This window comes from Melghirimyces algeriensis (assembly GCF_900182565.1).
Taxonomy (GTDB): Bacteria; Bacillota; Bacilli; order Thermoactinomycetales; family DSM-45169; genus Melghirimyces; species Melghirimyces algeriensis.
Genome location: NZ_FXTI01000008.1, coordinates 1 through 115343 on the forward strand (window position 1 = coordinate 1; position 115343 = coordinate 115343).

Annotated in this window: 134 protein-coding genes, 1 tRNA gene, 1 pseudogene and 2 other annotated features (1 of these 138 running past the window's edge); of the genes and pseudogenes, 9 read left to right on the forward strand and 127 right to left on the reverse strand. The window is 48.0% G+C overall.

Annotated elements, in window-relative coordinates; translation table 11 throughout:
- Positions 1 to 349: 349 nt before the first annotated feature.
- Positions 350 to 766, reverse strand: a complete 417-nt coding sequence (locus tag FN782_RS11585) for an OsmC family protein (RefSeq protein ID WP_142505974.1) — start codon at positions 764 to 766, stop codon at positions 350 to 352.
- Positions 767 to 783: 17 nt separating this feature from the next.
- Entirely contained in the window at positions 784 to 1395 is a 612-nt protein-coding gene (locus FN782_RS11590) for a stage II sporulation protein M (protein ID WP_185956257.1), read from the reverse strand.
- A gap of 114 nt (positions 1396 to 1509) precedes the next feature.
- On the opposite strand from FN782_RS11590, the gene pdaB reads away from it, so the two are divergent.
- The gene (gene pdaB / locus FN782_RS11595; protein ID WP_142505976.1) at positions 1510 to 2274 is read left to right on the forward strand and encodes a polysaccharide deacetylase family sporulation protein PdaB; all 765 of its coding nucleotides are present in this window, start codon (positions 1510 to 1512) and stop codon (positions 2272 to 2274) included.
- On the opposite strand, the gene FN782_RS11600 is transcribed toward pdaB, so the two are convergent.
- On the reverse strand, positions 2271 to 2876 hold the full coding sequence (locus tag FN782_RS11600) for a KinB-signaling pathway activation protein (RefSeq protein ID WP_185956258.1): 606 nt from the start codon (positions 2874 to 2876) through the stop codon (positions 2271 to 2273). The genes pdaB and FN782_RS11600 overlap by 4 nt on opposite strands.
- Before the next feature lie 169 nt (positions 2877 to 3045).
- Between FN782_RS11600 and gerD the strand changes: the two genes are divergently transcribed.
- Positions 3046 to 3666 carry a spore germination lipoprotein GerD gene (gerD, locus tag FN782_RS11605; protein ID WP_142505978.1) on the forward strand — a complete coding sequence of 207 codons (621 nt, stop codon included), beginning with the start codon at positions 3046 to 3048 and terminating at the stop codon, positions 3664 to 3666.
- A gap of 86 nt (positions 3667 to 3752) precedes the next feature.
- On the opposite strand, the gene FN782_RS11610 is transcribed toward gerD, so the two are convergent.
- The 40 genes from FN782_RS11610 to rpsJ form a co-directional block, all read right to left on the reverse strand.
- Complete coding sequence (locus tag FN782_RS11610; protein ID WP_142505979.1) at positions 3753 to 4865, reverse strand: Mrp/NBP35 family ATP-binding protein; 1113 nt, start codon at positions 4863 to 4865, stop codon at positions 3753 to 3755.
- Between the two features lie 52 nt (positions 4866 to 4917).
- A complete protein-coding gene (cwlD, locus tag FN782_RS11615) occupies positions 4918 to 5655 on the reverse strand; it encodes an N-acetylmuramoyl-L-alanine amidase CwlD (protein WP_142505980.1) in 738 nt (245 codons plus the stop codon).
- A gap of 60 nt (positions 5656 to 5715) precedes the next feature.
- The gene (locus tag FN782_RS11620; protein ID WP_142505981.1) at positions 5716 to 6186 is read right to left on the reverse strand and encodes a hypothetical protein; all 471 of its coding nucleotides are present in this window, start codon (positions 6184 to 6186) and stop codon (positions 5716 to 5718) included.
- Positions 6187 to 6303: 117 nt separating this feature from the next.
- Entirely contained in the window at positions 6304 to 6696 is a 393-nt protein-coding gene (rpsI, locus tag FN782_RS11625; RefSeq protein ID WP_142505982.1) for a 30S ribosomal protein S9, read from the reverse strand.
- A gap of 19 nt (positions 6697 to 6715) precedes the next feature.
- On the reverse strand, positions 6716 to 7153 hold the full coding sequence (gene rplM, locus FN782_RS11630; RefSeq protein ID WP_142505983.1) for a 50S ribosomal protein L13: 438 nt from the start codon (positions 7151 to 7153) through the stop codon (positions 6716 to 6718).
- Between the two features lie 155 nt (positions 7154 to 7308).
- Positions 7309 to 8064, reverse strand: a complete 756-nt coding sequence (gene truA / locus FN782_RS11635) for a tRNA pseudouridine(38-40) synthase TruA (RefSeq protein WP_142505984.1) — start codon at positions 8062 to 8064, stop codon at positions 7309 to 7311.
- 26 nt (positions 8065 to 8090) lie between these two features.
- The gene (locus FN782_RS11640; protein ID WP_281285948.1) at positions 8091 to 8900 is read right to left on the reverse strand and encodes an energy-coupling factor transporter transmembrane component T family protein; all 810 of its coding nucleotides are present in this window, start codon (positions 8898 to 8900) and stop codon (positions 8091 to 8093) included.
- Positions 8897 to 9760 carry an energy-coupling factor transporter ATPase gene (locus FN782_RS11645; RefSeq protein WP_142505985.1) on the reverse strand — a complete coding sequence of 288 codons (864 nt, stop codon included), beginning with the start codon at positions 9758 to 9760 and terminating at the stop codon, positions 8897 to 8899. Before FN782_RS11645 ends, FN782_RS11640 begins: the two co-directional genes overlap by 4 nt.
- Positions 9736 to 10596, reverse strand: coding sequence for an energy-coupling factor transporter ATPase (locus FN782_RS11650; protein ID WP_425462712.1), 861 nt, complete (start codon positions 10594 to 10596; stop codon positions 9736 to 9738). The genes FN782_RS11645 and FN782_RS11650 overlap by 25 nt, the downstream gene beginning before the upstream one ends.
- 113 nt (positions 10597 to 10709) lie before the next feature.
- Positions 10710 to 11099, reverse strand: a complete 390-nt coding sequence (rplQ, locus tag FN782_RS11655) for a 50S ribosomal protein L17 (protein ID WP_142505987.1) — start codon at positions 11097 to 11099, stop codon at positions 10710 to 10712.
- Positions 11100 to 11131: 32 nt separating this feature from the next.
- A complete protein-coding gene (locus FN782_RS11660; protein ID WP_142505988.1) occupies positions 11132 to 12076 on the reverse strand; it encodes a DNA-directed RNA polymerase subunit alpha in 945 nt (314 codons plus the stop codon).
- Positions 12077 to 12267: 191 nt separating this feature from the next.
- Positions 12268 to 12669, reverse strand: a complete 402-nt coding sequence (gene rpsK / locus FN782_RS11665) for a 30S ribosomal protein S11 (RefSeq protein ID WP_142505989.1) — start codon at positions 12667 to 12669, stop codon at positions 12268 to 12270.
- A gap of 21 nt (positions 12670 to 12690) precedes the next feature.
- Positions 12691 to 13059, reverse strand: coding sequence for a 30S ribosomal protein S13 (gene rpsM / locus FN782_RS11670; RefSeq protein WP_142505990.1), 369 nt, complete (start codon positions 13057 to 13059; stop codon positions 12691 to 12693).
- A gap of 18 nt (positions 13060 to 13077) precedes the next feature.
- Positions 13078 to 13191 (reverse strand): 50S ribosomal protein L36, encoded by a 114-nt coding sequence (rpmJ, locus tag FN782_RS11675; protein ID WP_142505991.1) that lies wholly within the window; start codon positions 13189 to 13191, stop codon positions 13078 to 13080.
- An 81-nt stretch (positions 13192 to 13272) separates the two neighbouring features.
- The gene (infA, locus tag FN782_RS11680) at positions 13273 to 13491 is read right to left on the reverse strand and encodes a translation initiation factor IF-1 (protein ID WP_142505992.1); all 219 of its coding nucleotides are present in this window, start codon (positions 13489 to 13491) and stop codon (positions 13273 to 13275) included.
- Positions 13492 to 13495: 4 nt separating this feature from the next.
- Positions 13496 to 13804 carry a KOW domain-containing RNA-binding protein gene (locus FN782_RS11685; protein ID WP_142505993.1) on the reverse strand — a complete coding sequence of 103 codons (309 nt, stop codon included), beginning with the start codon at positions 13802 to 13804 and terminating at the stop codon, positions 13496 to 13498.
- Positions 13805 to 13818: 14 nt separating this feature from the next.
- Entirely contained in the window at positions 13819 to 14565 is a 747-nt protein-coding gene (gene map / locus FN782_RS11690; protein ID WP_142505994.1) for a type I methionyl aminopeptidase, read from the reverse strand.
- Positions 14562 to 15215 carry an adenylate kinase gene (locus FN782_RS11695; RefSeq protein ID WP_142505995.1) on the reverse strand — a complete coding sequence of 218 codons (654 nt, stop codon included), beginning with the start codon at positions 15213 to 15215 and terminating at the stop codon, positions 14562 to 14564. The genes map and FN782_RS11695 overlap by 4 nt, the downstream gene beginning before the upstream one ends.
- 117 nt (positions 15216 to 15332) lie before the next feature.
- Positions 15333 to 16649: a preprotein translocase subunit SecY gene (gene secY, locus FN782_RS11700; RefSeq protein ID WP_142505996.1), complete on the reverse strand. Its 1317-nt coding sequence runs from the start codon at positions 16647 to 16649 to the stop codon at positions 15333 to 15335.
- Positions 16649 to 17089 carry a 50S ribosomal protein L15 gene (rplO, locus tag FN782_RS11705; RefSeq protein ID WP_142505997.1) on the reverse strand — a complete coding sequence of 147 codons (441 nt, stop codon included), beginning with the start codon at positions 17087 to 17089 and terminating at the stop codon, positions 16649 to 16651. The genes secY and rplO overlap by 1 nt, the downstream gene beginning before the upstream one ends.
- A 45-nt stretch (positions 17090 to 17134) precedes the next feature.
- Positions 17135 to 17323: a 50S ribosomal protein L30 gene (rpmD, locus tag FN782_RS11710; RefSeq protein ID WP_142505998.1), complete on the reverse strand. Its 189-nt coding sequence runs from the start codon at positions 17321 to 17323 to the stop codon at positions 17135 to 17137.
- A gap of 12 nt (positions 17324 to 17335) precedes the next feature.
- Positions 17336 to 17836 (reverse strand): 30S ribosomal protein S5, encoded by a 501-nt coding sequence (rpsE, locus tag FN782_RS11715; RefSeq protein ID WP_142505999.1) that lies wholly within the window; start codon positions 17834 to 17836, stop codon positions 17336 to 17338.
- Positions 17837 to 17853: 17 nt separating this feature from the next.
- A complete protein-coding gene (gene rplR, locus FN782_RS11720; RefSeq protein WP_142506000.1) occupies positions 17854 to 18222 on the reverse strand; it encodes a 50S ribosomal protein L18 in 369 nt (122 codons plus the stop codon).
- Between the two features lie 27 nt (positions 18223 to 18249).
- Positions 18250 to 18786 carry a 50S ribosomal protein L6 gene (rplF, locus tag FN782_RS11725; RefSeq protein WP_142506001.1) on the reverse strand — a complete coding sequence of 179 codons (537 nt, stop codon included), beginning with the start codon at positions 18784 to 18786 and terminating at the stop codon, positions 18250 to 18252.
- A gap of 29 nt (positions 18787 to 18815) precedes the next feature.
- Complete coding sequence (gene rpsH / locus FN782_RS11730; RefSeq protein ID WP_142506002.1) at positions 18816 to 19214, reverse strand: 30S ribosomal protein S8; 399 nt, start codon at positions 19212 to 19214, stop codon at positions 18816 to 18818.
- Between the two features lie 24 nt (positions 19215 to 19238).
- Complete coding sequence (locus tag FN782_RS11735; protein WP_142506003.1) at positions 19239 to 19424, reverse strand: type Z 30S ribosomal protein S14; 186 nt, start codon at positions 19422 to 19424, stop codon at positions 19239 to 19241.
- Positions 19425 to 19471: 47 nt separating this feature from the next.
- The gene (gene rplE / locus FN782_RS11740) at positions 19472 to 20026 is read right to left on the reverse strand and encodes a 50S ribosomal protein L5 (protein ID WP_142506004.1); all 555 of its coding nucleotides are present in this window, start codon (positions 20024 to 20026) and stop codon (positions 19472 to 19474) included.
- A 20-nt stretch (positions 20027 to 20046) separates the two neighbouring features.
- Positions 20047 to 20421, reverse strand: a complete 375-nt coding sequence (gene rplX, locus FN782_RS11745; protein ID WP_221930183.1) for a 50S ribosomal protein L24 — start codon at positions 20419 to 20421, stop codon at positions 20047 to 20049.
- A 43-nt stretch (positions 20422 to 20464) separates the two neighbouring features.
- Complete coding sequence (gene rplN, locus FN782_RS11750; RefSeq protein WP_142506005.1) at positions 20465 to 20833, reverse strand: 50S ribosomal protein L14; 369 nt, start codon at positions 20831 to 20833, stop codon at positions 20465 to 20467.
- 35 nt (positions 20834 to 20868) lie between these two features.
- A complete protein-coding gene (gene rpsQ, locus FN782_RS11755) occupies positions 20869 to 21135 on the reverse strand; it encodes a 30S ribosomal protein S17 (protein ID WP_142506006.1) in 267 nt (88 codons plus the stop codon).
- On the reverse strand, positions 21132 to 21344 hold the full coding sequence (gene rpmC, locus FN782_RS11760) for a 50S ribosomal protein L29 (protein WP_142506007.1): 213 nt from the start codon (positions 21342 to 21344) through the stop codon (positions 21132 to 21134). Before rpmC ends, rpsQ begins: the two co-directional genes overlap by 4 nt.
- Positions 21334 to 21765 (reverse strand): 50S ribosomal protein L16, encoded by a 432-nt coding sequence (gene rplP / locus FN782_RS11765; protein WP_142506008.1) that lies wholly within the window; start codon positions 21763 to 21765, stop codon positions 21334 to 21336. The genes rpmC and rplP overlap by 11 nt, the downstream gene beginning before the upstream one ends.
- A gap of 2 nt (positions 21766 to 21767) precedes the next feature.
- Positions 21768 to 22427, reverse strand: coding sequence for a 30S ribosomal protein S3 (gene rpsC / locus FN782_RS11770; RefSeq protein ID WP_142506009.1), 660 nt, complete (start codon positions 22425 to 22427; stop codon positions 21768 to 21770).
- Between the two features lie 13 nt (positions 22428 to 22440).
- Positions 22441 to 22782: a 50S ribosomal protein L22 gene (gene rplV, locus FN782_RS11775; protein WP_142506010.1), complete on the reverse strand. Its 342-nt coding sequence runs from the start codon at positions 22780 to 22782 to the stop codon at positions 22441 to 22443.
- Positions 22783 to 22823: 41 nt separating this feature from the next.
- Positions 22824 to 23105, reverse strand: a complete 282-nt coding sequence (gene rpsS, locus FN782_RS11780; protein WP_142506011.1) for a 30S ribosomal protein S19 — start codon at positions 23103 to 23105, stop codon at positions 22824 to 22826.
- Positions 23106 to 23147: 42 nt separating this feature from the next.
- The gene (gene rplB, locus FN782_RS11785; protein WP_142506012.1) at positions 23148 to 23978 is read right to left on the reverse strand and encodes a 50S ribosomal protein L2; all 831 of its coding nucleotides are present in this window, start codon (positions 23976 to 23978) and stop codon (positions 23148 to 23150) included.
- Positions 23979 to 24008: 30 nt separating this feature from the next.
- Positions 24009 to 24296, reverse strand: a complete 288-nt coding sequence (gene rplW, locus FN782_RS11790; RefSeq protein WP_142506013.1) for a 50S ribosomal protein L23 — start codon at positions 24294 to 24296, stop codon at positions 24009 to 24011.
- Positions 24293 to 24919, reverse strand: coding sequence for a 50S ribosomal protein L4 (rplD, locus tag FN782_RS11795; protein ID WP_142506014.1), 627 nt, complete (start codon positions 24917 to 24919; stop codon positions 24293 to 24295). Before rplD ends, rplW begins: the two co-directional genes overlap by 4 nt.
- A 25-nt stretch (positions 24920 to 24944) precedes the next feature.
- The gene (gene rplC / locus FN782_RS11800) at positions 24945 to 25574 is read right to left on the reverse strand and encodes a 50S ribosomal protein L3 (RefSeq protein WP_185956259.1); all 630 of its coding nucleotides are present in this window, start codon (positions 25572 to 25574) and stop codon (positions 24945 to 24947) included.
- A gap of 35 nt (positions 25575 to 25609) precedes the next feature.
- Positions 25610 to 25918: a 30S ribosomal protein S10 gene (rpsJ, locus tag FN782_RS11805; protein ID WP_142506016.1), complete on the reverse strand. Its 309-nt coding sequence runs from the start codon at positions 25916 to 25918 to the stop codon at positions 25610 to 25612.
- A gap of 573 nt (positions 25919 to 26491) precedes the next feature.
- Here rpsJ and FN782_RS11810 point away from each other — a divergent pair.
- Positions 26492 to 26761, forward strand: a complete 270-nt coding sequence (locus tag FN782_RS11810; RefSeq protein WP_142506017.1) for a hypothetical protein — start codon at positions 26492 to 26494, stop codon at positions 26759 to 26761.
- Positions 26762 to 26828: 67 nt separating this feature from the next.
- Here FN782_RS11810 and FN782_RS11815 read toward each other — a convergent pair whose 3' ends face one another.
- The 4 genes from FN782_RS11815 to FN782_RS17305 all read right to left on the reverse strand — a co-directional run bounded on the left by FN782_RS11815 (position 26829) and on the right by FN782_RS17305 (position 28698).
- Positions 26829 to 27125, reverse strand: coding sequence for a hypothetical protein (locus FN782_RS11815; RefSeq protein WP_142506018.1), 297 nt, complete (start codon positions 27123 to 27125; stop codon positions 26829 to 26831).
- A 14-nt stretch (positions 27126 to 27139) separates the two neighbouring features.
- A complete protein-coding gene (locus tag FN782_RS16895) occupies positions 27140 to 27298 on the reverse strand; it encodes a hypothetical protein (protein ID WP_185956260.1) in 159 nt (52 codons plus the stop codon).
- Between the two features lie 122 nt (positions 27299 to 27420).
- Positions 27421 to 28287 (reverse strand): AraC family transcriptional regulator, encoded by an 867-nt coding sequence (locus FN782_RS11820; protein ID WP_142506019.1) that lies wholly within the window; start codon positions 28285 to 28287, stop codon positions 27421 to 27423.
- A 282-nt stretch (positions 28288 to 28569) separates the two neighbouring features.
- Complete coding sequence (locus FN782_RS17305; protein ID WP_281285950.1) at positions 28570 to 28698, reverse strand: cupin domain-containing protein; 129 nt, start codon at positions 28696 to 28698, stop codon at positions 28570 to 28572.
- A 540-nt stretch (positions 28699 to 29238) separates the two neighbouring features.
- Between FN782_RS17305 and FN782_RS11825 the strand changes: the two genes are divergently transcribed.
- Positions 29239 to 30042, forward strand: a complete 804-nt coding sequence (locus tag FN782_RS11825; protein WP_142506020.1) for a TetR/AcrR family transcriptional regulator — start codon at positions 29239 to 29241, stop codon at positions 30040 to 30042.
- Between the two features lie 74 nt (positions 30043 to 30116).
- On the forward strand, positions 30117 to 31067 hold the full coding sequence (locus FN782_RS11830; RefSeq protein ID WP_142506021.1) for an alpha/beta fold hydrolase: 951 nt from the start codon (positions 30117 to 30119) through the stop codon (positions 31065 to 31067).
- Positions 31068 to 31442: 375 nt separating this feature from the next.
- Here FN782_RS11830 and FN782_RS11835 read toward each other — a convergent pair whose 3' ends face one another.
- From FN782_RS11835 to FN782_RS11970, 28 genes are all read right to left on the reverse strand, one after another.
- Positions 31443 to 31691 carry a hypothetical protein gene (locus tag FN782_RS11835; protein WP_142506022.1) on the reverse strand — a complete coding sequence of 83 codons (249 nt, stop codon included), beginning with the start codon at positions 31689 to 31691 and terminating at the stop codon, positions 31443 to 31445.
- A 109-nt stretch (positions 31692 to 31800) separates the two neighbouring features.
- Positions 31801 to 32637 (reverse strand): DUF6612 family protein, encoded by an 837-nt coding sequence (locus tag FN782_RS11840; protein WP_142506023.1) that lies wholly within the window; start codon positions 32635 to 32637, stop codon positions 31801 to 31803.
- 331 nt (positions 32638 to 32968) lie between these two features.
- Positions 32969 to 34159, reverse strand: a complete 1191-nt coding sequence (gene tuf, locus FN782_RS11845; protein WP_142506024.1) for an elongation factor Tu — start codon at positions 34157 to 34159, stop codon at positions 32969 to 32971.
- Positions 34160 to 34281: 122 nt separating this feature from the next.
- Positions 34282 to 36357 carry an elongation factor G gene (fusA, locus tag FN782_RS11850; RefSeq protein ID WP_142506025.1) on the reverse strand — a complete coding sequence of 692 codons (2076 nt, stop codon included), beginning with the start codon at positions 36355 to 36357 and terminating at the stop codon, positions 34282 to 34284.
- Between the two features lie 45 nt (positions 36358 to 36402).
- Entirely contained in the window at positions 36403 to 36873 is a 471-nt protein-coding gene (gene rpsG / locus FN782_RS11855) for a 30S ribosomal protein S7 (RefSeq protein ID WP_142506026.1), read from the reverse strand.
- 42 nt (positions 36874 to 36915) lie between these two features.
- The gene (gene rpsL, locus FN782_RS11860) at positions 36916 to 37329 is read right to left on the reverse strand and encodes a 30S ribosomal protein S12 (protein ID WP_142506027.1); all 414 of its coding nucleotides are present in this window, start codon (positions 37327 to 37329) and stop codon (positions 36916 to 36918) included.
- A 145-nt stretch (positions 37330 to 37474) separates the two neighbouring features.
- Entirely contained in the window at positions 37475 to 37723 is a 249-nt protein-coding gene (locus FN782_RS11865) for a ribosomal L7Ae/L30e/S12e/Gadd45 family protein (protein WP_142506028.1), read from the reverse strand.
- 123 nt (positions 37724 to 37846) lie between these two features.
- Positions 37847 to 41467 (reverse strand): DNA-directed RNA polymerase subunit beta', encoded by a 3621-nt coding sequence (gene rpoC / locus FN782_RS11870; RefSeq protein WP_142506029.1) that lies wholly within the window; start codon positions 41465 to 41467, stop codon positions 37847 to 37849.
- 96 nt (positions 41468 to 41563) lie between these two features.
- Positions 41564 to 45100, reverse strand: a complete 3537-nt coding sequence (gene rpoB / locus FN782_RS11875; protein ID WP_142506030.1) for a DNA-directed RNA polymerase subunit beta — start codon at positions 45098 to 45100, stop codon at positions 41564 to 41566.
- Between the two features lie 288 nt (positions 45101 to 45388).
- A complete protein-coding gene (locus tag FN782_RS11880) occupies positions 45389 to 45997 on the reverse strand; it encodes a class I SAM-dependent methyltransferase (RefSeq protein WP_142506031.1) in 609 nt (202 codons plus the stop codon).
- A 67-nt stretch (positions 45998 to 46064) separates the two neighbouring features.
- Positions 46065 to 46430, reverse strand: coding sequence for a 50S ribosomal protein L7/L12 (rplL, locus tag FN782_RS11885; RefSeq protein WP_142506032.1), 366 nt, complete (start codon positions 46428 to 46430; stop codon positions 46065 to 46067).
- Between the two features lie 30 nt (positions 46431 to 46460).
- Positions 46461 to 46970 (reverse strand): 50S ribosomal protein L10, encoded by a 510-nt coding sequence (gene rplJ / locus FN782_RS11890; RefSeq protein WP_142506033.1) that lies wholly within the window; start codon positions 46968 to 46970, stop codon positions 46461 to 46463.
- 28 nt (positions 46971 to 46998) lie between these two features.
- Positions 46999 to 47142: a sequence feature (ribosomal protein L10 leader region), on the reverse strand.
- Between the two features lie 36 nt (positions 47143 to 47178).
- On the reverse strand, positions 47179 to 47877 hold the full coding sequence (gene rplA, locus FN782_RS11895) for a 50S ribosomal protein L1 (protein WP_142506034.1): 699 nt from the start codon (positions 47875 to 47877) through the stop codon (positions 47179 to 47181).
- Positions 47878 to 47963: 86 nt separating this feature from the next.
- Complete coding sequence (gene rplK, locus FN782_RS11900) at positions 47964 to 48389, reverse strand: 50S ribosomal protein L11 (RefSeq protein ID WP_142506035.1); 426 nt, start codon at positions 48387 to 48389, stop codon at positions 47964 to 47966.
- 162 nt (positions 48390 to 48551) lie between these two features.
- Complete coding sequence (nusG, locus tag FN782_RS11905; RefSeq protein ID WP_142506036.1) at positions 48552 to 49085, reverse strand: transcription termination/antitermination protein NusG; 534 nt, start codon at positions 49083 to 49085, stop codon at positions 48552 to 48554.
- Positions 49086 to 49139: 54 nt separating this feature from the next.
- Positions 49140 to 49361: a preprotein translocase subunit SecE gene (gene secE / locus FN782_RS11910; RefSeq protein WP_142506037.1), complete on the reverse strand. Its 222-nt coding sequence runs from the start codon at positions 49359 to 49361 to the stop codon at positions 49140 to 49142.
- Between the two features lie 29 nt (positions 49362 to 49390).
- Positions 49391 to 49540: a 50S ribosomal protein L33 gene (gene rpmG / locus FN782_RS11915; protein WP_142506038.1), complete on the reverse strand. Its 150-nt coding sequence runs from the start codon at positions 49538 to 49540 to the stop codon at positions 49391 to 49393.
- Between the two features lie 274 nt (positions 49541 to 49814).
- Positions 49815 to 50471, reverse strand: coding sequence for an RNA polymerase sporulation sigma factor SigH (gene sigH / locus FN782_RS11920; RefSeq protein WP_425462707.1), 657 nt, complete (start codon positions 50469 to 50471; stop codon positions 49815 to 49817).
- Between the two features lie 75 nt (positions 50472 to 50546).
- Complete coding sequence (locus tag FN782_RS11925) at positions 50547 to 51047, reverse strand: NYN domain-containing protein (protein ID WP_142506040.1); 501 nt, start codon at positions 51045 to 51047, stop codon at positions 50547 to 50549.
- A 5-nt stretch (positions 51048 to 51052) separates the two neighbouring features.
- On the reverse strand, positions 51053 to 51802 hold the full coding sequence (gene rlmB, locus FN782_RS11930; protein WP_142506041.1) for a 23S rRNA (guanosine(2251)-2'-O)-methyltransferase RlmB: 750 nt from the start codon (positions 51800 to 51802) through the stop codon (positions 51053 to 51055).
- Positions 51792 to 52229, reverse strand: coding sequence for a Mini-ribonuclease 3 (locus FN782_RS11935; RefSeq protein WP_142506042.1), 438 nt, complete (start codon positions 52227 to 52229; stop codon positions 51792 to 51794). Before FN782_RS11935 ends, rlmB begins: the two co-directional genes overlap by 11 nt.
- Position 52230: 1 nt before the next feature.
- Complete coding sequence (cysS, locus tag FN782_RS11940) at positions 52231 to 53625, reverse strand: cysteine--tRNA ligase (protein WP_142506043.1); 1395 nt, start codon at positions 53623 to 53625, stop codon at positions 52231 to 52233.
- Positions 53591 to 54286, reverse strand: a complete 696-nt coding sequence (gene cysE, locus FN782_RS11945) for a serine O-acetyltransferase (RefSeq protein ID WP_142506134.1) — start codon at positions 54284 to 54286, stop codon at positions 53591 to 53593. The genes cysS and cysE overlap by 35 nt, the downstream gene beginning before the upstream one ends.
- Positions 54287 to 54376: 90 nt before the next feature.
- Positions 54377 to 54601: a binding site (T-box leader), on the reverse strand.
- Positions 54602 to 54665: 64 nt separating this feature from the next.
- Positions 54666 to 56156 carry a glutamate--tRNA ligase gene (gene gltX, locus FN782_RS11950; protein ID WP_142506044.1) on the reverse strand — a complete coding sequence of 497 codons (1491 nt, stop codon included), beginning with the start codon at positions 56154 to 56156 and terminating at the stop codon, positions 54666 to 54668.
- Positions 56157 to 56187: 31 nt separating this feature from the next.
- Positions 56188 to 56667 (reverse strand): 2-C-methyl-D-erythritol 2,4-cyclodiphosphate synthase, encoded by a 480-nt coding sequence (ispF, locus tag FN782_RS11955; RefSeq protein WP_142506045.1) that lies wholly within the window; start codon positions 56665 to 56667, stop codon positions 56188 to 56190.
- Positions 56660 to 57355, reverse strand: coding sequence for a 2-C-methyl-D-erythritol 4-phosphate cytidylyltransferase (gene ispD, locus FN782_RS11960; RefSeq protein ID WP_142506046.1), 696 nt, complete (start codon positions 57353 to 57355; stop codon positions 56660 to 56662). Before ispD ends, ispF begins: the two co-directional genes overlap by 8 nt.
- A gap of 76 nt (positions 57356 to 57431) precedes the next feature.
- Positions 57432 to 58532: a PIN/TRAM domain-containing protein gene (locus FN782_RS11965; protein ID WP_142506047.1), complete on the reverse strand. Its 1101-nt coding sequence runs from the start codon at positions 58530 to 58532 to the stop codon at positions 57432 to 57434.
- Positions 58533 to 58632: 100 nt separating this feature from the next.
- Positions 58633 to 59130 (reverse strand): CarD family transcriptional regulator, encoded by a 498-nt coding sequence (locus FN782_RS11970; protein ID WP_142506048.1) that lies wholly within the window; start codon positions 59128 to 59130, stop codon positions 58633 to 58635.
- A gap of 241 nt (positions 59131 to 59371) precedes the next feature.
- On the opposite strand from FN782_RS11970, the gene FN782_RS11975 reads away from it, so the two are divergent.
- On the forward strand, positions 59372 to 59785 hold the full coding sequence (locus FN782_RS11975; RefSeq protein ID WP_185956274.1) for a nucleoside triphosphate pyrophosphohydrolase family protein: 414 nt from the start codon (positions 59372 to 59374) through the stop codon (positions 59783 to 59785).
- A 188-nt stretch (positions 59786 to 59973) separates the two neighbouring features.
- Here FN782_RS11975 and pssA read toward each other — a convergent pair whose 3' ends face one another.
- From pssA to yknW, 14 genes are all read right to left on the reverse strand, one after another.
- Positions 59974 to 60684 (reverse strand): CDP-diacylglycerol--serine O-phosphatidyltransferase, encoded by a 711-nt coding sequence (gene pssA, locus FN782_RS11980; RefSeq protein WP_142506049.1) that lies wholly within the window; start codon positions 60682 to 60684, stop codon positions 59974 to 59976.
- 93 nt (positions 60685 to 60777) lie between these two features.
- A complete protein-coding gene (gene disA / locus FN782_RS11985) occupies positions 60778 to 61854 on the reverse strand; it encodes a DNA integrity scanning diadenylate cyclase DisA (RefSeq protein WP_142506050.1) in 1077 nt (358 codons plus the stop codon).
- Between the two features lie 5 nt (positions 61855 to 61859).
- Positions 61860 to 63221 (reverse strand): DNA repair protein RadA, encoded by a 1362-nt coding sequence (radA, locus tag FN782_RS11990; protein WP_142506051.1) that lies wholly within the window; start codon positions 63219 to 63221, stop codon positions 61860 to 61862.
- Between the two features lie 97 nt (positions 63222 to 63318).
- The gene (locus tag FN782_RS11995; RefSeq protein WP_142506136.1) at positions 63319 to 65769 is read right to left on the reverse strand and encodes an ATP-dependent Clp protease ATP-binding subunit; all 2451 of its coding nucleotides are present in this window, start codon (positions 65767 to 65769) and stop codon (positions 63319 to 63321) included.
- Positions 65770 to 65807: 38 nt separating this feature from the next.
- Positions 65808 to 66890, reverse strand: coding sequence for a protein-arginine kinase McsB (gene mcsB, locus FN782_RS12000; protein ID WP_142506052.1), 1083 nt, complete (start codon positions 66888 to 66890; stop codon positions 65808 to 65810).
- 13 nt (positions 66891 to 66903) lie between these two features.
- Positions 66904 to 67434 (reverse strand): protein-arginine kinase activator protein McsA, encoded by a 531-nt coding sequence (gene mcsA / locus FN782_RS12005; protein ID WP_142506053.1) that lies wholly within the window; start codon positions 67432 to 67434, stop codon positions 66904 to 66906.
- A gap of 7 nt (positions 67435 to 67441) precedes the next feature.
- Positions 67442 to 67912 carry a CtsR family transcriptional regulator gene (locus FN782_RS12010; protein WP_142506054.1) on the reverse strand — a complete coding sequence of 157 codons (471 nt, stop codon included), beginning with the start codon at positions 67910 to 67912 and terminating at the stop codon, positions 67442 to 67444.
- Positions 67913 to 68057: 145 nt separating this feature from the next.
- Positions 68058 to 68753: an MgtC/SapB family protein gene (locus tag FN782_RS12015; RefSeq protein WP_142506055.1), complete on the reverse strand. Its 696-nt coding sequence runs from the start codon at positions 68751 to 68753 to the stop codon at positions 68058 to 68060.
- Positions 68754 to 68832: 79 nt separating this feature from the next.
- The gene (locus tag FN782_RS12020; RefSeq protein WP_142506056.1) at positions 68833 to 69522 is read right to left on the reverse strand and encodes an HAD family hydrolase; all 690 of its coding nucleotides are present in this window, start codon (positions 69520 to 69522) and stop codon (positions 68833 to 68835) included.
- Positions 69523 to 70229: 707 nt separating this feature from the next.
- A complete protein-coding gene (locus tag FN782_RS12025) occupies positions 70230 to 71336 on the reverse strand; it encodes a site-2 protease family protein (RefSeq protein WP_246064937.1) in 1107 nt (368 codons plus the stop codon).
- Between the two features lie 137 nt (positions 71337 to 71473).
- Positions 71474 to 72670 carry an ABC transporter permease gene (locus tag FN782_RS12030; protein WP_142506057.1) on the reverse strand — a complete coding sequence of 399 codons (1197 nt, stop codon included), beginning with the start codon at positions 72668 to 72670 and terminating at the stop codon, positions 71474 to 71476.
- Positions 72667 to 73362, reverse strand: a complete 696-nt coding sequence (locus FN782_RS12035) for an ABC transporter ATP-binding protein (RefSeq protein WP_142506058.1) — start codon at positions 73360 to 73362, stop codon at positions 72667 to 72669. Before FN782_RS12035 ends, FN782_RS12030 begins: the two co-directional genes overlap by 4 nt.
- Positions 73359 to 74456 (reverse strand): efflux RND transporter periplasmic adaptor subunit, encoded by a 1098-nt coding sequence (locus tag FN782_RS12040; RefSeq protein ID WP_142506059.1) that lies wholly within the window; start codon positions 74454 to 74456, stop codon positions 73359 to 73361. Before FN782_RS12040 ends, FN782_RS12035 begins: the two co-directional genes overlap by 4 nt.
- A 19-nt stretch (positions 74457 to 74475) precedes the next feature.
- Complete coding sequence (yknW, locus tag FN782_RS12045; RefSeq protein WP_185956261.1) at positions 74476 to 75198, reverse strand: YknW family membrane protein; 723 nt, start codon at positions 75196 to 75198, stop codon at positions 74476 to 74478.
- Between the two features lie 395 nt (positions 75199 to 75593).
- On the opposite strand from yknW, the gene FN782_RS12050 reads away from it, so the two are divergent.
- A complete protein-coding gene (locus tag FN782_RS12050) occupies positions 75594 to 75887 on the forward strand; it encodes an AbrB/MazE/SpoVT family DNA-binding domain-containing protein (protein WP_142506061.1) in 294 nt (97 codons plus the stop codon).
- Positions 75887 to 76168, forward strand: a pseudogene (locus tag FN782_RS16900) (type II toxin-antitoxin system PemK/MazF family toxin). Before FN782_RS12050 ends, FN782_RS16900 begins: the two are co-directional and overlap by 1 nt.
- A 67-nt stretch (positions 76169 to 76235) precedes the next feature.
- Here the strand turns inward: FN782_RS16900 and FN782_RS12060 are convergent.
- From FN782_RS12060 to FN782_RS12070, 3 genes are all read right to left on the reverse strand, one after another.
- A tRNA-Ala gene (locus FN782_RS12060) sits at positions 76236 to 76311 on the reverse strand.
- 98 nt (positions 76312 to 76409) lie between these two features.
- Positions 76410 to 77693 (reverse strand): glycosyltransferase family 4 protein, encoded by a 1284-nt coding sequence (locus FN782_RS12065; protein WP_142506063.1) that lies wholly within the window; start codon positions 77691 to 77693, stop codon positions 76410 to 76412.
- 197 nt (positions 77694 to 77890) lie between these two features.
- Complete coding sequence (locus FN782_RS12070; RefSeq protein WP_142506064.1) at positions 77891 to 78694, reverse strand: protein kinase family protein; 804 nt, start codon at positions 78692 to 78694, stop codon at positions 77891 to 77893.
- 809 nt (positions 78695 to 79503) lie between these two features.
- On the opposite strand from FN782_RS12070, the gene FN782_RS12075 reads away from it, so the two are divergent.
- Complete coding sequence (locus FN782_RS12075) at positions 79504 to 80031, forward strand: STM3941 family protein (protein WP_142506065.1); 528 nt, start codon at positions 79504 to 79506, stop codon at positions 80029 to 80031.
- 324 nt (positions 80032 to 80355) lie between these two features.
- Here the strand turns inward: FN782_RS12075 and FN782_RS12080 are convergent, their stop codons facing one another.
- The 35 genes from FN782_RS12080 to ftsH form a co-directional block, all read right to left on the reverse strand.
- Positions 80356 to 81360, reverse strand: a complete 1005-nt coding sequence (locus tag FN782_RS12080; RefSeq protein ID WP_142506066.1) for a hypothetical protein — start codon at positions 81358 to 81360, stop codon at positions 80356 to 80358.
- A gap of 227 nt (positions 81361 to 81587) precedes the next feature.
- Positions 81588 to 81809 carry a hypothetical protein gene (locus FN782_RS12085; protein ID WP_142506067.1) on the reverse strand — a complete coding sequence of 74 codons (222 nt, stop codon included), beginning with the start codon at positions 81807 to 81809 and terminating at the stop codon, positions 81588 to 81590.
- 14 nt (positions 81810 to 81823) lie between these two features.
- Entirely contained in the window at positions 81824 to 82426 is a 603-nt protein-coding gene (locus FN782_RS12090) for a hypothetical protein (protein ID WP_142506068.1), read from the reverse strand.
- A gap of 23 nt (positions 82427 to 82449) precedes the next feature.
- On the reverse strand, positions 82450 to 82662 hold the full coding sequence (locus tag FN782_RS12095) for a hypothetical protein (protein ID WP_142506069.1): 213 nt from the start codon (positions 82660 to 82662) through the stop codon (positions 82450 to 82452).
- 6 nt (positions 82663 to 82668) lie between these two features.
- Positions 82669 to 83358 carry a hypothetical protein gene (locus tag FN782_RS12100; RefSeq protein WP_142506070.1) on the reverse strand — a complete coding sequence of 230 codons (690 nt, stop codon included), beginning with the start codon at positions 83356 to 83358 and terminating at the stop codon, positions 82669 to 82671.
- A 7-nt stretch (positions 83359 to 83365) separates the two neighbouring features.
- The gene (locus FN782_RS12105) at positions 83366 to 84181 is read right to left on the reverse strand and encodes a hypothetical protein (RefSeq protein ID WP_142506071.1); all 816 of its coding nucleotides are present in this window, start codon (positions 84179 to 84181) and stop codon (positions 83366 to 83368) included.
- Between the two features lie 67 nt (positions 84182 to 84248).
- Positions 84249 to 85328, reverse strand: a complete 1080-nt coding sequence (locus FN782_RS12110) for a hypothetical protein (protein WP_142506072.1) — start codon at positions 85326 to 85328, stop codon at positions 84249 to 84251.
- A gap of 235 nt (positions 85329 to 85563) precedes the next feature.
- Positions 85564 to 86304, reverse strand: coding sequence for a 3D domain-containing protein (locus FN782_RS17515; protein WP_425462708.1), 741 nt, complete (start codon positions 86302 to 86304; stop codon positions 85564 to 85566).
- A 41-nt stretch (positions 86305 to 86345) separates the two neighbouring features.
- On the reverse strand, positions 86346 to 87188 hold the full coding sequence (locus tag FN782_RS12120) for a peptidoglycan DD-metalloendopeptidase family protein (protein WP_221930185.1): 843 nt from the start codon (positions 87186 to 87188) through the stop codon (positions 86346 to 86348).
- Positions 87189 to 87216: 28 nt separating this feature from the next.
- Positions 87217 to 87795, reverse strand: coding sequence for a TadE/TadG family type IV pilus assembly protein (locus FN782_RS12125; RefSeq protein WP_185956262.1), 579 nt, complete (start codon positions 87793 to 87795; stop codon positions 87217 to 87219).
- A gap of 188 nt (positions 87796 to 87983) precedes the next feature.
- Positions 87984 to 89330, reverse strand: a complete 1347-nt coding sequence (locus FN782_RS12130; protein ID WP_142506074.1) for a vWA domain-containing protein — start codon at positions 89328 to 89330, stop codon at positions 87984 to 87986.
- A 77-nt stretch (positions 89331 to 89407) separates the two neighbouring features.
- Complete coding sequence (locus FN782_RS12135; RefSeq protein WP_185956263.1) at positions 89408 to 90754, reverse strand: vWA domain-containing protein; 1347 nt, start codon at positions 90752 to 90754, stop codon at positions 89408 to 89410.
- A gap of 75 nt (positions 90755 to 90829) precedes the next feature.
- Positions 90830 to 92170 carry a vWA domain-containing protein gene (locus FN782_RS12140; protein ID WP_142506076.1) on the reverse strand — a complete coding sequence of 447 codons (1341 nt, stop codon included), beginning with the start codon at positions 92168 to 92170 and terminating at the stop codon, positions 90830 to 90832.
- Between the two features lie 61 nt (positions 92171 to 92231).
- Complete coding sequence (locus tag FN782_RS12145; RefSeq protein WP_142506077.1) at positions 92232 to 92501, reverse strand: hypothetical protein; 270 nt, start codon at positions 92499 to 92501, stop codon at positions 92232 to 92234.
- 90 nt (positions 92502 to 92591) lie between these two features.
- Complete coding sequence (locus tag FN782_RS12150; RefSeq protein ID WP_142506078.1) at positions 92592 to 93506, reverse strand: type II secretion system F family protein; 915 nt, start codon at positions 93504 to 93506, stop codon at positions 92592 to 92594.
- An 11-nt stretch (positions 93507 to 93517) separates the two neighbouring features.
- A complete protein-coding gene (locus tag FN782_RS12155; RefSeq protein ID WP_142506079.1) occupies positions 93518 to 94441 on the reverse strand; it encodes a type II secretion system F family protein in 924 nt (307 codons plus the stop codon).
- Entirely contained in the window at positions 94438 to 95799 is a 1362-nt protein-coding gene (locus tag FN782_RS12160) for a TadA family conjugal transfer-associated ATPase (protein ID WP_142506080.1), read from the reverse strand. The genes FN782_RS12155 and FN782_RS12160 overlap by 4 nt, the downstream gene beginning before the upstream one ends.
- 15 nt (positions 95800 to 95814) lie before the next feature.
- Positions 95815 to 96987 (reverse strand): CpaE/TadZ family protein, encoded by a 1173-nt coding sequence (locus FN782_RS12165; RefSeq protein ID WP_142506081.1) that lies wholly within the window; start codon positions 96985 to 96987, stop codon positions 95815 to 95817.
- Between the two features lie 72 nt (positions 96988 to 97059).
- On the reverse strand, positions 97060 to 97872 hold the full coding sequence (cpaB, locus tag FN782_RS12170) for a Flp pilus assembly protein CpaB (protein WP_185956264.1): 813 nt from the start codon (positions 97870 to 97872) through the stop codon (positions 97060 to 97062).
- Between the two features lie 70 nt (positions 97873 to 97942).
- The gene (locus FN782_RS12175; protein ID WP_185956265.1) at positions 97943 to 98392 is read right to left on the reverse strand and encodes a prepilin peptidase; all 450 of its coding nucleotides are present in this window, start codon (positions 98390 to 98392) and stop codon (positions 97943 to 97945) included.
- 453 nt (positions 98393 to 98845) lie between these two features.
- Positions 98846 to 100336, reverse strand: coding sequence for a lysine--tRNA ligase (lysS, locus tag FN782_RS12180; RefSeq protein WP_142506084.1), 1491 nt, complete (start codon positions 100334 to 100336; stop codon positions 98846 to 98848).
- 395 nt (positions 100337 to 100731) lie between these two features.
- Positions 100732 to 101748, reverse strand: coding sequence for a tRNA dihydrouridine synthase DusB (gene dusB / locus FN782_RS12185; RefSeq protein ID WP_142506085.1), 1017 nt, complete (start codon positions 101746 to 101748; stop codon positions 100732 to 100734).
- Entirely contained in the window at positions 101745 to 102308 is a 564-nt protein-coding gene (gene folK, locus FN782_RS12190) for a 2-amino-4-hydroxy-6-hydroxymethyldihydropteridine diphosphokinase (RefSeq protein WP_142506086.1), read from the reverse strand. Before folK ends, dusB begins: the two co-directional genes overlap by 4 nt.
- Positions 102305 to 102667, reverse strand: a complete 363-nt coding sequence (gene folB, locus FN782_RS12195; RefSeq protein WP_142506087.1) for a dihydroneopterin aldolase — start codon at positions 102665 to 102667, stop codon at positions 102305 to 102307. The genes folK and folB overlap by 4 nt, the downstream gene beginning before the upstream one ends.
- Positions 102667 to 103524, reverse strand: coding sequence for a dihydropteroate synthase (folP, locus tag FN782_RS12200; RefSeq protein ID WP_142506088.1), 858 nt, complete (start codon positions 103522 to 103524; stop codon positions 102667 to 102669). Before folP ends, folB begins: the two co-directional genes overlap by 1 nt.
- Positions 103525 to 103575: 51 nt before the next feature.
- Positions 103576 to 104166 (reverse strand): anthranilate synthase component II, encoded by a 591-nt coding sequence (locus tag FN782_RS12205; RefSeq protein WP_142506140.1) that lies wholly within the window; start codon positions 104164 to 104166, stop codon positions 103576 to 103578.
- Between the two features lie 523 nt (positions 104167 to 104689).
- Positions 104690 to 106396, reverse strand: coding sequence for a hypothetical protein (locus FN782_RS12210; protein ID WP_142506089.1), 1707 nt, complete (start codon positions 106394 to 106396; stop codon positions 104690 to 104692).
- A 156-nt stretch (positions 106397 to 106552) separates the two neighbouring features.
- Positions 106553 to 107629: a coiled-coil domain-containing protein gene (locus tag FN782_RS12215; protein ID WP_142506090.1), complete on the reverse strand. Its 1077-nt coding sequence runs from the start codon at positions 107627 to 107629 to the stop codon at positions 106553 to 106555.
- 179 nt (positions 107630 to 107808) lie between these two features.
- Complete coding sequence (gene cysK / locus FN782_RS12220; protein WP_142506091.1) at positions 107809 to 108735, reverse strand: cysteine synthase A; 927 nt, start codon at positions 108733 to 108735, stop codon at positions 107809 to 107811.
- A gap of 156 nt (positions 108736 to 108891) precedes the next feature.
- Positions 108892 to 109764 (reverse strand): Hsp33 family molecular chaperone HslO, encoded by an 873-nt coding sequence (gene hslO, locus FN782_RS12225; protein WP_142506092.1) that lies wholly within the window; start codon positions 109762 to 109764, stop codon positions 108892 to 108894.
- Entirely contained in the window at positions 109764 to 110723 is a 960-nt protein-coding gene (locus FN782_RS12230; protein WP_185956266.1) for an HTTM domain-containing protein, read from the reverse strand. The genes hslO and FN782_RS12230 overlap by 1 nt, the downstream gene beginning before the upstream one ends.
- A complete protein-coding gene (locus FN782_RS12235; protein ID WP_142506094.1) occupies positions 110720 to 111334 on the reverse strand; it encodes a DUF5819 family protein in 615 nt (204 codons plus the stop codon). Before FN782_RS12235 ends, FN782_RS12230 begins: the two co-directional genes overlap by 4 nt.
- A 92-nt stretch (positions 111335 to 111426) precedes the next feature.
- Positions 111427 to 112197 carry a type III pantothenate kinase gene (locus FN782_RS12240; RefSeq protein ID WP_142506095.1) on the reverse strand — a complete coding sequence of 257 codons (771 nt, stop codon included), beginning with the start codon at positions 112195 to 112197 and terminating at the stop codon, positions 111427 to 111429.
- Positions 112198 to 112346: 149 nt separating this feature from the next.
- Positions 112347 to 114050 (reverse strand): formate--tetrahydrofolate ligase, encoded by a 1704-nt coding sequence (locus FN782_RS12245; RefSeq protein ID WP_425462709.1) that lies wholly within the window; start codon positions 114048 to 114050, stop codon positions 112347 to 112349.
- A 179-nt stretch (positions 114051 to 114229) separates the two neighbouring features.
- Positions 114230 to 115343, reverse strand: the 3' portion of a protein-coding gene (ftsH, locus tag FN782_RS12250) for an ATP-dependent zinc metalloprotease FtsH (protein ID WP_246064938.1). The gene runs 851 nt beyond the window's last position; only the last 1114 of its 1965 coding nucleotides appear in the window; its start codon lies beyond the right edge, outside the window; its stop codon occupies positions 114230 to 114232.

Consider the following 115343-nt stretch of genomic DNA (forward strand, 5'->3'; position numbering starts at 1 on the left):
GGGGCTACATTTCGAGCTTGAAACGCTCAAATGAATCGACAGGTCGTTCATTCGCTCTTCAGTTTTCAAGGAACGCTTTTTCGCTGTCTGTCGCATGTTTCCGCGACTGCCACTCGTTCGTAGCGACAAAATCTATCTTATCATCCTCAGTTGATCTTGTCAACAACTTTTTTATTTCTTTTGTTGCCGCTCAGACTGTTGATCCTCATCTCGCGGCGACAGGTAATAATATATCATGGCTTTCTCATTTGGTCAACACCTTTTTAAATTTTTTTCTTCCAATAAAGAGCAGGATTCATTCCCTTCCTGGATCTAAAATCGGTCCGGACTCTGTCCGAACCGATTGATTTTACTCATACCGGGTTCCATTAATCTCAAAACTAGTTGTAATGTTTGCATTTAACGACTGGGAAACCGAACAATACTTGTCCCGTGAAAGTTCCACTGCTCTTCTAACTTTGTCCTCTGGCAAATCTCCATCCAACCGGTAATGAATATGTACCTGAGTAAACCGACGTGGATGTTCCTCTGCCCGCTCTCCGGAGACTTCCATATCAAAACCTTCCACTTTTAAGCGCATTTTCTCCAGAATGCTGACGATATCAATCCCAGAGCAGGCTCCAGCAGCGGACAACAGAAGCTCTGTCGGCCGGGGGCCTTGGTCCTCTCCGCCAGCCTCTTCACAAGCATCCAGGTTTATTTCATGCCCGGAAGGTGTAGAAGCCTGAAATTGCATCTTCCCTTTCCACTGCAATGTCGTTTTCATATGATCCCCTCCATATATCAGCTGAAATAAACAATTAATGAGGACTCAATAAAAGCAGCTACCGTTAGCATAACTGCAACTCCGATAACCAATGAAGGAACCCGCTCCAGGTAAGCTTTCCAAGCTGATTGATTTCGCTTCCTGATAACGGCTGATCCCAAACCAGCCAATGTTCCCATGGACAAAATCCCTAGTCGGATTCCGAGAGCAGCTGCAAAGATCAGGGCCGGCAACTCCAAAATGCCATGGGGAAGAATTTGTGTCACAAACAATGTTACTGGGCTTGAACCGGTCTGTTCAGAGGAAATCCCAATCACCACCCCCAGCAGTAACCCATTAAACGCTAACCCAATAACAGGGTAGACACCAAAGAATAAACCCAACCCGATCATGCTGGCCGTTGCCAATAAATTATTGGAAAGAATCACTTGAAAAACATTGAGAAGCCCAGGATCTTGTTTGATATCCTCCACTTTCTGTTGAAATTGCTCCCACACTCCTGCTTGTTTCAAGGATTCATTGATCGGGTCGCTGGCAACAAAACCAACAATGGAAAAGAGGATAAAAATCAGGGTTGCAATGAGAATCACTTTCTTTTCAAAACGAATGGCTTGCATAAAACGCCTCAAGAACATCTCTCCCTTTCGATCATACGCATTCCATTCATAACCCTCGTCCACCGGAATACATTAGTATGGGACAGGTGCCAAACCTTCCATACCAAAGCGGTCGGAGGTGAAGAGATGCGTTTTTTCTGGGTTTTATCCGGAAAAAAGATAAGACAGGCCTTGATCATCATGGTGGCGCTGTTTTTTGCTGCAGGGATTTTTTATGCCGAACAGCAAAACATTCAAGTTTTTATGCCTCTTGATTCGGGTCCTGAAGCGGTATACAGTGTGGACACGGATAAAAAGCAACTTGCACTGACTTTCGATATCAGTTGGGGCGAAGAAAGAACAGGACCCATTCTGGACGTCTTGGAACAGAAAGGGGTGAAAAAAGCAACATTTTTCCTTTCTTCCCCTTGGGCAGAAGCCCATCCGGATACCGTGAAACGGATTGCAGATATGGGTTATGAGATCGGCAGTCATGGTCATCGCCATGTCAATTACAGCACACTTAATGAGGATCAGATTCGCAAAGAGATTCGTAAATCGCACCAAATTTTAAGCAAGCTGACCAAAACCGAACCCAATTTGATCCGGTATCCAAATGGTGATTTTGACAAACGGGTACTCAAAATCGCAGATAAATTGGGTTATACCTCCATCCAGTGGGATACCGACTCCCGCGATTGGATGAATCCCGGAAAAGAAAAAATTATCAACCGGGTTGTCAACCTGTCACATCCCGGTGATATCATTTTGATGCATGCCAGCGACTCCAGCAAGCAACTTCATGAAGCGCTCCCAGTAATCATCGACAAATTGAAGAAAAAGGGATACACGTTTGTCACTGTCTCTGAGCTGATTGCAGGTTCGCAAGTCGAGCTGAATCCTGTAGATTAAGAGCCAGGCTTCGATGTCTGGCTTCTTTGCTTACTTTTTTCCGATATTGGAGCGACTAAACGATGAAGTTGCATCACTTGCCATGTATTGCAAACCAAAAGGGTCAACACCATTTGCATAATAATCGGAAGCGATTCTTGATCCAACGAAGGAATGGCTTCCAATACGGTTGTAGAGACCATAAAAAATAGTGCAGGGATAAAAGCCATGGAATGTGTCGCTTTCACCTTGAACCAGGCCACAATCAACCCAACAACAAGGATGGTTGCTGGAAGAATCCACGGACCCAATCCATTAAAACCACTTTTTCCGCTGGAAACTCCAAATGTCCGCCACAAAATGGCAAGTGTCAAAAACAATTGAATCGCTTGATACACATAAGGGTTTCGAATAAACCCTTTCGCCACCATATTAAAAATAAGGTAGCAAAAAAAGCCCATCTGAGCCACCGCTCCATACATGATCCCCGCCCACAACTGGCTGATCATATCTAGCCCCACGGAACCGACAATTCCTCCTACTAAAAAGCCGACGAGGGGAGCTGTCACGGTTCCCAAAACCAATGTAGTCCAAAACAGAAAAAACATCCTTCGAATCGTCATTGACTCAGCCTCTCCTTCAATCAGTCCCTGACAACTTCCTTCAGGCCACTTCATTCTATTATACCGATGCTGCTACCCAATTTAAAACCATCCCATACAACTTCGGCATAAATCATCCAATCCCTGACCATATTATAAGATGAAGAACCAAAAGAAGGGCGGCCTTTATATGTCAATACAACGGAGGTTACTTACCAACCTGGCCTTATCACTGATTCTTCTCATTACAGCCTCCTGCAGTCCAAACAATAAACAGGAAAACCAAAAACCGGAATATAACGAGATGAAACAGATGGTAATGGACGTTTTACACACAAAAGATGGGAAGAAAGCCCTGCAAGAAGTGATGAAAGACCCGGAATTTAAGAAGGAGATCGTGATCTCCGATAGTGATATAGAAAAGTCGATTACCCAAGCCATGCAAGATCCCAAGATGCAAAAACAGCTTGAAAAGCTGTTTGAAAAACCAAAAGTTGCATCCAGCTTTGCCAAAGCCACCAAAAAAGAACATAAAAAGTTGATCAAACAGTTAATGAAAGACCCGGAATATCAGAAGATGATGCTGGATATTTTAAAGGACCCGGAATTTAGCAAGCAATTGAACCAAGTGATAAAGGGGCAAAAAAGCCGCAAAGAGATTCAAAAAGTCATGGAAGAGGCACTGGAGAGCCCCACCTTTAAGGAAAAATTTAGCAAACTGCTCGAAGAAGCTGTGAAAAAAAGCGAGAAGGAAAAAAAGAAAAAAGGGCAACAAGGAGGTTCAGGTGAAGGGGAGCAATCCTCCAGCTGAAGATACATGATCAACATCGGATTCGTATCCGGTGTTTTTTTCTATAAAAAAACCGGTGAATCATTCACCGGTAATAAAAAATAGAATCAAATTTTTTGAATCACTTGTTGAGCGAGATCACGATAGAGCTTGCCTATTGAGGTATCTTCTTGATAGACGGACGGAGAGAAATCCGGGTCGTCAGGATGTCCTACATCCGGTTGGCCAAGGGGAATTTGCACCAAAAGTTGCGTATTCAGTTCCTCGGCCAACTTTTGTCCACCGTCACGCCCAAAAACAAATTCCTTATTGCCGCAGGAACCGCATTGATAGTAGGCCATATTTTCAACCACACCCAACACCTGGTGCTCCGTATGTATAGCCATTGCTCCTGCACGCGCTGCTACAAAAGCGGCGGTGGCATGAGGAGTGGTAACCAGAAGCTCTTTGCTCTGAGGGATCATTTGATGGACATCGAGCGCCACATCCCCTGTACCCGGAGGGAGATCGAGAATCATTACATCCAGCGGACCCCACTGCACTTCATGGAAAAAATTGCGGAGCATTTTCCCCAGCATCGGACCACGCCATATCACCGGAGCATTCTCTTCCACAAAAAAGCCCATGGAAATCACTTTCACACCAAAACGCTCCACTGGATAAATTGTATTGTCCACGACCTCAGGACGCACTTCAATTCCCATCATATCCGGAACACTGAAGCCATATATATCGGCGTCGATCAAGCCGACCCGTTTTCCTTCCCTCGCTAAAGCCACAGCCAGATTCACTGCAACGGTTGATTTTCCGACCCCTCCTTTGCCACTGGCAATGGAGATAAATTCAGTTTTGGAGTCTTTGGAAAGTAAGGGAGGGGGGGAGACTTCCTGCTGAATGGAAGGGTTCCCTTTTGCCCGTTTGGCTTTCACTTTTTCCTGATGCTCTTTACGAACCCTTTCTGCAAGAGCCGCTTGTTCTTTTGAAGTGAGCACTTCAAATTCGATTTGTACTTCGGAAGCTCCCGCCTCCTTCAATGCCTGGTGTACACTCTCCTTTAAACGGTCTTGGTGTGGTGAGTCCTCAGATATCAGCATAATGGTAAGTTGAACCCGATCCCCAAAGATTCGGATGTTTCGTGCCAAATTCAGTTTCACGAGGTCGTTTTTTAATTCCGGCTCTTCCACTTTTCGAAGAGCCTCTAATATTTTCTCCACGTTCATAACAGTCCACACCTCAGCAATATAGCGGATTTCTTCACCGATTATAACACATTTAGTTTTTTCCTTTCTCTTTCCCTTGTCCGGTAAAGTATCGAATGATGCCATGATAGATCGAAGCAGCCATCTTTTTCTGATAGGACGGTTCTGCCAGCATACGTGCCTCTTCTGGATGGGATAGAAAACCTACTTCCACCAAAGCAGAAGGGATAGGGGAACTTTTCAATATGTATACTTCTCCACTGTGACGGGCTTTTCGGTCTGTATTTTCCAAGTTGCGGATCAGTTCACTCTGAATGCTCTTCGCCAACTGCTGATTCTGCTCCATCGTTGGATAATAAAACGTTTGTGCACCGGACCACCGCGGCGAAGGGATCGCATTTAAATGTATACTGATAAACGCATCCGCCTTGCTTTTTTTCACAATATCCACCCTGCGCATTAAATCCTGAGCCTTTCGCCGACTGGTCCCCTGATCTGCCAAATCATGATCCTGTTCACGAGTCATAATTACTAATGCGCCGGACTCTTGCAGATAGTCCCTTAATAAAAGAGCGATGGTTAGTGCGATATCTTTTTCCAGGATGCCATCTTTACTTCTGGCACCACCATCCTGTCCGCCGTGTCCGGGATCCAAAACAATCACCTGACCTGACAGGGGCATGCTCCATGTATTGCGACTGAAACCGGGCAAACCTCCAGCGACTGCCCCCCAGAGAATGACCGTCGCCAGGCCTAAAACCCCTACAAGAAGCCCATACCGTCCCTGGAACCACCTTTTTATGGTTGCCATCCTTTTTCCTCCTGCCTGTACAACATTGTTTTGATTCATTATATGGGACGAGACTGTCAGTTATGTTTTATGAAGCCCCTGTTTGCGAAGGCGAATTCCATAATCCACTCCCTCCAAAAACCACTTGGAAGTCACTTCTTCAAAAAAGTACATCATGGATTGAATGGTCCATTCATCCAACTGCCGAAATAAATGAAGGTCTTCCACAATTCTTCCGATCAACCGGCTCCCTTCAAATCCAAAAACCCGTTCACACCATTGTTTGCGTTCTGCCTCAGGACGTTCGGGAGGACATTCCGCTTCCCCTTTTCGACTGGCTTCCATCCCGTATACATAAGCTTCAAATGCTATTCGATAAATGGCCTCATCTACGACAAACCGTTGTCGGGATGAGAGGATTTGCAATGAAGGGTCCAGTATATGGTCAATGATTTGCGAAAGCTTGTTCCATGGGAAACTGAACAAGGCATCTTGTCTCAGCTTTTCCACACGATTTAAACGCCATGCTTCCAACCAAACGACTTTACCCACTTCGAAATCGTCCTCCCTCCCGCTTAAAGTATTTATAGTGTTGCCGGAGGGTGCAAGGGTTACTACGGTTAAATTAGGCATTAAAAAACCCCGCAAACATGCGGGGAAACGGGTCTCTTACCGTTTGGAGAATTGAGGCGCACGACGCGCTTTTTTAAGTCCGTATTTTTTCCGTTCTTTCATCCGTGGGTCCCGAGTCAAAAAGCCGGCTTTTTTCAGTGCCGGACGAAGATCCGGGTCCACTTTCAGAAGTGCACGGGCGATTCCATGGCGAATGGCACCTGCTTGCCCGGTAAACCCGCCACCGTTGACATTGACCAAAACATCATAGCGATTGACGGTCTCAGTCAAAACCAGGGGCTGTTTTACAATCGCCTTTAATGTCTCCAAGCCAAAATAGCTATCCATATCCCGGCCGTTGATCACAATACGACCATCTCCGGGTACAAGACGTACACGGGCAACAGACTCTTTGCGACGACCTGTTCCGTAAAATTGAACTTGTGCCAAGGTACTTTCCCTCCTTTACTTATCGGCGTACTTCCCACTCTTGGGGTTGTTGTGCTTGATGCGGATGTTCTGAACCAGCGTATACTTTCAGCTTTTTCAGCTGCTTACGACCCAGAATGTTCTTCGGCAGCATTCCTCTGACGGCCAATTCAATCATGCGTTGCGGATTTTTTTCACGCAACTCACCGGCCGTAATCGACTTAATACCACCTGGATAACCGCTGTGGCGATAGTATACTTTTTTCGCCGGTTTTTTCCCTGTGAGATGTACTTTGGAAGCATTGATGACAACGACAAAGTCACCCGTGTCTACATGGGGAGTATATTCAGGCTTGTGTTTACCACGGAGCAAGGTGGCCACTTCAGTGGCCAGTCGGCCCAAGGGCAGATCCGTTGCATCAACCACATACCATTTCCGTTCCACTTGGTTCGGTTTGGCCATAAATGTGGTTCGCATAATTTTTTCCCTCCTTATGTCAAAAACAATCATTCTGTATTTCTTATGGGCATTGCCGGATGCGTTTTCTCACTTGTACTGCGCCGAACATTGTTTTCCACCGGGGCAAGATGGAAAAATACCAACGACCATACTACACCAACCACGGTTAGAAGTCAAGATATGAACCACGGAGTATATCCCACTTCCATCATCGTAAGACCCTCCGGAGGAAATGTTTTTCCAGCAGCGGATCGATCTTTGGCTGAAAGTATGCCCGGAAGGTCTCCTGGAGCGGTTTTCCCAACTCCAATATCCACCAATGTTCCAGCGATGATCCTCACCATATGATAGAGAAACCCGCTTCCCACCACTTCAATCATTACAATACGAGAGTCCTTCTCCCGCACCTCACAGTGATACAAGGTGCGCACCCGATCTTTTACCTGGGCTTTGGCTGCCGATAGTGAAGTAAAATCATGGGTACCCAGCAGGTGGCGTGCAGCTGTATTCATCCGGGCACAATCGAGCCGATGAGGGTAGTGGGTACGATATCTTCGTTGAAACAGATCAGGGAGTTTTCCTGTATCCAGTGTATAGCGGTATCGCTTCCAACAGGCACTCTTTCGTGAGTGAAAACCGGTAGATACCTCTTCCGCTTTTGTCACCAGCAAATCACAGGGAAGCGTATGATGAAGTACACGCACCCAACGATCGATCGGAATCGGGCAGGATGTATCAAAATGAATCACTTGTCCCAAAGCATGCACACCGGAATCGGTTCGACCGGCACCGGTGATTTGAACATCGTTCCCGGTCAAACGTGTCAATACGTCCTCCAATACTCCCTGAACCGTTCGTTTTCCGGGCTGGCGTTGAAAACCGGCAAATTCTGTTCCATCGTATGCCACGGTCATTTTCAATCGTTTCATGAATCCATTTCCCCTCTCCCGGAATGTCATGATGGGCTACGAAGCCATAGGAGAGCCACTACAAGACATCCTAAAACGATAAGGAGGAAGACGTCCAACTTTCGATATTGAAGCGTTCGGATGCGAGTTCTTCCTTCTCCTCCCCGATATCCACGAGCCTCCATAGCCAAAGCCAATTCTTCAGCTCTACGAAAAGAGGAAATAAATAGCGGAATCAGTACTGGAATATAGCTTTGGGCCCGTTTCAGAAGGCCTCCGCGTGTAAAGTCAGCCCCCCGTGCCCGTTGCGCCTTCATAATTTTATCCATTTCCTCCCATAACGTAGGGATAAAGCGAAGCGAGATGGACATCATGAGGGCGTACTCGTGAACAGGCACCTGAAACCTGGACAAAGGGGACAACAGTCGCTCCAAACCGTCCGTCAGGTCAATTGGGGAGGTGGTCAGGGTTAATAGAGTTCCCATCAACACGAGAATGAGAAAACGAAGTGAAATCCATATTGCCTGAATCACTCCCTCTTCATAAATGGTGATGGGCCCCCATTGCAGCAAAACATTTCCCCCACGTGTCAACCATAAATGAAGCACCGCTGTCAAGGAAATCAGGTACAGAATCGGCTTCAAACCTCTGATGATGATGGAAAGGGAAATACCGGACAGTTGAACTCCCAGCACAGTCATCCCCAACAGCAAACCATAACTTGCAGCATTATTGGCCAAGAATACGATCATCATAAAGATAAAGATAAAGACCAGCTTGGATCTGGGGTCCATACGATGAAGGGGCGAATCTCCAGGAATGTATTGTCCCAGAACAGGATGCGTCAAACTGCTCAACAGGAATCCCCCTTCCAGCGAGCAACAATCTCTTTTTCCAAGTCTTCTAACGTTAGCACATCGTTTGCAAGGGGTGGGTTGAGCCGTTCATTCAATCGAGTCGCCAGTTGAACCGCTTCAGGAACTTCCAGACCCCATTGGGCCAGTTTCTGCTCCCCTGTTGCAAACACGGATGCCGGCGACCCTTCCAGCACTTTTTTTCCACGGTTTAATACAAACAGTTGATCGGCATACCGAGCCGCCTCTTCCATGCTGTGAGAGACCAATATCACCGTGATTCGACGCTTCTGATGCAAATCCCGAATCCGGTTCAACAATTCCCGCTGACCAACCGGGTCCAGTCCCGCTGTCGGCTCATCCAATACCAGAATATCCGGCTCCATCGCCAATACCCCAGCCACGGCCACCCGTCGCATCTGTCCTCCACTCAAATGAAAGGGGGAGCGGGATGCCAGCTTTTCAGACAGACCCACCCACTCCATCGCATGTCTGACACGCTCTTTCACCTTACTTGGAGACAAGCCCAGGTTGGTTGGACCAAAAGCAATATCCTTGGCCACCGTTTCCTCAAACAGCTGATGTTCCGGATATTGAAAGACCACTCCCACTCGACCGCGAAGCTCAGAGAAATCCTTGGTTTCCGGTCCGATCTCCCAGTCCCCGACCCGAATGCGACCACTTGTAGGAACAATCAGACCGGAAATCAATTGGATAAGGGTGGATTTTCCGGAACCCGTTGCCCCGATCATGGCGGCAAACGTTCCGGAGTCAATCTTCAGTTCTATATTGGAAAGGGCGGTATGTTCAAAAGGAGTTCCAGCATTATAGACATGGGTCACGTTCTGGACATCAATCTCCATAATTCCTCCACCAGCTCTTCCATCCCGGTGATCTCTTGCCGAACAGGCAATCCTCTCTTCAGCAGGCGGTTTTTCAGCTCCACAAACAACGGGGTCTCCAAAGACCATTGGGCCCAGTCTTCCGGTTGACGGAACAGCTCCTTGGATGGTTGATCCCTTTCAACCCTGCCATTCGCGACAATCACTACGCGTTCAGCATGAAGGGCTTCCCGTATGGAGTGGGTAATGTGGATGACGGTAATACCACTTTGATGGAGGTCTTTCATTGCCTTTAATACCTCATCCCGGCCAATGGGGTCCAGCATGGATGTCGCCTCGTCAAATACAATTACATCCGGTCGCATCGCAATCACCCCAGCAATGGCAAGTCGCTGTTTCTGTCCCCCGGAAAGGTGATGAGGAAACGATTTCTCCATCCCTTTTAACCCGACTTGGTTGAGTACCTCTTCTACCCGTTTTACCATTTCTTCAGGAGGGACACCCAAATTTTCCAGTCCAAAGGCGACATCATCCTTTACGGTGGTTCCTACAATCTGGTTATCCGGATTTTGAAAAACCATCCCCACTATTCTGCGGATCAGGAACAGGTTTTCTTCTTGGCGAGTGTCCAGGCCCTGAATTTCAACCCTTCCCTCGACTGGAAGCAAAAGAGCGTTTAACATTTTGGCCAGGGTGGATTTACCAGACCCATTGGGACCCATGATCGCAAGATATTCTCCCTTGTTCACAGCAAGATTTACCTCACGTACAGCCCAATGGGAGTGATCTACCTCCTGGAGAGAATCATATCGATAACCTGCGTCAGTGATCTGTATGATTGGTTCCAACCCATCCACCTCAAATGATTGCCACTGTTTTCGGCAAGTAAGCACCATTTCTCTTTATAAAGAAAAAGGGCAGATTTCAGGACCGATAAGTCCTGCCCTCTCCCTTTGAACCCAAGAAGTGATTACTTCACCAGTTCCACGTATACCATTTCCGTTGCATCTCCCCGGCGAGGCCCAATCTTGATAATCCGGGTATAGCCACCATTGCGCTCCTCATACCGAGGACCCACTTCATCAAACAGCTTCTTCACCGCATCAACCGTTTCGTGGTTGGCTTTTTCCCCTTCCCGCTCGGTTCGGGAACGGTTGGTACGTACAAAGGAAGCTGCCTGACGACGGGCATGAAGATCTCCCCGTTTTGCCAGGGTAATCATTTTTTCAGCAACGGGCTGGACTTCTTTGGCTCTTGCAGCAGTTGTTTCGATCCGTTCGTGAATGATCAAGTCAGACACGAGGTCCCGAAGCAGGGCTTTCCGTGCTGCCGTATTGCGACCCAGTTTGGAATGTGCCATGGATTTCCCCTCCCTCGTCTACAAATTGACCATCAGTCTTCGCTACGCAGTGAGAGCCCCAGCTCGGCGAGCTTCTCCTGCACTTCTTCCAGCGATTTACGTCCCAGGTTTCGAACCTTCATCATATCCTCTTCCGATTTTTGTGTCAGCTCCTGAACCGTGTTAATCCCGGCTCTCTTCAGACAGTTATAGGAGCGAACCGACAGATCCAGCTCTTCAATCGTCATTTCCATAACTTTTTCTTTTTTGTCTTCTTCTTTTTCTACCATGATCTCGGTCTCTTTGGCTTCTTCTGTAAGACCGACAAAGAGCATGAGATGTTCTGTCAGGATTTTGGCACCAAGGCTGACGGATTCGTCAGGATGAAGGCTTCCGTCTGTCCAGACTTCAAGTGTCAACTTGTCAAAGTTGGTTACCTGACCCACCCGGGTGTTTTCTACCTGATAGTTTACTCGTTCAATGGGAGTGTAAAGCGAATCGATCGGGATCACCCCGATGGTCTGCTCCTCCCGTTTATTCCGTTCGGCGGGTACATATCCCCGCCCGCGGTTGGCGGTCATCCGCATATGCAGACGTCCATCATCAGCAAGCGTGGCGATATGAAGGTCCGGGTTGAGAATCTCCACATCGGAGTCTGCCCGAATATCACCAGCTTTGACTTCACCGCCACCTTCTACATCAATCTCCAACACTTTTTCTTCATCAGAGTGAATTTTTAGAGCCAAGTGTTTAATCTTGAGAATAATCTCCGTGACATCCTCAACCACACCAGGAATCGTGGAAAACTCGTGGAGAACCCCATCAATCTGAATGGAGGTCGCTGCCGCACCGGGAAGTGACGACAAGAGAATACGCCGGAGCGAGTTACCAAGCGTTGTGCCGTAACCACGTTCCAAGGGTTCCACGACAAATTTTCCGTATTTGCCGTCTTCACTAATCTCCACGGTTTCAATTTTCGGCTTCTCGATTTCAATCATACGGTTATGAAACCCTCCTTAAGAACGTCGCGTTCCGGGTGACATTTGTCCAATCATGGTGAATATCTATGCATGGCCCCGGTGAAAAGGATCGCGGGCTTACGATCAAGTCAGATTTGTCCAGTACCATTATACACATAGTTCTCCCAGTATAAACCAATGCCTAACCCGGAATCAACCCGCGTCACGCATCAGACACGGCGACGCTTCGGCGGGCGGCACCCATTATGGGGAATGGGGGTGACGTCTTTGATCAGGTTGACTTCCAACCCAGCCGCCTGGAGGGAACGGATTGCCGCTTCGCGGCCCGCACCCGGCCCTTTCACCATTACTTCAACCGTCTTCAAACCATGTTCCATCGCCTGTTTGGCAGTCGCTTCCGCAGCCATTTGAGCAGCAAAAGGTGTGCTCTTACGGGAACCCTTAAATCCCAAGGTACCGGCACTGGCCCAGGAAATCGTGTTTCCCTGCCTGTCAGTAATGGTGACAATGGTATTGTTAAAGGTTGAACGGATATGAACGACACCCGACTCAATATTTTTCCGAGCACGACGCTTGACGCGCTGGTTTGTTGTCCGTTTCTTTGCAGCCATTCTTTTCCCTCCTTACTTTCCTTATTTTTTCTTGTTGGCAACTGTTCGACGAGGTCCTTTGCGAGTACGGGCATTCGTTTTGCTCCGTTGACCACGTACCGGGAGGCCACGACGATGACGAATCCCGCGGTAGGAGCCGATCTCGATCAGACGCTTAATATTTAAAGCGACATCACGACGCAGGTCTCCTTCCACCATCAGGTTTTTGTCGATGTAACTGCGCAACTTCGTAACCTCATCTTCAGTCAGGTCACGAACCCGGGTATCAGGGTTGATTTGCGTTTCCTTCAAGATCTTTTGTGAAAGAGAACGACCGACTCCATAGATATAGGTCAGCGCCACTTCCACCCGTTTGTCACGGGGAAGGTCAATACCCGAAATACGAGCCAATGTACAGCACCTCCTGTCTTATCCTTGTTTTTGCTTATGCTTAGGGTTTTCGCAAATAACCATGATGGTTCCTTTGCGGCGAATCACTTTACATTTTTCGCAGATCGGTTTCACCGAAGGACGCACTTTCATCTCGTTTCCCTCCTGTTCCCACTCGGTGTCTTTTTTCTCCAGTCAAATTTTGCGACATCCGAGCGGACCTCTGGACCGTTCTTACTTGTAACGGTAGGTAATACGGCCACGGGTCAAGTCATACGGGGAGAGCTGGACCGTCACTCGGTCGCCCGGCAGAATCCGGATAAAATGCATGCGAATCTTGCCGGATACATGAGCAAGGACTTTGTGACCATTATCCAATTCCACTCGGAACATCGCATTGGGCAAAGGATCAATCACTTTCCCTTCCACTTCGATCACATCTTCTTTGGCCATTGACTCACTCTCCTTTTTTCTGCTCCTGGCGGAGCAGGTATTGGTTCAGGGCGTAGCGGATTTTGGCATTGCTGACCCGTCCTTCCGCTTCCAAGGACTGTGCCACATTCCGGGCGATGTAATTAGTGGGCTGGATATGCTTTATATTCTTCTTCTTTGCCTGCCCAACCTTCCGCTTATCTCCGTCTACCAACAGGACGAAGCAGGGCTCCACAACATCAATCACAATGGCATACCTACCCGCCTCACGACCCCTGAGTACGCGAACCACCTGTCCTGGTCGGGGCCGTCGTTCGGCTTCCGTCACATCCATCACCCTTCACCTTTTTACGCTGTGGTCAATATTTCATAGCCGTCTTCTGTGATCGCGATGGTGTGTTCAAAGTGGGCACACAAGGACCCGTCCTGTGTCACAACGGTCCAGTTATCCGCCAGCGTTCGCACAAAACGTTTCCCCGCATTCACCATCGGTTCAACGGCCAAGGTCATTCCCGGTTTTAGGCGCGGACCTTTTCCCGGTGGCCCAAAGTTGGGAATGCTGGGTTCTTCGTGAAGGTTCTCTCCCACTCCGTGTCCCACATATTCCCGAACAATGGAGAAACCAGCCTGCTCAGCACAGGTCTGAACGGCGTGGGATATATCCCCGATCCGGTTTCCGGGTTTTGCTTCAGCCAAGCCCTTAAACAGTGATTCCTCCGTCACTTCCAAAAGGCAGGAAGCCTCCTCCGATATCTCACCCACTGGATAGGTCCAGGCAGAGTCGCCATGATAACCCTCCAAACAGGCTCCGATATCGATACTAATGATATCCCCATCCTGAAGCGTACGCTCTCCGGGGATGCCGTGAACCAGCTCTTCATTCACCGAAGTGCAAATGCTGCCTTTAAAACCATTATAGCCCTTAAAGGAAGGGGTCGCTCCGTTTTTGCGGATAAACTCTTCCGCCAACCGGTCCAGTTCCCTTGTGGTAACCCCCGGTTGAATCGCACTTTTCAACAGTTGATGGGTTTCATAGACAAGACGTCCGGCCTCACGCATATACTGGATTTCCCTGGATGATTTCAAAATAATCATCGGTCTGTACCCCTGAGCAGTGAAAGAATGGATTCACTCACCTGTTCAATGGATTGCTCTCCATCAATCCTGCGGAGATTCTTTCTCTCTTGATAGTAATCCACAAGCTCCTGGGTTTTTCCCAAGTTCACTTCCAGCCGTTTGGCTACGGTCTCTTCCTTGTCATCATCCCGCTGATAGAGAGAACCGCCACAGCGGTCACAAACCCCTTCTTCCTTCGACGGGTCAAACACCACATGGTATGTGGCACCACAATTGGTGCAAATGCGGCGGCCGGTCAATCGTTTCAGAAGTTCGCTCTCTCCCACTTCAATATATAATACGTGGTCAAGAGACTTCCCCAGTTCTCTCAATGTTTCATCCAGAGCCTCCGCTTGAGGGACGGTTCTTGGAAATCCGTCCAGCAAAAAGCCCTCAGCACAATCATCTTTGCCCAACCGCTCCCGAACAATACCGATTGTCACACGATCCGGGACCAGCTGCCCTTCATCCATATACTTCTTTGCTTCCATACCGAGGGGTGTTCCCTCTTTAACCGCCTGTCGGAACATATCTCCCGTGGAGATGTGCGGAATGTGGAGTGCCTCAGTAATCCGGTCGGCTTGAGTACCCTTTCCGGCACCGGGCAGTCCCATCAGCACAATATTCAAGCCTTTTCCCTCCCGGTGGTTCGCGAGCTATCAGCCAGCGGTTCTTTTCTCCCGCGAACCGCTCTTGATAAAGGGTTCGGTGTAAGGATGATCCCCGGAATGTTCCGGGGTCTCGTTTTACTTAATAAACCCTTTGTAATGTCGCTTAATCAGTTGGCTCTCAATATTCTTCATGGTTTCCAGCGCAACCCCGACGACGATCAACAGAGAAGTCCCACCGATTTGCACGCTCTGCGGAAGGTCTGCAACCGTTGTGAAGAAAACCGGCAGAATGGATACCGCCGCCAAGAAGAGCGCACCGGCCAACGTAATCCGGTTCATGATCTTCGTCAGGTAGATGGTTGTATTTTTACCGGGTCGAATACCGGGAACATACCCACCGTTTTTCTTCATCTGGTCTGCCATCTGTACTGGGTTAATCTGCACAAACGTGTAGAAGTAGGTAAACCCGATAATCAGAAAGACATAGACCACCATGCCGAATGGTTGCGTATAGGTGAAGTTGGTAATGATCCAGTCTGCCACAGCATTTCCCTGCCAAAAGCTTGCGATGGTTGGTGGAAATATCAACAATGACATGGCGAAAATGACAGGAATCACCCCAGCTGCATTCACCTTCATCGGAATATGGGTGGACTGTCCACCAAACATCTTACGTCCTACAACACGCTTGGCGTATTGCACCGGAATCTTGCGGATTCCCTGTTGGATAAAGATCACCCCGGCCACAATCAGAAGCAGGACCACCAGGATGATGACAATCTTCACAATGCTGAGGAAGATCTGTTCTCCAGCTCCAGCAAACTCCGATTCATAGATCTGTTGTACTGCTGGCGGAATTCCTGCAATAATCCCGGCAAAGATCAGAATGGAGATCCCATTGCCGATCCCTTTATCCGTGATCTGTTCACCTAACCACATCAAAAACGCGGTTCCGGCCGTCAAGGTGAGAGCGACCAAAGCATAAGTAGCAAAACTGGGATTGTTGATAAAATCCATCCCCATGCTGCCACCCATCCGGTCAAATCCGATGGTCAGACCAATCGACTGAATCAACCCCAAGATAATCGTCCCATAACGGGTTACCTTGGCCAGTTTCCGCCGCCCCACCTCACCTTCTTTAGCCCATTGGGCAAACTTGGGGATCACATCCATCGTCAAGAGTTGCACAATAATGGATGCTGTAATATAGGGCATAATCCCCATGGCAAAGATGGAAAAGTTGAGGAAGGCACCGCCGGAAAAGGTGTTGATCAAGCCGAATACACCACCGCCACCCGCCGTATTTTCAGCAAATGCTTTTAAAGCATCACTGTTGGTGTTGGGGACGGGGATGTAGCTGCCAATCCGGAAAACCACCAGCATGGCCAGAGTGAAGAGAATCTTGCGCCGTAAATCCTCCACTTTTAAAATATTGCTCACGGTTTGAAACATCAGAGCACCTCCGTCGTGCCTCCTGCATTCGCGATTTTTTCCGACGCACTCTTAGAGAACTTGTGAGCCTTCACTGTCAATTTCACTTTCAGTTCCCCATTGCCCAGGACTTTCAAACCGTCTTTCAGATTTTTTACCACACCGGCTTCTTTCAGAAGTTCAGGTGTCACCACAGCGCCTTCTTCAAACCGGTTCAAGGTATCCATGTTTACAACTGCATACTCTTTACGGTTGGGGTTGGTAAAACCTCGTTTCGGCAAACGCCGGTAGATGGGGTTTTGCCCCCCTTCAAAACCAGGGCGTACACCGCCGCCGGAACGAGCTTTTTGTCCCTTGTGGCCACGCCCGGCCGTTTTCCCTTGTCCCGCTGCAATTCCTCGACCCACACGTTTACGTTCTTTGCGAGAGCCAGCGGACGGTTTCAGTTCGTGAAGTTTCACCCTTTACACCTCCTCTTTCGTCTCTTGTGGATAGCAAGAGGATTCTCAGTCCTGTACTTCCTTCACTTCTACCAAATGCTTCACCTTATTGATCATCCCGCGAATGGCGGGTGAATCATTTTGGATCACGGTCTGTTCCCGTTTTTTGAGCCCCAGGGTACGAAGGGTGACCCGTTGGGGTTCGGAACGGCCGATCATGCTCCGTTTGAGGGTGATAGCCAGTTTGTTTGCCATGGTCATCCCTCCTTATGATCCCAGTAACTCTTCAACCGATTTGCCGCGCAATTTGGCCACATCTTCCGGCCGTTTCATATTTTGAATTCCGTTAAGGGTTGCGCGAACCATATTAATCGGATTGTTTGAGCCAGTAGATTTGGTCAGAATGTCACCGACACCGGCTACTGTCAATACATCACGAACAGCACCGCCTGCAATGACACCAGTACCTTTGGACGCCGGTTTCATCAAAACGCGTCCGGCACCGTAGCGCCCAATGATATCATGAGGAATGGTGGTTCCCGCAAGTGGTACACGGATCATGTTTTTCTTGGCCACTTCTACGCCTTTGCGGATCGCTTCAGGCACCTCGGTCGCTTTACCGATCCCTGCGCCCACTTTGCCTTTTCCGTCGCCGACAACCACCAGGGCACTGAAGCTAAAGCGCCGACCGCCTTTAACCACTTTGGAGACGCGATTAATGCTGACGACTTTTTCAATCATATCGTCTTTGCCCTGATCGTTCTTCATCGTTCTACCTCCCTTGCTCAAAAGTTGAGACCTCCTTCGCGGGCTCCTTCAGCCAAAGCTTTGATCCGACCGTGATACAAATAGCCGCCCCGATCAAAGACTACTTTTTGGATCCCTTTTTCATTCGCCCGTTTGGCGATCAATTCACCCACTTTGCGGGCTGCTTCCACATTGCCGCCATAAATGCCCAACTCTTTGAGCTCGTTGTCCAGGGTGGAAGCCGATACCAAGGTATGACCGTTGAGATCGTCGATTACCTGGACATACATGTTTTTAGAAGAGCGGAAGACATTCAGACGGGGACGTTCCGGAGTGCCCACAATCTTTTTCCGCACCCGAAAATGACGCCGTTTCCGGCTTTTGTTCCGGTCTGCCTTCTGAATCATGCCGCGATCACTCCTTTCCTGTCAGCGTTACTTGCTGGCTTTTCCTTCCTTACGACGAATTCTCTCATCGGCGTACTTAATCCCTTTCCCCTTGTAGGGCTCCGGTTCACGTACCGCACGAATATTGGCCGCCTGGGCACCAACAAGCTCTTTGTCAATCCCTTTCACAACGATTTGTGTCTGGGATGGTACATCCAGCTCAATCCCATCCAGGGGTGTTACTTCCACCGGGTGGGAATAGCCAACGTTCATCACAACTTTGTTGCCTTTCTTCTGAGCCCGGTAACCGACACCAACCAGTTCCAGCGTTTTGCTGTATCCATTGCTGACCCCTTCAATCATGTTGGCCAACAAACTGCGCATGGTGCCATGCAGTGCCTTATGTCTGCGATAGTCACTCGGACGCTCGACGATCACTTGATTGTCTTCCATTTTGACAGTGATCTCCGGATGCAATGTACGGGTCAACGTTCCTTTCGGTCCTTTCACACTGACTTCCGTACCGTTCAATTTCACTTCCACCCCATTGGGGATGGCAATCGGCTTTCGACCGACACGGGACATCACGTTCACCTCCATCCGTATCCGATTTGTTACCAGATGTATGCCAGAACTTCGCCGCCCACTTTGGCTTTCCGGGCTTGCTGGTCGGTCATGACTCCGTTAGAAGTCGACACAATAGCGATGCCCAGTCCGCGAAGAACGCGAGGAATCTCATCACTCTTGGCATAAACGCGCAAACCGGGTTTGCTGATCCGTTTCAGACCTGTAATGACCCGTTCTCTATTGGGTCCATACTTCAAAAAGATCCGGATAATCCCCTGTTTGTTATCTTCAATATACTCCGCATCACGGATAAACCCTTCTCGTTTCAGAATCTCCGCGATCTCCCGTTTCAACTTGGATGCGGGAACCTCCAGGCTCTCATGACGAACCAGGTTCGCGTTACGAATCCGGGTCAGCATGTCAGCAATCGGGTCTGTCATAACCATGCTTTATCCCTCCTTCCACTTCGATTACCAGCTCGCTTTTTTGATACCAGGAATCTGCCCTTTATAGGCCAATTCACGGAAACAGATCCGGCACAGACGAAACTTCCGAATCACGGAGTGCGGACGACCACAACGCTCACAGCGAGTATACCGACGCACCTTAAATTTTGGTTTGCGTTTCGCCTTGGCGATCATCGATTTTTTGGCCAACGGGTTCCCTCCTTTGCATTTAAATTGTGATTTACATTGACCGTCTGTTACTTACGAAAGGGCATCCCCATCTGTGTCAAGAGTTCACGCGCCTCTTCGTCAGTATCGGCAGTCGTGACGATCACGATGTCCATCCCACGCACGCGATCCACCTTGTCATATTCAATCTCCGGGAATACCAATTGCTCTTTCAAGCCGAGCGTGTAGTTTCCACGACCGTCAAAAGCTTTCGGTGAAATCCCGCGGAAGTCACGCACACGGGGCAAGGCCACATTGATCAATTTATCGAGAAACTCATACATCCGCTCACCACGGAGCGTCACTTTCGCCCCGATGGGCATTCCTTCCCGCAGTTTAAATCCAGCAATGGACTTTTTGGCACGGGTCACCACCGGTTTTTGACCTGAAATCAAGGTAAGGTCTTCAACGGCTCCATCCAGCACCTTTGAATTTTGAACTGCTTCGCCAACGCCCATGTTGATGACCACTTTTTCAATCTTGGGCACTTGCATGGGGGAGCGATATTCAAACCGTTTCATCAGCGCTGGACCAATCTCTTTCTGATACCGTTCTTTCAAGCGAGGTACTGCCACGATTTCCATCCTCCTTTCCGGCCATGAAATCAGTCAATCATTTCACCGGACTTTTTGGCATAGCGAACTTTTTTCGCACTGCCGTCTTTTCCTTCAACAAACTTGTAACCTACACGTGTAGGCTCTTTTGTCTTTGGATCTTCCAACATCAGGTTGGAGATATGAACCGGTGCTTCCTGCTCGATAATGCCTCCCTGAGGATTGTCCTGTGAGGGGCGTACATGCTTTTTCACCATGTTAACACCCTCCACCAGGGCCCGTTGTTCAGCCGGAAACACCTTTAGAACACGCCCTTTGGTGAGAATCCTCTTTCCGTTCTTATCTTGGGTTGGGGCGTCTTTCCCGCGCATCACGATTACTGTGTCACCTTTTTTGATATGCAGCTTGTTCGGACGCTTGGCCATATTGGCACCTCCTTTACCCGGCGCTCCGAAATGTTTTGGAAAATCAAAGCACTTCCGGAGCCAGCGATATAATTTTCATAAATTCGCGTTCCCTGAGTTCCCGCGCCACGGGCCCAAATATCCGGGTTCCCCGCGGACTTTTATCATCTCGTACCACCACAGCGGCATTTTCATCAAACCGGATATAGGAACCATCCGGACGGCGGGTTGAGCGCTTGGCACGAACCACCACGCACTTCACAACATCACCCTTCTTGACAACACCACCGGGCGTAGCCTGTTTTACCGTGGCAACGATAATGTCGCCGATTCCAGCCGATTTGCGCTTGGAACCACCCAGCACTTTAATGCACATCAGTTCTTTTGCTCCGGAGTTATCCGCAGCACGCAGACGGGTTTGCGGCTGAATCATCGGTACCCCTCCTTCCGCCAGTCAGGTTATAGACCTTAAAGGATCACGGACTCCTCTACAACTTCCACCAGACGCCACCGTTTATCCTTGGACAGCGGCCGGGTTTCCATGATCTTTACGACATCACCTTTTTTGGCTTTGTTTTCTTCGTCGTGAGCCTTGAATTTTTTACTGTATTTTACACGCTTGCCGTACAGAGGACTTTTCTTGTAAGTCTCCACCGCAACGACGATCGTTTTGTCCATCTTGTCGCTGACAACCTTACCCACGCGAACCTTGCGACGGTTGCGTTCTTCGCTCATGCCTGTTTCCTCCTTTCAATCCCGAGTTCGCGCTCACGCATCACCGTTTTGCAACGAGCGATGTCTTTGCGAACCTGACGGATCCGGGCCGTATTGTCCAACTGCCCGGTCGCAGCTTGGAACCGGAGGTTGAACAGCTCTTCTTTCAGCGAAGCCAGCTTCTGTTCGATCTCGGCGGTGGTCATTTCAAACAGGTCCTTAGCTTTCATCCGTACCACCCGCTTCATCTCGGATTACAAATTTCGTTTTGATCGGAAGTTTGTTCGCAGCAAGGCGCATGGCTTCACGAGCCACATCTTCCGGTACACCCGCCAGTTCGAACATGATTTTGCCCGGTTTTACAACAGCTACCCACTTTTCAGGGGAACCTTTCCCGCTACCCATCCGAACTTCCAACGGCTTTTGGGTAATCGGTTTATCCGGGAAAATTTTAATCCATACTTTACCGCCACGTTTGATATAACGCGTCATCGCAATCCGGGCTGCTTCGATCTGCCGGTTTGTGATCCAGCTGGGTTCCAAAGCCTGCAGACCGTAATCGCCGAAAGTGACTTCCGTTCCACCTTTGGCGCGACCCTTCATCCGACCGCGATGCACTCTACGAAACTTGGTGCGCTTCGGCATTAACATCGTTACTTGCCTCCTTCCGCATCTCCCTTTTTCTTGGACGGGAGCACCTCACCGCGGTAGATCCACACCTTCACTCCAATTCGTCCATAGGTAGTGTGGGCTTCCGCAGTTCCATAGTCAATGTCTGCACGCAATGTGTGAAGTGGAACCGTTCCTTCGTTGTAGCCTTCTGTTCGGGCGATATCTGCTCCGCCCAGACGACCGCTCACCTGCGTCCGCACCCCTTTGGCACCTGCCCGGAGTGTCCGTTGGATCGTCTGTTTCATGGCCCGGCGGAAAGAAATGCGACGCTCCAACTGCTGAGCAATATTTTCCGCCACCAAGTTAGCATCCAGTTCGGGGGTTTTAATTTCATTAATGTTAATGTGTACTTTCTTGCCGGTCAGTTTGTTCAACTCTTTACGCAGAGCTTCCACCTCGGAGCCGCCTTTCCCAATGACCATACCCGGTTTCGCGGTGTTGATGGTCATATTGACGCGATTGGCTGCCCGCTCAATCTCCACACTGGAGACGGCTGCGTCACTCATACGCTTCGCCAGATATTCGCGGATCTTGATATCTTCGTGCAACATGTCAGCGTAATCTTTGTCGCCGTACCACTTGGACTCCCAATCACGAATGACGCCCACACGAAGACCCACGGGGTTTACTTTTTGACCCAAACTCTATCCCTCCTTATTTTTCAGATACAACCACAGTAATGTGGCTGGTGCGCTTGTTAATCCGGCTGGCGCGACCCATGGCGCGGGGACGGAACCGTTTCATGGTTGGACCTTCATCCACCGTCGCTTTCTCCACCACCAGGTTTTCCGGATCTAGCTGTTGATTGTGTTCCGCGTTCGCAATGGCAGAACGGAGCACTTTTTCGATGATCGGCGACGCAGCGCGAGGGGTGAACCGCAAAATAGACAAGGCTTCACCCACGGATTTTCCGCGGATCAAATCAATGACCAAACGCGCCTTGCGGGGCGCAATCCGCACATATCGCGCAACGGCTTTAGCTTTTGTCGCTTCCATCACCTGACCTCCTCTCTGGCTGACGTGTCAACATCCGTCAATTACCGCTTCCGTGTCTTTTTATCGTCACCAGCATGCCCTTTAAATGTCCGGGTGGAAACAAATTCCCCCAATTTATGGCCAACCATGTCTTCCGTGACATAAACCGGTACGTGCTTGCGACCATCATGCACCGCAATCGTATGACCCACGAACTCCGGGAAAATTGTAGAACGGCGAGACCAGGTTTTGATCACCTTCTTGTCTCCCTTGTCATTCGCTTCCCGCACTTTTTTCAGCAAGTGGTCGTCGGCAAAAGGTCCCTTCTTCAGGCTACGACCCATTCATCCAACCCCCTTTCCGCTATTGACGTCAATTCTTGTCGGTTACTTCTTGCGGCGACGTACAATATACTTGTCAGACGGCTTTTTCTTCTTACGGGTCTTATAACCAATCGTCGGTTTACCCCAGGGAGTAACCGGAGATACACGCCCAATCGGGGCACGACCTTCACCACCGCCGTGAGGGTGATCAGCCGGGTTCATTACAGATCCGCGAACCGTGGGCCGTTTGCCTTTCCAACGGGAGCGCCCCGCTTTTCCGATATTGATCAGTTCGTGATCCAGATTTCCAACTTGACCGATGGTTGCCCGGCACTCCTGACGAACCATGCGGGTTTCACCCGAAGCCAGACGGATAATGGCGTATTTGCCATCCTTACCCAAAAGTTGCGCCTGAGTTCCTGCGGAACGCACCATCTGTCCACCGGCACCCGGTTTCAGCTCAATATTGTGGATCACGGTACCCACCGGAATGTTTGCCAGCGGAAGCGCGTTCCCCACTTTAATGTCTGCTTCAGGGCCCGACTGAACCGTTTCTCCCACTTTCAGCCCTTTGGGATGTAAGATATAACGCTTTTCACCATCCGTATAATGGATCAAAGCAATATTGGCGGAACGGTTCGGATCGTATTCTACCGTGGCAACTTTGCCTGGAATGCCATCTTTGTTCCGCTTGAAATCGATGATCCGGTACTTTCGTTTATGACCGCCGCCCTGATGCCGGGTCGTAATCCGCCCCTGATTGTTCCGTCCAGCTTTTTTGACCAAGTTGGTGGTCAGGGACTTCTCCGGCTGATCCGTGGTAATCTCATCAAAGGTGGAAACCGTCATCTGCCGGCGTCCGGGCGAGGTCGGTTTAAAATGTTTGATACCCATAGGTTTGTTCCCTCCTTTGCTTTTGGATAATTAGACTTCAAAGAGCTCAATGCTCTTGCTGTCTTCCGTCAGTTTCACAATCGCCTTTTTCCGGTCTGAGGTGCGACCCGTATAGCGACCGAAACGTTTCGGCTTCCCTTTCACCCGCATGGTGTTCACCTGAGCCACTTTGACACCGAAAATCTTTTCGATTGCATTTTTGATCTCGGTCTTGTTGGCCTTAAGGTCCACTTCGAAAACGTATTTGTTCTCTTCCATCAGATCAGTGGACTTCTCTGTCACCACCGGGCGCCGGATAATATCGCGAGGGTCCTTCATTTACCGAGCACCTCCTCTACGCGAGAGACCGCATCCCGGGTGATAATCAATTTATCGTGATTCAACACATCCAGGACATTGAGCCCTTCGGCATCGATAAATTTCACACCAGGGAGGTTCCGCGTGGAAAGAACAACATTTTCGTCATACTCACTTCCCACGACCAGCGCTTTCCGATCTGCGTTCAGATTGGAGAGAATCTTCACCATTTCCTTGGTTTTCGGCTGGTCCATGGTTAATTGATCAAGTACAACCAGTCCGTCTGCTTTCATTTTTGAAGACAGCGCGGAACGAATCGCCAAACGGCGCACTTTTTTCGGTAATTTAAAGCTGTAGCTGCGGGGAGTCGGTCCAAAGGCCACACCACCGCCAACCCAAATCGGTGAACGGATACTTCCGTGGCGCGCACGGCCGGTCCCTTTCTGTTTCCAGGGTTTCCGTCCGCCACCCCGGACGGCAGCACGGTTTTTTACAGCGTGGGTCCCGCGACGAAGCGATGCTTGCTGCATCACCACAGCCTGGTGCAAAACCGCTTCATTGGGTTCAATCCCAAATACGGAATCGGATAATTCCAACTCGCCCACCTGGCTGCCGTTGATATCCAGTACATTCACTTTCGGCATGTCGTCTCCTCCTTCCCGTCAACGATTACTGAGCGGCTTTTACCGCAGATTTAATCACAACATAGCTGTTCTTCGGACCCGGAATCGACCCTTTTACCAAAATCAGGCCTTTTTCGGCATCCACTTTAACCACTTTCAGGTTCTGGATCGTCACTTTTTCTCCACCCATACGGCCGGGCAACGTTTGCCCCTTGAAAACACGCATCGGATCAATGGCACCCAAAGCACCAGGACCACGATGGTAACGGGAACCGTGGGTCATCGGACCGCGGGCTTGGTTATGCCGCTTAATTGCCCCGGCAAACCCCTTCCCTTTCGACGTGGCGGTGATATCCACCAGTTCACCTTCATTGAATAAATCCGCTTTTACTTCCTGACCGAGTTCAAAATCGGCCGGGTTGACTCCACGGATCTCACGAACAAAATACTTAGGAGCAGTGTCAGCCTTTTTGGCGTGACCCATCTCCGGACGATTGGCCCGGTGCTCTTTTTTGTCACCGTAACCCAGTTGTACGGCTTCATATCCGTCGTTTTCCACTTCCTTCTTCTGAAGGACGGAACATTGACCGGTATGAATCACCGTCACGGGGATCACTGTACCATCTTCAGCAAAAACTTGTGTCATCCCCATTTTTTTACCGAGAATCCCTTTCACGTCGCACACCTCCTACCGGCTGGTTTTTCGGAGTCTCAAAGCTTGATTTCAATATCAACGCCGGACGGCAAATCGAGTCGCATCAACGAATCCACGGTTTGCGGTGTCGGATTGACGATATCGATCAGCCGCTTGTGGGTCCGCATCTCGAACTGCTCCCGCGAATCCTTGTATTTGTGTACCGCTCGAAGAATCGTATAAACGGCCCGTTCTGTCGGAAGCGGGATTGGTCCAGACACATCCGCCCCCGTCCGGTTCGCCGTCTCAACGATTTTCTCCGCTGATTGATCCAGCACACGGTGATCATACGCCTTCAGGCGAATGCGAATCTTTTGCTTTGCCATGCATGCCCCTCCTTTTCGCTCATTTTTTATAAATGAACTTGCTCCGCAGAAATTTCCCCACACACCATGGCAAAGGGGCCGGGTGTGTCGGCAACCTTCCACATCATCGCCGTTCAAAACCAACATTCCTTATTATACGAGATCACTTCCACCATTGCAAGAAAAAACACGCATAAGAATTTGATTTTACGAGCGCTCGCCATTCACTACAAACCGTATTCCAACATGCAATAGACAATTATGCATCCTACCACGCAGAACAGAGAGATGCAAATACATGGAGAGTAATACATCCCTCTATCAATGTACATAGTTAATATAATAAAATATATTTCATTAAAATTGTGCGTATAAAATACCTTGCAACACGATATTTACAAAAAATATATACGAGTATAATTGAAGATATTTTATATATTCGATAAAGTTTTTTATGATGGAAATAAAAGGATGGAGAGGAGAATCCAGCATGAAAAGGAAACTGTTCACCGCCCTTGTGGTAGGAGCCTTGATGGTAACAGGAGTATCCAATGCGTATGCAGCTGCCAGTGCCGCTGTCACTCACCTGGGGAAGTGAATGCAAGCGGTGAAGTCGCTTATGTGGAAGGAACAGTCGCAATCTCCGGAAACAACCGGGGAGATCAAGATGTCATCCTGCGGGTTCGGAAAGATATCTGGGGATATGACCGGGTGGTGTATGAAATGAAGATTGAAGCCCATTCATATAAGAAAATCCGAAAAGAAATGAAAGGTCACTATTATGTAACCCTGGAATGCGTATCCGGAAACCGGTGCAACGCATGGGGAAAAATAACGGATAATGAAATTCGCACCGGCAACTGATCTTCCATAACTTTTGATCAACGTCAAAACGGTCTTCCCCAATAAGAGGAGACCGTTTTGATGTCTGTCAACCTTTTAATATATTCAACATTGCCTGATCCCGCGGTACTTCACACTGGTACAGCAAACGCTTTTCAGAACGGGATGGGGACTTAATATCGTTCACCTGATAGGCAGACCAGGTTGCTTTTTGTCGGGAGATTTCCATCACTCCACAGCCATAGGCGGAACTGTTGAATAGCTTGATCCAGGGATTCTGATGAAGGATCACCTCTTCTATCTTACCTTTTATATAGTCTTCCACCTTTTGCAAGAGAGAAATGGAGTCCATCCCTCGCACCCTTCTCTTTTTCAACCGGGCCATTTTTTCCTCTACCTTCAGTTCAGAAGAATCTCCTGCATGGCCTCATCCGGAATGGAATTGGAATTGGTTATTCCCATGAACACTGGAAGAAAAGAACGGAGAAGTCCACCCAGAGTGGCAATCTGATTTTTGATCATTTCTTCGAAGTTGGCTGAAGTAATGGAACCAATCATAATTTCAACTCCCAGCCTCATCTGAGTCCTGATACAATATCTATCTCAAATTTGGGAGTGCACTTTTTTTGATAGAAACATAAAAATCACCGCACAAAACAGTGCAGTGATTTGATAAATTTTTATTTCACGGGAATCCAGATCTCAGAATATAGATCTTCCTTGAATGGATCTTCATCTGTATATACCTCTAACTCAGGGGTGTTTGCATGTTTATACCCGCTTGATGGAAACCATTCTGAAAAAATCTGTTTCCAAGCTTTCTGCATCGCATCCGGCATGGGACCGACCACTTCAAACACGGCCCATTTGGATGTAGGGATCTCCAGTTTTGACAGCCCGTCGGGGGGTTCTCCGTCATATTCTGTGGCGATCCAATAATCCAGTTTTTGTGTCGATTGTATATTTTCATGATCCGCCACACAGATCCCCAATACCCCCTTGATCTGGCCGTTGTTGAGCTGATGTAACAACTCATCTGTTCCATTCCCGTTCACTTCATCCCAAAACTTCGGAATCCCCACCAAATTTTCCTCATTCTCCATGGAAAACTGCCGCTTGATACCCACGACTTGAAACCCTTCCCTTTCCACAATCCTGTACTTCATCGGCTTTGCTCCTTTCAGATTCACCTGGATGATCAGGCGATTATAAGATACCAGCTTCCCTCTGTGCTTTCGTGCCTCACTGGGTGTCACCCCATGTTGCCTGCGAAACGCCTTGGTAAATGCTTCCGGAGTGTCATAGCCGTATTTGTGGGCAAGGTCAATAACCTTGCATTGGGTACGGGACAGCTCTTGGGCAGCCAGTGTCAAACGTCTGCGACGAATATATTCACCCACAGAAACATCGGTTAAAATGGTAAAAATCCGTTGAAAATGATAGATCGACAGATTGGCTTCTTTCGCGATCTGTTCCATGGTCAAATCATCCAACAAATGATCTTCCATATAGTTAATCGCCCTTTGCAAGGATTCAACCCATCCCACACTGCTCACTCCTCGATTTCATACTAACCGCCACCTTTATAAAAATCCTGTCATTTTGTGCTCGGTTTGGACCAGATCAGCCGTAGCAGACTCTTATATAAGATCTTGACATTTTTTCAAAGCCTCTCTCTATCTGCACCAACGGGTTTATTATTCAAAATCTATCATTCCTATTTCTTCCATCAAAAGGGATTGCTCCAATTGAGGACCCTCAACAACAACGACTATCATCCCCGAATCGCTTCCCGATTCATGATTTTCACCTGATAACCAAAAAGCAGCCTACCCCGCCCGGATCGGTATCGGCTCTTCTCCCTCAACACGGACCCAGCCTTCTCCCGCCACCACCATAAACAACTGTGGTCCCGGTGTTTGATGAAGCCCCAATACACTATTCGGTGCAAAGTGCATAGCATACACCCCATCTGTACCCACTCTTTGTGACGCAATACTGGAGTTACGCCAACGTTTTGATTGTAAAATTGACGGATTGACTTTGCCTTACCCTCATCAAAACGGAAAAACAACCCCTCCATGTTCTCTTCACTCGATTCCAACTGGAAAGGTACAGCCTCTAAATTACTATCAATCAGAAAATATGATGCTTGCGTTTTTTAACAGACTGATACCCATCCAAAGGTAGACTTTAGGATGACGGAGAGCGATTTCCCCAATCCGTGTTGTCGATTGTTATAGATGGAAATAAACCGAGAAACCATACACGATAACTGTAAAATGCTACCCCATAACAACATTATATAACCCAAATAAACAAATGTAGAGCTGGCCGGGTCACGTGGAATAACTCGGCGATCCTTGGATGAGGTAGACCTTGCTCTTTCTTTGCGGATTTTTCAATTGCTATCTGAAAACCCTTGACAATCACAAAGGCTAAAAATACAATAAAAACATACTCAACAGTATTTTAATATATCATTGGGGGATGGAGATATGAGATCTGCTGAACGAATATCAAAAGCAGCGTTTGAGCTAGCTCGTCATCTTCCGTATGACAAAATTACCTATGCAGATATAGCCAAAGAAGCAGGTGTCCATTGGACAACTGTACAAAGATATTTTGGCAGTAAAGAAGAAATGAGAAAAATTTTGTTAGAGGAACAAACGCAGCTTGGTGATTCACTGGCGGATACAAGGACAAAAATCCTGGAAGCGGCAAGGCGGGTATTTGCAAAATACGGATATGAAGGGGCTACATTGGATCAGGTAGCTAACGATGCGGGATTGACCAAAGGAGCTGTATACTGGCACTTTTCCAGCAAAAGCGATTTATATCTCGCTCTTTGTGAACGAAGCCTGACACAGCTTCTGCAAGGACTTCCCGATCAGATCCAAAATATTTTCAATGCACCCAATCCAATGGAGGCCTTAAGAACGCTTTTGGAGTCACAATTTTCCTCTTGTGAAGAGAGAAACGGCGAGCAACCCATGCTTTTCTTCGAATTTATTTCCAGTAGCCGGGACCCGTCTGTAAGAGAGAAACTGTGTGAAGCCTTCTCCAAATTATTTCAGGGAACCTCTGACAGTTTGCAGGAAATGCAACAGAAACGGTTATTAACTTCAGATGTTGACTCTCATGATCTATCCGTCGTTCTCCATTCTCTGATCAATGGCATTGTACTGATGTGGATCGTTGCTCCGAATCATGTCTCATTTCAATCAGCTTCAGAGGCCGTGTCCAAAATACTATGGCATGGAATACAACCGAATGAGCAAGAAAAAGAAAATCACCCGTAATATACGGGTTTTTCAAAAACATAAACATACTCATAAGTATGTTTATATCATATTTTTGGTGAAGGAGTAATCAAATGAAGAAAGGATTGAAAAAATTGATCATCACATTATCGATTATTGTTTTTTTGCTGGCGGGATTGTTTGGGTATAACCAATATCAATTTCGAAAAGCGGAAGTCAATTTTCCACCAAACGGTAAGTTTGTAACTGTAGAAGGGATAAAATTGCACTATATCCAAAAGGGATCAGGTAAACCCATTGTTTTTCTTCATGGAGGGGTTCTGACCGGCAATGATTTTAAGAAAGTGATGGAAATGGCTGCAAGGCAAGGATATCAAGCGATCTCTTTTGACCGGCCGGGATATGGATATAGTGAAAGACCCAAAAATGAAGAAGTCACGCCGATCGTTCAAGCTAGACTGATTCATGGTGCATTAAAGAAATTAGGGATTGAAAAACCGATTTTCGTTGGACATTCATGGAGCGGAATTTTAGTTCTCTCGTATGCACTTTCCTATCCGGATGACGTCTCCGGCATCGTAACCCTGGGGGCCGCCATGTACAAGGAAGGGTATCCAGCTGAAAACGGAGACCCCATTTCAGCTCTTGTAACAACACCGATCATAGGAGATGCCTTTCTTAATACGGTGTTAAAAAGCCCATTGGGAACCGGTTTGGCCAAAAATATATTGAAAGAAACCTTCGCTCCTGAACCCGTACCTTCCGATTATCGTGAAGCCGCTCTCGCTCTTTGGCTTCGTCCAGGCCATTTTAAAGCCAATCGAGAAGATGTTCTCGCTTTTTCTCCGACTGCAGAAAAAATAAGCAGCAAGTATAAAACGATCCAACATCCAATGGTCATTGTCGTTGGTAATGATGATCCATTTGGAACAAAAGAGCAAGCTTACCGATTACAAAAAGATATACCACACGCCAAGCTTGTGATATTGCCGAATGTGGCTCATATGATTCCTCAAAATCATCCGAAAGAGGTAATGGATGCAATTCAAACAATCGTTAAGTGATTACTTTATAATCCAGAGACACCTTCCAGCAGCTCGTTTCCTATTTCCTATCTTTTTGGGAAAGATGTAAGTTAATCGCTCTGACAAAAAAGCACCTGTTACCTCCAAATTCATTACATTTAATTAATCCCCTACAAACCAAACCTTGTCATATTCTTGTTTGCTTAAAATATTTTTTAGACGATCGATTTCCATTAACTCGTGCTCGCTTACAAAAACTTTCATTTGTTCAATCCCCTTTAGAAGTTGATCAATCTCCTTTTTGTCCAATCACTCGATAATAATCGTGCAAGCGCCTGAGAGTGAGATAACTTGCCCAATTCCTGTTTTTCTTAAATAGTGCTTCGTGTAATGATTCTGTGAAACTCTCTCGATTCACCAAGGAGCTGTTTTGATATAAAAGTATATCCAGAGACATCTTCCACCAACTCCTTTCCTACCAAATAACGTTCCATCTGAATATGAACCCATATTGATCCACAGCTCAGTATAGACCAGATTTTCTTCATAAGTCTCATCAAATACCATTTCAAAAGCAAATTCATATTTTTCTATATTGGAATTCCTAGACTCAAGACCAGCAATGCTAGAGACATCATCGCGGTCCGAAAGCAACTTTTTCATCTGTTCCTCCCTAAGTCAAATCTATACGTATCTCACTATAATGCTTCATATAAAGGCACTATAGGTTAAAAACTCCCCAGCAAAAGGGGAGTTTTCCGTTGATTCCATATTATTCATTCACTTGAATCGCATTTTTGGCTTCTTCCGGAATGGGGATTTCTTTCACTTCACCCATCAATTTCATTGCAAATGACTGATCCACTTCCGTGGTGACTCCATCGATAAATGGGATGGAAAGCTTCGTATCCTGATTGATTTGTGTCAACCTCTTCGTTGACTCATCAATACTCAATTCCAGTTTGAAGTCGGAAAACGTCACGCCTTCTGCTTTTACCTTATCATCATTTCGGAAGTTCTTCATTGCGTATTCCACAAAGGGTTCAATCTGTTTATGATTGTCCAACTTCAATGTCAATTTTCGGACACCCTCTCCTTTCTCCATTGTTACATCCCCCTCGCCATGAGTAAGGACTTGATCCAAAACCTTTTCCGCATCCATATAACCACTGTGATTGCCACCTAAAACCTCGCTAACACTTTCCGGTTGCCGAATCCACCGCCCATCCTCTTTGTTTTGAATATAGTTTGTATTTCCATCCCAAATCACCTTTACCTGCATGCGTTCCTGTAAATCGCCCGCATCCACCTTCATATCCATTTCCGTGGCGTGACGATTCTCATCCAGGAACTCCATGGTCCCAGTAAGTCTGTTTATCGGATCTTTACTTTCCCCAGGGATCTCCATCTGTTGTTTAGCACGAAAATCCCAACGATAGCCCTTCATTTGTCTCATCTCTTCTTTGGATTCATTCAGAAGATCCATAGCGGTTTCTTTCTTTTCTTTTTTCGTTTCAACACTCTCCGTCGCTTTATCTGCAAACAGTGCACATCCAGGCAAAAGCAACAAAGACAGGGACATCATCCCGATCCGAAAATAGTTTTTCACGTTTGTTCCTCCCCAGGGTCAACTATATAGATAAAAATAATAACATTTTACCCTTCGTTCTGCTACATTTGTTTTCACTTGTAAAGTGTCGTGCAATCCTTCCCAAAGTACGACCTTCTGGATAAACTTATTGTTTTGACGACCATCTCTAAACGCCTTTATAAATTACCGGGAATGTTTGTTCCCATTGTGATTATACCATGAGTTTGGACAGATTCAAATATCAAACATTTTTCATTGACAGAGGCTTGTTAAAAAGTATCTCCAAATTAAAAAAAGGAAGAGTGCCCTTATAGGACACTCTTCCAGACCGATACGCGTATTTTAAAGATTACTCAACGATGGAGGTAACTGCACCGGCACCAACGGTACGTCCACCTTCGCGGATGGCGAAGCGGGTACCTTCTTCGATGGCGATCGGAGCGATCAGTTCAACATCCATTTCGATGTTGTCGCCGGGCATCACCATTTCAGTGCCTTCCGGCAGTTGGATGACGCCGGTTACGTCCGTGGTACGGAAGTAGAACTGAGGACGGTAGCCGTTGAAGAAAGGAGTGTGACGACCACCTTCGTCTTTGCTCAGGATATAAACCTGGGCTTTAAACTTGGTGTGCGGGTTCACTGTACCGGGTTTCGCCAACACTTGACCGCGTTGAATGTCTTCGCGGTTGACACCGCGCAACAGCGCACCGATGTTGTCTCCAGCTTCCGCTTCATCCATCATCTTACGGAACATTTCCACCCCGGTAACAACGGTTTTGCGGGTTTCATCTTGCAGACCGATGATTTCCACTTCATCGGAAACTTTAATCACACCGCGCTCCACACGACCGGTAGCCACCGTACCGCGACCGGTAATGGTAAAGACATCTTCGACCGGCATCAAGAAGGGCTTATCTTTATCCCGTTCCGGGCTGGGGATGTACTCATCCACTTCGCGCATCAGTTCGAGGATTTTTTCAGCCCACTCGCTGCTTGGATCTTCCAACGCTTTCAGAGCGGAACCGGCAACCACAGGGACATCATCGCCAGGGAAGTCGTATTCGGACAACAGTTCACGCACTTCCATTTCTACCAATTCCAGAAGCTCTTCATCATCCACCATGTCCACTTTGTTCAAGAAGACGGCAATATGCTCAACGCCCACTTGGCTGGACAAGAGGATATGTTCACGAGTTTGCGGCATCGGACCGTCAGCGGCGGATACCACGAGGATGGCACCATCCATTTGTGCCGCACCGGTAATCATGTTTTTCACATAGTCAGCGTGACCGGGGCAGTCCACGTGTGCATAGTGGCGCTTTTCGGTTTCATATTCCACGTGTGCAGTGGAGATGGTAATGCCCCGCTCTTTTTCTTCCGGAGCTTTATCGATTTGATCGTAAGCCATCGCTGTCGATCCGCCGGTTTGTGACAGAATTGTGGTGATCGCAGCGGTCAGAGTGGTTTTACCGTGGTCAACGTGACCGATGGTACCAACGTTAACGTGCGGTTTCGTGCGTTCAAACTTCTCTTTGGCCATGAGCTCAAAAGCCTCCTTTAATATGTTCAAATGAAAGATTGATGTATAGGGAGAAAGCCATGAAGCGGTTGGTCCGCCCCATAACCTTTCTCATTAAATCGGTTGACTGTCCAGCCAGTAAATTACTCGCCGGAAGCCTTGCTGATAATCTCATTTGCAATATTCTTCGGCACTTCTTCATAGTGATCGAAGTACATTACATAGGCACCGCGACCCTGGGTGCGGGAACGGAGGGTGGTGGCGTAACCAAACATCTCGGACATCGGAACCATTGCCCGGATCACTTGACCCCCGCTGCGGCTTTCCATTCCTTCCACACGTCCGCGACGGGAGTTGACATCCCCCATCACATCACCCATATATTCTTCAGGCACCGTGATTTCCACTTTCATGATCGGTTCCAAGAGAACCGGAGAACACTTGCCCTTCGCCGCTTTCAATGCCATAGAACCTGCAATTTTAAAGGCCATCTCGGAGGAGTCCACATCATGGTAAGATCCGTCAAACAGAGTGGCTCGGACATCCACCATCGGGTAACCGGCCAACACACCATTTTGCATGGATTCTTCGATTCCCGCCTGCACCGCCGGAATGTATTCTTTGGGAATCACACCACCAACGATTTTGTTGACGAATTCGAAGCCTTGACCTTCTTCCAATGGTTCAAACTCCACCCAGACATGACCGTATTGACCCCGTCCACCAGACTGACGGATAAATTTCCCTTCCACCTTCGCTGAGGAACGGAAGGTTTCACGGTATGCCACTTGCGGGTTCCCCACATTGGCATCCACTTTAAACTCCCGCTTCAGACGGTCGACGATGATATCCAGGTGCAATTCACCCATACCGGAAATAATCGTCTGTCCGGTCTCTTCATTGGTTGCGGTCCGGAAGGTTGGATCTTCCTCCGCCAGTTTGGCGAGAGCTACAGCCATCTTATCCTGGTCGCTCTTCGTCTTCGGTTCAATGGCGACATCAATCACCGGATCGGGGAAGACCATTGACTCAAGGATGATGGGGTTTTTCGGATCACACAGGGTATCACCGGTTCCGGTGTCTTTCAAACCGACTGCAGCCGCAATATCTCCTGCGTAAACCGTTTTAATCTCTTCCCTGGAGTTCGCGTGCATCTGCAGAATCCGACCCACACGCTCCCGTTTGTCTTTTGTGGAGTTCATCACATAGGAACCGGAATCCAGCGTTCCGGAGTATACCCGGAAGAAGGTCAGCTTACCCACATAGGGGTCGGTCATGATCTTAAATGCCAAAGCTGAGAAGGGTTCCTCGTCATCCGACTTCCGTTTGGCTTCCGTACCATCCGGAAGCTCCCCTTGAATCGGGGGCACATCCAGCGGAGACGGCATGTAATCCACAACCGCATCCAGCATCAGCTGAACCCCTTTGTTCTTGTAGGAAGAACCACAGAGGACAGGGATGATTTCCACATTGCAAACGCCTTTGCGGAGAACCGTTTTCAGTTCCTCTTCCGTCGGCTCTTCCCCTTCCAGATACTTCATCATCAACTCTTCATCCAACTCAGCGATCGCTTCAATCATCTGAGTGCGGTATTCTTCCGCCTGTTCCTTGTACTCTTCCGGAATCTCCCGTGCTTCTGTACGGGTTCCCAAGTCGTCCACATAGTAGAATGCGACGTTCTTGATCAGGTCAATGATCCCTTCAAAGGTATCTTCTTTCCCGATCGGAAGGTGGATCGGAACTGCATTGGCCCCGAGTCGATCACGCATCTGCTGGACGGCTCCAAAGAAGTCCGCACCAACAATGTCCATTTTGTTCACGTAGGCAATCCGGGGAACCTCGTAGGTGTCCGCCTGACGCCATACGGTTTCCGACTGAGGCTCTACACCGCCCTTGGCGCAGAAGACCCCAACGGCTCCATCCAATACACGCAGGGACCGCTCCACTTCAACGGTAAAGTCCACGTGACCAGGGGTATCAATAATGTTGATCCGATGATCGTTCCACTGACAGGTCGTCGCTGCGGAAGTAATCGTAATTCCCCGTTCCTGCTCCTGTTCCATCCAGTCCATCGTGGCGGCACCTTCATGCACTTCACCAATCTTATGTGTCCGGCCACTGTAGAACAGAATCCGTTCCGTCGTCGTGGTCTTACCAGCGTCGATGTGAGCCATGATCCCGATGTTGCGCGTGTCTTTTAAGGAGAACTCACGTGCCATCGGATCTGTCTCCTTTCATGTTGACAAAAATAAGTTAGCAAGTGATTACCAGCGATAGTGAGCAAAAGCACGGTTGGCTTCAGCCATGCGGTGCACGTCTTCTTTCTTCTTGACGGCGGCACCCGTGTTGTTTGCAGCATCCATCAGCTCATTTGCCAGGCGCTCTTGCATCGTCTTTTCATTCCGCAGACGCGCATAGCTTACCAGCCAACGAAGTCCAAGACTGGTACGCCGTTCCGGTTTGACTTCCACCGGAACCTGATAGTTGGCTCCACCCACACGACGTGCTTTTACTTCCAGCACCGGCATGACGTTTTTCATTGCCTGTTCAAACACTTCCATGGGGTCTTTGCCCGAACGTTCGCGCACCTTGTCAAAGGCATCATAGAGAATGCGCTGGGCTTTTCCCTTTTTCCCGTCGTACATCAGACGGTTGATCAAACGAGTGACGAGCTTGCTCTTGTAAATAGGATCCGGCAACACTTCCCGGCGCGGTACAGGTCCTTTACGCGGCATCATTTCCCCTCCTTTATCTCTGAGATGGCAAACTCAAAGAAGTTATTTTTTCGGACGCTTCGTTCCATATTTGGAACGGCCTTGCATCCGGTTTTGCACACCGGCGGTGTCAAGCGCTCCCCGCACAATGTGGTAACGCACACCAGGAAGGTCTTTTACCCGTCCACCGCGAACCAGTACCACCGAGTGTTCTTGGAGGTTGTGACCAATCCCAGGGATATAAGCCGTCACCTCAATGCCGTTGGTCAAACGGACACGGGCATATTTCCGCAATGCGGAGTTCGGCTTCTTCGGTGTCAGTGTACCCACACGGGTGCAAACTCCCCGTTTTTGAGGAGACCTTTGCCGGGTCGCTTCCTTGCGGAAACTGTTATAGCCGAATTGCAACGCTGGTGCAGTCGATTTTTCGATTTTACGCTTCCGACCTTTACGAACCAGTTGGTTAATCGTAGGCATAGAGTGTCACCTCCTCATTTTCAAGTCCACAGAGCCAGGCGGATCATTTTTTTGCACAAAATGGGAACCCATATCCAAACGTTGACCGTGCCATCTCTTGGAAAGCACGATCAGGTCTGGACTGGCCATTCCAATTTTGTTTCATTCAATCCAATATTGCAGCCGTCGCCGCTCCTACATCAATTCCGCAAACCTTGCCCAGTTCCTGCATCGAATCGACGTAGCTAACGGCCACTCCATGGTTCCGGCACAGTTCAATCAATGATTGTGTAATATGCTCTTCAGCATCTTTCGCAATTACAATCCGGGTTGCCTTCCCCTGTTGAATCGCCTTTTTCGCCTGCTTGGCTCCGATCAAAAGGCGATTTGCGCTCTTCACTTTATCATAAGACATAGAAAACGCCCTCCAAAGTGAATTCACCCAAGCACACGACGACATCTTACCACCTGAATCAGGTGTTGTCAACAAGTGGATAAGTGGAACCGATCCGGTAATCAGAATCGGCTCCACTTTCACTTATTCCACCAAAATCTTGTCTTCACCCACATCGCCTTCCACCAGAGATGGCTTCATTTCCATATCCTCCACCAAATCCCGGTATCGGGACATTCCTGTACCCGCAGGAATGGATTTCCCGATAATCACATTCTCTTTCAGACCGAGGAGTTGGTCCACCTTTCCTTTGATCGCCGCATCTGTCAACACACGGGTCGTCTCCTGGAAAGAGGCTGCAGAAAGGAAAGATTCAGTTTCCAAAGAAGCCTTGGTGATTCCCAGAAGGATCGGACGGGCCACCGCCGGCTCTTTATTCTCCAACAGAACCTTGCGGTTGGCTTCTTCATAATCATGAAGATCAACGAAAGCACCCGGAAGCAGATCGGTATCTCCGGAATCTGTAATCCGAACCTTCCTCATCATTTGCCGGATCATCACTTCAACGTGCTTGTCATTGATTTCCACACCCTGAAGCCGGTACACTTTCTGCACTTCCTGCAGGATATATTCCTGAACGCCACGAACACCTTTGACCCGCAGAAGGTCTTTGGGATCAATGGAACCTTCCGTAAGATCGTCCCCTGCTTCCACCTGGTCTCCCTGAGCGACCTTCAAGCGGGAACCATAGGGGGTTTGATATGTTTTTGTTTCCACTTCCCCTTCGATTTCAATCTCACGACGATCCTTGACTTCGCGAATCTCTTTGACAACACCGGGAATCTCCGTGATAATCGCCTGACCTTTCGGGTTCCGAGCTTCGAACAGCTCCTGAATCCGGGGCAGACCTTGCGTGATATCATCGCCGGCCACCCCACCGGTGTGGAAGGTACGCATGGTCAGCTGGGTACCCGGCTCACCAATGGATTGGGCAGCGATAATTCCCACAGATTCACCGATTTCCACATGGGTTCCAAGGGCCAGGTTACGACCATAGCACTTCCGGCACACCCCGTGTTGAGTCCGACAATCAAGGACAGACCGAATATAGACCTTCTCGACGCCCGCTTCCACAATCTGAAACGCTTTGTCTTCATCGATCATTTCATCGCGCTTCACAAGCACTTCTCCCGTTTCGGGATGACGCACGGTTTGGAAAGCAAGCCGACCCACAATCCGGTCAAAGAGATTTTCAATCACTTCGCCACCGTCCGTGATCTTCGTGACCGGCAATCCTTTGTCGGTCCCACAGTCTTCTTCCCGAACGATGACATCCTGGGCGACGTCTACCAAACGACGGGTGAGATAACCGGAGTCAGCCGTCCGAAGGGCTGTATCAGCCAGACCTTTTCGGGCACCGTGGGTGGAGATGAAATATTCCAACACAGTTAATCCTTCCCGGAAGTTTGATTTGATGGGCTGTTCATGAATCCGTCCGGATGGATTGGCCATCAAGCCACGCATCCCGGCCAACTGGGTAATCTGGGAAACATTCCCCCGTGCCCCGGAGTTGGCCATCATATAGATCGGATTAAATTTACCCATCTTATCCATCAAAAGCTCCGTAATGTCATCTTTTGCCTGACTCCAGATGGAGATGACCCGTTCATACCGCTCTTCCTCGGTAATCAAACCGCGCCGGTACTGCTTGAGCACCATGCCCACCTTTTTCTCCGCTTCGTCCAGAATCGCCTGTTTTTCCTCCGGAACCAACACGTCGGAGACGGACATGGTAATCCCGGCCTTGGTGGAATAGGAATAACCAAGGGCTTTCATGTTGTCCATAAGAACAGACGTTTCTTTTGTCCCAAAACGGCGGAAGCATTCCGCGATCAAGCTACCCAGAAATCCTTTCTTAAGCGCATCTTGCTCCGGCATTTCCTTGATTTTCGCGGGAATGTCAACGCCCTTGTCATAGACAAAATATTTTTCAGGCGGTCCATCCACCAAATTGGTCTTGGATGCCTCATTGATATAAGGAAACTCCGGTGGAAAGATTTCGTTGAAAATCAATTTTCCAACCGTTGTAAGGAGATAGGCTTCCTGTTGTTTCTCCGTAAAAGAGGGTTTGTTCAGGCTTTTTACCGGTACAGCAATCCGGGTATGCAAGGTGGCATAACCCTGAACATAGGCGTTGATGGCTTCCCCAGGGCCGGTGAACACCTTCCCTTCCCCTTTGCTGCCAGCACGCTCCAATGTCAGATAGTAGCTTCCCAACACCATGTCCTGCGATGGCGTCACGACAGGTTTTCCGTCTTTGGGGTTCAGAATGTTCTGCGCCGCGAGCATAATCAAACGCGCTTCAGCCTGTGCTTCAGCAGAGAGCGGAACGTGAACAGCCATCTGATCTCCATCAAAGTCCGCATTGTAAGCTGTACAGACGAGAGGATGCAAACGGATGGCGCGCCCTTCCACCAAGATGGGCTCAAAGGCTTGAATCCCCAGACGGTGAAGCGTTGGAGCACGGTTCAGAAGCACCGGATGCTCTTTAATGACTTCCTCCAGAACATCCCATACCTCCGGATGGACTCTTTCCACTTTCCGTTTGGCGCTTTTGATATTGTGGGCCAGACCTTTGGAAACCAATTCCTTCATCACAAACGGTTTAAAGAGTTCCAGTGCCATCTCCTTGGGCAAACCGCACTGATAAATCTTCAGGTTGGGTCCAACCACGATCACCGAACGGCCGGAATAGTCCACCCGTTTCCCCAACAGGTTTTGACGGAACCTTCCCTGTTTCCCTTTCAGCATATGGGAAAGAGATTTCAGGGGTCGATTTCCGGGGCCGGTAACCGGACGCCCACGGCGTCCATTGTCAATCAAGGCATCCACGGCCTCCTGAAGCATCCGTTTTTCATTCTGAACGATAATATCTGGGGCTCCCAAGTCCAGCAAACGCTTCAACCGATTGTTCCGATTGATCACCCGACGATACAGGTCATTTAAATCGGAGGTGGCAAAACGTCCACCATCCAGTTGCACCATTGGGCGCAATTCCGGCGGGATCACCGGAAGGACATCGAGCACCATCCAATCCGGACTGTTTTTGGAGGCACGGAATGCTTCCAGCACTTCCAGCCGTTTGATCGCCCGATTCCTCCGCTGTCCCTGGGCCGTTTTCATTTCCTCTTTCAAGACCTGCACTTCTTTATCCAGGTCGATTTCAGAAAGCAGGCGCCTGATCGCCTCTGCACCCATCATGGCATTGAAGGCTGTGCCATACTTTTCGCGATAGTTACGGTATTCCTTTTCCGACAAAAGCTGCTTTTTCTCCAAGGGAGTCGCCCCAGGATCCACCACAACATAGGAGGCAAAATAGATTACTTCCTCCAGAGAGCGGGGAGACATGTCAAGAATAAGCCCCATCCGACTGGGGATGCCCTTGAAGTACCAGATATGGGAGACAGGAGCGGCCAGCTCAATGTGGCCCATCCGTTCCCGCCTCACCTTGGAGCGGGTTACTTCCACGCCACAGCGGTCACAGACCACACCCTTGTAACGCACCCGCTTGTATTTTCCGCAATGACACTCCCAGTCCTTGGTGGGACCGAAGATCTTTTCGCAAAAGAGACCTTCTTTTTCCGGCTTCAATGTTCGATAGTTAATGGTCTCCGGTTTTTTCACTTCTCCCCGGGACCAGGAACGAATTTTATTAGGCGAAGCCAAACCGATTTTCATAAACTCAAAGTTGTTGACGTCCAGCACAGGGCATTCCCTCCCTCAGGATCATCCCTTTTCCAAAACCGTCCAGCGGAGATCCTTTGTTGGCAAAACGCCTCCGATCGAGGCCCGGAGAACCGGTTATTTCGCTTGATTATCATCCATATCCAAGCCATTTCGTTCATTGGACGGTTCGTCTTCATCATCCAGTTCCCGAATTTCAATCTCCTGTTCATCTTTGGCCAGAATCTTTACATCCATACCCAAACTTTGCAGCTCTTTAATCAACACTTTAAAGGATTCAGGTACACCGGGCTCAGGAACATTTTCTCCTTTGACGATGGCCTCGTAAGTTTTTACACGTCCGACCACATCATCGGATTTCACAGTCAGTATTTCCTGAAGTGTATAGGCCGCACCATAGGCTTCTAGGGCCCACACCTCCATCTCCCCAAACCGCTGACCACCGAACTGGGCCTTTCCACCCAGTGGCTGTTGCGTAACCAAGGAGTATGGACCGGTGGAACGAGCGTGGATCTTATCGTCCACCATATGGGCCAGCTTAATCATATACATTACGCCCACGGTCACACGGTTTTCAAACGGTTCACCAGTCCGACCGTCAAACAGGAGCGTCTTGCCGTCAGAGTCCAGTCCGGCCTCCTCCAATGCATTAAACACATCCTGCTCAGTCGCCCCGTCAAAAACAGGTGTCGCCATATGAAGACCCATGGCCCGCGCCGCCATTCCAAGATGCACTTCCAACACCTGTCCGATGTTCATCCGGGAAGGCACACCCAAGGGGTTCAAAACGACTTCAACCGGGGTGCCGTCAGGAAGGAAAGGCATATCCTCCTCAGGCAAGATCCGTGCGATAACCCCTTTGTTTCCGTGACGTCCCGCCATCTTATCCCCTTCGGAGATCTTCCGTTTTTGTGCAATGTAGACGCGCACCAGTTGGTTGACTCCAGGCGGAAGTTCATCGCCGTTTTCCCGTTCAAACACTTTTACGTCAACCACAATTCCATCCGTTCCATGGGGGACACGAAGAGAGGTGTCCCGCACTTCTCTGGCCTTCTCACCAAAGATCGCATGCAACAAACGTTCTTCTGCGGTCAACTCGGTAACTCCCTTGGGAGTCACTTTTCCTACCAGGATATCACCCGCTTTAATTTCCGCACCGATACGAATGATCCCCCGCTCATCCAGATTCTTCAGGGCCTCTTCACCCACATTGGGTATATCTCTAGTGATCTCTTCCGGACCCAGCTTGGTGTCACGGGCTTCCGACTCATACTCTTCAATATGGACAGATGTATAAACATCTTCCTTGACCAACTTCTCGGAAAGCAGGATGGCGTCTTCATAGTTGTAACCTTCCCAGGTCATAAAGGCGACGACCACATTGCGACCCAAGGCCAATTCCCCGGTGTCGGTGGAAGGACCATCTACAAGAATATCTCCAGCCTTTACCCGTTCACCCGCACGCACAATGGGTCGCTGATTAATGCTGGTTCCCTGGTTGGAACGGATAAATTTATGAAGCTTATATTTATCCAGATCCCCTCGAACCACTTGACCGTCCACTTCTTCTTCATGTCGCACCCAGATCTCGTCTGCGGCCACACGTTCCACAACGCCGGGGCGCTTGGCCAGAATCATCACACCGGAGTCTTTGGCAGATTTATGTTCCATCCCCGTTCCAATATAGGGTGCTTCCGGCTTGAGAAGTGGCACCGCTTGCCGCTGCATGTTGGAGCCCATGAGCGCCCGGTTGGAGTCATCGTTTTCCAAAAATGGAATACACGCGGTTGCCACCGAAACAACCTGTTTCGGAGAGACGTCCATAAAATCGACGCGCTCTCTGGGGACAGGAAAGATATCTTCCCTGGACCGCACAATCACCTGTTCATTGGCAAACCGACCATCTTCCAACAGAGGGGCATTCGCTTGTGCCACATAATAGTTATCCTCTTCGTCAGCGGTCAGGTAAACAATCTCATCGGTCACTCGGTTGGTCTCCGGGTCCACTTTGCGATACGGCGTCTCAATAAACCCGTACTCATTGATCCTGGCAAAGCTGGACAAAGAGTTAATCAGGCCGATGTTCGGACCCTCCGGTGTTTCAATCGGACACATCCGCCCATAGTGCGAATGGTGCACGTCCCGAACTTCAAAGCCTGCTCGCTCACGGGTCAAACCACCCGGTCCCAGAGCGGAAAGACGGCGCTTATGGGTCAACTCCGCCAGTGGGTTGGTCTGATCCATAAACTGCGACAACTGGCTGGAACCAAAGAATTCTTTAATGGATGCGATCACCGGACGGATATTGATCAATGCCTGAGGCGTAATCGCATTGGCATCCTGAATGGACATCCGCTCCCGGACGACGCGCTCCATCCTGGAAAGACCGATCCGGAATTGGTTCTGAAGCAACTCTCCCACTGACCGGAGGCGCCGGTTCCCCAAGTGATCAATATCATCTGTAATCCCCACACCATGAAGAAGATTGATAAAATAATTGATGGAGGAAATAATATCTTCCGGAGTGATATTCTTGACATCCTTGCCGATTCGCCCATTGGATATCAACTTAATCGCTTTTCCATCCTCTTTGGGAGAAAAGATTTTGAGAGAGTGGAGCTGAAGCAGACCATCTTCCGGCACACCTCCGCGTGTCGAGTACTCCGTCCAACCCACTCCTCCCTCTTTATCCAGCAAGGGCTCCAAACGGTTCATCACCCTGCGGTCTACCACTTGACCGGCATCGGCAATGATTTCGCCCGTGTCAGGATCAACCACTGGCTCTGCCAGACGTTGGTTTAAAAGACGGTTTTTAATATCCAATTTCTTATTCATTTTATACCGGCCCACATTGGCCAAGTCATACCGCTTGGGATCAAAGAAGCGGGAGTACAAGAGGCTGCGGGCATTATCCGCTGTCGGCGGTTCGCCGGGGCGCAAACGCTCATAGATCTCAATCAATGCCTTTTCCGTGTTCCCGGTGTTGTCCTTATCCAGCGTGTTTCGGATATACTCGTCCTCACCAAAAAAGTCGAGAATCTCCGCATCACTGGAAAAACCAAGAGCACGCAAAAGGACCGTCACCGGAATCTTTCGCGTACGGTCAATCCGTACATAAAGAATATCCTTGGCGTCGGTTTCAAATTCCAACCAAGCCCCGCGATTGGGAATAACCGTGGCTGTATATGTAGGTTTCCCATTCTTGTCAACTTTGCTGTTATAATAAACACTGGGCGAACGTACCAATTGACTGACGATCACGCGTTCCGCCCCATTGATAATAAATGTCCCCGTATCGGTCATCAAAGGGAAGTCTCCCATGAAAACTTCCTGCTCCTTGACCTCACCCGTCTCCTTGTTGATCAGGCGTACTTTCACACGAAGAGGCGCGGCATAAGTCACATCCCGCTCCTTGGATTCATCAACGGAGTATTTGGGTTCCTCCAAAGTATAGTCAATAAACTCCAAGACCAAATTACCTGTAAAATCCTCAATCGGTGAAATATCCTGAAACATCTCTCTTAAGCCCTGATCCAGGAACCACTCGTATGATTTTTGCTGGATTTCGATCAGGTTGGGCAGTTCGAGCACCTCATCAATTCTCGCATAACTGCGCCGCTTACGCCGACCGTATTGGACTAGTTTACCTGCCAAACGAGCTCCCCCCTCGAACCCAGTCGGTTGGTCCGTGACCCATTGAGCCACATTTCCATAAACCTGTTAAAGACTGACTCGGTTGTTCGCTGTTTTGAACTCTCTTTCATCATCTATACAAATTAACCATTAAAACCTGATTCTTCCAATCATAACAGTCTATTTACACAGATTAACCAAAAAAAGATTTTTTTATTCACACAAAAAACACCCTTATGCTGATAACATCCCAAAATTGGCAGCAGTGGGTTTAGCATTCTAAAACTTTACCACATGCGAAAACCCGTGTCAATAACCTTTTTTACGAGAGTGCAATATCCAAAAGCCTTTCTTTTTTTCAACAAGGACCACTTCGGAAAAAAGCGACTCCAACTCTTTCTTGGCTGAGGGACCACCCTGCTGTTTCCGAATCACCACCCATAATGATCCACCCGGTTCCAACTGTTCGTGGGATTCCCGAAACAGTCGGTATACGGTTTGCTTTCCGGTCCGAATCGGAGGATTGGTTAAGATGCTTGCAAAACGACGGTTCCCCATTTCCTGAAGGCCATCACTCTCTAGGATTTCCACCCGGTCACTCACACCGTTTAATTCCGCATTTTTCTGCGCCAATTGGAGTGCTCTGCGGTTGACATCTACCATGGTTACCTTGCATTTGGGAGAAAACGTTGCACAAGCAACCCCGACGGGTCCATAGCCACAACCGAGATCCAGAATCTCCCCTTGTTCGGGAAGTGTTGCCGTCTCAATCAACAGCCGAGTGCCAAAATCAACTCCCCTTTTGGAGAACACACCGGCATCCACCCAGAACCGAAACATCTGCTTTCCCAGTTGGGCGGTAATTTCCCGCTCTTCTCCTGTTGAACCTGGCTCTTTTGAAAAATAATGCTCTGACATCAACCCTCACCTCAGAATGAAAAAAGACCTGCCGGGGGCGCCGGCAGGTCCGGCTGTCCAGCAGATATTACTTCAATTCCACTGTGGCACCGGCTTCTTCCAGTTTGGATTTAATTTCTTCGGCTTCATCTTTGGAAGCACCTTCTTTAACCGGGCTCGGTGCACCATCCACCAGGGCTTTCGCTTCTTTCAGACCCAGCCCGGTAATGCCGCGAACGGCTTTAATCACGTTGATTTTGGAGGAACCAGCTTCGCTGAGAATGACATCAAATTCCGTTTGTTCCTCAGCAGCCTGCTCACCGGCACCTCCACCAGCAACAGCAACCGGAGCGGCGGCGGTTACACCAAATTCTTCCTCGATCGCTTTAACCAGATCGTTCAGTTCAAGGACGCTCATGCCCTTAATCGCTTCAATGATTTGCTCTTTACTCATGATCTTACCTCCTATATGTTTCGTTTGGGATTAAGCTTCTGCAGCTTCCCCATCGCCATCCTTTTCGGCCACCGCATTGACAGCCAAGGCGAAATTGCGCATCGGCGCCTGCAGAACAGATAGCAGCATGGAAAGGAGACCTTCGTAAGACGGCAGAGATGCCAGTTCTTTGATCTCATCAACCGTGGCCACCCGTCCTTCAATCACGCCACCTTTAATTTCCAATTCATCGTTTTCCTTGGCAAAGTTGTTCAATACCTTCGCCGGAGCAACCACATCTTCACGGGAGAAAGCGACAGCAGTCGGTCCTACCAGGTGTTCATCCAGCTCCGTCAACTCCGTTTGAGCAGTGGCACGTCGTACCATAGTGTTTTTCAGCACTTGGTATTCGACACCAGCTTCCCGGAGTTGTTTCCGCAATTCGTTAATTTGCGCCACACTGAGACCGCGGTAATCTGTCAGAATCGTCGCTTTGTTGTCCTGAAGCTTTTCAGCGATTTCAGCCACAATTTTCTTCTTTTTTTCAATGATCGCGGACATGAAATACACCTCCTTGCAAAGTGATCCGGAAGCAAATGAAAAAGCCTTCGCAGACAGACGAAGGCCGGGAACAGTTCCCATCCGCTAAGATGAGGAACGATCTCTTACCTCGGCAGGATCTTTAAGCACCCTCCGGTGCCCCGGCTGTCTACGGTAAACTTATTCATTTGTCATCCTGTCCGTTGGATGGTTCATGATTGAAAATAGCTTAACGACCAGTGAAACGGGAAGTATTAACCGCTACACCAGGCCCCATGGTTGATGAAACCGTTGCGTTTTTCATGTATTGCCCTTTGGCAGCAGGCGGTTTTGCCTTGATGAGCGTTTCAACCAGAACTTGGAAGTTTTCCTCCAATTTCTCCGTATCGAAGGAGACTTTACCGATCGGGGCATGCACGTTACCGGCTTTGTCAGCGCGATACTCGATTTTACCCGCTTTCACTTCCTCCACAGCTTTAGCCACATCAAAGGTTACGGTTCCGGTTTTCGGGTTGGGCATGAGGCCACGAGGTCCCAAAATCCGTCCCAGCTTACCCACTTGCCCCATCATATCCGGAGTGGCAACCACAACATCAAAGTCCAGCCAGCCTTGGCTAACCTTGTTCACCAAATCTTCTTCACCGACAAAGTCGGCTCCGGCTTGTTCGGCTTCCTTTGCCTTATCTCCCTTGGCAAATACCAAAACCCGCTTGGATTTACCTGTTCCATGAGGCAATACCACCGCTCCGCGAACTTGCTGGTCGGCGCGCTTGGTATCCACTCCTAAATGGAAAGCCGCTTCAACCGTTTCGTCAAATTTGGCAGGGGCCACCTCTTTCACCAACCGAAGCGCATCTTCAATTTCATAAGCCTGTTCCCGGTCGATTTTTTTCCATGCATCTTGATACTTCTTCCCACGTTTAGCCACGGTGTTTCCTCCCTTCGTGGTAATAACGGATGATCCTCCCACTCGCATCGCCGACCCGTGGCGGCTGACGACGCGACCCCGACCAATCAGTCTTCGACTACGATCCCCATGCTTCGGGCGGTTCCTTCCACCATCCGCATTGCGGCCTCGACGTCGGCTGCATTCAGGTCAGGCATTTTTAATTCGGCGATCTCACGGACCTTATCCCGTTTGATCGTAGCAACTTTGTTTCTGTGAGGCTCTCCAGAACCTTTGTCAATGCCGGCCGCTTTTTTCAGTAGGACGGCAGCCGGAGGAGTTTTTGTCACAAACGTAAATGAGCGGTCCTCATATACAGTGATCTCCACCGGAATAATCATACCCGCCTGGTCGGAAGTGCGAGCATTAAATTCCTTACAGAATCCCATGATGTTCACACCGGCTTGCCCCAGGGCGGGCCCGACCGGCGGTGCCGGATTGGCTTTACCAGCAGGAATCTGCAGCTTCACAACTTTGATAACCTTTTTGGCCACATCATCCAACTCCCTTCAGTAATGTGGTTCCCTCGGGTCCAACCCTCCCACGGTCAAACAAAAGACAAACGCCATCCGGGACGTGGCACTGATCCCGAATCAGACACACTCAAACATAGATACAATATCACAACTGATGCCATAATGGAAGAAATGATTCCATTAAAGTTTTTCCACCTGGCTGAAATCGAGCTCCACCGGGGTTTCCCGACCAAACATATTTACCAGTACCTTCAGCTTTTGGCGTTGAGAGTCTACCTCTTCGATTGAACCGACAAAGTCGGCAAACGGTCCCTCCATCACCTTTACGCTCTCAGACACGGAAAAATCAGATTTGGGCCGGGCTTCGTCTACCCCCATCTGGCTGAGGATTCTTTGCACTTCATCTGGCATAAGAGGGGTCGGTTTTGCTCCACCCCCGGGAGAGCCCACAAATCCTGTCACCCCTGGGGTGTTTCGTACCACATACCACGAGTTGTCGGTCATCACCATCTCGACCAGTACATACCCCGGGAAAACCTTCCGCTGGACTGTTTTCCGCTTTCCATCCTTGTGCTCAATCTCTTCTTCAGTCGGCACCAGAACGCGAAAGATCTTATCCTGCATGTCCATTGAATGGACGCGTTTTTCCAGGTTGGTTTTCACCTTATTCTCGTAGCCCGAGTAGGTGTGAACAACATACCAGTTCTTCTCCATGTAAAATCAGGGCCTTCAGCCCCGTCCCCCCTTATGACATATTTCGCCATCGGTTCAAGTAATCTGCTCGATCAGCTTGACAATGCCCAGATCGATGACGGTGAAGAAGAGCGTCACAAAGGTGACCGTCAAGAGCACCACCAAGGTATAGCTGAAAAGCTCTTGACGCGTAGGCCAACGAACCTTTTTAAGCTCCGCAACACCGGTTCGGATAAAATTGGCGGTCCCGGTCACACTCTTTTTGATACCGGTTCCGAGTCGGCCGAGAAAACCCATGCGTGTTCCCCCCTGAGAATCTCGAATGATCACTTCGTTTCGCGATGCAGGGTGTGCCCGTTACAACGGGGGCAGTGCTTCCGAAACTCCATCCGATCGGGATGCTTTCGTTTATTTTTAGTGGACGAATAATTTCGCTCCTTGCATTCCGTACATGCCAGCGTAATCAATACGCGCACGATCAAACACCTCCTTGAACCGCGCCCACAACTAAATGACAGGCATCATACAAATACCCAAACAACATTATCATATGAAAGTAGGGTTGTCAATGAAATCCAGACACCTCACATTATAGACGACGAAAACCGCACTTTAAACCACCAGAAAATTCTTTTTTATTTTTTTGAGATCAGGGAAGGATTTTGTTGTCTGTTGTCGAAGACTACAGTCAACAGAAAGAAAAAACTGGGGTTCCCCCTGAAACCCCAGTAATAACGGTAAATACGAAGATCAGATCGAAACTTCCCTAACTTCTTCCAAATACCGCTCCAGCTTCCGCTTTACACGCTGAAGGGCATTATCGATGGACTTGACATGTCGATTCAGGTCAACAGCAATTTCCTGATAGGATCGTCCATCCAGATACAGCATCAGAACTTTCCGCTCCAAATCGCTCAAAATTTGCGACATCTTATCTTCAATATCATCAAACTCTTCTTGATTGATATAAAGCTCCTCCGGATTGGACACGCGTCCGCCTGTCAGGATATCCATCAGGGTTCGATCGGAATCCTCATCATAGATGGGCTTGTCCAGAGAAACATAGGAGTTGAGCGGAATATGCTTTTGACGGGTCGCTGTTTTAATCGCAGTGATGATCTGACGAGTAATGCATAACTCTGCAAAGGCTTTAAACGATGCCAACTTATCTCCGCGAAAATCGCGAATCGCTTTGTAAAGACCGATCATCCCCTCCTGAACGATATCCTCATGATCGGCTCCAATCAAAAAATAGGAGCGTGCTTTAGCACGGACAAAATTTTTGTATTTGTTAATCAAAATCTCTAATGATGTCCTGTCACCCATACGGACACTCTCCACCAGCTCTTCGTCGGACATCGCCTCATGTTCCATCGCCATGCACTGAAGATCGATGCTCACCTTCATCCCTCCGACCCGTAGGCTGGAAAGCCATGATAAATATATTATAGCGGAATTGCAACAAAAACGTCAAATTTTCACCTATTTTTTCCGTCTCCAATTTTCCAATCGTTTCAGTACATCACCTTCCAATCCTTGGTGTAACCTCCATTTATTGATTTTTGTTTCTTCGATTTTTTGAGCAATTTCCCCTTTCATCCGCGCAAATTCCTCAAAAAGTTCACGGGAGGAAATCCGATAAGCCCCTTGACCGAATACCATCCGCTGTTCTAGATAATCCGAAGTCACGACATAAATCCTCCGTCCTGTGACTTTCTTTTGTTTGACCAAACGTTCAATCATTTGATCGGCTGTCTCATGCTCCTTGGTGAAGATTACAGTTAGCCCCTGATCGGACAGACGGGTCCCCGCACCCGGCGTCCGATGGGCATCAAAGACGAGAATCACCCGTCGATTAAATGTAAATTGGTATTCTGAAAGGAGCATGATCAGGCGATCCCGTGACTCTTCCAGTGAAAGACCGGACCAGGCATCACAGGCTCCAATCACATTGTAACCATCCACAATCATCCATTCTTCCATCTATCTCACCTGTCATGTTTCCGGCCTCTGACTACTTCATACATCAAAAGGGCTCCTGCCACAGATGCATTGAGTGAGGAAACCGTACCTTTCATCGGCAGGCGAACCAGAAAATCGCATTTTTCTTTCAAGAGGCGACTGATTCCTTTTCCTTCATTGCCGATAACAAGAGCAGTCGGTCCCGAATAGTCCACTTCATCATAGGAATCCCTTGCAGCAGCATCACTTCCGACCAACCAGACTCCCCGCTTCTTCAATTCATCCGCCACACGGTTCAGGTTTGTCACTCTGGCTACCGGTACATACTCAATAGCACCGGCGGACGTTTTGGCCACCGTGTGTGTAAGTCCGACTGCCCGCCGTTTCGGAATGACAACCCCATGCACACCGGCAGCATCTGCTGTCCGAAGAATAGACCCAAGATTATGGGGATCTTCAATCCCATCCAACAACAGAAAAAAAGGAGGGGTTCCTCTTCGTTCCGCCCGTTGGAAAAGATCGTCCAGTGTCACATAACGATAGGGCTCTGTTTGGGCGATCACTCCCTGATGATTATCACCTTCAGCCAACGAGTCCAGCTTTTTCCTTGGAACTTGCTGTACAGGAATCCCTCTTTTCCTGGCCTTATGGATCAGCGGTCCGATTCCGCCCCTACCCTGATCCGCTCCTTCGGCAACCAACAGCTTCGATATATTCCGCCCAGCCTTCAACGCCTCCCGGACAGCCTGACGGCCCATCACCCATTCACTTTCCATTCTCTCTGTCTCCTTCCAGTTTTTCAATGATCTGTTTCATCACCTCTGTCAACCGGTCCGTGTCTCCCTTGAGATACCAATGGCCGATCAGTGCCTCCAGGCCAGTACTATAACGGTAATCCACGATTTTTGCATTCTTTGGCACACTTCCTGATTTGGCGTTTCTTCCACGCCGAATCACATCTTTTTCTTCTTCTGTCAGCTTGGCTTGCACTTGTCGCAGTGCTTCTGCCTGAGCTGTTGCGGAAACAAACTGAACCGCTTCCGAGTGAATGTCATTCGGGCGGTTTTGCCCCTTCGCCAAAAGATGATACCGTATAAACATCTCATAAACCGCATCTCCCAAATATGCCAACAGGAGAGGGTTAAATTCCCCTGGGCGTTTTTTCAAACGGTCGCGCCCAATTTGTCCAAAAATTTCTTTCATATCATTTCCTCCGCCAGCGAACGCCCTGAGGTGTATCCTCCAGTATGATTCCCTGAGCAGTCAACTGATCCCGGATGGCATCGGCACGCTGGAAATCCTTGGCTGCACGGGCTTTTTGCCGTTCCTCGATCAAGGCTTCAATCTCTTGATCCAGATCCGTTTCCTCTTTGACATCCACCAATCCCATAATATCGCCCCCAAATTTCCGAAGCCAATCCAGGATCGCTGACAAGGAGCCCTGAAGGACAACGGGACGGGAGACGGTCTCAAAAGCAAACTTGACTGCTTCGTGAAGAACACTGATCGCATTGGCTGTATTCAAATCATCATCCATGGCGGCTTCAAAAGCTTGTGTGAGTTGATTCAACCGCTCCTCTACCTCAGGTTCTGCTTCCCCCTCCATCGCTGTTTCCATCCGATGTTTCAGGTTGGTTGTTGCAGTCTCAAAGCGCTCTAGATTTCTTTCCATTTGACGGATGGTTTCATCGCTGAAGGCAATGGGGTTTCGGTAATGGGTTGACAACAGAAAATAACGAAGAGCAAGCGGAGAATACTTTTTACGGAGATCCACCACACGCACAACATTCCCCAGCGATTTCGACATCTTTTCACTGCCCATATTGACATACCCGTTGTGAAGCCAATAGCGGACAAAGCGTTTTCCTGTCCAAGCCTCGCTTTGGGCAATTTCATTTTCGTGGTGGGGAAAGCAAAGGTCCATTCCCCCGGCATGGAGATCCAGCGTATCACCAAGATATTTCCGGGACATAGCGGAGCATTCAATGTGCCATCCGGGACGACCTTTTCCCCAAGGGCTGTCCCAGCTGATCTCGTTGGGCTTTGCCTTTTTCCACAGAGCAAAGTCCAACGGGTTTTCTTTCTTTTCATTTACTTCCACACGCGCTCCCGATTTCAACTCTTCCATAGACTGGTGTGAAAGTTTTCCATAATCCTCTTTTGACTGCGACCGGAAATAGACATCGCCATCCTGTTCGTAGGCATAGCCCTTTTCAATCAGAGTCTGGATGCCCTCCACCATTTCATCGATATGTTCGGTCGCTTTGGGATGATGATCCGCACGTTGAACCCCAAGGGCGTCCATATCTTCAAAATAGGCCTGGATATACCGTTCAGCCAGTTCTTTCACTGTAGTATCTTCCTTTTGGGCCGCTTCAATTAACCGATCATCTACATCCGTGAAATTTTGTACATATGTGACATGGTATCCCTGATATTTTAGATAGCGACGAACCACATCAAAAAAGAGAAAGGCACGGGCATTTCCTATATGAATATAGTTATATACCGTTGGCCCGCAGACATACATGGTCACGTTTTTGTCATGAAGAGGTTGAAAGAGCTCACGTTTTCTGGTTTGTGTGTTGTACACGTGCATTTTCTATTCTCTCCTTCCGTGTCATTTCCAACTCTGCTTTCAAACGGTGGATTTCATCTTTCATCCACTGGATCTCCGCTTCCAGCTCACGACAGGTTTCAGCCACCGGGTCTGGGAGGTTGACTTGGTCCAAATCGCTAGCGTTATCGACACGCACTCCATCCTGCATCACCACACGTCCGGGAACGCCAACCACTGTGGAATTGGGCGGCACCTCTCTCAACACCACCGACCCGGCACCGATTTTGGAACAACGCCCAATCCGCATGGAGCCGAGAACTTTGGCACCCGAAGCGATCAGGGCACCATCTTCCACTGTGGGATGACGCTTTCCCTTCTCCTTCCCGGTTCCGCCCAAGGTAACCCCCTGATAGATGGTAACATGGTCTCCAATTTCACACGTCTCCCCGATCACCACACCCATTCCATGGTCAATAAACAACCCTCGGCCAATGCTAGCTCCAGGGTGGATTTCAATTCCGGTCAGGAAGCGGGCCACCTGTGAAATGATCCGGGCAATCAGAAACCTCTTTCTTTTAAAGAACCAGTGAGCCACGCGATACATCCAGATCGCGTGCAAACCGGAATAGGTTAAAACCACCTCAAATGTACTCCGGGCAGCAGGGTCCCGATTAAATACGGCGTCGATGTCAGCTTTCATCGTCAAACGAACGTCTTTAAACCATTGAAGAAAGCTCACAGGTCTCCCCTCCTTCTTTCATGATAAAAAACGTCTCCGCAGCCCCAAGGCTGCAGAGACGTTTTTTCCGCGGTTCCACTCTGCTTGGCCGGAGAACGCTCCAGCCCACTCATTCCCTGTAACGGTGGGTGCCGGCCCTTTCTACCACCATCATAAGGCTTCGGAGGGCAGCTCACAGGTGCATTTCCGAAGGATCAAAAACAGGACTCTTCCAGCCTTTGAAGTCCCTCTCTGTCGTTTTTGAACCCATCGTACTCTCCTGATCATTGCAATGATCTGAATCATTATCTCCAAATAATTATATAACGGTTGCCATCCAATCAGCAACCAAAAGGGGATCTTACTCGGATAAAATTTGGGGTTTCCGATCCAAAAAATCCTTTAGACGGGCAATCACCTTTTCTTTCCCCAGAAGTGTCATTGATTCCCGCAAATCCGGACCATGAACTTCTCCCGTCACCGCCGCTCGAACGGGCATAAACAGATTTTTCCCTTTTTGTCCGGTTTCCTTCTGAACCGCCTTTAGAAGCTTCTTCACATGATCCGGTGTAAATGCTTCCTCTGAGCTTTCCAGTTGGCGAACAAAGGCGGCGATCACCTCAGAAACGTGTTCCCCGGAAAGAACCTGTTTGGCTTCATCGGAATAAGCCGCTTCATCCCGGAAAAACATCTCCGTCAGGTCCACAATCTGGGCGACATAATCCAGTTGCTCCTGGTAGAGACCAACCAGCCGTTTCACCCATTCCCGCTCTTCTCCCCGTACTGTTTCAGAAATCCGACCAGCCTTGGCGAGATGGGGAATAGCCAACTCTGTAATCCGCTCAAGGGAAGACGCTTTGATATAGGCATTGTTCATCCACTTCAGTTTCCCGCTGTCAAAAACCGCCGGAGCCTTGGAGACTCGTTTCAATGTGAAAAGATCGATTAACTCTTCTTTGGAAAAGATCTCTTCTTCCGCCTTTTCTCCTTCCGGAGCCCATCCCAACAGCACCAGGAAATTGACCAAAGACTCCGGGAGATATCCGAGGTCCCGATACTGATCAATAAACTGGATAATGGATTCATCCCGTTTGCTCATCTTTTTACCTTCTGGATTCAAGATCAATGAGGCATGAGCAAACACAGGAGGGGTGAATCCCAATGCTTCATAGAGCAGGATCTGCCGCGGAGTGTTGGAGAGATGCTCCTCCGCCCGAACCACATGGGTGATCTCCATTAACGCGTCATCAACGACCACCGCAAAATTGTAGGTCGGTCGACCGTCGGGGCGCTGGATGATAAAATCTCCGATCCCATCCGTTTCAAATCGGACTTCCCCGCGCACCTCATCCTGCACGGTAATCGTTCGCCCTTCCGGCACGCGAAACCGAATCGAGGGAGTCCTTCCTTCTTTTTCAAAAGCGATTCGCTCTTCATTCGACAAATGGCGACAACGGCCACTGTACTTCGGAGCAACACCCTCAGCCAGCTGCTTTTCTCTCTCTGCATCCAATTCTTCCTGTGTACAATAACATGGATAAGCCTTTTGGGAATCGATCAATTTCTTCAAATACGTTTCATAAAGATGCAAACGTTCCATCGAACGATACGGAGCATGCGGACCACCAACATCCACACTTTCATCCCATTCAATCCCCAACCATTTCAATGCTTCCATCTGCTTTTTTTCCGCATCGCTCAGGTTTCTTTCCAGATCTGTATCTTCAATACGTACAATAAATGATCCACCGTTCTTACGAGCCCACAGATAATTGAACAGCGCTGTCCGCGCTCCCCCGATATGCAAATGTCCGGTGGGGCTGGGTGCGTAACGCGTGCGTACTTTTGTCATCGATTCTCTCCACCCCTCTTATGTAAAATGTTCATTCTCTGGATGTCAGACAAACAATGGCCATGGAAGCAATTCCTTCTTCCCGTCCGGTAAATCCGAGGCGTTCAGTGGTGGTTGCCTTGATATTGATATCGGATACATCGGCTCGCAAAAGGTTGGCCACCCGTTTTCGAATCCGGGAAATATGAGGGGCCATCTTGGGGCGTTGGGCAATAACGGTCGCATCCAGATTGCCCAGCATCAGCCCGCTTTCCTCCACCATCGTCCAAACCTTCTCCAATAGTTTGGCACTGTCTACCCCTTTAAACTCCGGATCGGTATCCGGAAAATGCGTTCCAATATCCCCTTTTCCCAAAGCGCCCAAAATCGCATCGGTGATGGCATGTAACAGTACATCCGCATCGGAATGCCCTTCCAATCCCCTGGGATGAGGAATATTTACTCCACCCAGAATCAGCGGACGCCCTTCGGTGAAACGGTGTACGTCAAATCCCTGTCCCACTTTAATCATATACATGACTCCTCATCTTACAAATTGCTTCAGCCAAAATCATATCTTCGGGTGTAGTCAATTTCAGATTCCGGCCATCTCCCTTGACCACCCGAACGTTCACACCCATTGCTTCCACCAGCATGGCATCATCTGTAGCAACAATCCCTTTACGCTTTCCTTCTTCATGGGCTTGTACCAACAGAGAACACCGAAAGGCCTGAGGGGTTTGAACCGCCCACAGCCGACTCCGATCCGGTGTATTGGCTACAATGTGCTCTGGAGTAACCTCCTTGATCGTATCTTTGACAGGAACCGCCAGAATCGCCGCTCCCCCATCTCTTACCGCTTGCAAAAGAGCGGAAATTTGCTCGGATGTGACAAAGGGACGGACCGCATCATGGACCAAAACCCAATCCTGGTCCACCTCTTTCAGGGCATGATAGACGCTGTCCTGACGTTCTTTTCCACCGACCGTCACAATTACCTGATCGGATAAAACATTGTGTTGACCCAGCAGATTATGCACAAAATCCTCCTGCCCAGAACTGACAGCCAACACAATCCGGGCGATGGAGGAATGCTCAAGAAACACCCGAAGCGTACGGATCAAAACCGGCTCCCCACACAGATCGAGAAACTGTTTGGAAACCGTCCCCCCCATCCGTTGTCCTTTTCCCGCCGCCGGAATCACCACACCTGCTTTCACGTCGTTCTCTCCTTTCAAACACAAGAAGAACCCGGCGACGAGGTTTCCCCCGACGCCGGGGCAGCAACAAACCGTTTTAAAGTGCTTTTTCCAGCAACTTTGGTTTGGCAAAAATCATCCTTCCTGCAGATGTTTGTAACACACTGGTAACTAAGACGTCAATCTGTTCACCGATGTATTCCCGTCCACCTTCAATGACAATCATGGTACCGTCATCTAAGTAGGCAACTCCCTGACCATGTTCTTTCCCGTCCTTGATCACTTGCACATTTACTTCCTCTCCGGGAAGAACCACCGGTTTGACAGCATTGGCCAGGTCATTGATATTGAGAACATCCACACCCTGAAGCTCACAAACTTTATTCAGGTTAAAGTCATTGGTTACAACTTTTCCAGATAACACCTTGGCTAACTTTACCAGTTTGCTGTCCACCTCGGAAACTTCTTCAAAATCCCCTTCATAGATCAGAACACGTACATTAAGTTCTTTCTGGATTTTATTCAATATATCCAATCCCCGTCGACCGCGATTCCGCTTTAGGACATCGGAAGAATCAGCAATATGTTGTAACTCTTCCAGAACAAAACTAGGAATCACCAATGTACCTTCCAAAAATCCCGTACGGCAGATATCAGCGATCCGACCATCAATAATAACGCTGGTATCCAAAATTTTATGCTCCACTACGTTATCGTGCAACTCTCTCTCTTTCTTCCCACGGTCTTTCGTCTGACGTCCCATGGTGAAAATAGCGATCAGTTCATCGCGCTTTTTGTTTCCAACCCGAAATCCGAGATAACCCAGCAATGCAGATACCATAATAGGGAGAACTGATGAAACTCCCGGCAATGGTAATTCAGAGAGGGAAGGTTGGATCAAAAACGCTACGATAAGACCGAAGATCAAACCCATTGCACCAAACAGCGTATCGACAGCGGGGATCTTAACCAGGCGCTCTTCACTCCACTGAATCCACCGAACCACATATTCGGTGAACCAGAAGGTACATACATATAAAAGGAGCGCTCCCAGAAAGGCTCCAATCAAATGGGGAGCCGGAACGTCGCCGAAATGAAAAGGCGATTGGCCAAGCATCTTAAACAATTCAGGGCCTGAGTAAAAACCTAATGTTGCTCCGACCAATATAAAAGCCAATTGGATCGATCTCTTCAGCACGGGGCTTCACCTCCTCATTAGCATTATAGACAAACTTCAGAGATCAAAACCCTTTTTTTACACCGATGAGGAAAAACCCCCTGTTCCTTCCCCCCACACCTTATCCTGAAGCTTTACTCCCAGAAAAAATCGTTTTATCCAACAAACCGGTAGCTTGAGATTCATCCATTCCCTTTACCAAAACAAGTTCGCTGATCAGAATCTGGCGGGCATTGTCCAACATCTTGCTCTCCCCCGTGGACAGACCTTTCTCCCGATCACGCAGAGCCAAGCAACGAACCACGTCAGCGATGTCGTGGATGTCCCCGCTTTTCATCTTATCGAGATTCGCCCGGTACCGGCGATTCCAATTGCTGGACAAATCAGTGGCCGAATTCGCCAAACGATCAATCACTTCCGTGATCGTCTGCTCATCCACCACCTGTCTTAAGCCAATATTGTCCACTTGAGTCATTGGAATCATCACTTTCATATCGCCGACGGGCATCCGCATCACGTAGTATTTTTGCTTATCGCCGAGGATTTCCTTTTCCTCAATTGACTCAATGATGCCTGCACCATGCATGGGGTAGACCACTTTGTCGCCGATATTGAACAAAAAACCCACCTCCAAGGGCAATATCCATTTCCAAGATATCACAACCGAGGAGAAAAGTCAATAAATTTAAAATAGATATCTTAGCATACATAACGGACAACAGTCAACAGTTTTTTGATAAATATACATTTAGAGCCGAAATGACCGGTTAAATTGACACATTCTAGAAATAACAGCTATAATGATTTCGTGAACGAATCTTCAGTCGCTTCGGATCTAGCACCCAATCCCGATGTTCAGAATGGAAGAGGTGAAATCGTTGGAAAACAACGCTCTGCTAACGTTTCAACAACAAGTGTCAGATTTGCTTTTGAGACACAGAAGTGTTTTGGACGTGTCCTCCAAGTTTCAGGAATCCAACAGCCGTGTGAACCGGGCATTGGTGAAAGCGGTCACCGAGTGCGGCTGTATTGAAATCCAGGGCTCCCGTCAGCCCTTTGAGAAGGAAATGCCTCTCGACGATATGCAGTTCACCGCAAAAAGCCACTTAACAGGAAACCTGTGTGATCACTGTCAGGACATTGTCCGGGCAGAAATGGGAAAAAATCTCTTTTATCTGACTGCGATGTGCAACCTGTTGGATATTAAGCTGGACGAGGTTGTGGAACAGGAATCGAACAAGCTGTCCACTCTTGGTGTATTTAACTTACGGTAAAAATTTTAGCAGGGGAATGAACAGGCGCAGGAACCTACTCAAACATTCGATACTCCCCCCTTCTCCCCCTCCTTTTTTTTCAAAAAATGTAAAAATAAAAAAGACGGGTCATTCATCTTTTTCAATTGGATCGATCTACTGCTATGAACGATAAAAAAACACCCCCAGGTTTCAGGGGTGTTTTCAATTTATGGTTTAAACTCTTCAATCGGCTCTTCTCCGTTCTGTCTTCGTTTTCTGGAAACCGAATGCTTCACCCCGTAGAAAGCATACATGACCAGAGGAATAAACAGGAGCTTGGGGAACAACTCCGGAAAACGAACAGCTGTCCATCCCATCAAAATAACCAGAAAAGGAGCCACCCAATAAGTACGACGCGGGATTCCTAATTTTTTGAAGTTCGGATATTTTACTTGACTGATCATCAGATAGGATAAAAACATCATTCCCATGATCATAAAGCCCACCCCGGCCATTTCAGCGTACAAGGCCATGGTGGCAAGTACCCCACCCGCAGCAGTAATGGGAAGACCGATAAAGTAACCCGGAATCCCCGGTTTTACATTAAAGCGGGCCAGACGAAGAGCTCCGCAGATCGGAAAGATGGCCATGATCACCCAACCCATAAATCCTAAATGATGAAGAATTGAAGTATACATAATCAGTGCAGGAGCCACTCCGAAGGAGATTACGTCTGACAGAGAGTCCAATTCTTTCCCGAATTCGCTCTGGGTATTCAGCATACGGGCAACACGACCATCCAATCCGTCCAACAGCATTCCGATAATCACCATGATCGCACCGTATTTCCATTCACCCTCAACAGCGAGAATCATGGCTACAATCCCCAAAAATAAGTTCCCGACAGTAAACATACTCGGTAACGCTCTAGCAAACATGAAAGGGAACCTCCTAAAAAATTAAATAACACCATGTCACGGAGAAGTATACCTCCTCTCCTTATAACATAAGTTTACATGATTTCGTGAAATTTATATATGCCTATCAATAAAAACCTGCTCCTGAATTCGTTTGATTCCTTCCTTAACCGCGCGAGCCCGCACACCCCCGATTCCTTCCACATCATCCAGTTCTTCAATGGTTGCCATGATCACTTGGGGAAGAGATTCAAAACGCTCAATCAACTTTTTAATAATGGATGACGGCAAACGGGGAATCTTGTTCAGAATCCGGTATCCCCTGGGCGCCACTGCTTCCTCATGAAGATTATGGTGCGGGTCGTAACCCAGAATCCGAACGATATTGCTATGTTCCAGCAATTCATCAGCCGAAAGGCTCTTCAATTGTTCCAGCACCTTGGCGGGCGGCTGACAGTTGGGATCGGAACAATAATCCCGAATCACCAGATGGGCTTCCTCTTCCACATTAACCACCAGTTCCTCAAGTTGCATACTGATGAGCCGTCCTTCCGTCCCCAGCTCGTTAATATATCGTTCAATTTCACTTTTAATGCGCAATACCATCTCAATCCGTTGAATCACCATGGTTACTTCGCTTAGTGTGACCAATTCCTCAAACTCCAACGCACTCAGGTTGGTCATGGACTGATCCAAAACCGATTTATATTTTTCCAATGTTTGAATGGCTTGGTTGGCCTTGGTCAGAATCACTCCGATATCTTTCAAAGCATATCGGTAGTTTCCTTGGTACAGGGTGATCACATTGCGACGCTGGGAAATGGAGATCACCAGTTTTCCAGTCTGGCGGGCAGTTCGTTGGGCAGTCCGGTGTCGAATCCCCGTCTCGGTTGAAGGAATCGAGGAGCTGGGAACCAACTGTGCATTGGCATACAGAATGCGACGCCCGTCATTGGACAGAATAATGGCTCCATCCATTTTGCAAAGTTCATACAGATGAGCGGGAGAGAAGGAACAATCAATATGGAATCCTCCGTCCACGATCTCCCGGACCGCATCATCATAGCCAACGACGATCAATGCCCCCGTATTGGCTCCCAGTACATTGTCCAACCCTTCGCGAAACAGGGTTCCAGGGGCTACCCGACGAAGGATCTTGCTTTCAAAATGGTTTTTCTTTTCTTCTTTCAAATCTCCTACCCTCCCAATCCCGCTTCCAAAGCTTCTTCCACCGATTCAACCCATACAATATCCAGACTCTTTGGCGGTGTCCAGCCCTTTTTGTTCTTGGCAGGCAAAATGACTCGTTCAAAACCCATGTTCGCCGCTTCAACCACCCGGTTCTCCAACCGGGAAACACCACGCACCTCACCCGTTAAACCCACTTCGCCGATCATCACATCTTTTGGACGGGTGGGTCGATTTCGAAAACTGGAGGCCAAACTGACACAGACAGCCAGATCAACGGCCGGTTCATCCAAGCGAACGCCTCCAACCACATTGACATAAGCATCCTGGTTTTGCATAAACAAGCCCAAGCGCTTTTCCAATACAGCCATAATCATGGTTACGCGATTATGATCCAATCCGGATGCCATCCGTTTGGGTGTGGCAAAACTGCTGGGAGCTACCAGAGCCTGCAATTCAATCAGTACAGGCCTCGTTCCTTCCATGCTGGCTGTGACAGCAGAGCCGGATACCCCTGTGGGTCGCTCGGAGAGAAACATTTCCGAGGGGTTATCCACTTCCGTCAGACCCTCTGATTTCATCTCAAACAATCCGATTTCATTGGTTGACCCAAAACGATTCTTGACCGCCCGAAGCACACGGTAGGTGTGATGTCTTTCCCCTTCAAAATAAAGCACACAGTCCACCATGTGCTCCAACATTCGGGGACCGGCGATCGCTCCTTCTTTTGTTACATGTCCCACAATGATTACGGCCACACCTTTATTCTTCGCTATCCGCATCAAGCGCCCCGTGCATTCGCGAACCTGCGCAACGCTCCCCGGAGCGGAGGTTACTTCGGCAAGGTGGATCGTCTGAATGGAGTCGATCACCAAAAGACGCGGATTCACCTCTTCAACCAACGACTCAATCGCCTCCAGATCCGTCTCTGCGGCGACAAAAAGCCGGGATTGTAAAGCATTTAGCCGATCCGCCCGAAGACGGGTCTGTTCAGCAGATTCTTCACCAGACACATAGAGAATGGGCATCCCCAGGTCAGCCAATCGATAAGATGCCTGTAACAGCAGTGTGGATTTCCCAATCCCCGGATCTCCTCCCACGAGAATCAGGGAACCGGGGACCAAACCTCCTCCCAAAACCCGGTTCAGCTCCCGGATGCCCATGTCAAATCGAGGTTCTTCCATTCCCCTCACTTCCGTGATGGGAGTTGCCGATTGCCTCTGCCGGGTAACCGGTCGACCGCTTCCACTTCGGGATTCCCGTTCCTCCACCAGCGTATTCCAATGTCCGCATCCAGGGCAACGTCCCAACCACTTGGGTGATTCGTAACCACATTCTTGACATGCAAATTTTGATTTATACTTTGCCACAGAGGGACCCCTTCTCACATTCTATTTGGTTCCAAAATCCATTATATCAAAATTCTACGTAAAAACGCACCTCCCGTAAGCTGGGAGGTGCAAGAATTCAATTCTCTTTGCCTGAAGGAGCCATTTCCATTCTTTGCACGAGAAGCTCCCCATCTTTTTCATCAATTTTCACCGTATCTCCATGCTTGATGTTCCCTTTCAAGAGCTCTTCCGACAACCGGTCCTCAATATGCTTTTGAATCGCCCGGCGGAGCGGTCGGGCACCATAGGTCGGATCAAATCCGGCTTTGGCAAGATAGTTGGCTGCCTGATCCGTCAGGGTGAAATCAATCTCCTGCTCCTGCAAGCGTCTCCTGAGTTGATCCGACATCAGGGTGACAATCTGCTGAAGGTGTTCTTCTTTCAGAGAATGGAAGACAATCACATCGTCAATCCGGTTGAGGAACTCCGGACGGAAGGTTTTCTTCAATTCCTCCATCACATTGTCTTTCATCGATTCATATTCATTCTCTGCCTGATCGCCCACCGTGAATCCTAGACGTTTGTTCTGTTTGATCAAGTCCGCTCCCACATTGGATGTCATGATGATTACGGTGTTGCGAAAGTCCACCGTACGGCCTTTCCCATCCGTCAACCGGCCATCCTCCAACACCTGGAGCATAATGTTAAACACTTCGGGGTGTGCTTTTTCCACCTCATCAAACAGGATCACGGAATATGGCTTGCGACGGACTTTCTCAGTCAGTTGCCCACCTTCGTCATAACCCACATATCCCGGAGGGGCACCGACCAATCGGGCGGTGGAATGTTTCTCCATATACTCAGACATATCCACCCGAATCACGGCTTCTTCATCTCCAAACATCGCTTCCGCCAGAGCACGAGCCAATTCCGTCTTTCCAACACCGGTGGGTCCGAGGAAGATGAAAGAACCGATGGGACGTTTGGGGTCCTTCAACCCGGCACGTGCCCGACGAATGGCACGGGAAACCGATCGAACCGCTTCATCCTGTCCAATCACCCTTTTGTGCAAAATTTCTTCCATATTCAAAAGGCGTTCGGATTCCTCTTCGGCCAGTTTCTTCACGGGAATCCCCGTCCAGTTGGCAACCACTTCCGCGATATCCTCCGGTCCCACTTCGGAATCCGTCCTTCCTTGATCCTCTTTCCAGCGGTTACGGGTAGATTCCAGCTCTTCCCGCAGTTTCTGCTCCCGATCGCGAAGGGAAGCCGCTTTTTCAAACTCCTGACTTTGTACTGCTGCATCTTTTTCCTTGCGAACCTCTTCCAGTTTCTGCTCCATTTCCTTCAAATCCGGAGGAACCGTGTAGGAAGAAAGACGCACCTTGGAAGCCGCTTCATCAATCAAGTCAATGGCCTTATCCGGAAGATACCGATCGGTGATATATCGATCAGACAGTTTTACGCTCGTTTCAATCGCTTCATCCGTGATCTTGACGCGATGATGGGCTTCATACCGATCACGCAGACCTTTCAGTATCTGGATGGCCTCTTCCGTAGAGGGTTCTTCTACGGTAATCGGCTGAAAGCGCCGTTCCAATGCAGCATCCTTTTCAATATACTTGCGGTATTCATCCAATGTGGTGGCACCGATACACTGCAAATCACCACGGGCCAAGGCGGGCTTCAAGATATTGGAGGCATCAATGGCTCCTTCCGCACCACCGGCCCCGATCAGGGTGTGCAGTTCATCAATAAAGAGGATGATATTACCCGCCTGCCGAATTTCTTCCATGATTTTTTTCAATCGATCCTCAAATTCTCCACGGTATTTGGTCCCTGCAACCACAGTTCCCATATCCAGGGTCATCACACGTTTTCCACGAAGGGTTTCCGGAGTCTCTCCGTCCACAATCTTTTGAGCAAGACCTTCAGCAACCGCCGTTTTCCCTACACCGGGTTCCCCAATCAACACCGGATTGTTCTTTGTGCGGCGGGAAAGAACCTGAATCACCCGCTCAATTTCCTTGCTCCGACCGATGACCGGGTCCAGATTGTCCTCTCTGGCCGCAGATGTCAAATCGCGGGCCAAACTGTCTAGGGTGGGGGTATTGGCGTTTGCGCTGGTACCCTGATGGGAAGAGACCGCCTCAGAGCTTCCCAGAAGTTGCATCACCTGCTGACGGGCTTTATTCAGGCTTACTCCCAGGTTGTTCAGTACACGAGCGGCAACCCCTTCCCCTTCACGGATCAGTCCCAGGAGAATATGTTCCGTTCCTACATAGGTGTGTCCCAGCTTCCGGGCTTCATCCATGGAAAGCTCAATCACCTTTTTGGCACGGGGAGTATAAGCGATGTTGGAGGGCTCCCCCTGTCCCCTTCCGATCAGGGACTCCACCTCGTTTTGAATTTTTTCCAAACCGAGCCCCAACGCCATGAGAGCCTTGGCGGCAATGCCTTCATCTTCTCTGACCAATCCCAACAAAATATGTTCTGTGCCGATATTGTTATGCCCCAATCGCACTGCTTCTTCCTGAGCGAGGGCAAGCACTTTCTGTGCCCGTTCCGTAAATCGTCCAAACATCATCATCGATACACCTCTCATTCAGGGGATTTTAACACATCTCAATGGTTCCCTTCATTTCGCTTAAGTGACAAGTATTCCCGTACCATCTGTGCCCGACGTACATCCCGTTCATCCACATCGAGACGTTGCTTGGATCGGGTCTGAAGAAATCCGGGCTGGGTCAAAACCATCAATTCATTCATCACTTGGGATGAGATCCCGGAAATCAGTCCCATATCCACACCCAGACGAACATCGGAGAGTCGTTCCATCACTTCTTTGGAACTGATTACCCGCGCATGCTCCAGAATACCGTAAGAACGATGGACCCGGTCTTCCAGTTTGGTAAGAGATGTCTCACGCAGCCGGCTTCGAGCGTTATGTTCGTGCTGGATCATCTGCCGGACCACTCCGGTCAGTTTCTGAATGATATCCTCTTCCCTTTGCCCCAGCGTCACTTGATTGGAAACTTGATAAAGGTTCCCCAGTGCTTCACTTCCTTCCCCGTAAATGCCCCGGACGGCCAGGCCCACTTGGGTAATCGCAGGAAACAGGCGGTTCAGTTGCCGGGTAATGGCCAACGCGGGAAGGTGAACCATGACAGACACCCGAATCCCGGTCCCAACGTTGGTTGCACAACTGGTCAGATACCCCTTGGTTTCGCTAAATGCATACGTAAGCTCCTGTTCAAACCAATCATCCAGTTCATCAGCCAGTTCCCAAGCCTTTTCCGGTTGAAAGCCCGGAAACAAACATTGAATTCGAAGGTGATCTTCTTCATTAATCATAATGCTAACCGCTTCGTTTTGGCTGAGAACCACCGCCCCATAACGGGATTCTTCCGCCAAATGGGGGCTGATCAGATGTTTTTCCACCAAGACACGCTTTTCCAGATCACTCAAATCATCCATTCGAATCAGTTCTGCCCCTTTTAGAATGGAGGGTTTATCCTCTCTCCGAAGGGCATCCTCCACCCGTCGCACGATCTCGGAGGACTGAGAAGAAGTCGCCAACATGGGAAAGGGTAATCCGGAAAGGTTGCGTGCTACCCTTACCCGACTGCTGATCACAATGTCCGATCTTGGACCTTGACCACGCATCCATTCACTGAGCGCATGTTGAGTAAAGTCTTGGAGTGACATACCGACCTTCCCCCTAGCTATCCAGTTTCTTCTGAAGCTCCTTGATACGGTCGCGCAATCGGGCCGCCTCTTCAAAAGCTTCCTTCTCTATACACATCGCCATTTGCTGTTTTAGCTCATCCACTTCTCTTTGCATCCGCAACTTTCCACCGGTACGCTTGGGAACTTTGCCCCGATGTGACCGATGACCGTGAACGCGACGGAATAAAGGGTCCAGACGTTCGGCAAACGCTTGATAACAGTCACTGCAACCAAAACGTCCAATTTTGCTGAATTGGTTATATGTTAAACCGCAGGTTGGACAACGAAGCCTTTGAACAGTCGCTGAAGACTGACTGGATGGATGTTCTTCCGTCATTTGCCCATCGAGATTCAACAGTCCGGAGAGAAGATTGTGGATGGTGAACCCGGCATCCATTCCGGGCATCTGCTCCCCCTTCTCTTTGGCGCAAACCTCACACAGGTGAAATTCGGTCTTTTTGCCGTTGATAATCTTGGTGTAATGAAGCGTGGCCGGACGATTCCCACACTCTTGACACTGCATTGGGGGGTCACTCTCCTTTATCCGTAAATAGAGTCGTCACCACAGTGCGCATGATCCGGGACCGGATGGAATCCCGAAGGGAGACCGGCAAGTTGAGCACTTCCCGGGAAATCAGTTTTTTCACCATGCGCCCTTCCCTCTGGGTCATCAAGCCTTCACCCATCAGCCGCTCAATCAGATCCTCTGCCGCCTGCTGAGTGATCTGTTCCCCAATCAACCGGAGAAGTACATCGTAGTAGGATTTGGGTTTGGAAAATTGAACTTTTCGAATACGGATATAACCGCCTCCGCCCCGCTTACTCTCCACAATATACCCTTTTTCCACCGTAAAACGGGTACTGATTACATAGTTGATCTGAGAAGGCACGCACTGAAACAATTCTGCCAGCTCACTTCGCTTCACCTGAATGGTACCGGAAGGAGCCTCTTTCAATATTTTGATGAGATAGTTTTCAATGATGTCCGAAACGCTAGACATGAAATCGGACAACCTCCCGCTGACTTTGACTGACTTTGACCTTACAAATTCATTATAATGGATTCTTGCCACTTTTGCCAAGAGGGAACCGTCACTTTTATCATGTTTCCCTTTCAACCCTTCTTTTCATACAGTCTTTTAACCATCAGTCCAGATGCACCTCCTTTACCCCTTCTGCTTCCCGAACCTGCTCCACAATTTCGGAAATCTCTACATTTGGCGGAATCCGAATGACAAAATCAATCTCCATCACCGCTTCCGTGGGCTCTCCTTCATCGATTTGCACTTTCCTGATGGGAATATTCAAATCTCCCAACAAAGAGGCCAATTCCCCCAACTTTCCCGGTTGGTTGACCACATAGATGCGAAGCAGCTTCTTTCGGTTGCTTTTAAACAACCAATCCTCCAACTTATTTAAAAATTCCAGACTGACCAAAGCCAAGATCGTGGTCAGTACAGCAGGAAAATGAAACCCTGCACCGACCGCCAATCCGATGGCCGCCACAACCCACAATGATGCGGCTGTGGTCAGACCACTCACGGTCAATCCTTGACGCAAAATCGTACCCGCCCCCAAAAAACCGATACCACTCACGACCTGAGCAGCAATCCGACCGGGATCAAAGCGGACCTGATCCTGATCCATAAACTGCGGAAACCCATAGATCGACAGCAACATAATCAACGTAGCCCCGACACACACCAGAATATGAGTTCGGAAACCAGCAGGATGTTTATTGCGCTCCCGTTCCCAACCGATCAATCCTCCCAAAGCGGTTGCAATAATTAGACGCAACGTCGTTTCTCCGTGAGAAATCACCCATATTTGATCCACTTCCATATCTATTCACCTCTGTCTGTCGGTCAAAAGGTTCTCTTTGCGTTGGATCAATCCTGTTTATCAGAACATGATCCAACAATCATTTCCCAGCAGGATACCCTACCACATCCAACAGTTGATGAAAATGATCAATGATCCGATCCGCTCCCTCCAACTCGCCCCGATCGCCAAAGCGGGGAAAATCCGGATACCGACACCCAATAACTGTTAATCCATTCGCTTTTCCCGCATGGATGTCGGAACGACGATCCCCAACCATCCAGCCGGAAGAAATACCATTTTGTTTCATTAGACGCTTCACCAACTGATCCTTCTCTGCGATTCGCTGTTCACCGGCTGTATAGATTCCTTTCAACCGATCGGCTAGACCAAACGTATCCACAACCCCACGCACATATGGACCCAATCCATTGCTGGCAATCCACATCTGCCATCCCCGGCTGGACAACTCCTCCATCCCTTCGGAAACTTCTGGGTATAATGTTCCCATCCCTTCGGCCAAACAATCCAGCTCATCCTGAAGCCACCAATCATCCGCCTTTCTTTTTGCTTCCTCAGATGCTCCCGGCAACAACCGCTCCCAAATATCCGATAAGGTCATCCCAAAAACCGATTGAATCTGTTCATTCGAAGGCGACTCGCCCCGATACAACCCTTTCTCCAGCAACCGGCGAAATGTACGCTGAAAAGCAGGTACTGCCACCTTTTCTGTCTGAAACAACGTGCCGTCCAAGTCAAAAATGATTGTATTCCCACGATTCTCTGTCATTTCACCGAATCTCCTTTAATGATATATATTTTATTTCTGCAGGCTTAGTCATACGCTCATGGAAAAAGTGAATACGATGAATCATTGGTGATTTTCCCATATTGACAATAGTTTGTTTGATTGGTAATATTAAGCTGTTATGATTTTACAAAGCTTTGCAAAGGAGGTCGTCCCTATGAAAATGCTCATTCATGCTTCTGCATCTGTTGTTAAAGGGATTCGTATGTCTCAAAACCGAAAACAGCTGGACGACCTTCCTTCGGAATACTTTATTCCCAGACTTTGATTATGGATCAAATACCACCACAGGTCGTCTCCGGCCTGTGTTTTTTATGTCACCACGGACCGGAACGGTTTGTGGTGTTTTTTAAGGAGAGATCAATCTATGCTTGTGGACCCCTATCTTTTACAGATTGAAAGCCGGAAAAAACATGCGGAGATGATCGAAAGTCGAACCATCCCCAAACAGGCACGCCCTTCTATATACCACCGAATACGATGCTGGTTTACTCAAACTCCACCCCTTGTCAGAGAGCAGAAGAACCCGGCCCCTGAAATTGTACCTTTTCCACCAAAACCAAGTAATCTTCATTTTTTGAAGTTGTACCAAAGGCATTCGTACAGAAGGTTTTCTTCCAAACAAAACCGTCCAAGTCAATAAAATCCCCATCCTATGAAGAAGCCCGCGGCAGTTTGCCACGGGTTTTTCAACTGACAACATGAGGGCTCATCAACGAGTATGGACCCAATGCAAACAACATATATCCTAAAAAGACCACCAATCCCAGATAAGCCAATCCGAACCCCAACCGGGTACGGGGAGAAACATTGTAATACTCCTGATCTTTTCGTAGCATTTGTTCCTCTGCCGCTCGGATATAATCCGCTTCCAATGCCATCTGGAGCTTGTTTTCCCCTTCCTTTTCCACCCGATGCGTCCCTGTCAACCGAACGTTTAGAAATCCACCTTTCCACCCTTTCAGCTGGTGGATCACGCCCACTGACGGATAATACACATCACAGTGATGTTCCCGATCCTCAAGGGTGCAATACGAAACAAAGGGAAGATCCCGGCGGTGCTCATGACCAGGTACGGGAATATTCGCTTCTTCAAAGAGATCTGGGTTCACATCTGCCACAACACGTACTTTCTGTTCATCCGACTGACCCTTCTTTGAAAAAAACGATTGCCACAATTGAAAGGCAAACAAGATCCAGATGAACAACAATATGGGACTCCAGAGGACGATAATCAAAACCAAGCCCAGGATGAGTCCCACCACCCATAACCAGCGGGAAATGGCCGTCACAATGCGTCCACCATCCAGGGGATGCATGGGCAGGAGGTTAAACAGATTGAGGAAAAAACCGATAAACGCAATCGGATACAAAACCTCATAGCCTGTCCATCCCGCCAAAAGCCAAGTCATAAAGGCACCTGCCGTACCGATCAATGGGCCACCAAACGCCACATACGCTTCCGTTACCGCATCCTGCGGTTGTCGCTTCAGCATAATCAATGCACCGAGAAACGGAATAAACGCCGGCGCCGAAACCGGGAGACCTTTTCGTTTTGCGGCCCAAATATGACCCATCTCGTGAATAAAAATCATAAGTACCAGTCCAATGGCAAATGACCACGGATAAAGCAGCGCATACGCTCCCACTGTCACCGCCATACTGATAAACGTTCCGCCAAATTTCCCCATTTTCAACAGGGCGGGGATATACTTCAGTCCACTGACAATCAGTGCACCAAACCCTCCAATCCACCCCCAGGGACTCTTTCGACCTTCCTTTTCATTCTGATGCAAACAGCGCCCTCCTTTTTCAAGGGGAATCAACATATGCATGCATTTCTACAATATACTTCCCTGATCCTGCTTGTCTACTCCATATCGACATAAAAACTCCGGTCGATAAGACCGGAGATCATGGTATCATTATTTGATTATTCCCGTCTCAAGCAATCGATCGGATCTAGACGGGACGCTTTATTGGCCGGAAGCAAACCGAATACCACACCGAACATCATAGAGAAAAGCACGGCCCCAATTCCCACGGGAAGTGAGACGGTAGCAGGCAGTGGTGAAAGCAGGTTGACCAGTTGTGAAATGCCCACGCCGAGCAAGATTCCGATCAATCCTCCAATCACGGAAAGCGTAACCGACTCAATGAGAAACTGGGTCATAATATTTCGGCGGGTCGCTCCGACAGACATCCGGATTCCAATCTCCCGTGTGCGTTCCGTCACCGAAACCAGCATAATATTCATCACACCGATTCCACCAACGAGTAGAGAAATTCCGGCGATACTCCCGATCACCGTCGTCATGATTCCGGTGACCTGGCTAATGCCTTTGGTAATCTGCTCCATATTCTGCACCATATACTCATCTTCCGTATGATGGTTGCGATGCAACAAATCAACCGCCCGATCACCGGCTTCTTTCATCTGGGAGGCATCTTTGACCTCAAGATCCAGTTGATTGATATCATAGTTGCCAAAGACACTTGCCCACGTCCGGTCTGTCATATAGATGGTCGTTGATTCAAATGAACCGAACAGCCCTTCCTGGGGAGCCAACACCCCAGAAACCACCAACGGATAGTTATTGATGCGGATAATCTTACCGATGGGGTTCTTCCCTTCAAAAAGTTCTTCAGCCGCCTTGTTGTTAATCAAAGCGGATGCACCGCCTCCCTGAAAATCAGAAGGCTGAAACATGGTTCCTTTTTTCACTTCCCGGTTATTTGTCTCAAACATGGCATTGGAATTGATTCCATACACCATCGCTCCGTTGAGCTTCTCTTCCTTAAACCCCACATCTGCGGATTGATAACTGGTTGTGATCACCTTTTCCACTTGCGGGAGCTGCTCCAGCCCCCGGATATCTTCTTGGGTAAAAAAGTCTGGTGGAACCACACCATTATTCTCCATAAAGACATCCGCGGAAGGCTGGATGCTCAGGATATTGCCAGAACCGGCAAACGCCTCGGTCAGTTTATCCTGTCCTCCCTGACCGATCGCCACGGTTACAATCACGGAAGAGACCCCAATCACAATCCCCAGCATGGTGAGAATGGAACGCATTTTATGGGCGCGGATGGCTTCCAGTGCCATTTTCACACTTTCCCATAAGCTCATCCGACCCCTCCTTCCTCTGCAAACCGTCGATCCTCCACCAGGGCTCCATCCCTGATCAGAACCTGACGTTCTGCATGAGCGGAAACTTCCGGGTCGTGGGTGATCATGACCACCGTACATCCATCCTGATGCAATTCTTCAAACAGCTTTAACACGACTTCCCCTGATGCAGTATCCAGTGCCCCCGTCGGTTCATCCGCCAACAACAAAGGGGGACGATTCACCAATGCTCTTGCGATCGCCACTCGCTGCTGTTGCCCCCCGGATAACTCCGATGGTAAATGCTCCATTCGATCGGAAAGCCCAACCCGTTCCAACGCTTCTTTGGCCAATTTTTGTCGCCGGGCAGGTGACATTCCGGCATAGATCAATGGTAGCTCCACATTTTGTCGGGCATTCATTCGGGAAAGGAGTTGAAAGTGCTGAAAGACAAAACCAATATTCTGATTGCGAAGACGGGCCCTTTTTTCTTCATCGGCCTCCGACACATCCTGTCCCTGAAACAGATAGCGCCCTTCGGTTTGGCGATCCAGACATCCAATGATGTTCATCAATGTGGATTTCCCGGAACCGGAGGGACCCATAATGGAAAGATACTCCCCCTCACTGATTTCCAGATCAATCCCTTTCAGGACGTCCACAGCAATCTCACCTGTTCCATAACGCTTCTGAAGATTGATCAGCTGAATCACTGAATTTTCACTTCCGCTCCGTTGGACAGATCAGCTGGAGGCTGGGTGACCACCTTATCGTGTGCATCCACTCCTGAAACAATCTCCACCCGTTTCCCGTCCGTCGCACCGATTTTCACTTTCTTTTTGTAGGCCTTTCCTTTTTCCACCACATAGACTGCATCATTCGAACCCTGCTTTACCACAGCACTTTCGGGAACACTAAGTGCCGATTTGGTAGAGGTCGTGATTTCCACAATCAGACGGGCACCCAATTTAACGGAAACCTTATCGTTCAGGTCAATCTTTACCGGATAGACCACTTGGGATTCGCCGCCATTGGATGCGTTTTTGTCTTCTGGAGCAGGTGCCACTTCCATTACCGTTCCGGACCATTTTTTGTCCGGTAATGCATCCGAACGAATCTCCACCTTCTGATCCTCTTTAATCTTCAGCGCATCATACTCCGATACCTCTGACAGAACCATCAATTCCTCCAGATCCGCCACTGTGACCAGCGGTCCACCTCCCTGGGTGGCCTCGCTGGATTGATTCACCCGAATGACTGTACCGGAATACTGGCTTTTCACCACACGTTTCGCTTCATTGGACCGGGCCTGTTTCAACCGCTCTTCCGCCTGCTGAACCTCTACATTTGCCAACTGTATCTGATGGCGGATCTCTTTTTCGGAAACAGCTTGGGGCCCGTTTTCACCGGAAACCGTCGTCGGTGCTCCCTTTTGTTGCACCTCTTTCAGTTGCCGGTATAGCTGGGAGCGATTCAGCTTGGCACGCTTCAGATCCAGCTCAGCCTGTCGGATCTCAGACCGTCCAGACGATTGGTATTGAACCAGGGGGGTCCCCTCTTTCACTTTGTCTCCCGGTTTCACCAAGACCTTATCCAAACTGCCCCGTTCCGGTTCCAAAAACACATGTTGCACCTTTTCCGATTCCAACGTACCGGATGCCATCACGTTCTCAGAAAACGGGGCTTTTTTGGGTTTCTCCACATTGACTGCGGGATCACCCTGTGTCACCTGCATACTGTAAACAGCTATCGCTGCACCGACCAAAACCGTGATACCGGCTCCGATCAACCACTTCTTTCGATTCATGAATAACGTATACCTCCGATCACTGCATCGGAATATTGGATATGGAAGTGCTTACCCATCCTCCAAGAGCCGATAGACCCATCCCGATCAGGAACAGGGTGATAACAATCACCCAGGACTGTTTTTTGCTTAGATTGGCCACCACAGCCAATCCACCTGCAATCAACACCATTTGCCAGATTTGAAACAGCTCAATGCTGTTTAAAGCACTTTTCAGTGCTCCATTTTCCATCTGTAACAATCCTGCCAAACTCGTCGGCAAGGTGGCACCCGTTGGATCACCAACCCCCACCGTAAGATATACCAGCGTTTGGACACCCATTCCTATAATGGGAATGACATAGGTGTGAATGTTGAGAGAAAGAATCTGTCGATAGGTTGCTTCCCCTCGGAACAGCATGGTAAAGAGCCAGTAAATCAGACTCATAAACAGCGTAGTAAGAGGAACGACAAGCAGTCCACTAATGATGAGAATCCCTATTTGAAAACCCTTCACGATTCCCTGAAACTGAGCCTCATCGACCCCCTCCGGTATCCCTTCTCCCGAATCCATGGCATCGCCCACAACCAACCCTGTACCCACCGTGAATAACATGGCAAATAGGGTAAGGATCAGCAAGGGTTTCCAGATAACAGGATGTTGTGCAATCCTGGAATACTGACTACCCGGATCGGTAATCATCCCCAAAATCGAAGGTTTCTTAGGACCCGTGGGTTCCGGTGATACTGTCTGTGTTTGCATCATTCCACCTCCGGTTTTTCATACAATCCCTTCTCATAAAAGGAGTTTTCCATTAGACCCAACTTGACACCCTTCTTTTTCATTCCTCCGGACATAAATCCTTTTTCTCTTTACTGTCGATAACAACCGGAAGGTTTTGAGGTTATCACAGGTCTTTTCAAATGATGGAAGTAAACTCCAACCCCAGTATAACGAAAAATATTCGAAAATACATGATAAAATTACAAATTTCTTAAATCGATATACATCATTCTCCTTCGATCGTCTGACATCTAGATGAAATGGATTAGATAGATAGAACAAACGATTGCATGACATCATGTAAAGTACAAAGAAACAGGGTTTTCAAAACTGCAAAATGGTGAATACTCGGTTTTGGTTTTATTGTATATACCATGTGTATACAAACGCGCGACGAAGAGGTATTATGGAGTCAAACCGACAAAAAGAGTGTTACGAATGACCACGAAAAGTGGGGCAACAGTCTTCCCGTTCGTATCCCTACCCATATCGCAGAAAAGCTTCATCTTGAACAGGGGTCTCAAATTGAACTGCTGGTTGAGGATCAAGAACTGAAACTGGTGCCCACCAAGAAAAAGCCAACATTGGAAGAACGATTGTCACAAATCACAGAAGAAAACCGCCATAATGAACTGGATGTTGGTGTGAAAGGGAATGAACGGCTCTAATGACGACGCCCGACCGCGGTGATCTTGTTATTCTAAGTTTTTCGCCACAACAAGGCCATGAACAGAACGGGCGACGACCTAGAATCGTTCTCTAACCAAAAGCATTCAACAAAGCCACTCATATCACCCGCCAACATATCCCTTTGAAGTGGAGTTACCACGTGAACTGCCAGTTTACGGGTATATGGACAGATCAGGTCAAAAGTTTCAATTGGCGGGCCCGACAATTTCAAATTGTGGGTGAAATGGTTTCAGATTGTTTGAATCCGTTTTTAACATGAAACATCCAGCGTTTTCTATTTGGCAAAAAAAGAGGCTGACTCGGATATCGAGTCAGCCTCTTCTGGTTGGTGGAGCTGAGCGGGCTCGAACCGCCGACCTCCTCGTTGCGAACGAGGCGCTCTCCCAGCTGAGCTACAGCCCCAAAAAGATTGAAATGAGACACAGTCACTATGTTACCGTGTTGCCTTTATATTGTCAAGGGTGCCAGCCACAAAGAACCGGCTTTAGCAGTCAGCCGGTTCAAAGTTGTCGAAGATGCGGCTGAATCGAAACAACATCCTCCTGTTTCCGTTTTTCTGCTTTCTTTTCCGACCGGGCCAGATCAATCTGCTGATAGAGACGGGTCAACCGCTCCTGCTCCTTTTCCCAACAAAGACGCTTTCTGGCCTTGTGCGTTCCGATTAGCCACGGGTCCGGATCGGCGAGAACCTCCTGAATTGCCCCGGCAACCTCTTTCACATTCCGAGAATCCACCAGTTTACCGGTCTGGTAAGTACCCACCACAATGGCTTTTCCCGGTTGGTCACTGGCAACAACGGGAATCCCCGCCTGGATATATTCAAACACCTTATGAGGGGTCAAGCGACTGGTGCGGTCCGTATGGGAAGATAGGACCACACCTAGATCCGCATGAGCGGTCACCCGAAGCAGTTCGCGAGGCCACAACGGCTGATGAAAAAAGACCCGGTGATCCAACCCTTTTTGCTTGACCAACTGTTTCAACCGATTCTCCCATGTACCAAATCCAAGCAACACCAGTTTACAATGTTCAGGCAGATAGGAAATGGAAGAAACCAGCTCCTCCAAACCACTGTTTGGAAAAAAGCCTCCTTGATAAAGGACCACCTGATCATTGGACGACAAACCAAAGGTTTGATGAAAATAATTTTTCTCCAAGGGAAGTTCTGACAAGGATTCAGGAATATTTCGGATCACTGTGATGGACAGGTCAGGATACAGCGACTGAAACTCCTGTTGCAACAGCTCATTGGCTGTAATCAGATGATCCACCCATTCCATCTTCCAGGACTTCCGCCGATCATCCATGATTCGCTCCCAACGGTTCTTTTCGTTCATCTCACTAAACCGTTCATGGGGATCATAGACCAAGCTCATATCCTTTTTTCGTTTCAGATACACCCCGATTCCCAAGGTATGATAATCATGACAGTGAACCACATCATAAGAAGCGTTTTCACAGAGTTCCCAAACCCGGAGGGCAAAGTTCCGCTGAATGACAGCATCCTTGGCCAACTTCACCACCGGATTGCGAACAATCCGATAAACCCCTTCCTTCACCTTCCGATCCACATTTTTTTCCAAATACCGTTTCACCCGCTTAATGCGAACCGGAAACCGAAGCAGCCGCACCCGCTCATGAAGTTCCGGCGGTGGCTCAGTGGAGGTATGGAAGCAAGCGATATCCACATACCATCCTTCCTTGGCCAATGCCACCGCTTCTCTCTGTACTCTGGAATCATAGTGAATATCCCTCATCAACACCATCAGGACTCGCAATATCACCGACCTCCCTCCCAGGATGGAAATCCCAAACCAATGATTCACTCTCGAAGTTTTTTGACAATACCAATGCTGGAAACCCAATCGCTATGAAAGGAAAGACTGGGGTGTTCGTCCATGTTCAGAACCTTTGACCAAAAGATGAAACTGTGGTCCCTTCCACTCTCTGTCCCTGCCCAAACGAACACCCCTTCTTCCCATCAGGTCGTCCGCAGTGTCATCCTTCCCTGTGCTTCCTGTGCATTGGGTAAATGTGAGAGATACCCCCACCAATCCTCAATCCGTGGACGGGATCGGGGATTGGGATGCAGACTGTACATCACCAAGCGTTCCATCTCCGGTGGGATCTCCTCACGATCCGTGCGGACAGATGGCATATTTCCTCCCGGAGATGGCGTTTTTCCGGTCAGCATCGTATAGGCGAGCGCTCCCAGTGAATAGGCATCCACCGCTTGTTCCTTCCGTTTTCGTTCCTCCGGATTGGCTTCCTTGGGCGGTCTCCCCTGCTCTCCTCCCAACTTGGGAAGGAATCCGGATGGACCTCCATACAGAAACCGAACGGACTCCCCTGTAAACAGCATATTTTGCGGATGGACAACGGTAAATAGATCCTGTTGATAAATGCGAAGCAAATGACCGGAAGCACTCCGCAAAATATGCACCACTTCCCGTCCGGTAAAGGGAACGGAGCGATACAATTCATGCGCCAACAATGTGCCCTCCAGCCGCCCAAATACCTGGTACAGAAATCCTTTTTCCACAAACAAACCCTGAAGCGGAAAAAATGCATTTCGATCCCGCTTAAGGATCTGTTTAAAATCCAGTCCCTTTCGAACCAACCGTACATCCAACCCGTGAAGAAAACGGGTTGGAAGCGGACCGGCAGATCCCTGTGCCGTTTGAGGTTCCACTTCAGTATAGTAAAGAATCCCCTGAATAAAAGGAAACGCCTGAAGCACCCGGTACAAGTCCCGGATCCGTTCACCCTTTTTCTTCATCTTCATACACCATCTTTCTCCTTGAATCTATCGCAAGTTGCAGAATATACCATTTAATCCAACGAGATCCGGCCATCCTTCGATATGATTCAACAAATTTCCACACCATAATACTTTGGGTATATTCTACCATGAAGGAAACCTTCAAAACACCCCGGTTTTTCCATATTCGAAATAAAAATGGGGATAAAACATTTCTATCAAAATGGAGATCAAATGGAAAAAGAAAATCCCCCTCTGTACAAAGGGGGATTGGTTATAGAAAACAACATGAGGAGGGATGATACAAATGTACTTAACGACATCAAACACAGAGCTTATGAAGGGATCAATGGGTGATTGCGGGACACTGTTTATACTAAGGCAAAAACCGCGATCAGACTATTAGCAAAAGGGAGTGTTTTTTCCATATATCAAACATCAGAACCACTCTATATATTTTTCCCTATAGACTAGCCCATCCTCTTCCCCTCTGATCGTTCGATTTCCTCATTTTAAGACTTTTATCTACATGGGTAAAAGTGCATCACATCATCCACCTCAATAGAGTTATTGATAACACCCCGCTAGTTGGAAATATCCTATATGAATTGAAGTTGTCCTTGAGTATGGTCGATGAGGAAAAAAGCGCGCGTAAAGCAGAACAGGGGTGCATCTTCTCACCCCAAACCAAAAAGCTTAAAACATCTGTAGGATATATTCTTCGTTTATCTTTTTCTAGACGAACCTGGAATCGCTTCTGAACCTTGTCCGCTTTCTATTGGTGGTATATTATAAAAAGTAAAGTTATGGATTGAGACAAGGAAAGGGGAAAAATGAACCGAAAATTATTTTATGAGTCCAAAGCCAAATTGATAGGCCTTGCTTCCTTTGGCATTTTTCTATCTCTGGTTTTTGGGACAGTAGCAATATGTATGATGATGGGGATCATCAAAATGAATGGGATCATGTTTTTCTTATCTATGATTATTACAATGATTATGATCCCCGTATCTGTAAAGCTAATCAGTAAGGTAAAGCGGAATGAACCCACTGTGATCGTAAGTGCAGAAGGGATTGAAATGAACGGTTATGTTCCCAAAGTAGGGTTTATTCCTTGGGAAGATATTGATGGATGTATCCCCTATTCATTAAAAGGACAGAATTTAATTGGATTTATTTTGTATGATGAAGAGAAGTATTTAAATAAGTTCACCGGGATGAATCGTAAGATTCTAGAAGCAAACAGAAGTTTAGGATATCCAGCAATTAATGTTTCCTTAAATACTTTAAAGGAAAAGGAAAGCTTTATAAAAGCATTGGAAGAACAAAATGTTGGATTTTATCTGGAAAAAGAGCAATAAGTCGACGGAATGTATCAAGACCGAAGAAAAAAGGCTATGGATGCATCATGCCCATAGCCTTTTTCCACGCAACTCCAGCATCCAGCGCCTCTACAAGCTCTTTATTTTCCCCAATGGAATATCCTCAAATATTTCCTCTACCTTCATCTTCTCTAACAATGAATGGACCAAATGAAGAAAGACAGCAATACGATTTTCCACCATTTTGAACACTTCCATATGTTCATTGTTGGCTTCACTTACTCTTACTTGTTATGAAAAACGACAAAAAAGCACCTGTTTAAACAGGTGCGAAAAAAGCGCATTTTATTGGAATATATCTTATTATTTATAGATAACGGAGCTTTCCAGATCCTGTTCGGATCTGATTTGAGCAGCTTTATTAACTTCCAATATAGCTGTAATATATTCTCCATATTTCCGGTTTGTAAAGTCCACTTGATCTACACCTTTTTCATCTTTGAGGGATGGATCATAATAATAAATTTTTAAACTGGCATCAATCTTATTCTGATTGAAATGTTCAACCATTTGATACACTTTCTTCATTTCTTCTGCTTTATTCTGTTCGGACAAAGCGACTGGAACATTCACCTTCACTTTTTGCTTAAATCCATCTGTTTCTTGACGCAATTCAGGATAGGTGATGTCCTGACCGGCAAACCGCTCTTCCACCTGATCTGTCACCATAACCTTCGAATCCCAGTTCATCATCGGTTTAAAGATGCGTTCCACATGAGGTTGAATCTCTTCCCTTCCCTCAACTGAGAGTTTATAGAAAAAATAACCATCCGTAAATTTCCCTTTTTCCTTTTCTACCACAAAGCTAGAATCTTTATCATTTTTCAAATGTCCTTGCATCGTATACACGGAAATTTGCCGAATATACTTGATCTGATCCACGTAAAACTCTTTCCCATACTTCTCTTTCAGATAAGCTTCTGCCTCCTCTTTCATCTTCTGTTTTTCCTCTTTCGACATCTTAGCATCCAACGGATCCAATGATACCCTGGTCAATCTCTCCATCCCAGCGTCCACTGCCCAAGTGAGCGCCACTGCTATAATAGTAGCCACAATGACTTCCACGAGATATCGCTTCCCGGATGGTACCTCCCGCTTCCCTTTTATGATCTGTATGCCAACGATAATTACATCCACCAAGACCACAATATATAACAGATACATCGGAATGAGTGACACTGTATACTTCAGGATAATAAAGAGAATATCCAGCGCAACAAACAGAACCCCTTTCCAGCGTTGTCCGTTTACAAACTGACCCGTACCTGGAAGCAACAATGATAACAATATAGCAACAAACAGTCTCACCTTTTCACCCTCTTTTCAATAACCTCTTCCCTATCATTCTATACAAAACAACCCCCCCTACGCTTCAATGTATTTTCTTATAAAAAAGCACCTGTTTCAAACAGGTGTCAATCGAAAGAAGCTTTATTATCTACCATCAAATTTCGACATGTTTCACGTGGAACTACAAAATGTGCCTTCTCCTGTATGGGATCGACATTCCTTGATTGGCTATATTGCATATAAACTTAAAAAGATGGCATGATCATTGATAAAGAAAAACAAATCTTCCCGGTATACGGATGATCCGTCTGACGTCCCGCCACATACCCGGTAACGAAATAAACGACGAGCCCCATCACCGCGATGGTGAACCATGTCATCCCCATCCCTGTCACGCCAAATAGAATACCCAGAATAATACTGGAAACCAGCCCCAACCCGGTTCCTTGCATGATCTTGACCAACATACACCTTTCCCCTTTCACTGTTGTGCTTCTTGTTTCGCCTCTTCCACTTGATCTTCAATCTGTTTTAGACCTGAATTAAAAAATAACGACAACAAACAAGAAATGATGGGAACAAAGATTACGGCAAACCAAAACTCATTATCTGCACGTCCAATGCCATACCCAAAACCACCCGCTCCGGAACTGAGCACCCCGATGGAGACAATCACTTTCCCGATCTTGGTTTTGGGATGGAAACTCTCCTCCTGAACAAACGTCCGATAGCGAATCCCCAAAAAGATACAAAGTCCCCATAACAGTAGCAGAATTGCTCCAAACAACGGAGATTCCCCTGCACAGCGCCAGGCAGTGATCATCCCATATAAAAACCAGATGTTTATTACTACTAACTTGCATATAAAGTCATAAATAAGATCAAGATAGATTTGGAAGAGGGCTGCAATGATCGATGCAATAGCAATGACCAGCAAGGTACCCTGCATAACAGTCATCCAAAACTCTGACTTCTCCGGAATGGAGGCCGCTACAGAGCCAAACAAACCAATCAGTACAACGGAGAGTATATTTACGATTAACGCCCCAGCCATATTTTCCTTTATTTTCTCCCATCGGGTCATCAGAAATCACTCCTTCCATTTGATTAAAACCAACTGGAAAATTTATCTTTTACATAATTTTTAACCCCTTTCTTTTTCAAGGAATTAAACTCTTCCTTGGCAACGTTATACACTTTTTCATGTACCTGATCGTGTCTTGCTGATCGATTAATCGTTTGATAGAAGAGATTTTTGTTTTCAACTTTCACAAAAAACGCCTGTCCACAAACAGGCGTTGGGGCTCTATATCCAGCCATATCCGACTATCTCACTTCCACACCCCCTGCACCCGGCCAATCCAGGTAATAGAAAGTAACGATAAAGAATAACACGGAGAAGACCAGCCCATTGGTAATGATTAAGGCCAGGTTAAACACGATATATAGCCCAGTAAACAGATAAACAATAAACAATACAGGCAAGCTAATCAGCACATCAATGATGCCAAAGACAAACAACAACCCGGATAACTTAAAAAAATAGGCTTTTCCAAAGGCCCAAGACTGTTTGATCCCACTAAACCACGTCTTGTCATCAATTACGGCTGTATACGAAATTCCAAAAAACAAAATCAATAGCACAAATCCAGGGATTACAAACAGCAATGAGCCGGTTACAATCAAAAGTGCGATGAAGAGACTTAACACATAGACCGGAAACATATGCTTCAGCGCATCGATCACGGTCTGTCCTAGTCTCACATCTTCATTTCGTGCATACTGAAGCGCCATACTGATAAATGGAAGTTGAATGATAAACAGAACCACAAACATAAAGAAGGCTTGGATCATCGTTGACCATAATGGAATGTGAAATAACTGAAAGGGCAATGTGGTATAATTAACAACCAAGGTGTAGAGTAACTGAATAGGAACCACAAAGAGAAGAATCGTCAAAAGAATTAGCAGAAACTTCTCTTTAAACAACTGCAAGGCATCCTTTACCGGTGTCATCTCTCATTCACCTCCGCGGATTTCGTAAATACTGCACTTCTTCCAAAAGCTCTTTATTTTCCCCCAGTGGAATGTCCTCAAATATTTCCTCGCCCAATTCTTGAAACTCTTGATACTCCTTTGGGTTTTTCGCCTGGGTATACATGTTTTTTTGATATGTCTTTAATTGAAGATACAGCCACCATGCTTTCCAGTTGGAAAGGGATCGGATGGAAGCTAAATACTCCATCACTTTTTCCCGATCCGCCGCCGTCCGAAATTGAATCATATTCTGCCAGTAAGCACTGCGAACCATCTCCACCTGATAGCCTCTCATTTTGGGATAATCCTCTTCTAGAGTAACAACCCCTCGCTTTCGGGTATCCACTGTCAGTTTTCGAGCACTGTTTACTGACCGTTCAATCACCTCTTGATGCTTAATAATCACATCCGGTGCCTTCTGAAAGGATGCCAATGATTCCTGTACATCATCCGGTGCTTCAATATCTTGAAACAGTTGTTCCACCTTTTTAAGCAATGTCTGTAATTGAGTATACTTTTTCATCGAGCGCTTTCTCAATGATTCCCCACCGGTTCCTAAGGCATCAACAGAGGCATTGAAACCATTACTATAAATAAATACCTTTTTAATTTCTTCCACAGGTGGCACCACACCGTCTTCTCGAACAATTAATTGACCCCAAGAAGGAGGATAGCAAAAATAATAATATGACTTTCCATCCATCACCATTTTGGCAGGAAATACTTCCATATTCTCGCCTTTTTTTTCATAACGTTTCGCCATTTCCAAAATATGCATTGGCAGGTTGCTTAATTTAATCATTGTAACCCTCCTCCATATGTTTAACCATGGTATCATCGAGCATCCGCCCGATGATACCAGAGTGAAACTAACTAAACCATCCTTTGATAGTTTCCTTGGCTCCATTCAGCTTTTCGCCCACTTTCTTGACCGCTTTTTTGGCTGTACCCTTCGGATCCTTAACAACTTCTTTCCCTACATCCCATGCCTTTTTCCCCACGTCTTTAATGGTATCCCAATGTTTAACGGCTTTGGCTCCTGCCCAAATCAAACCTCCAGCCACCGCAACCCCGGCTGCCACTGGAGCTCCCACACCGCTGGCGCTCATCAAAACCGCCCCGGACATCATCACTTCGCCCACATTGGCCCAACCATCCACACTGCCCACGCCATCTTTGCTGAAGTTCTCCACTGCTTCCAACCCTGAAACCCCCACATCAATTGCGGCAAATATAGGAGCCGCCTTTCCCGCAACCCTTAGAGGGCGAGCAACATAATCCCCCCCTACTTTCAAAGGTTTGGAAATCTGTGATCCAATATTTCTCCAACCAGAAAATGTTGTAAATTGTCGTCCTTGCGTTGCAGTGTTCCATAACCCTCTAATTTCTGAAGGAGATAATCTAGCAAATTGGCTTACGTGTTTATAGTTATCCCAGGCTTGAAAGCCATCAAACACCATGGTTGCCGTTCTTCCAAACAAATCATTACCGAAAATGACATTCCCGAAGCCTCTCAGCCCTTTTTGCCAGGCTGTCTTCGTATCAAACCGCGAAAAGTCCATTTCAATTTCGCTGAGATCCTTCAGGTTTCCTACCATCAGATCCTTATAAACAAATTTAGCCACTTTATACTCGGTACTGTTTGTCCATTTATCCGGTTCATTCTTCTTATCTTTATTCTCGTTTCCTTCCCCGTTGCCGCCACCTTGATTATTTTGTTGATTTTGTCCCTCAGAACTTTCCCCTGAACCCACATTGGGCTTAGAGGGGATTTTGGGATCGTTTGGAATATGAGGATCGTTGGGAACATAGGGTTTATTGGGGACATAAGGTTTATTGGGAATATAGGGATCTCCGATGGCAAAAACTACACCGTAAGGTGCAAAAAGAAAGGTTGCCAGTACAATTAATGCCGATATCGCCCATATCCGTCTGTGCCTCATTTGCATCGTTTTTTGTACCTCCCTTGATCAATAAATAACGGAGGAATGAATTGTATGAACTGAATCCATCGAACGGGGATTGAAGCCCCTGCTCATTTCACAATCAATTAAATTCCTCTCTTAAGCCTCTTTTATAAGCCGTATATCTTTAAAACTTATGTAGATTACGGTTTGGGAGGTTGGGGACCTAGTGATCCCCATTCCTCCCTTCAACATCGCATCTCTATTCATTGCAGGTCATTTAGTCCACCAGCATTACGCGGACATTTTTTTTCACTCCAAACAGACGCGCTTCCGTCAGTGAATCCATATAAACATCGATGCGGTTGCCCTTGATGGCTCCTCCTGTATCCTGTGCCGTCCGATATCCAATCCCTTCAATATAGACTCTTGAACCAAGCGGAATGACCGAAGGGTCCACCGCAATGGTGACTCCCTCGGATACCGGGGCTCCACTTGCTGTCACCCCATATCCGGGATCTCCGGGGGATTTCCCGGTAGATTCCGGACCGGCTGTATACGCCGTCAATGTAAATGTTCCCAAGGATGTAGCCCCTTTAGGAGCTTCCATATTCGCTTGACCAAATACAGGTTGTGCCAGCATGGGTGCTTTTGATTGTGTCTGATAGGTAAAGGGAGAGGAATCCATAAATAGCAAGGGAATCTTTGTGGTTGCCTTGACCAGCACTTCCTCTCCCTCAATCTTCACCTTTAATTTTTTTAACGAATAGCCCTCAGGGGAACCAAAAGAATCCTTTCCTTCCTTGACCCCCTTTTCTTTATCCCCTGAAGTGGAAACCACACGGACGGTATCCCGAACCGCTGCTTGGGTATCCACTACAGCCATCCCAGTCAATACCAATTGCCAGACGACCAAACCCAACAAGAAAAATAACGGTAAGATGACCATAAATTCAATCGTGGCTGCACCCCGACGATACCTTTGACTGTGCAACATCCATCGTCTGATATGTTTTTTCATGTAAACCTCCTCCATAAACGAAGGTTTTTAAAGGAAATCCTCTATCCTCCATTAAGATACGGCATGGGATTGACCGGTTTCCCATTGTATCTGACTTCAAAGTGCAAGTGGGCACCGGTTGAATACCCTGCATTTCCAATCCCGGCAATATGATCTCCCCGCTTCACACGATCACCTACACGGACACCGATTTGATGGGAGAACATGTGGGCATACCATGTTTCCAAACCATTCCCATGATTGATAATGATCAGGTTTCCATATCCCCTGGAAGGACCGGCCCGGGTGACCACACCATCCCCGGCCGCATAAATGGGCGTTCCCACCCCACCGGCAAAATCGGTACCCGTATGCAATTTATATACCTTTTTAACAGGATGGAATCGCATTCCAAAGGAAGATGTGACATTCATATTTTTAACGGGAGGTCCAAATCTTCCCCCGGATGTCACCAATGGCCCCGCCAATGTCATACTCCCAGCCAGTTGGCTGCGCGCATCATCATAAAGGGGTGTTTTGGCTGAACTGGTATAAGTAATGGGAGAGGAAGACATAAACAGGACTTTAATTTTTACCTTGGCTTTGGCAATCGCCTGTTTGTCTTTGATTTCTACCTTATAGGAATCCAGCGAATAATAGTCTGACCCTTGAAAGGAGGAGCGACCTTCACGCTCCGCCTCTTTTGCGCTACCAGAGGATGCCGCCAGGCGCACTCCATTTTTTAATGCCGACTGCGCTTCCCATAAAGCCATGCCAGCCACGATCAATTGCCAAACGACCACACACATCAGAATCACCAAAGGCAGGATCATGACAAATTCCAGCGTGGCCGCTCCTTTTCTGCCCTTTGAGATCAACCGTTTCACACGGTCGATAACAGCCAATATGAATCCCCCCTTATCCAGAGATGATTTAATATTTCACTTCAATGGAACCCTCTTCGGTCCAAGCGATATATTCCCGTCGGGGACCCGTTCCATTTCCATGAACATCAGTATTTTTAAAGTCCTCCTTAAAGATGGGAGGCTCAAATTTGGTCTTCACCACCACTTCTACCCGATCGTGAACCGACAGACGGATCACGCCATGTTTTCCACCACCATTTTTTTTCGCATAGGAACGAACGGTCGCAATCAGCTCCGCCTTATGTCCGTAAACCACCCGTTCCATAAAGGATTGACGCTTTTGTTCGGTTCCCAACACCGCATAATAAGGATCTATATACCCTGGGTCGCCCGGTTCTTTTCCCTCGTTCCGTCTCGCTACGGCAGCCATTTGCTGTTGCTTCTCCTCTTCCACTATCTGATCCAACTTCTTGGTCACAGCCAAACTGGCCGCATCCGCCGCCACTTGAGAGGTGGATTGTGTCATCCAAACAACAGCCATACTTGCAAGAAACATAAACATCATCATAAATACGGGCAATCCAGCTACCCAGAAGGTTGTGACATTGCCACGTCGACGCCGCAAGACCCTATAAATAGAAAACATAGCCTTGCCTCCTAGAAAACCCTTCTTCATCAAATATACCTATGTCATAATATTCAAAATGAATAAGACAAAGTTCGTAGAAACCTATAAACGATATTGATTTCGAACAAAACAAAAATGGGAAGGGGAGACTTAAGCTTTCTCCCCAAAAGTGAACGGATTGGTTTTGGGGTTGAACACGATTTTTTCTATTGATCTGTCATCTCTTTTTCTTTTTCTCTAATTCTTTTCTGTTCTTTTTCTCTTTCTTCTCTTAGTTTGTCCATCATTGATACCCGTAAATTGAGAATAAACTTATCTATACTTCTCTCTCTATTGATTATTTTTTCTAGCAGAGGATGTGTTTCGTAAGATTCATCAACTTTTTCTTTCAGTTTCTCTTTTTTCTTAAGATACTTTGCAGCTTTTTTAAGTCGATCAACTTCTTGATTTACTATATACGCTAAGCCTCTTTCTTTTCCATCTGGTTTTTTATATAGAAGAGATTCTAGCTTACGAAATTTCCCTCCCCATTTCTTTTGAGCTGTAAGATAACTGTGAGTTGACCAACCTTCCCACTTTTCCTTCAGCTTCTCCTTCTCTGCCTCCAAATACTCTTTTAAATCATCTCCGGACTGAATCGTCTGATAAGATCCATTGCTGGCCTTGGCCACTTGTTTCAACTGCTTCTGACCGGCATTGTCCACATCAAATCCAATAATCTTTACCATAGGTTCAATCCCGGATGCTCCCAGTTTCTTTGCTTCTTTTACCGGGTCGCCTCCGCATGTTTCCACTCCATCACTCACCACATAGACAATATTCCTCGTATCTTTTCCTTCCCATTCTTTCAAATCGTCGTTAGCCGCTTGAATCGCTGATGCCAATGGGGTCCAGCCCGTGGGCTCAAATTGATCCAACGACTCTGTAAATTCGTTAGAGTTGTAGGATTTCAGGGGGTAGACCAGCTCATTGCTCTGACAGGAGACCTTCTTCTCTTTTTTCTCGTTGCTCCCTTTATGGCCGTAAACCCGCAGGGACACATTGGCTTCTTCCGGCAGTTCAGATACAAATTTCTTGATCGCTTGTTTGGCCAAGTCCATCTTCACCCCGCCATCCACCTTCCCTGCCATACTGCCGCTGGCATCCAACACGATCTCCACATTCATCCGTTCAATCGAAGGAACATCCACTTTCTGATCCGGTGTCTTCTCATTCACCCGGATTGCAGTATCAAAATTCATTACTTCTTCATATTTGGGGCGATAATTTTCCCCCAGCAGATAGACCAATCGGTCATAGGCCTCTTGGGTGCTCAGATTGTCTGGAAACTGGTCCAAGGCTTTTTCCACTTTCTTTTGATCATAGTTCTCTCCAGAAAAACGCCCCGGTTTTTGCTTCATAATTTCTTTGGGATCATGAGCCGCCTCAGGTATTTTCTCTTCTTTCTTTTCCGCTGTTTTCTTGTCTCCATTCGTTTCTCCCGTACCACAACCACTGATCACCAGCCATGTGGAGAAAAGGATGGTCAGACACGGATATAAACGGTTTTTCATCTTGGACTCTCCTTACAACTTACAGACGATTCCAGAAAAGGTGGAGACCATTGTTTTGGGGTTGAGCACCGTTATTTCTATTGATCCGTCATCTCTTTTTCTTTTTCTTCAATCCTTTTCTGTTCTTTTTCCCTTTCTTTGTCCAGCTTATTTAGCATCGTCACCTCCAAATCATCAATAAAGCTATCCATATCCATCTCTCTATCATCTATTTTTTCTAGCAGAGGATGTGTTTCGTAAGATTCATCAACTTTTTCTTTCAGTTTTTCATTTTTCTTAAGATACTTAGCAGCTTTTTTAAGTCGATCAACTTCTTGACTTACTATATATGCTAAACCTCTTTCCTTTCCATCTGGTTTTTTATATAGAAGAGACTCTAGCTTACGAAATTTCCCTCCCCATTTCTCTTCAGCTTTCAGATAACTGTGAGTTGACCACGCTTCCCACTTTTCCCTCAGCTTCTTCTTCTCTGCCTCCAAATACTCTTTTAAATCATCTCCGGACTGAATCGTCTGATAAGATCCGTTGCTGGCCTTGGCCACTTGTTTCAACTGTTTCTGACCGGCATTGTCCACATCAAATCCAATAATCTTTACCATGGGCTCAATTCCTAATGCTCCCAGTTTCTTTGCTTCCTTTACCGGGTCGCCTCCGCATGTTTCCACTCCATCGCTGACCACATAGACAATATTCCTCGTATCTTTTCCTTCCCACTCTTTCAAATCGTCGTTAGCCGCTCGAATCGCTGATGCCAATGGGGTCCAACCCGTGGGCTCAAATTGATCCAACGACTCTGTAAATTCGTCGGAGTTGTAGGATTTCAGGGGGTAGACCAGCTCATTGCTCTGACAGGAGACCTTCTTCTCTTTTTTCTCGTTGCTCCCTTTATGACCGTAAACCCGCAGGGACACATGGGCTTCTTCCGGCAGTTCAGATACAAATTTCTTGATCGCTTGTTTAGCCAAGTCCATCTTGACCCCGCCATCCACCTCCCCTGCCATACTGCCACTGGCATCCAACACGATCTCCACATTCATCCGTTCAATCGAGGGAACATCCACTTTCTGATCCGGTGTTTTCTCATTTACCCGGATTGTGGGATCCAGGTTCATTACTTCTTCGTATTTGGGGCGGTAGTTTTCTCCCAACAGATAAACCAACCGGTCATAGGCCTCTTCAGTGCTCAGATTGTCTGGAAACTGGTCCAAGGCTTTTTCCACTTTCTTTTGGTCATAGTTCTCTCCAGAAAAACGCCCCGGTTTTTGCTTCATAATCTCCTTGGGATCATGAGCCGCCTCAGGTATTTTCTCTTCTTTCTTTTCCGCTGTTTTCTTGTCTCCATTCGTTTCTCCCGTACTGCAACCACTGACCACCAGCCATGTGGAGAAAAGAATCAACAGAGATTTAAATAAACCGTTTTTCATCTTGGACTCTCCTCGCAACTTACAGACAATTCTAGGAAAGGTGGAGACCATTGTTTTTGTTGAGCACCGCTTCTTCTATTGATCCGTCATCTCTTTTTCTTTTTCTCTAATTCTTTTCTGTTCTTTTTTCTTTTCTTTATCCAGCTTATTTATCATCGTCACCTCCAAATCACCAATAAAGCTATCTATACTTGTCTCTCTTCGATATATTTTACCCAGAAGTGGATGTCTCACATTAGTAGCTCTTTCTTTCAGTTTTTCATTTTTCTCAAGATACTTTGCAGCGTCTTTTAATCGATCAATTTCTTGATTTACTATATACGCTAAACCTCTTTCCTTTCCATCTGGCTTTTTATAAAGAAGGGATTCTAGCTTACGAATTTTCCCTCCCCATTTCTCTCCAGCTTTCAGATAACTGTGAGTTGACCAACCTTTCCAAGCTTCCCTCAGCTTCTTCTTCTCCGCCTCCAAATACTCTTTTAAATCATCTCCGGACTGAATCGTCTGATAAGATCCGTTGCTGGCCTTGGCCACTTGTTTCAACTGTTTCTGACCGGCATTGTCCACATCAAATCCAATAATCTTTACCATAGGTTCAATCCCGGATGCTCCCAGTTTCTTTGCTTCCTTTACCGGGTCGCCTCCGCATGTTTCCACTCCATCACTCACCACATAGACAATATTCCTCGTATCTTTTCCTTCCCACTCTTTCAAATCGTCGTTAGCCGCTCGAATCGCTGATGCCAATGGGGTCCAACCCGTGGGCTCAAATTGATCCAACGACTCTGTAAATTCGTCGGAGTTGTAGGATTTCAGGGGGTAGACCAGCTCATTGCTCTGACAGGAGACCTTCTTCTCTTTTTTCTCGTTGCTCCCTTTATGACCGTAAACCCGCAGGGACACATGGGCTTCTTCCGGCAGTTCAGATACAAATTTCTTGATCGCTTGTTTAGCCAAGTCCATCTTGACCCCGCCATCCACCTCCCCTGCCATACTGCCACTGGCATCCAACACGATCTCCACATTCATCCGTTCAATCGAGGGAACATCCACTTTCTGATCCGGTGTTTTCTCATTTACCCGGATTGTGGGATCCAGGTTCATTACTTCTTCGTATTTGGGGCGGTAGTTTTCTCCCAACAGATAAACCAACCGGTCATAGGCCTCTTCAGTGCTCAGATTGTCTGGAAACTGGTCCAAGGCTTTTTCCACTTTCTTTTGGTCATAGTTCTCTCCAGAAAAACGCCCCGGTTTTTGCTTCATAATCTCCTTGGGATCATGGGCCGCTTCAGGAATTTTCTCTTCTTTCTTTTCCGCTGTTTTCTTGTCTCCATTCGTTTCTCCCGTACTGCAACCACTGATCACCAACCATATGGAGAAAAGGATGGTCAGACACGGATATAAACGGTTTTTCATCTTGGACTCTCCTCCTTTTGGGAAAAGAGGCCGTCATCAGACGGCCCTTTCAACCATGTTATTATTCATCATCGTTTCCATCATCACCTCCGTCGCCCGCCTCTCCTTCAACTGCTTTCTTAATCTCAGTTTTTATTGTTTCTTTAACACTTCCGTCTCCATCAGCCTGGAACACATTAATTACAATCATCGCCAAAATTGCACCCGCTGCCAGGATGGTGACATACTCCAACGTGGGAGAACCTTTTTGACTGGCAAAAGGTTTTTTGAACGAAGGCAAGTATTCCTTCATTGCCTCCCAACGCAGTTTCCACTCCATCTTTTTGTCCATACAAACGCCTCCTAATGAAAATATAATGCCAAAACCAACAAAACACCTTTTCCACTGTTGCTTTGGACAACCTCACCTCCTTTTCAGAGTTTATCCTCCAAAGAGGTTTTGCTTGATAAAATAGCTGTAAGCAATCGCCCCCAGCATCAAGAGCATAATGGAGGGAGCGATGATAAAGCCGGAAACAAGAGAAATCTTGGGTGAAGCCTTTCCGGCAGCCTCCTTTGCCCGTTCGGCACGCATTCGGCGCATCTCCTCCGCTTGCTCTGCAAAGGTTTTCGCAATAGGAGTACCCAGGTTGTGGGCCTGAATCATGGACTGGATCAGAGCTTCCAACTCTGGGGAAGTGGTGCGAAGAAGCAATGACCGATAAGCGGCTTCCCGTTGCACACCAAACTGAATCTCTTGATTTAAACGGGAAAATTCCTCACTAAGCGGTCCTTCAGTCGCTTCCACATAATAGGTCAGTGCTTGATCCAATCCCATCCCGGCCTGAAGCGTAATACTCATCATATCCAAAAAGTCCGGGAGCTCATATCGAATCTGTTCCTGTCGCCTTTTCGCCAACCATCGAATCCCATATATTGGAACCATATAGCCGATAAACGGAGAAAATACAAGCATGATCGGAGCGAAAGGCAAGCCAATCAACCAATACAGTACACCCAATCCCAAACCAAAAAATGTCCCTAAAAGCTTGGCTCCCTGTAACCGCTTGACGGTCAGCCCATAAGGATGACCTGCTTTCACCAAATGATCCTCCAGTTCCACCGGATCACTTAATATCTCGATTTTCTCTCCTGTGGGAGCCAACTGATCCATCCAATGACGTATAAGATCCGTCTTGCTTCGGGTCTGTTTCATCACCTTCCAGGGAGGAATACGTTCATCCAGATTTATCAGAATTCGTTTTTTCTCCATTTGATACCCATAATAGGAGGCAGCAGCAAAAAAGAGGCAAAACCATGAACCGACGACCATCATATAAATCCCTATGCTACTCATCTCGATCCCCTCTAAACCTTGATATCCGAAATTTTCTTAATGAGAAGGAATCCGACGACTTGCATCACCACAAAGATAGTCAGAACCACCAATCCCATCATCGAGGTAAAAAAGTCAAAAAAGTCATCAATCATTTGACTCATCATATAAACCATCAGAGCAGATATTACAGGTAGAAAATAAGCGGTATATTTGGACTGGGAAATGGAAGCATCAATCGTCTTGGATATAATCTTTCTCTCTTCCATCGTTCCAGCCATTTCACCAAGCACAGCCCCTAAGTCACCGCCCGCCCGTTGCTGAATAATCAAGGCATTGATAAAGATCCGGACATCCCGGCTATTCACCCTTCGATACAAGTCTTGCAAGGACTTTTCCAGGTCCTTGCCCAACTGCAACTCCCGAACCACAATCGCCAGCTCATCCCTTACCGGTGGTGCCATTTCCTTTACTACCAGTTCCAATCCCTGGGGGATGGACAGCCCCGCTCTTGCAGCACTGCTCAACAGGCGACAAACTTCGGATAATTGACTCTCCACTCTCCGTACATATATATTTCTACGGGATTCCAGGAACATTTTGGAGATAAAGGGAACCAGTGTAGTTCCTATCATCAGACCGATCCATAGCGGAGCCCCCATGCCATAGTATAAAAACAGCACCAACGAGAAACCCACCATAAACAGGATGGCTCCATATTCTGAGGGACGAATCTTGATGCTTGCCCTTTTCAGCCTTGGTTCCAGTTGTTTGGCCCACTGCGTCTCGTCCAGTTTATCGGCCAGTCGGTCCGACCACCGATCCTGGGAAGCAATCTCAGCAAATTGATCAAACTGTTCATGAACCTGCTTTTTTTCCCGCCGGTACTGCATCCAGAAATAGAACACCATGAAGAAGCAGAAAACTGCTCCGCCCCCAAGCAGGGCAATCATCATTCTTTCTCCACCTCCTGAACCGGGGTGAAGATCTGGGGATCGACGGGCGTGCCATAGGCCTGGAGCCGGCCCAGGCAAGAAGGCAGATGACCGGTGGCTGTAAAGTGTCCCTCCACACGACCGTCATCGGAAACATTGGTCTGTTGAAAGCGGAAAATATCCACCACTTGGACACTGCCATCCTCTTGTTGGATAACCTCCGAGATGGCCAGCATTTTCCGTTGTCCATCAGGCAACCGGCCAATCTGGACAATCAGGTCCACTGCACCCAGGATATATTGTCGGATCACTTCAGTGGGCAGGTCCATTCCGGACATCATCACCATCGCCTCCAAACGGCTTAAAGCATCTTTCGGCGTATTGGCATGAACGGTGGTTAAAGAGCCTTCATGACCCGTGTTCATCGCCTGCAACATGTCAAAAGCTTCAGAGCCACGAACCTCACCGACAATAATCCGGTCGGGGCGCATCCGCAAGGCATTTCGCACCAACTGACGGATGCTGACTTCCCCTTTTCCTTCCACATTGGCCGGTCGCCCCTCCATTCCGGCCACATGACCATGAGGAATGCGCAGTTCCGCCATATCCTCAATAGTCACAATCCGTTCATTCTCCGGAATAAAGCAAGCCAGGGCATTTAACAGTGTCGTTTTCCCGCTGCCGGTCCCCCCGGAAATAATCAGGTTCAGCTTGGACTTGACCAACCCGGTCAGGAATTCCCCCATCTCCGGGGTGAGACTGCCGAAGGAGATCAGATCATCCAGTTGAATCGGTTCTTTCCGGAATTTCCGAATGGAAAGCAGAGACCCCTTTAAACTGATCGGCGGAATCACGGCGTTCACCCGGCTTCCGTCAGGCAAACGCGCATCCACCATCGGGGAACTTACATCGATCCGCCGACCGACCGGTGCTACGATGCGATCGATCACATGCCGCAGGGCTTCCTCATCGCGAAATTGGATGTCGGTCTTGTGAAGCTTCCCCTTTTTTTCATAAAAGACTTCATAAGGGCCATTGACGACAATTTCCGTAATGTCATCATCCTCCAACAGAGTCTCCAAGGGACCATAACCGACCGACTCATCAATGATCCGTGAAATCAGCCGCTCACGATCCTGCTGGGGAAGAACCACTTGCTCATCCGCCATATATCGGCCAATAATCCGGTCCAGCGTTACTCGTAATTCAGATGAAGGCATTTGGGTCAATTTTTCCAGATCTGTCTCCCGCAACAGTCTCGCTTTAAAATGTTGCGCCAGTTCATCCACCCGGGTGTCATGCAAGCTTGAGCGGGCTTCACTCGCAGTACGGCGGGGCAGTCGCTTCCCTTTTTGGTTGGATTGGGTAAACAACCCCATAATCTTCTCCCTCCTTTACACCGTCTGACTGGTTTGCTGTTTCAACAGCCAACTGGCCAGTTTTTGAACATCCCGGGCATAAACGGGGATTCCACGTTCTTTCCGGCTGTTTCGAACAAGCTTCCCTTGATTGATCAATTGCTGAATTCGTTTGGTGTCATCCCGCAGATTGGCGATGACTGGAAAAAGGAAGTGGCGATTGACATCTTTATGCCCGATTTCCGTATCCCGACTGATCCGGTTCAGCACCATCTGCAAACGGTCATTGGGGTCAATGCCCAATTTGGAGAAGAGATCCAGAACTGTCCGAAAGACACTCATGGAGAGCATATCCGGAATCATGACATAGAAGATATAATCGGATTCCTCCAGCACGGTATAGGAAACGGTGGTCATCTCCGTCGGTAAATCCACCAAAATGTAATCGTAGTAAAGGCGTGCGGTTCGCAACAAACGCTGAACATGATCTTCCGTGATTTGCTCGGCGATCTCAGCATTTTTGGGACTGGGCAACACTTCGATCTGGGAACGCTCTTCCACCGCTGTGACACTGCGAATATGGTTGTCATTCAATTCATTCAATACGGGGTCCAAATCAAAAATGTGTCGACCCGTATCAATTTTTAAAATGGTTTCCAAACCGCCGAATTGCAAATTTAAGTCCACCAACAATACGCTTGCATTGGAATCCAGTCCGATTGTTTGGGCCAAAGTGGACGCCGTCAGGCTTCGTCCACTACCCCCTTTTCCACTGTAAAAAGAAACCACTTGACCTTGCGCCCAAGAGAAGGCAGCTGCTGCCTCTTCCTGGGCACTTTTACTCTGCAATGCTTTCACTGCCTGGACCAATACATCATCCAAGGCATGAATCTCATCCGGTAGAAACAAGATGTCAAACGCTCCGGCCCGATTGACATCCCTTGTGCGAACCGGGTCCCGTCGCTCAGTCAGAAAAATGGTGACTGCATCCGGAACTTCCTTGGAAATGTAGGGAAGCAACTGTATGCTGGTCCCCTCTTGGGGTTCATGCAACAATACAATATCCGGCTTCAAGCGAACAATTTCCCGGCGCACTTCATGTGATTCAATCGATTGAATCTGCGGAAACTCATTGGTGATTTTGGATCTCAGATCTTCCGTCAAAGTGGTATCATCGCTTACAATGAGTACTTTTTCTTGGGCTCCCATAATATTGCAGCTCCCATCTTCCACGTATTATGTTGACTACGATCATTTCATGCGACTGTCCCCAAGATGAAATCAGTTGGTCTGAGCAGCCGGGTTCCGGTCATCATGAACTTCTCCTCCTGAAGGTGTCTGACCGGGTGTTTGCCCTTGTGTCTGACCTTGCTGAGGATTGACTGTTTGTGGAGAATTACCTGTTGTTTCGTTTTGGTCTGTTTGTTTCTGCTTTTTCTTTTTTCCTGCTCCCTTTTTTTCGCTTGGGGCTTTCAACACACGGATGGACATGGAAAAGTTCTGTTTATGAATCAGCCTTTTTGCCTCTTTTAAGGAGACTTCCAAACCAACTCCCGTCACATTTCCATTTTCATCTTTCGCTACCCCAACAATAGGAACATCCCGCATAAAGATGGTCGTCTCCGGTCCTCCATCTTTTTGGTCGGAAACAATCAAGTCTACCCGGTCATTGGTCTCCAATGAGCCATCAAAGTGTACTTTGTCGGACTGTGATAAGGTCACCATCCGCTTATCATTGGCCGTAAGGTATGACTGCATCTTTAATACACTGTCTGTCAGCAATTCTCCTTCAGAAAGCGGAACAACAGAAACCAATTGTTGAACGGGGAGTGTATGTTCGCCCACCTGGATCCCCTCCAGGTTTGTCACCGTGGATTCTTGAACAAACTGTGCAGGCACTTCCTTTGCTTCAAAAAACTCCGGTCGCAAAGGTTCACGGGAGGAAATATTTTTTTTGGCTACATATACCGTGGTCATTTCCCCCAACCTGGAATCCACCACACTCACCTTTTGCAAAAACAGAAAACCGGCAATCCCAGCCAACAGCAACGCAATAACCAAAAATATAATGGCTCTTCTTTTTGCATCCTGCATAAATGTTGACACCCGCTTACATAATTTTTCTCAATCCAATTTAATCAAGTATTCTTTTCTATCAATCGATTCACCACAACCAAAAAAGTCCATAAATCAGCACGGTAGCTGTCAGTATAAAGGGTGCAAAGGGGAATTCACTCTTTCCTGAGACATTTTTCCATTGTATCAGCTTCCAACCCAGAACGTAGAGGGCGGCCAACACATGGGATAGTAGAAAAATCAGCAGAAATGGCTCCCACCCCACAGCCAGTCCGATCATAGCAAACAGTTTGACATCTCCTCCGCCGATGGATCGTTCATCGGTGAACGCGGCAAAGATGATTAAGACGATAAAGACGCCCAACCCTGTCAACAGATAATTCCACCAGGGTTCCGGTCGGTGGAACAGTCGAACAACGACGGCAGTCATCAGTCCAATGACAACAAACCGATCGTAAATCAAGCGTTCTTTGAGGTCTGTAACGGTTGCCGCAATCAAGAGGAGGATCAGTACCAGATAGATGATATGTTCCGCCAACCCACTCATTCCTTAATAAAAAAGTATCTGGAATTGGAAAGCATTTCTTATTCCTGAGTTATTATATTCCAAATCATCCGACAAACTCAAGGTTATGATTATAATTTACATCTTTTCTCCTACGGATTAGTTTTTGAATAAAAAGTGATGATTTCAAAGAATACTGCAAACCTATGTATTTGTAAAGATATTTTCGCATTTCACCTAATTTGTTGTGAATGTTTTATATTTTAAATCATATTGGTCCTATGGCTGATGAATTTACGACTTTCTTCTGTATGATTGCGGAATGGGACAAAATATTTGAAGCATCTATTCCCTTTATACAATGAATAGATCCCTTCATTTTATTCTTTATTTATATGAAATCCTATTTTTTTGAATATACAATCCAAAAAACAAAACCCGGCAACCGAGTCGGTTGTCGGGTTTTTCTCTCGTTTGTCTATCTGTTTATCCCTGGTCCCGTAAGGTGGGGAAGAGGAGGACGTCGCGGATGGAGGGGCTGTTGGTGAGAAGCATGACGAGGCGGTCGATGCCGATGCCGAGACCGCCGGTGGGGGGCATGCCGTATTCCAGGGCTTCCAGGAAGTCTTCATCCATGGGATGGGCTTCGTCGTTGCCCTGGGATTTCTCCCGAACCTGGGCTTCAAAGCGTTCCCGCTGGTCAATGGGGTCGTTCAGTTCGGTAAAGGCATTGGCATGTTCCCGACCGACGATAAAGAGCTCAAACCGGTCGGTAAAGCGGGGGTCCTGTTCATTCTTTTGCGCCAGTGGAGAGATGGCCACCGGGTGACCGTAGACAAAGGTGGGCTGGATCAGTTTCTCTTCCACTTTCTGCTCAAAGAATTCATTGACGATGTGACCGAAGGTCATGCCGGGTTTCAGTTCCACTCCATGCTCTTTTGCCAGTTGGCGGGCCTGTTCATCGCTCATTTCCTGCCAGAAGTCTACACCGGTATGTTCTTTGACCAGATCGACGATATGTTTGCGGGCCCAGGGTTTGCCCAGCTGAATGGTATGTTCCCCATAGGTAATGGTATCGGTGCCCAGTACGTCCTGTGCAATATGGGTGATCACGTTTTCGGTGAGATCCATGATGTCATGGAAGTCGGCGAAGGCCTGGTAGAGTTCCAGCATGGTGAATTCCGGATTGTGCCGGGTGGAGATGCCTTCATTCCGGTACACCCGTCCAATTTCGTAGACTTTTTCAATCCCGCCGACGATCAATCGTTTCAGGTGAAGTTCAATGGCGATCCGCATATAAAGGTCCATATCCAGGGCGTTGTGGTGGGTAATAAAGGGACGGGCCGCCGCACCGCCGGGAATGTTGTGCAGGGTCGGGGTTTCCACTTCCAGAAAGCCTTGTCCATCCAGATACTGACGCATGGAACGGATGATCCGGCTCCGGGTGATAAAGGTATCTTTTACATCCGGGTTCATAATCAGGTCCAGGTAGCGTTTGCGGTAACGGAGCTCCACATCTTTGAGTCCATGAAATTTCTCCGGCAGGGGGCGCAGGGATTTGCTGAGGAAGGTGACTTCCTTGGCTTTGACGCTGGTCTCCCCCCGGTTGGTTTTAAAGACGACACCGGAAATTCCGATCCAGTCTCCCAAATCGGCGGTGGTAAAGGTTTCATACGCTTCCTCTCCCACCTGGTCTTTCCGGACATAGATCTGGATTTTGCCACTTTGGTCCTGTAAGTGGGCAAAAGAGGCTTTCCCTTGCTTCCGCTTGGCCACCAGCCGTCCGGCAATCACTGCGGGTTGGTTTTTCGCTTCAATCTCTTCTTTGCTTAGGGCATCAAAGGCATCCAGGATCTCCTGTGCGGTATGGGTACGTTCAAATCGGTGTCCAAAGGGAGCGATTCCCCGTTCCCGTAAGGTTTCCAGTTTGTCTCGGCGAACCTGCAACAGTTCGTTCAGCTCTTCTCCTTGGCTCATCAGCTGTCACTCCTCTGTCTGAAAGCGTTGTAAAAGAGAGTGTGCGGTGGCATTTACCCAAACTCGCTCCGGTTGCTGTCCATCAAAGATGTAAATTGTCCGCTCCGAATCTCTACGGGCAGGAGCAAAATCACAGTGGAGCTTTTGCCCCTAAACGCCCTTGCAGGCATTCTCCACTAAGCAGGACAGCAAAGTCGCTAATTCGGGTAAATGCACCCCTTATCTAAGCATGAATACAACGCTTCCCGGCAATATTTATCCATTATTTTCTCGTTCTTTCCCGTTTGGGTCAAATCGTTTCATCGTCCATTGAAGAAAGCCGCCGATTCCCGGCGGCGAAAGGGTCCAATGTTCATAACGGGTGTGTAAGCCACCCTGCAAAATTGGACCCGAGACTAGGCCGACTGTTTCTTTCGTTGTTGCATGCGCTGTTCCTGTTTCTCTACAAATGCGGTCAGCACCTGTGCCATTCCCTCTCTGGTAGTCTGTTCGTTCACCTGGTCTTTCACCCTTGCGGCCCCCCGCAATCCCCGCAGATACCAGGCTGCGTGTTTGCGCATTTCCCGAACCGCGACCTCTTCTCCCCGCAGGTCAATCAGTCGATCCATGTGCAACAGGGCAATCTCAATCTTCTCGCGCGGGGTGGGTTCCGGCAGTAATTCCCCCGTGGTCAGATAATGGATCGTTCGGTACAGCATCCAGGGATTCCCCAAGGCTGCACGGCCAATCATGACGCCGTCGCATCCGGTTTCATCCAGCATCCGCTGGGCATCCTGGGGGGTTTGAATATCGCCGTTTCCAATCACCGGAATCTGGACGGCTTCTTTTACCTGGCGGATAATATCCCAGTTGGCTTCGCCGGTATACATCTGCTGGCGGGTACGGCCATGGAGGGAAACCGCCTGGGCTCCGGCCCGTTCCAGTGCCTGCGCATTTTCGACCGCATAGATGTGTTGATCATCCCAGCCCATGCGCATTTTGACGGTTACCGGCTTATCCACGGCCTTTACCACAGCGGAAACCATTTCTTCAATTTTATTGGGGTCCAACAGCCAGCGGGCACCTGCATCACATTTGATAATCTTGGGCACCGGGCACCCCATATTGATATCAATGATATCGGCATTGGTTTGTTTGTCTACCACCTTGGCCGCTTCCACCAAACTGTCTTTGTCCCCGCCAAAGATTTGCAGGGAAAGCGGCTTTTCCCGCTCATCCACATACAGCATCTTTTGGGTTCGTTCATTTCCGTGAAGGATGGCTTTGTCGCTGACCATCTCCGCGCAGACAAGCCCGCAACCAAATTCCTTGGCAATCAGCCGGAATGCAGGGTTACAAACACCAGCCATGGGGGCGAGCACCACTTGGTTTTCTGTTTCCACCGGTCCAATTTTCAGCGTTCTCTTTTTCATCCATCAGACACCTCCTTGCTTCCAGAAGGGAGGGATTCCTTTTTCGCCACAGTATATGAACAAAAGGTATCAGAGCTTCGAACCAGATCTTCCGGCTGCCCGGTTTCCCGGACCCAGTGGATCACGGTTTTTCCTGTTCCCGGAATGATCCGTTCCGGTATTAGGTCGGCGAGAGGAATCAGTACAAAGGGGCGCTCCGTCATCCGGGGATGGGGAACGGTCAAGTCCTCCGTCTGAATGATCTGGTCTCCATAAAGAAGCAGATCCAAATCAATGGTGCGAGGACCCCACCGCATCACCCGTACGCGGTGAAGCTCCCGTTCCACATCCAATAAGGTATGCAACAGGTCCATCGGGGAGAGGGTGGTTTTGATCTCCGCACAGGCATTTAAAAAATCCGGCTGGTTCACATAGCCGACGGGAGCCGTCTCATACACCGGGGAGAGGCGGGTCACGTGGACTCCTTCGCGGTGATGCAGACGGTCCACAGCTTCCTCCAGGTTGGCCATGCGGCGGCCCAGATTGCTCCCCAAACCGATATAGGCGATGATTTTTGTCATGAGGAGCGTCTCCGGGTGATCTCGACACCTACCGACTGATAATGCCCCGGAATCGGCGGGTCCGGCTTGGTGAGACGAACCTTCACCTCTTCCACGGGAAAATTGGCCAGTAAGCTGCCCGCGATTCGTTCCGCAACGGTTTCCAAGAGAGCAAAAGGACCGGATTCCACTTCGGCTTTCACCTGTTGGTAAACATTTCCATAATCAACGGTCTGGTTGAGGTCATCCCCCTGAGCCGCCGGAGCAAGATCCAACCCCAGTTCCAAATCGACCAGAAACCGTTGACCCAGTTTATTCTCCTCAGCAAAGACGCCGTGGTATGCATAAAAAGCCATCTGGTTAAAAAAGATCCGATCCATTATTCCACTCCTCCGGTCGCCTGCACCATCGCATCGGTCATTCGGCAAACCCGAACCATCTCTTTCACATCGTGGACCCGAACAAACTGACACCCTTTGCTGATCCCCAGGGTTACCGTTGCCCCGGTTCCTTCCACCCGTTCCTCCACGGGGAGGTTGAGGGTGTGCCCAATCATGGACTTGCGGGAGGTTCCCAGCAACACCGGAAAGCCCAAATCCGTAATTTGCTCCAGGTTTTGCATGACAGTCAGATTTTCCTCATATGATTTGGCAAACCCGATCCCTGGATCAAGAATAATCCGTTCTTTCTTCACTCCTGCGGTCCGCGCCAAATGGACACTCTCCATCAGGTCGTGGCAAAGTTCCTCCATGAGTGAGGTGTAGCGGGCTTCTTCCCGATTGTGCATCAGAATCACCGGAACATCCAGTTCCGCCACGGTCCGGGCCATTTCCGGATCCTTTTTCAATCCCCATACATCGTTGACGATGTGGGCTCCCGCCTCAACCGCCTGACGGGCAACCTCTGCTTTATAGGTGTCCACCGAGATGGGAACGTCTACGGCTTGAGACAGGGCCTGGATCACGGGAATCACCCGCTCCAGCTCTTCTTCCAGAGAAACCGGCTGGTGCCCCGGTCGGGTAGACTCTCCCCCCACATCGATCAGATCCGCCCCATCGGCGACCATTTGTTGCGCATGTTGGATAGCTCGCTCTTTTTGGTTGAACCGTCCTCCATCGGAAAAGGAATCCGGGGTGACATTTAAAATCCCCATCACCACGGTGCGACGGTGGACCGGAAGGGTATAGGGACCCGCCTGGATCGGTTGCATTCTGGATTGCATGGTTGCTTGGGCCATCGGTGTTCACCTCCAGGGTTGGGCGGATTCCGCCCATGTCATTGATATTTTTTATCGCGTTTCTGTCGTCCGTCTGCTGTATACGTTCAGGAAATTGGCCAACAGCCGCTTTCCATGGTCGGTAATGATCGATTCCGGGTGAAACTGTACCCCTTCCAGCGGGAACTCCCGATGGCGAATCGCCATGATTTCCCCTTCGCTGGTTTGGGCACTGATTTCAAATTCCTCCGGCACACTCTGAGGATCGACGATCAAGGAATGATACCGATTGGCCCGAAACGGGGAGGGAATTCCCTGAAACAAAGTCTTTCCGTCATGAACAATCGGGGACGTTTTTCCGTGCATCAGCCGATCCGCCTGAACGATCTGTCCGCCAAAGGCCTGGGCAATACTCTGGTGTCCCAGACAAACGCCCAACATCGGGATTTCCCCGGCAAACCGGCGAACCGTTTCCAGGGTAATCCCTGCATCATCCGGCGTTCCCGGTCCGGGGGACAAAACGATAGCCTCCGGGTTCATGCGCTGAATGGTTTCCGTGTCCAGTTGATCGTTTCGGACGACGGAAAGCTCCTCTCCAAGCTCGCCCAGATATTGCACCAAGTTATAGGTAAAGGAATCATAGTTGTCGATCATCAGAATCATACGCTCATCTCCCCTCTTCTCCTCTCTTCTTTCCTCCGCTAATCTGTCCATGCAGAAACGATCCACATGCATGCATAAACAAAGTGTTGAAGGGGAGATTTCCGTTTCCGCATCTCTTTCCTCCAGCAAAGAAGTGGAAGGAGTCCGCTTCACCCCCTCCGGTCCCAACCAACGGACAAAATATCCGCTAAACGGTTGGGACCTCCGGCGGCTCCGCTGGGTCGTCGGAAAAGGATGCTCTACCGAAAATCCCCCTCTTATTACCTTTTTCAGCAGTTTCTGTACATACATGCATGTATTCTTTCATTAGTTTACAACAAATCCCCCATTGAAAAAAGGTTTCCCTTCCGGCAGGAAACCATAAGACAAAACATACCAGTCTGAAGACTGGGTATGAAATATCGTGATACCTGTTAGGCAGAGCATACACAGAGAAATCCTGATCTACCCTTTTTTAAAACGATTTCATCGTACAACAAAGATCACCCTGATTGTGGGGTGATCTTATATTTTTAAGTGCCAACTATTCATCCTTTTTCTTTTTCCCCTTGTTGTCCAAGGATTCATTCTGAAAGGTTTTCACTGCCACAACCTTCTCTTTGGTTTCCAGATAGGAAAATGCCACTTTGTGCCCTTTCTCCAGGAATACCGCATAGGGGAATTTGGAGGAGTTGACAGTAAAGATTTTGTCGTTTCCTTCAATCAGAAACTGTACAACGACATTCTCCTCCGAAATCCGGTCTTTATAAACTGCGATGACTTTGCCTTTCTCTTTTTTCTGTTCCGATTGATTGGTGGGTGTTGCTTCATCATTTTCCAGATTGGTGGAGATGGCATATTGATACTTATTCAATGCTTCCCGTTTGGTGTCTCCATAGGCATATACCTTTTCATCACGGGCGTTGACCAACATCACTTTACGAAAGACATCATTGCCGTCCAGCACGGGTAACACCCAGGTGTTTTCCCCGTAAACATTGTACAGTATGGGTGCGGGGGCCTCCCATTGTTTCTCCTTGAAGGTTTTGGAGACTACATTGGCCGCTGAAGATCCGTTCAGCAGTCCATCCACTCCGGTGTAATAGGTTATTTTTCCGGTGCGAGAATCCATCATGGTATATCCCACCATGGACCCGGCATCCTCTTCATCCCGTGTATGATCGGTTACCCAATGCATCCGCATGGATCGGTCAAAAGCGGCAATCACTTCATCTTCCCCTTCGTCCCATTCCGTGGGAATATGTACATCCCGCTTTCCAAACAGGGAATTTAAGAATCCATGCTTGTATTTTCCGAACCATTGATTCCGCTCAATCGCCACATCGGCGGGGATCACCTGATCGACAAACGCGGGCACCTTGTTCCGAGCGTATTTTTTCATCTCACCGTTGGAGGGATCAAACAGGATAACGCCTTCTACATCCCGAACCCGTCTGTATTTTTCATAGCTTCCATAGGAGACGGCGTAGTAAGGTTTTCCCTTTTCATCCGGTTCAAACGAGGCATTCATCAGTACCACATCTGGATATTGCGCCCGTACCCGACGATACAGGTTTTCCCCCAGCCAGGCGCTGGGGACGTATTTCATCCGGGCTTTTACCACTTCTGCCGTCGCCCGTTGATCTTCTGCACTGACCCGGATATATCCGGGAACGGTATCCCCTTGCCACCATTTGAAAAATCCTTTGTATTCAATGGGTGCTACCCAATATAGTTGATTGTCAATCTTTTGGATAGCCAGCTCGCCCAGATCATAGAAAAAATAGTTTTTGACCTTCCCCAATACTTTTTCAATCTTATATTCCGCATATTCTCTGGGGACCACCGGAAGGTGCTTTTCATTCATGGGTTCCAGTTTTTCTTTTGAAACCTTGGCATCCACAAATTCATACTGATCCTGGGCAATGGTGATCGGATAGATCAGAAGGAAATAAGCCACGCCCAACAAAATGGCTACGCTGGTCAACTGTCCGATGCGCCTCTCCCATTTCCCTGAAGCCAACCACAAAGAATCGATCAGGAGAGAAACCGCCACAATCCAGGCAAAGTTGGCCAGCATGGCTTCCGGTGTCTGATCCACCAGCTTCACATAAAATGTCCATGCACTGTATAATAAACCTGCTACCCAGCGAAGAAGCTGGACCCAATAAAACCCCTTGCCTCCATGTTTCCAGGCTGACGGATACAGAGTCAGAAACAGAAGCGAGAAAAGAATGGTAAACAGAAGCATGATTTCATCTCCATCCTAAATGGTTTCCTGCAAATTTCCGCTCCAATGGTTTTTAAACATTTCCATTCTACCATAAACAGGAATCTATTGATAGATTGGGAGATTCCAGATTGGCAAGAAAAACCCCCAGAACCCCATGACAAATAAAATGGGGCTTCATTCCGTCTCCGACTGCTTGACGTTCTGAGATTCTTCTGCTTCCTTTTGCCCATACCTTGCAATAATCTCCTCTTTCTGTTCCAACTTTTTACGGTTCACCTGATCCCGCTCACGTTGTTCTTGCAACAACCGTTCTTTTGCATCCGACGCTTTTTGGTAGAATGCCTCCCTTTCATTCATTTTCCGGGCTAAGTCCTCTACCCTCTTCAAGGTTGCCTGGTGTTCCTGCTCCTTTTTCTCCAGTGCCTGTTTCCGAGCGACCACTTCTTCATTGAGCTGCTTCCGCTCATTTGTTGCCTGTTGTAATTCCTTTTGCAATTTGTCCACTTTCGTCATCGCTTTTTGGTGCGCTTTTCGCACAGAACGCAACGCTTTCAACTCTTCTTCCTGGGTGTTGATGACTTGACGAAGTTTTTTCTCCTGTTCATCCAACCGCTTTCCTTCCTGCTGTGCGGTTTCCACTTCTTGCTGTAAGCGCTCTTTCTCCATTTGCACCTCTTTCATTTGGTTTTGGAACGCTTCCTCTTTTTCTCTCAATATCTTTTGCAAGGAACGCTGATCCTTTTGTAACACTTCCACCGATCGCTCCTGCTTTTCCAGTTTTCTCCGTTGCTCCTTTTGGATCTGATTCATTTGTTGAATTTTGTGATTACGCCGGGTTACTTCTTCCTGTAATCTCTTTTTTTCTTCCCGTTCCTGATGCAGTTCCTTCTCTTTGGCATCTAGTTTTTCCCGCAGTTCTGCCTCTTGGGAAATTGTTTCATTTTCCACCGAAATCTTTTGCAATTGTTGCTGTAATTGCTCAAGTTTCCGATCTTTCTCCGCCAGCTTTTGTTTGAATTTCTCTTTTGTTGCTTGCCAGCCTTTGTATACATGATCCCACTTCTTTAACAACGTCCGGTATTCTTTGGTTTTCATTGCCACCCTCTGCAAATGTTTTTCCTTCTGTTCCAGTAAACGCCGATGCCATTGCTCTTTGTTCTGCAAATACTTGATCCGCTGATTTAGGTCATGAATTCGCTCCCCACTTCCTTTATCCGTGCCTTTTCTCCTGGATGGATGTTGATCCGCCATCTTACCCCACCTCCACACACGCTGATGTGCTCATTATCATGAACTATGTACATTTTTACGCCTGTGGTCCGGAAGGTAGAAGCTTCTCCCGCCTTTTTTCTGCAATCTGGCATGAGGTCATGGTGTTGCAGTGATAATAAAAAAACCCCGCATATGCGAGGTTTTGGAACGAGTCATGGTTATTTTTCAAATTGATACAGATCCGTTGTGAGATAGCGCTCTCCATTGCTGGGAATCACCGCAACCACTCGTTTGCCTTCACCCAGCCGACGGGCGATTTTCAGTGCGGCAAAAACAGCGGCCCCGGAGGAGATTCCACCCAGAATTCCTTCTTCCCTGGCCATGCGGCGGGCCCATTTGAAGGCATCTTCATTTTCCACTGTAATCACTTCATCATAGATGGCGGTATCCAAAATGTCCGGTACAAATCCGGCACCGATCCCCTGAATTTTGTGGGGACTCGGCTCACCACCCGATAACACCGGAGATGCGGAAGGCTCTACAGCCGCAATATGGAGATCGGGCAGGTTTTCCTTTAAAAACCGCCCCGCACCGGTAATGGTTCCTCCAGTACCCACTCCGGATACAAACGCATCGATCTGACCGTCCATCTGCTTCAACAGCTCCGGACCTGTGGTTTCATAGTGAACCTTTACATTGGCCGGGTTTTTAAACTGCTGTGGCATAAAGACATCCGGGATTTCTTTGGCCAATTCCTCCGCCTTCTGAATCGCCCCTTTCATGCCTTCAGCCCCAGGAGTTAGTACCAGTTCCGCTCCATAGGCGCGGAGGAGGTTGCGTCGTTCCGTACTCATCGTGTCCGGCATCACCAGAACCGCTCGATAGCCCTTGGCCGCTGCCACCATCGCCAGACCAATCCCGGTATTTCCGCTGGTGGGTTCCAAAATGGTGGTTCCCGGCTGAAGCAGTCCCTTCTTTTCGGCATCTTCAATCATACTGAGTGCAATCCGATCTTTCACACTGCTGCCTGGATGAAAATATTCCAACTTTAAGTAAACATCGGCATCCGCCTTGCCCACAATCCGATTTAACTTCACAACCGGACTGTTTCCTATTAACTCGGTAATCGTGTTGGCCACAAGCATGGAAGGACCTCCTGTCTTTATACCAAGTAATTCAATCGGTTTTAATGTCTTTATCGTACCAATTCCAGACACCGCTGTCAAATCGGGAATCAAGCCCATTTTTTGAAAATGAAAAATCCGACCATCCCTTTCTTAAGAGACCGGTCGGATTGAATCTCAGGCTTCGTCCAGCAATTTCTCCAGATCTTCCTGGGGAATCTGATAGATTTCATTGCAAAAGTGACAGGTCACTTCTGCTTTTCCCTGTTCCCGGATCAATTGTTTCAGTTCCTCTTTTCCCAGACTGCGAAGCATGCCTTTGACCCGATCCGTGGAACAATGACACTGAAAGGATAAGGATTGCTTTTCCATAATATTCAGGTCTTCTCCCAGGATTCGGCGCAACAAATCCTCCGGTTGATCCCCTTTTTCCAAAAGTCGGGTCACAGAAGGCATATGGGCGATTTGCTGTTCCAGCTCTTGGATCAGCGAATCCTCCGCCCCCGGCATCACCTGAATAATAAAACCGCCGGAATGAAGAATGGTTGCATCCGGTGCCACCAGAACCCCCACACCTACAGAGGAAGGAACCTGTTCCGATACGGTCAGATAATAGGTAAAGTCGTCTCCCAGCTCACCGGAAACCAGTTTGACACTTCCCCGGTACGGTTCTTTCAGCCCCAAATCCTTGACCACATTCAGGGTTCCTTTGCCGACAGCACCCCCGACATTCAGCTTCCCCTGAGCGTTTTTGGGAAGGTCAACGGCCGGATTTGCCACATATCCTCGCACATGACCCTTACCGTCTACATCCACGATAATCTGACCCAGGGGACCATCTCCCTGGACTTGGATGGTGATTTTATCCTGATCATTTTTTAGCATCATCCCCATCATCGCTCCGGTGGATACAACACGCCCCAGAGCGGCACTGGCGATGGGCCAGGTATGATGACGCTTCTGCATTTCATTCATCAAATCGGTTGTCAAACAGGCAAACCCTCGCACATTTCCTTCATACGCCGTGGCTCGAATCACATAGTCACTCATCACTTCTCCTCCTCATACCTGAACACCAATTTATGATCCCTAAAATATATCGCCAGTTCTTTTAGCTTTCTCAGCCACTGTTTTATTTTACGGTAATCCTCATCATTTAACAAAATCATTTCGGAAGCAATCATAATCCATGAGAAGAAAAACAGACTCATCGTAAACGCAATCCCAATATGCATGGATACAACTCCAGCCAGTGCGAAGTATTTTAATTTGGGGTGGACAATGAAAGCAGGAAACATCACTTGAATCAATATGGTTCCATAACTGGCTAAAACGACGAGCCACGTCTGATTCCAAATCCAATCATTAACACCCGGCCAGTAAAATTCATGCAGGCGCAAAGCATAGTAGACCGCGGTCCCATCTTGCCAATAGGACCCCATCACTTTATAAATCCCAGCCGTAAAGTAAACAAGAATAATTTGCAATGCCACTGCCATTACAGCAACATTATGTAATACTGCTATCATTTTTTCCAATAGAGACTTTTTCATGATGTCCCTGACGGGTTTTTCCGGTGTCAATGCCAAATATGCTCCTGTATTGGCAAACATCAAATAGAGTAGTTCCAATCGGAGAAGATTCATGCCCCCATTCATAATGGCTGGGTTGCGATAATAAAACGACCAGAAAAAAATAAACACCAAGAGCCCCGTGAGTCGTGTTCGAATCCCCAAAAGATATAACACCAGAATCACGATAAAGAGGTGAAATAGTATTTCAAAAAAAAGATTGCTGGCACTGAAGTGGAATAGATTCAGAATGCCATTATTGTGAGAGGATAAAAAATTACCATAAGACCAGATTCCATCAGGTCCCCAAAGCAGATCCCGCTGTCCGTAATTAAGAATGAAAAAGGTAAGGAGAATCAATGCAAATTGAACTCGGATGAGGCTTGCTCCGATCAGCAACCGTTCTTTACTGGACCATTCAATAAAGCGCTGAATCACTTCATTCCCTCCTTCTGATCCTTTTGTGGAGAATAATCCATCCATCCTGTATCCTTTCTTTCAATACGCCATTCGCTACTTTTTTGATCTCTTTTTTCATAAGGAGGAATGGTAGCATAGACAGCGCGAACTCGAACAGCTTTGATTCGTTGCCCTTTCCATATTTCTTTCGCCTCTCTTATCGCAATGGACTGTAGCATCTGCCTTCCTATTCTTTCGCTCTCCAGGCTATCCGATCTAAACTTATCTGCCGCTTTCAAATGTAAATCCAATATATAAGCATTTTTATTTAATCTATAGGTTTGAATTGGGCGAATCGTTTCGTTGGTAATGCTAACCCAATCTTTTACTATCCATTTTCTGTGACTTTCATCCCATACTTTGGCTGTTAACTCCAAGCTTGCATTTTGGGAAGTTGGATTAGGGGCAAATAGTTTCCAATTTTGGGAAAACAGAGATTCCATATAAAAATAAAGGGGAAACTTTACATTTTCTTTAAGTGGATTGTTCGGTGTTAAATATAAGGATGTTAAAGCAAAATGGATCAACAGACCTCCCCACATCAAAAAGACCCAACTGATCAAGAAATATTTCTTTGCTTTTTGTAACATTTTTTCTCCTCTCTCAAACTAGAAATCTGTTCCATTTTAGCATGGAAAAAAATAATAAAAAAGGACCCGTTTTTCTACGGGCCTTTCAGATATTACGATGATCGATTCCGTTCATAGATCAGTTTTAACCCCTTTAAGGTGAGAAGGGGGTCCACTTTGTCAATGGTTCGGGTTTCTCCACAGATCAGTTCCGCCAGACCGCCGGTGGCTACAACGGTGGGTTTTTGCTTCATCTCCGCTTTCATTCGGGAGACGATCCCATCCACCACTCCGACATATCCGTAAAACACACCGGCCTGAACGGCTTTTACGGTGTTTCGTCCCACGACACTGTCCGGTTGGACGATTTCTACCCGTGTCAGTTGCGAAGCCCGTTGATACAGCGCTTCCGTGGATACATAAATCCCCGGAGTAATTGCCCCGCCGACATAATGCCCTTTTTCATTGATAAAACAGAAGGTCGTGGCTGTTCCAAAATCCACCACAATCACCGGGGGACCATACCGATCCAATGCAGCGACAGCATTGGCGATCCGATCGGCTCCCACTTCCCTGGGATTTTCATATTGAATGTTGAGACCTGTCTTCACTCCGGGACCCACAATGACCGGGGTCACCCGGAAGTACTTGCGAATGAGCATTTTCAGAACATGGGTAAGAGGGGGAACGACGGAACAGATGACTACCCCGTCAATTTCTTCTAACCCGATGCCCACATGATTAAACAAACCTTTCAATCGCATTCCATACTCGTCCTCGGTGGAATTCTTATCCGTATGAACCCGCCAGTGATACAGGAGTTCATCCCCTTTATAAATTCCGAGTACAATATGCGTGTTACCCACATCCATTGCCATTAACATAATCTATCCACCTGCTTTGAGTAGACATTCATTCTCATCATAGCAATGGGGAACGCCTGATTCAAATCAACAAAAACGATGACCTCTGTCCGTAACCACACGAATCGTCAGCCATCGTTTCATGTAGATGTCCAGTCTGTCCGGCCGTTTTAAAAGAGTCCAAACACACGACCTTCCGCATCCACGTCCATTCCAAGGGCAGCCGGTTTTTTGGGCAGACCCGGCATCGTCAGCATATTCCCGGTCAGAGCAACGAGGAATCCCGCTCCAATCGAGGGACGCAATTCCCGCACCTGAATCCGAAAGTCTTCCGGACGACCCAATAATGCGGGGTCATCGGAGAGGGAATACTGGGTCTTTGCCATACAAATCGGCAAGTTACCCCATCCGTGGCTCTCCATCTCACGGATCTGTTTCTCCGCCTTGGGCGTGTAATCCACTCCCTCGGCTCCATATACGTTCTGAGCAATGGCCGAGATTTTGGAACGAATGGGTTGATCCAGATCATACAGGTATTGCAGACGGGACTTCCCGGATTCCGCCAGGCGGACGACTTCCCAGGCGAGTGCTTCACCGCCGGCTCCTCCTTTTTCCCATACTTCCGTAAGATTAACCGAGGTGCCCCGTTCTTCACACCACTGGCGAATCCATTCCAATTCCTCTTCGGTATCTGTCGGGAACCGATTAATCGCTACCACCTTGGGCAGACCAAAGTTCTCCATCGTTTCCAAATGACGTTCCAGGTTCCCCATTCCCTGGCGCAATGCCGCAAGGTTGGGGGTTGTCAGGTCGTTTTTGGGAACGCCTCCATGCATCTTCAATGCCCGCACCGTTGCCACAATCACGGCGACATCCGGTTTTAACTCCCCGGAACGGCTCTTGATATGAAGAAATTTCTCCGCTCCCAAATCCGCACCAAAACCAGCTTCTGTCACGGTATATTCGGAGAGTTTGAGTGCATGCCGAGTGGCGATCAGGGAGTTGCATCCATGGGCGATATTGGCAAAGGGTCCTCCATGAATAAAGGCAGGAGTATTTTCCAACGTTTGTACCAGATTGGGTTGGATGGCATCCTTTAAGAGAAGTGCTGCCGCCCCTTCCACCCCCAGATCCGCCACGGTTACAGGGGAACCGTCAAAGCGGTAAGCGACAACAATCCGGGCAATCCGGTTTTTTAGATCCTCCAAATCGCTGGCAAGGCATAAAATGGCCATTAACTCAGATGCAACGGTAATATCAAACCCGTCTTCCCGCGGCATTCCATGCGCCTTTCCTCCCAGACCGACCACAATATTCCGCAACGCTCGGTCATTCAGGTCCAATACCCGTTTCCAGACGATTTGCCGGGGATCAATTCCCAATTCATTTTCACGATGAATATGATTGTCAATCATCGCAGAAATGGCATTATGTGCGGTGGTAATCGCATGAAGATCCCCGGTGAAGTGAAGGTTAATATCTTCCATGGGGAGCACTTGAGAGTATCCTCCCCCAGCGGCTCCTCCTTTCATGCCCATACTGGGCCCCAAAGAAGGTTCCCGCAGTGCAACAGCCGCCTTTTTTCCAATCCGGTTCAACGCTTGCCCAAGACCCACCGTAACCGTGGACTTCCCTTCTCCAGCCGGCGTAGGGCTAATGGCAGTAATCAGAATCAGTTTACCGTCCGTCCGGGTCTTGATCCGATCCCAGACACCGGGAGAGATTTTGGCTTTGTATTTGCCATATAACTCCAGATCTTCTTCCTTTAACCCCAATTGAGCAGCAATCTCCTCAATCGGCAACATATTTGCCTGCTGAGCGATTTCAATATCACTGGGAACCGCCGTCTTCGTCTTGTTCAGTGCCAAAGCCACACGCTCCTCCCATGATTCATTCTATGGATTGTTCCTTCCACTATAGGTTGCATCCGTTGTCCAACTTTATGATAAGAAAAGCACCTCACTTGCATCCTATCATAAAATCACACTTTTTTCTCCAAAGCGCTCAACAAAAAAGGATGCCATTATGGAATGGCATCCCCTTTTCTACAGGATCATCCGTTATTGTCGTCTTCACCTTTATCTTTCCCATCCGTGGCTTCCTCTTCAGAAGTCCGATCGGTATGATGGGCTGTTTCCGTTTCTTCGTTTTCCTCTTTCCCCTGGATATTGACGGATACCTCGGAGTCTTCCTTGATCGGTTTCTCCAGCTTTCCATTCTCCATCAACTGACGAATCTCTTGAGCATCCAGGGTTTCCTTTTTATACAACGTCTGGGCGATAAGCTCCAGTTTATCCCGTTTTTCATTCAGGATGGCTTTGGCCCGCTCATAGCACTTATTAATCATTTCCTGCATTTCTTGGTCAATCTCATAGGCAATGGCATCAGAATAATTCTGCTCATGCCCCAGATCCCTGCCGAGGAAGACCTGACCTTGACTCCGTCCAAATTGCATCGGAGCCAGCCGGTCGCTCATACCGTACTCCGTAATCATACTGCGTACAATATTGGTCGCCTTTTCAAAATCGTTGTGTGCACCTGTGCTAATCTCACCAAAAACCACTTCTTCTGCGGCGCGACCGCCCAGCAATCCGGTCACCCGGTCCAGAAGCTCGTTTTTCGTCATCAGGAAGCGGTCTTCCTTGGGAAGCATGACAACATAGCCACCCGCCTGTCCACGGGGAACCACGGTAATCTTATGTACCTCTTCCGCATGCTCCAGGAAGTACCCGACTACAGCGTGACCACCTTCGTGATAGATGACTGTCCGCTTCTCTTTTTCACTGACCACCCGACTCTTCTTCTCTGGACCGGCAATCACCCGGTCAATCGCTTCTTCCACTTCTGCCATGGTAACCTTTTTCTTCGAGCGTCGGGCTGCCAGAAGGGCTGCTTCATTCAAGAGATTTTCCAGGTCTGCCCCGGTAAATCCTGTGGTTCGCTGAGCGATCGTTTTGAGCCGAACATCACCGGCCAAGGGTTTGTTCCGGGCATGCACCTTCAGTACTTCTTCCCGACCCTTGACATCGGGACGGTTCACAGTAATCTGCCGATCAAACCGACCTGGACGCAACAGAGCAGGGTCCAGAATATCCGGACGGTTGGTTGCTGCCATGATAATAATTCCTTCATTTGCCCCAAAGCCGTCCATCTCAACCAACAATTGG

Coding starts and splice junctions, on each gene's coding strand:
- FN782_RS11585 (WP_142505974.1), bottom strand. CDS start 766: ATGAAAACGACATTGCAGTGGAAAGGGAAGATGCAATTTCAGGCTTCT.
- pdaB (WP_142505976.1), top strand. CDS start 1,510: ATGCGTTTTTTCTGGGTTTTATCCGGAAAAAAGATAAGACAGGCCTTG.
- FN782_RS11600 (WP_185956258.1), bottom strand. CDS start 2,876: ATGACGATTCGAAGGATGTTTTTTCTGTTTTGGACTACATTGGTTTTG.
- gerD (WP_142505978.1), top strand. CDS start 3,046: ATGTCAATACAACGGAGGTTACTTACCAACCTGGCCTTATCACTGATT.
- FN782_RS11610 (WP_142505979.1), bottom strand. CDS start 4,865: ATGAACGTGGAGAAAATATTAGAGGCTCTTCGAAAAGTGGAAGAGCCG.
- cwlD (WP_142505980.1), bottom strand. CDS start 5,655: ATGGCAACCATAAAAAGGTGGTTCCAGGGACGGTATGGGCTTCTTGTA.
- rplM (WP_142505983.1), bottom strand. CDS start 7,153: ATGCGAACCACATTTATGGCCAAACCGAACCAAGTGGAACGGAAATGG.
- truA (WP_142505984.1), bottom strand. CDS start 8,064: ATGAAACGATTGAAAATGACCGTGGCATACGATGGAACAGAATTTGCC.
- FN782_RS11645 (WP_142505985.1), bottom strand. CDS start 9,760: ATGGAGATTGATGTCCAGAACGTGACCCATGTCTATAATGCTGGAACT.
- rplQ (WP_142505987.1), bottom strand. CDS start 11,099: ATGGCACATTCCAAACTGGGTCGCAATACGGCAGCACGGAAAGCCCTG.
- FN782_RS11660 (WP_142505988.1), bottom strand. CDS start 12,076: ATGATTGAAATCGAGAAGCCGAAAATTGAAACCGTGGAGATTAGTGAA.
- rpsK (WP_142505989.1), bottom strand. CDS start 12,669: ATGGCTGCAAAGAAACGGACAACAAACCAGCGCGTCAAGCGTCGTGCT.
- rpmJ (WP_142505991.1), bottom strand. CDS start 13,191: ATGAAAGTGCGTCCTTCGGTGAAACCGATCTGCGAAAAATGTAAAGTG.
- infA (WP_142505992.1), bottom strand. CDS start 13,491: ATGGCCAAAGAAGATGTGATCGAAGTGGAAGGGAAAGTGATTGATCCT.
- FN782_RS11685 (WP_142505993.1), bottom strand. CDS start 13,804: ATGGATGTGACGGAAGCCGAACGACGGCCCCGACCAGGACAGGTGGTT.
- map (WP_142505994.1), bottom strand. CDS start 14,565: ATGATTATTTTGAAATCATCCAGGGAAATCCAGTATATGCGTGAGGCC.
- secY (WP_142505996.1), bottom strand. CDS start 16,649: ATGTTTCAAACCGTGAGCAATATTTTAAAAGTGGAGGATTTACGGCGC.
- rpmD (WP_142505998.1), bottom strand. CDS start 17,323: ATGGCAAACAAACTGGCTATCACCCTCAAACGGAGCATGATCGGCCGT.
- rpsE (WP_142505999.1), bottom strand. CDS start 17,836: ATGAAGAACGATCAGGGCAAAGACGATATGATTGAAAAAGTCGTCAGC.
- rplR (WP_142506000.1), bottom strand. CDS start 18,222: ATGATTCAGAAGGCAGACCGGAACAAAAGCCGGAAACGGCGTCATTTT.
- rplF (WP_142506001.1), bottom strand. CDS start 18,786: ATGTCCCGTGTCGGTCGAAAGCCGATTGCCATCCCCAATGGGGTGGAA.
- rpsH (WP_142506002.1), bottom strand. CDS start 19,214: ATGGTTATGACAGACCCGATTGCTGACATGCTGACCCGGATTCGTAAC.
- rplE (WP_142506004.1), bottom strand. CDS start 20,026: ATGGAAATCGTGGCAGTACCTCGCTTGAAAGAACGGTATCAGAAAGAG.
- rplX (WP_221930183.1), bottom strand. CDS start 20,421: ATGGCCAAGCGTCCGAACAAGCTGCATATCAAAAAAGGTGACACAGTA.
- rplN (WP_142506005.1), bottom strand. CDS start 20,833: ATGATTCAGCCGCAAACCCGTCTGCGTGCTGCGGATAACTCCGGAGCA.
- rpsQ (WP_142506006.1), bottom strand. CDS start 21,135: ATGAGCGAAGAACGCAACCGTCGCAAGGTTCGCGTGGGTAAGGTTGTC.
- rpmC (WP_142506007.1), bottom strand. CDS start 21,344: ATGAAAGCTAAGGACCTGTTTGAAATGACCACCGCCGAGATCGAACAG.
- rplP (WP_142506008.1), bottom strand. CDS start 21,765: ATGTTAATGCCGAAGCGCACCAAGTTTCGTAGAGTGCATCGCGGTCGG.
- rplV (WP_142506010.1), bottom strand. CDS start 22,782: ATGGAAGCGACAAAAGCTAAAGCCGTTGCGCGATATGTGCGGATTGCG.
- rpsS (WP_142506011.1), bottom strand. CDS start 23,105: ATGGGTCGTAGCCTGAAGAAGGGACCTTTTGCCGACGACCACTTGCTG.
- rplB (WP_142506012.1), bottom strand. CDS start 23,978: ATGGGTATCAAACATTTTAAACCGACCTCGCCCGGACGCCGGCAGATG.
- rplW (WP_142506013.1), bottom strand. CDS start 24,296: ATGAAGGACCCTCGCGATATTATCCGGCGCCCGGTGGTGACAGAGAAG.
- rplD (WP_142506014.1), bottom strand. CDS start 24,919: ATGCCGAAAGTGAATGTACTGGATATCAACGGCAGCCAGGTGGGCGAG.
- rpsJ (WP_142506016.1), bottom strand. CDS start 25,918: ATGGCAAAGCAAAAGATTCGCATTCGCCTGAAGGCGTATGATCACCGT.
- FN782_RS11815 (WP_142506018.1), bottom strand. CDS start 27,125: ATGGCCCGGTTGAAAAAGAGAAGGGTGCGAGGGATGGACTCCATTTCT.
- FN782_RS16895 (WP_185956260.1), bottom strand. CDS start 27,298: ATGATTGGTTCCATTACTTCAGCCAACTTCGAAGAAATGATCAAAAAT.
- FN782_RS17305 (WP_281285950.1), bottom strand. CDS start 28,698: ATGCACTTTGCACCGAATAGTGTATTGGGGCTTCATCAAACACCGGGA.
- FN782_RS11825 (WP_142506020.1), top strand. CDS start 29,239: ATGAGATCTGCTGAACGAATATCAAAAGCAGCGTTTGAGCTAGCTCGT.
- FN782_RS11830 (WP_142506021.1), top strand. CDS start 30,117: ATGAAGAAAGGATTGAAAAAATTGATCATCACATTATCGATTATTGTT.
- FN782_RS11835 (WP_142506022.1), bottom strand. CDS start 31,691: ATGAAAAAGTTGCTTTCGGACCGCGATGATGTCTCTAGCATTGCTGGT.
- tuf (WP_142506024.1), bottom strand. CDS start 34,159: ATGGCCAAAGAGAAGTTTGAACGCACGAAACCGCACGTTAACGTTGGT.
- fusA (WP_142506025.1), bottom strand. CDS start 36,357: ATGGCACGTGAGTTCTCCTTAAAAGACACGCGCAACATCGGGATCATG.
- rpsG (WP_142506026.1), bottom strand. CDS start 36,873: ATGCCGCGTAAAGGACCTGTACCGCGCCGGGAAGTGTTGCCGGATCCT.
- rpsL (WP_142506027.1), bottom strand. CDS start 37,329: ATGCCTACGATTAACCAACTGGTTCGTAAAGGTCGGAAGCGTAAAATC.
- FN782_RS11865 (WP_142506028.1), bottom strand. CDS start 37,723: ATGTCTTATGATAAAGTGAAGAGCGCAAATCGCCTTTTGATCGGAGCC.
- FN782_RS11880 (WP_142506031.1), bottom strand. CDS start 45,997: ATGTCAGAGCATTATTTTTCAAAAGAGCCAGGTTCAACAGGAGAAGAG.
- rplL (WP_142506032.1), bottom strand. CDS start 46,430: ATGAGTAAAGAGCAAATCATTGAAGCGATTAAGGGCATGAGCGTCCTT.
- rplJ (WP_142506033.1), bottom strand. CDS start 46,970: ATGTCCGCGATCATTGAAAAAAAGAAGAAAATTGTGGCTGAAATCGCT.
- nusG (WP_142506036.1), bottom strand. CDS start 49,085: ATGGAGAAGAACTGGTATGTTGTTCACACCTACTCGGGCTACGAGAAT.
- secE (WP_142506037.1), bottom strand. CDS start 49,361: ATGGGTTTTCTCGGCCGACTCGGAACCGGTATCAAAAAGAGTGTGACC.
- sigH (WP_425462707.1), bottom strand. CDS start 50,471: ATGAAGGTGAGCATCGATCTTCAGTGCATGGCGATGGAACATGAGGCG.
- FN782_RS11925 (WP_142506040.1), bottom strand. CDS start 51,047: ATGGAAGAATGGATGATTGTGGATGGTTACAATGTGATTGGAGCCTGT.
- rlmB (WP_142506041.1), bottom strand. CDS start 51,802: ATGGAAAGTGAATGGGTGATGGGCCGTCAGGCTGTCCGGGAGGCGTTG.
- FN782_RS11935 (WP_142506042.1), bottom strand. CDS start 52,229: ATGAAAGAAATTTTTGGACAAATTGGGCGCGACCGTTTGAAAAAACGC.
- cysS (WP_142506043.1), bottom strand. CDS start 53,625: ATGCACGTGTACAACACACAAACCAGAAAACGTGAGCTCTTTCAACCT.
- cysE (WP_142506134.1), bottom strand. CDS start 54,286: ATGAAAGCTGACATCGACGCCGTATTTAATCGGGACCCTGCTGCCCGG.
- gltX (WP_142506044.1), bottom strand. CDS start 56,156: ATGACAAAAGTACGCACGCGTTACGCACCCAGCCCCACCGGACATTTG.
- ispF (WP_142506045.1), bottom strand. CDS start 56,667: ATGATTAAAGTGGGACAGGGATTTGACGTACACCGTTTCACCGAAGGG.
- FN782_RS11975 (WP_185956274.1), top strand. CDS start 59,372: ATGGAAGAGGTGAAATCGTTGGAAAACAACGCTCTGCTAACGTTTCAA.
- pssA (WP_142506049.1), bottom strand. CDS start 60,684: ATGTTTGCTAGAGCGTTACCGAGTATGTTTACTGTCGGGAACTTATTT.
- FN782_RS11995 (WP_142506136.1), bottom strand. CDS start 65,769: ATGATGTTTGGACGATTTACGGAACGGGCACAGAAAGTGCTTGCCCTC.
- mcsB (WP_142506052.1), bottom strand. CDS start 66,890: ATGTCACTCCAAGACTTTACTCAACATGCGCTCAGTGAATGGATGCGT.
- mcsA (WP_142506053.1), bottom strand. CDS start 67,434: ATGCAGTGTCAAGAGTGTGGGAATCGTCCGGCCACGCTTCATTACACC.
- FN782_RS12010 (WP_142506054.1), bottom strand. CDS start 67,912: ATGTCTAGCGTTTCGGACATCATTGAAAACTATCTCATCAAAATATTG.
- FN782_RS12015 (WP_142506055.1), bottom strand. CDS start 68,753: ATGGAAGTGGATCAAATATGGGTGATTTCTCACGGAGAAACGACGTTG.
- FN782_RS12020 (WP_142506056.1), bottom strand. CDS start 69,522: ATGACAGAGAATCGTGGGAATACAATCATTTTTGACTTGGACGGCACG.
- FN782_RS12030 (WP_142506057.1), bottom strand. CDS start 72,670: ATGAGCTTATGGGAAAGTGTGAAAATGGCACTGGAAGCCATCCGCGCC.
- FN782_RS12040 (WP_142506059.1), bottom strand. CDS start 74,456: ATGAATCGAAAGAAGTGGTTGATCGGAGCCGGTATCACGGTTTTGGTC.
- yknW (WP_185956261.1), bottom strand. CDS start 75,198: ATGCAAACACAGACAGTATCACCGGAACCCACGGGTCCTAAGAAACCT.
- FN782_RS12050 (WP_142506061.1), top strand. CDS start 75,594: ATGTGTATACAAACGCGCGACGAAGAGGTATTATGGAGTCAAACCGAC.
- FN782_RS12070 (WP_142506064.1), bottom strand. CDS start 78,694: ATGAAGATGAAGAAAAAGGGTGAACGGATCCGGGACTTGTACCGGGTG.
- FN782_RS12075 (WP_142506065.1), top strand. CDS start 79,504: ATGAACCGAAAATTATTTTATGAGTCCAAAGCCAAATTGATAGGCCTT.
- FN782_RS12085 (WP_142506067.1), bottom strand. CDS start 81,809: ATGTTGGTCAAGATCATGCAAGGAACCGGGTTGGGGCTGGTTTCCAGT.
- FN782_RS12090 (WP_142506068.1), bottom strand. CDS start 82,426: ATGACCCGATGGGAGAAAATAAAGGAAAATATGGCTGGGGCGTTAATC.
- FN782_RS12095 (WP_142506069.1), bottom strand. CDS start 82,662: ATGGCTGGATATAGAGCCCCAACGCCTGTTTGTGGACAGGCGTTTTTT.
- FN782_RS12100 (WP_142506070.1), bottom strand. CDS start 83,358: ATGACACCGGTAAAGGATGCCTTGCAGTTGTTTAAAGAGAAGTTTCTG.
- FN782_RS12105 (WP_142506071.1), bottom strand. CDS start 84,181: ATGATTAAATTAAGCAACCTGCCAATGCATATTTTGGAAATGGCGAAA.
- FN782_RS12110 (WP_142506072.1), bottom strand. CDS start 85,328: ATGCAAATGAGGCACAGACGGATATGGGCGATATCGGCATTAATTGTA.
- FN782_RS17515 (WP_425462708.1), bottom strand. CDS start 86,304: ATGAAAAAACATATCAGACGATGGATGTTGCACAGTCAAAGGTATCGT.
- FN782_RS12125 (WP_185956262.1), bottom strand. CDS start 87,795: ATGTTTTCTATTTATAGGGTCTTGCGGCGTCGACGTGGCAATGTCACA.
- FN782_RS12130 (WP_142506074.1), bottom strand. CDS start 89,330: ATGAAAAACCGTTTATATCCGTGTCTGACCATCCTTTTCTCCACATGG.
- FN782_RS12135 (WP_185956263.1), bottom strand. CDS start 90,754: ATGAAAAACGGTTTATTTAAATCTCTGTTGATTCTTTTCTCCACATGG.
- FN782_RS12140 (WP_142506076.1), bottom strand. CDS start 92,170: ATGAAAAACCGTTTATATCCGTGTCTGACCATCCTTTTCTCCATATGG.
- FN782_RS12145 (WP_142506077.1), bottom strand. CDS start 92,501: ATGGACAAAAAGATGGAGTGGAAACTGCGTTGGGAGGCAATGAAGGAA.
- FN782_RS12150 (WP_142506078.1), bottom strand. CDS start 93,506: ATGAGTAGCATAGGGATTTATATGATGGTCGTCGGTTCATGGTTTTGC.
- FN782_RS12155 (WP_142506079.1), bottom strand. CDS start 94,441: ATGATGATTGCCCTGCTTGGGGGCGGAGCAGTTTTCTGCTTCTTCATG.
- FN782_RS12160 (WP_142506080.1), bottom strand. CDS start 95,799: ATGGGGTTGTTTACCCAATCCAACCAAAAAGGGAAGCGACTGCCCCGC.
- FN782_RS12165 (WP_142506081.1), bottom strand. CDS start 96,987: ATGGGAGCCCAAGAAAAAGTACTCATTGTAAGCGATGATACCACTTTG.
- cpaB (WP_185956264.1), bottom strand. CDS start 97,872: ATGCAGGATGCAAAAAGAAGAGCCATTATATTTTTGGTTATTGCGTTG.
- lysS (WP_142506084.1), bottom strand. CDS start 100,336: ATGAGCCAAGGAGAAGAGCTGAACGAACTGTTGCAGGTTCGCCGAGAC.
- dusB (WP_142506085.1), bottom strand. CDS start 101,748: ATGAAAAAGAGAACGCTGAAAATTGGACCGGTGGAAACAGAAAACCAA.
- folK (WP_142506086.1), bottom strand. CDS start 102,308: ATGACAAAAATCATCGCCTATATCGGTTTGGGGAGCAATCTGGGCCGC.
- folB (WP_142506087.1), bottom strand. CDS start 102,667: ATGGATCGGATCTTTTTTAACCAGATGGCTTTTTATGCATACCACGGC.
- folP (WP_142506088.1), bottom strand. CDS start 103,524: ATGGCCCAAGCAACCATGCAATCCAGAATGCAACCGATCCAGGCGGGT.
- FN782_RS12205 (WP_142506140.1), bottom strand. CDS start 104,166: ATGATTCTGATGATCGACAACTATGATTCCTTTACCTATAACTTGGTG.
- FN782_RS12210 (WP_142506089.1), bottom strand. CDS start 106,396: ATGCTTCTGTTTACCATTCTTTTCTCGCTTCTGTTTCTGACTCTGTAT.
- FN782_RS12215 (WP_142506090.1), bottom strand. CDS start 107,629: ATGGCGGATCAACATCCATCCAGGAGAAAAGGCACGGATAAAGGAAGT.
- cysK (WP_142506091.1), bottom strand. CDS start 108,735: ATGCTTGTGGCCAACACGATTACCGAGTTAATAGGAAACAGTCCGGTT.
- hslO (WP_142506092.1), bottom strand. CDS start 109,764: ATGAGTGACTATGTGATTCGAGCCACGGCGTATGAAGGAAATGTGCGA.
- FN782_RS12235 (WP_142506094.1), bottom strand. CDS start 111,334: ATGTTACAAAAAGCAAAGAAATATTTCTTGATCAGTTGGGTCTTTTTG.
- FN782_RS12240 (WP_142506095.1), bottom strand. CDS start 112,197: ATGTTAATGGCAATGGATGTGGGTAACACGCATATTGTACTCGGAATT.